Source organism: Streptomyces sp. NRRL B-1140 (assembly GCF_001280065.1).
Lineage (GTDB): Bacteria > Actinomycetota > Actinomycetes > Streptomycetales > Streptomycetaceae > Streptomyces.
Window position 1 is genome coordinate 56,058 of the sequence record NZ_LGEA01000047.1, and the last position, 115,343, is coordinate 171,400.

Here is a 115,343-nt window from a genome sequence, read left to right on the forward strand (position 1 = left end):
GTCCTGGGCGTGGCGGAGGTGTGGCGGCGGGCGGACTGCCCCTTCCGCGACAGCGAGCTGTTCGACCTGCAGGAACTGGTGGCCAGAACTGCCCACCACGTGGACCTGGCCCGCCAGCACCAGCGCGAACACACACAGGTGCTGGCCCTGCAGCGCCGGCTCCTGCCCCGGTCCGGCGGCGACACCATCGAGATCGCCAGCGTCTACCAGCCCGCCACCCCCGACAGCGCCGGTGTCGGCGGCGACTGGGTGAACAGTTTCCCGTTGCCCGACGGCCGTACCGCGCTGGTGGTCGGTGACGTCGTCGGGCACGGCCTGGGAGCCGCCGCGACCATGGGGCAGCTGAGCATGGAGGCCCGCGCGCTGCTGTCCGCGGGCCTCGCACCCGACCAGGTACTGGAACACCTGGACGAGACCGTGACCCTGCTGGACGACGCGGAGTCCGGGCTGGCGGCCGGCTACAGCGCCCTGGGGTCGACCTGCTGCATCGCCCTGTACGACCCGGTGGGCCACCATGTGACGCTGTCCAGCGCCGGCCATCTGCCCCCGATCCTGGTCTCCCCGGACGGACACGCGGGTGCCCTCTCGATCCGTCCTCACCCGGGCCTGGGCGCCGAGTTCGCGCTACGAGAGCCGTTCGACGTGTACACCATCGGCGTACCTCCGGGTTCCGTGCTCGCCCTGTACACCGACGGGCTGGTGGAGGACCCGGCCCTCTCGATCGACGAAGGCATCGACCGGCTGGCGGACATCGTCTCCACGGTTCACCCCTGGGACGCCCTGCAGCAGACGGCACGGGACGTCGTCTCCGCGCTGGCGCCCGCGCCCCAGCGCGACGACGTGACCCTGCTGCTCGCCCGGATGATCGGCTACCGCAAGGGGGACACGGCGACCTGGCGGCTGCCCGCCCGCAGCGACGCCCCCGCCCACGCCCGGGAGCGGGTCGCCGCGCTGCTGAGGCAGTGGGGCACCAGGGACGACACCAGGGACAAGACACTGCTGCTGGTCAGCGAGCTGGTCACGAACGCCGTGCGCTTCGCCACCGGACCCGTGACGGTACGGCTGATCAGATCGGGTCACGGCCTGCTGTGCGAGGTGGGCGACACCGGCAACGGCAGGCCGCGCCTGAGGCGCGGCGACCTGCTCGACAACGGCGGACGTGGCCTGAGCATCGTGCACCGGCTCACCACCCGGTGGGGCGTGCGGTGGACGGACACCGGCAAGATCGTCTGGGCGGAGGTCGCCAGGTGACGTGGCCGGCCCGGGGGAGGGGGCGCGGCGCAGGTAGGAGAGGCGCACTTCCCGGGCGCAGGCACCCTCCGGCGTACTACAGCCACTGCCCTTCCAGGGCGGTCGCGGTGAGTCCCGGTGCCGCCGCGTACAGCACGGCGCGATGCCCCGCCTCGAGCCGGCCCGCGTCATGGGCCCGCCGCAGGATGTCGAACACCGCCGCGCCGCCGCGGTTGCCGCTGGTGTAGCTCTCCCGGCTGTAGTCCAGCAGCCCCGCCGGCCACCCGTCGGGCATCGTCTGCTCCATGTACTCCAGCACGCGGGTCCCCCCTGGGTGCGCGAGCAGTACGTCGGGGTGCCAGGAGTCCGGGTCGTCCTGGTACCGGGTGCGCAGCCACTCCCACATCGCGGTGACCGTCTCCTGTACGGCGCGCGGCCCACGACGGTCCATCACGAAGTGGGTGCCGTCCGCGCGAGTCTCCAGACGGTGCAGGTCCTGTGTGCCGGGCAGGGTGTGGTGCCAGGACGCGTCCAGCCGCAGCACCGACTCGGACCTCGGGCGGCCCGTGACCACCGCGGCGACCGCCGTGTCCGCGAACAGCAGCCGGACGATCAAGGACTCGAGCGTGTCGTCCCCCGGCTGGTAGGTCGTGCTCAGCGCCTCCGAGATGACGACCAGGACCACCCGGTCGGGGTCCGCCGCGACCAGTTCCGCCGCCAGCGCGAGGGAGCGCGTACCCGCGATACACGCCCACTGGGTGGCCGGCAGCAGCATCGCGTCGCTGCGCAGCGACAGCCTGTTGGCCAGGGCGATGTCCAGGCCCGGCAGCGCCGGGGTGGTGGAGTGACTGGTGATCAGACAGTCGACGTCCCCGGCGTCCAGCCCGGCGGTCTGCAGCGCCCCGCGCGCGGCACGCTCCCCGTAGGACTGCACGGCCTGCCAGGCGGGCGCGGTGCGCTCCTGGACGGTCTGCGGGGCGGGTATGGACTCCAGGGCGGCGATCACACGGTCCACGTCCTGCTGTGCGAACCCTTCGCGTGCCAGCGCCTCTCGGGCCGGCTCGACGCCGACACCGTGCAGAGCGCTGCCCTTGCCGGGCGCGACGGCACTCTCCAGCGGCAGCATCCAGCCGCGGGTCTCGATGCCCGTACTGGCGGCGATGCCGTCGATCCGCGGCGCCCACGCGGCATGCCGGTGCCGGTCGCTCACCTCCGCCACGATCTCGCTGGTCTTCACGGCGTGTTCACCGTGAATCACGGCTGGCGGGCAGAGGTATGCAGCCATGCTGGGGCACCTTCCAAGGGGGGAATGTCGCGCGTGCTATGTCATGGGTCACTTCGAGCTTCGTGCCCAAGAAGGTGGAGGTGAGCCCCACTTCGGGAGCTGACGTCCGGTTCGAGCATGAATGCAATATGGACAATTCCGCTGTGATGCAGACAACTTAGGCGGGTCCTGAAAGGTGTGACACGGCACACACCGTCGATGCGGAAGGTGAGCTGCCGTTCTCACCGTCGGACGGGTTCGCGAACGGCAGGGGCGACGTCCTGGGTGACGGAAGCCGCCTGGTGCCCTGCGACCGCGCCACGCTCGTCGTCAGCGGCCGTCCGGCGGGCGGTGCCCGGTACAGTCCCGCCCCCACCGTGCTTGCGCGCCCGAGCGGACTCGGGCGTGGTGCGAGAGGTCCCCCTGCTCTACGCGAAGGACGCGAGTCACTCCGTCACCGCGGTCAGGCCGGCCGCGGCGCTGCCTGCTCCACTCAGTCGACGGGAATGCCCAGCCGCAGTGAGACGGAGCTCAGGGCCGCGCCCAAGGGGAGGGACACCCGGGTGAGGGCGTACTGGTCGCCGCGGGTCTGGTCCCGGTTGACGATCAGCACCGGCTTCCCCGCCTGCGCCGCCTGGCGGACGAAGCGGAGTCCGGACATCACGGTCAGGGAGGAGCCCAGGACCAGCAGTGAGGTCGCCGCACGGACCAACTCGCGGCAGTGCTCCACTCGCTGGGGCGGAACGGCTTCGCCGAAGAACACGACGTCCGGTTTGAGGATGCCGCCGCATGCCGTGCAGGGAACCACGCGGAAACCCTCGACCTGATCGTCCGTGAGGTCGGCGTCCCCGTCGGGGTTGATTCCCGCGGCCACGGGCTGGAACCCCGGGTTGGCCTCCTCGAGCCGCACGGCGAGTTCGCGGCGCGGGCTGTGGGCGCCGCAGGAGAGACAGACGACCCGGTCCAGCGCTCCGTGCAGTTCCACGACGTCGTCACTGCCGGCGGCCTGGTGCAGCCCGTCCACGTTCTGGGTGACGACCCCCGTGAGGAGGCCGTGCCGCCCGAAGGCCGCAACGGCCCGGTGTCCGGCATTGGGGCGTGCTCGGCCGAAGGTCCGCCAGCCGAGGTGGCTGCGTGCCCAGTATCGGCGCCGGGCGTGGGTGGCGGCGGTGAACTCCTGGTAGGTCATCGGGGTGTGCCGGCTCAGGCTCCCTCCCTCTCCCCGGTAGTCGGGGATGCCCGATTCCGTGGAGATGCCCGCACCGCTGAGCACCAGCACTCCGCCGCTGCGCAGCGCGTCGGCGACCGGCTCGGGATCCGTGCTGCCCGGCGGCAGGTCCTCGGCAGGGGTCCAGCTCAGGGTGGGACGCATGCGCATGCCGTCAGGGTACGAAACGCGGCTCGCGAACGCGTTCGCCGTCAATTGAAACGCAATGAACGCAACGTTGCGTTTCCATTCCTGGAAAACATACGCATGGCGACAGCGTCAGCGGAATCCGGTCCGCCGGTGGCCTGTCTCGATCGTTCCCCCTCTCGCCGAGCCGCCCGGCAACCGGGGTGCTTCAAGGCGGAGTTGGAGCCGATATCAGAAGGAGACGTTTGACCCGGCGGGATCGGCGTACCCGATGACTTAACAGAATCCTTATACGACGAAGCGGAGACGCACCATGGGCATCATTGCTTGGATCATCATCGGGCTCCTCGCCGGCGCCATCGCCAAGGCTCTGATGCCGGGCAAGGACCCCGGTGGCATCATCGTCACGATGCTCATCGGTATCGTCGGTGGTCTGCTCGGCGGATGGCTCGGCAAGGTCATCTTCGGAGTGGACTCCCTCGACGGGTTCTTCGAACTCTCCACGTGGATCGCCGCGATCGTCGGCTCCCTCATCCTGCTCGCCCTGTACCGGGTCGTCACCGGCAACCGGCGCTCGCACCGGCACGCCTGACCCCGTAGCAGGCGAACGCCTCTGAACACGTTCCGTCGGCTCCTCCCTGTCACGAGGGAGGAGCCGACGTACTTCGCTCAGTCGTTGGCCGCCCCGTACAGCAGGCCTCCCTCTCGCGGAAGCAGGTACCCGATCGAGCGCTCCTCCGGCAGCCTGCCCGCCAGCGTTGCCGCGTCGGTGCAGCCGGAGACCTCCCAGCCGATCACGCCGAGACTGAAGCGAACCCGTCCGAAGACGGCGGTCCCGATGGCCGCGAGCCAGGCGTCCATGACGGCGGACCTGAAGAACGGCCGGCCGTCCCAGTGGGCGATCCCCGCGTTGTCCAGTGCTCCGTCGGGGATGTAGAAGTCCAGCCAGTCGCTGCTGTCGTCACCTCCGCGGATCGCCACGCAACCGCACACCGCCGGTTGGCCGGTGGGCAGGCGGACCCGACCGTGGAGATGGCCGTACTCGGTGAGGGAGGCGACCGTGCACGGCACCGGCTCCTGCTCCTCGGGCTCACGATCGTGGAAAGCCCAGCAGCCCTGCACATCCGCCGCGGACCACACAGCGCTCAAAAGCGCCTGTATGTCGGCGTCGGCAGTCGATCCGACCTCGATGGCCAGCTCGTAATAACCGCCGGACCAGTTCGACCGGTCGCGGAACGCAGCAGGATTCGACATGCTCCGATCATGCAACACGCTCAGCAGGAGCTCCGCCACACCCCGAGTTCCGGCTTCTTCCGCATCGACGACAACCCCAGTCTGCGGGACTCGGCACAAAAAGCGCTCCGCGGCTCCGCGTACTCCACATGGAACACCGCCTTGCCCGCCGCGATGAACGGGGCGAGTTCCCCGCATTCGTCGTACTGCGCGCACTCCTCGTTGACCGCGAAGTCGAAATCCCCGAGCAGCTGCGGAATCTGCGGCAGGTCGTTCTTCAGCCCCACCGACAGCCCCCGCTCATGGGCGAGGGCCGCGATCATCCTGTTGTACCGGAGCTGGTCGCGTGCGGTCAGCGGAAATCCGGTGTCATTGCCGTAGCCCTCCACCAGATCGGGTTCCACCGCGTCGAAGCCCTTGTCGCGGCACATGTCGAAGCGCCGTTCCATGATCGGCCGCAGCACGGTCAGCCGTCGGATGTCCAGCCACCGCTCGCCGGACCACCCGTTGGGCTTGCCCAGCACCGAGCGCGGGAAGGCGTCCCGATCCGGCCGGAAGTCCTCCCACGCGCCGACGTTGACGTAACAGATGACCTTCCTTCCCGCGCGGTGCAGCCGTGCCACGTCCGCCGCGGAATTCTCGAAACCGTCGATGTCGTAGACCGGCACGTCGGCCGACGCGTCCACCTTGCCGTCGAGCTGCCACTGCCAGGCGAGTCCCGGGCGGGGCTTCCACACGGCCCGAGTGGGTGACTTGGTGCCGTGCCCGTCGACGGGCCGCCCGGCGCTGCCCGAACAGCCGGTCAGCGCCACGGCCGTCACGGCGGTCAGCAGAGCCGCACACCACACCGCCGCCCTGCTCATCGCCCCGCCTCGGTGAGCGCGGGTGTCAACCGGTCCCAGGGGTTGGGCGGTTCGCCGGTCACCGGACCGCAGATGCCCGCTCCGCGCTCGTGCGCGGTGCGCACGGCCAGGGGAACGAGGGCCTCGGGCACGCCGTACACGAGGTGGCACAGCCGCTCGGGCGGTTGCCGTGCGGTCCACGCCGGCCTGCTGAAGGCCGAGACATACGTCGACCAGTGGCCCTCGAAGGTGACGGTCAGGTCGGCGAGGCGGGCGTACCCCGGCGCCGGATGGACCCCGGGGTTGAGGACGACCGTCCCCGCGCCCAGCCTGCGCACCGTCCGCACCAGCCTGCGACAGGCCGGCAGTCCGTCCGCGGTCGCCGTCACCCGGTCCAGGAAACAGCCGTCCGCCGCGTACCACTCCCGGTGCCGGCGCACGTCCTCCGCGACGTCCGCGGACTCGCGCACCCCGTAGTCGGTGTCGACGTAGCCGAGCAGCCGCGCCCCCGCGGCCCGCAGCGCGTCCGCCGCCGCGATGAACGCCGGGTCGGGCTCCTCGCCCGGCCCGCTCGCCGGATTGAGCACTACACCGTAGGTGCGGGTCGCGCCGGTGATCAGCCGGTGCCAGGCACCGGGGTCCTCGGCCGGATGGACGTACAGCGGGATCAGCAGGCTCACGGTGTGCGGCCGCCTTCCCACAGCGCGGTCAGCGCGTCGTCGAGGGAGTGCGCCGGGCGCCAGCCGAGGGCCTGCTCGGCGGCGGAGACGTCGCTGCACTGCCACGACACCTGCGCCGAGCGCGCCGAGCCCGCTGCGCTCGCCGCGCTTTCCTCGATCCGCCCGCGGAAGCCGGCCAGGCCGGCCAGGCGCCGGACCAGGTCGCGCACCGGGACGGCCTCGCCCCCGCCGATGTTGAGCACGGGCGGCAACGGGCCCGGCGCCGTGGCCGCGAGCACCGCCGCCCGCGCCACGTCACGTACATCGACGAAGTCGCGGTGGGCGGACAGGTCACCGAGCCGCAGTACCGCCTCCGGGCCGGATCCCGCCTCGCGCAGCAGTGCGGCGATCCGGCCGGGCAGCCCGGTGGGCGGAGCTCCGGGCCCCACCGGATTGCCCACCCGCAGCACCACCGCGTCCAGGCCCGAGGCGGTCACCGTGACCGTGCCCGCGAGCTTGGTCGCACCGTAGGGACCGACCGGACGGGTGGGCGCCGACTCCGTCACCGGGACGTCCGGAGTGCCCGGACCGTACTCGGCGGCCGAACCCAGGTGCACCAGGCGGGCCGCGGGCGCCGCCTCGCGCAGGGCGGCGCACAGCACCGCGGGACCGCGGGCGTTGACCTCGGCGAGGGTGACTGCGTCACCGCCGGTCGCGCCCGCGCAGTTGACGACGGTGTCGGGCGCGGCCGACGCGAAGGTCTTCGCCAGCCGTTCCGGACGGACACGGGCCAGATCGACGTCGACGTCGGCGGCCGGCGACCGGCCACCGCCGATCACCAGCGCGCCCGGCAAGGCGCGCAGCCGCTCCACGACATGAGCGCCGAGATAGCCGGTGAAGCCCAGGACGAGAATGCGCATGACGTGCTCAGGCTCCCTTGAGCAGCAGCGACTTGCGGGTGGTGAACTCGGCGTTGGCCCGGTCGTAGTCGTCCGGGCGTCCGATGTCCAGCCAGTATCCGTCGAAGTCGTAGGCGTGCGGCTGGTTGTCGGTCTTGAGCAGGTCGAGCACCAGCTCGTCGAAACCGAGGGGGAGCCCGGGCGTGTAACCCTCCAACGTGCTGCGGGACAGGCCGTAGACGCCCATGGAGACGCGGTAGTCCATGCTCGGCTTCTCGGTGAACGCGACGACCCGGCTGGAGTCGGTGGTGAGTACCCCGAAGTCGATGTGCACCTTGCGAGCGTACGTCGCGATGGTCAGCGGCGCCCCGGACGCCCGGTGCCGGTGCAGGACGTCGGCGTAGTCGAGGTCGGTGAGGACGTCGCCGTTCATCACCAGGAAGGTCTCGGGCAGCCGGTGGCGCAGGTTGAGCAGCGGTCCCATGGTGCCGAGCGGGCTGTCCTCGGTGGCGTAGTCGACGGTCAGGCCCCACTGGGAACCGTCGCCGACGTAGGCGCGGATGATCTCGCCGAGGTGGCCGATGGCGATGGTGCAGCTGGTGAAGCCGGCCGAGGACAGCTGGCGCAGCACGATCTCCAGGATCGCGTGCTGGTCACCGATGGGCACGAGCGGCTTGGGCAGCGCGGTGGTGTACGGCCGCAGCCGGACGCCCTTGCCTCCCGCCAGGATCACTGCGTGCATGGGGCTCCTCCTTCGTGAACGCTTCGTGGACGTGCGCAGACGTGACGGACGAGATCCGCGGTGTGGTGTCAGATGTTGTAGATGCCGGTCTTGTACCGGGCGAGGTTGGCCGGGTCGCGGAAGAACTCCACGGTGGACGCGAGGCCTTCCTCCAGGGTGTGCCCGGGCTGCCAGCCGGTGGCCGCGCCGAGCCGGCTCGCGTCCGCGACCAGCCGCATCACCTCGGAGTTGGCCGGGCGGATGCGGGCGGTGTCCTCGCGGACGTCGAGGGCGGTGTCCATCACCTTGCCGATCAGCGCGACCAGGTCGCCGACCGAGATCTCCCCGCCGGTCCCGGCGTTGAAGGTACGGCCCACCACCCGCTCGGCCGGTGCGGTCCCGACGGCCAGGAAGGCCTGCGCGGTGTCCTTGACGAAGGTGAAGTCCCGGGTGGGGCGCAGATCGCCCAGGGTGATCGTGCGTTCTCCGGCCGCGACCTGCCCGATGACGGTGGGGATGACCGCGCGCATCGACTGGCGCGGCCCGAAGGTGTTGAAGGGCCGCAGCGTGACGACCGGGGTGTCGAAACTGGCGTGGTAGCTGTCGGCCAGCCGGTCCCCGCCCGCCTTCGAAGCGGCGTACGGGGACTGGGTGTTGATGGGATGGTCCTCCGTGATGGGCACGGTCTGGGCGGTGCCGTACGTCTCGCTGGTGGAGGTGTGCACCAGCCGGGGCGTGCCGAGGGCGCGCACGGCTTCCAGCACGTTGAGGGTGCCGGTGACGTTGGTGTCCACGTAGCTGTGGGGGGCCCGGTAGGAGTACGGGATCGCGATCAGGGCGGCCAGATGGTAGGCGGTCTCGGCGCCCTCGAGGAGGCCGCGGACGGAGCCGGGGTCCCGGACGTCCCCGAGGACGATCTCCACCTGGTCCAGGACGTCCGGGTGCAGGGTCTCCAGCCAGCCGTAGGAGGAGAAGGAGTTGTACTGGGCCATGGCCCGGACCCGGTGTCCGGAGGCGACCAGCGCCTCGGTGAGGTGCGAGCCGATGAAGCCCTCGGCTCCGGTGACGGCGGCGAGCGGTGCGGAGGTCAACTGCGGTGTCCCTTCGGATGGGTGGGATGTGAGCGGGAAGTGGGGAACGGGGGCTCAGGCGTGCGGTGCGGGCCGTCCGAGCAGCCACAGTGCGCACGCCGACAGACAGAGAGCGGCGGCGCCGCAGCCGAGCGGCAGCGCCAGGGCGGCGCCCGGTGGCAGATGGAACACGACCACCGCTCCGGCCCCGCCGGCTGCCGTCAGGCAGATCCCGGCCGACGGCCAGGCCGCCCCGAACGCCTGGAGCAGCAGCGCCGTCCACAGGACGGCGGCGAGCAGCAGCAGGGCGACCGGGTCGGCGCCGGTGAGCAGGGCCGCGGGCAGCAGCGGTGCGAGGTAGGCGAGCAGGCAGAGGCCGAGGATGCCGGCCGAGCGCAGCAGGAAGGCGGTGGGCGTGGCGGTGGCGCGCAGCGCGGCGACCGACAGTCCCCGGTAGCGGTACAGCAGCCACTCCGCGGGCCCCATGCTCAGCGTCAGCACGATCACCGCGTACGGCTCCTCCCGCCCCTCCAGCAGCACCAGCACCCCGGCGGCCAGCCCGAACAGGCCGTACGGCAGTGACCACAGCAGTCGCGGCCGGGTCGCGCCGGCGGCCGCCGGGACGGCGAGGGCGCCCCGGAGCACCCAGCCGGTGACGGTGAGGGTGGCGAGCAGCGCCAGCAGGGGAAGCCCGGCCCGGAGCACGGGGCCCGGCTGCCACCACGGCAGGACGGCCGCACCCGCGAGCAGCGGGCTGAGCGCGGCCAGCAGCAGCCGTTCCCGGCCCAGGACCAGCAGGACACCGGCGGCCGCCAGATACGCGGACTGCGCGGCGGCCACCAGGGTCACCGGTCCGCCGTCGGCGGGCAGCGCGGCGACCGCCGTGGCCACCGCCGCTCCCGCGGGCGAGCCCGCGAGGAGGGTACGGCCGGCCTCCCGGCGTCCGGCTGTCATCCGCAGGTGCGCGCGGTGGCCGAGCGCCTGCCCCCACGCCCAGGAGACGAGTCCGGCCACGATGAGAGCGGGGGCGTATCCGCCGGTGTCCCACAAGGGCGCGGCCAGCAGGTAGGCGAGCCCGGGCAGCGCGAACAGCACGCCCCGCAGCAGACAGCGCAGGGTGTCGGGGCGGCGCCAGGGGTCGGCCGCCGGGGCGGGTTCGGGGAAGGAACGCGGCACCCGCTCGTACAGGGCGGAGGCGAGGGAGAACAGGTTCGGATGACCGTAGCGTTCGCTGATCACTGAGGCGGACAGTCCCTCCGCCTCCAGCAGCGCGGCCACCTCATAGGGGTGGACGGCGGGCCCTATGCGGTCGGCGAGTTCGGCGGCGAGCTCACTGACCGCCTGCTCGTCGGGCCCGCTGCGGGGGAGCCGGATGGCGAGCGTGGCGTCGTCCAGGGCCCAGCGTGGCCGACGGCGGGGCGGGCGGGCGCCGGCCAGCCGGATGGCCAGGGTGTCCTGTTCGGAGCCTCCGGGTTCGAGGGATATCGGCCCGCTCACAGGGCGAGGCTTCCGGTGCCGTGGACGACGGGGGCGGAGATCCTGACCGTGGTGGTCATGGCCGTCGACTCCTGTCCGGGGTGGGCCAGCTCCAGATAGACGGACCGAAACGTGTCAATGGTCTGCCGGAGGGTGAACTGCTCGATGACCCGGAGCCGGGCCGCCTCACCCATGGCCCTGCGCCGCCCGGCGTCCCGCAGCAGCTCCAGCGCCGCCGTCGCCATGGCCTGCGGGTCGCGCGGAGGCACCACCAGGCCGGTGTCCCCCACGGCTTCGCGCACCCCGCCCACATCGGTGGAGACGGTCGCCCGGCCGCAGGACATGGCCTCGATCAGGGTGAAGGGAAAGCCTTCGCTGATGCTGGAGAGCATCACGACGTTCCCGGCGGCGTAGGCGTCCTTGATGTCGTCGACGCGCCCTTCGAAGGTGACGGCGTCGGCGTGTCCGAGTTCGGCCGCCAGCGCTTCGCAGCGTTCGCGGTAGGCCTCTCCACCCCGTGGCGTCCCTCCGAACAACCGCAGCCGTGCCTGCGGGAGTTCGGCGCGGACCAGGGCGAAGGCCCGGATGAGGGTCTCGAGGTCCTTGATGGGGTCGACACGGCCAGCCCAGCTCAGGGTGGGGGTGTCCGGCTCGGGCCCGGCCGCCGGGAACGCGGCGGGGTCGACGCCGTTGTAGACCGTGCGAATCGACTCGGGATCGGCGCCGCCCTCCTCCTCCCACAGCCGGTTGTAGCGGTTGCCGGGCGTGATCAGCGCGGCCCGGCGGTAGCTCTCCTGGGCGAGCAGCCGGAAGAATCCGAGGATCACGGCCTTCACCGGCCAGCGGTAGGGCGCGGTGCGGTACCCCAGGTAGCGCTCCCGGAGGTAGACCCCGTGCTCGGTCAGCAGCAGCGGGACGCCGTGGCGTTCGAGGGCGGCGAGTCCGGGCAGGACGGCGACCCCGCCGCTGACCGCGTGCGCGACCCCGGTCTCGGGAGCCGGGGCGGCCAGCGGGCGCAGGGCGTGTTCCAGCAGGGCGGTCGCGGTGAGCGCGTCGTGCAGGCTGGGCTGTGCCTCGCGCACGGCGAGACCGGGGCGGGTCCACAGCGCGGTGAGGATCGAGATCGCCCGGTCGCCGCGCAGGAAGGGGCTCAGCGTCCCGTCCGACGCGGCCCGTGCCAGCGTGTACAGGGCGGGCGCGAAGCCGTCCTCGGCGCGCGGATCGAGCAGCGCGGCCAGGAACCGCTCGTAAGCGGCGGCGAGTCGGTTGCGGAACCTGCCCCGGGGCGGGCGGCCCTCGGGCGGGGCGCCCCACATCGGGACGGACAGCACGCCGGCGACGTGCGGGGGCAGGTCCCACACGACCGGCTCACGTCCGGTGCCCGTGACGGCGATGACGTCGAAGGTGAGGTCGGGCATGCCCTGGACGAGCTGGTCGCACCAGACGCTGACGCCTCCGTGGCTGTGCGGGTAGGTGCCTTCGGTGAGCAGGGTGACGCGCGTTGCTTCGGTACGTCGCGCGCCCTGGGGAACGGGCATCGATGTGCTCCACGGCCGAGGAGTGGGGTGGTTCGGGCCGGCCCCGGCCGCCATGCGGCGGCCAGGACCTACGGTCGGTCTGGGGTGGATGCGCCGTTCAGCCGTCTGCGGTGTGACCCACGGGGTCGGTGACGCCCGCGGGGACACGGGTTCGTGGTGCGGGGCCGGTGGCCGGGGCACGCCCGGCCGCGCTGCCGGTGGCCGCAGCCGTGGCGGACGCCGGCAGGGTGAGGGCGAGCGGCGCACCCCCGGAGGGCGTCCATCCGGACAGGGCCCCGGCGTACGCCTCGCCGAAGGAGGCCCCGGCGAGCGTGGTGCCGGTGGGCAGGGTCGCGGGGACGGCCAGTCCGTTCGGCGCGTCGACGGTCACCGTGGTGCCGATGCGGTAGGCGGTGATCTCCCCGGCCCGGAGCGCGGCCTGCCAGTCGGCCCGGCGCCGGAGCTCGACGCCGATGTCCTTCATCCGCGGGTTCACCACGGGCGTGTTCTCGGCGAACAGTGCCGTGTAGCCGTCCAGGACGCCGTTGAGCACGGGGTAGGCGATGCGGTCCTCGGCCAGGTTCGACTGGTGGATGAAGTGGGGCTTGGGGTCGTTGGCCAGGACGTGCCCGAGGGCGATCCGGGTCTCCAGCGGGACGATGTGGTCGGCGTAACCGGTGGCCGGGTCGAGCGGCGCCGGCAGACAGGTGGTGGTGGCCGGGTTGTCCTCGCAGATGCCGCTGCCGCCCTGGGCGCGGCCGGTGTAGATCCAGTTGTACTCGTCGACCTGCTCGGCCGCCCGGCCGGCGTTGTAGAAGACGTTCATGGGGTAGCGGGGCACGGTCGTGGCCGGACCGACCCGACGCTGGTCGGGCTCACGGGAGTTGTCGGAGCCGAGCCAGGCGATGTCGTTGTCGTCGAGGGCGAGGGCCAGGTTGGGGTTGTCCTGGGGCTGCTGCGGCAGCACCTTCATGCCCGAGTGCTCACCGGTGACCAACTCGTCGTTCACCAGCGGCAGTCCGGCTCTCTCGCCCCAGACCCGGTTGATGGCGATCTCGTCGGAGATGTCGTTGCGGCTCATCCACCGGGTGCTGCCGTCGGCGTTGGTCGCGCACTTCCACGGGACCACGGTGGTGTCCTGCACACAGCCGAGGAAGGGGTGCGAGTAGGTGTGGTTGATCCAGCGGAACTCGCCCCGCCGTGCGATCAGCCGGTCGGCGAGTGGGTCGGCACCGTTGTTGTCCTCGCGGTGGTCGGCGCTGCCGGCGCCGTTGTAGGCGAAGTCGAGGGTGAACTTCTTGTCGTTCTGCCAGCCGATGGCGTGGTCGACGTCGGCGGGCGTCATCCGGATCGGGTCCGGTGTCGCGCCGGGGTCCTCGCAGTCGACGTCGCCGGGGGTGCAGTTGAGCTGGCTGTTCCAGCGGTCGTCGGCGGCGAACACGTCGTCCACGTGGACGGAGAAGTAGTTCCGTGAGGCGCCCAGGTGCACCCCGCCGGTCATCCACTCCACGATGCCGCGGGCCAGCAGCCGGAACTGCTGCTGGTACTGGTTGTAGACGAAGGTGACGACCAGCTCGCGCCGCCCGTCGTGCCGGTACTCGCCCACCAGCGTGCCCTTGGTCGTCCGTCCGGGGATCGTCGCTTCCACGTACGGGGTGAAGTCGGCCCCCGCCACGGGCTTGGACAGGTAGGCGTAACTCTCGCCAATGGCCGGGTCGTTGTCCTCGAAGGGCACGGCCCCGTCGAGGTAGCCGAAGGGGCCGGACCTGCCGGCGGCGGTCACCTCCGCCCGCTTGCCGTCCATGCTGCCGGAGTAGCCCCCCTGGACCGGGTACTGCAGACCGGCTTCGGGGCGCGCGTAGGTGTAGGCGTCGACCTGGGGGACGTTGTACGTCCGCTCGTACGCCGCGAGCGCCGCCATCTCGGCGGATCCGGCCGGGAACGGGTTGTCGTTCGGCAGCACCACGGCCTGGAACCTGGCGCGCGGCCTGCCGTCGACGGTGTCCGCGAGGAAGTCGGCGTCGATCACGGCCCGGCCGGTCTGCGTGAGATCGATCCGGGTGTACGGCGTTCCCGCCGCAGCCAGTTCGGCGGCTATCGCTTCGGTGGACGGGCCGCCGTCGCTCACCACCAGCACCCGCAGGTCGATGCGGGGCGTGGTGTCGGCGTGCGCCGCGCCGGCCGGCAGGCCCAGTACGGCGATGAGTGCACTCACCGTGAGCACGGTGGTGCGAAAGGTCCGCTTCATGCGGTGAGGTCCCCTCCCCGGGCAGGGGTGAGCACGGCTCCTGTGGAGCGGACACCCCCTTGCGTGCCGCCGGCGTCCCCCTCAGAAGCCAGTTCGTCACGCATCCGTTCGCGTCACATAGTGAGGTCTGTGTGGAGATTTCGCGGTCGTGTTGCGGAACATGACGGAAAAGCGCAGGTGTCGAACGGGGTGGTTCCGAAATCGAAACGAGCCGTTCCGTGCTGACGGGTGAGGCCGGACCGGGCGAGCGCTCGGGCCCGGCGTGGCTGGTCCGGGCCCTGTGCGGCGCACCGGCGGGCCCGTGGGGCCCGCCGGTCGGAGTGCCAGTGGTCTAGACCGGTGCCGATGTCTGACAGCGAAACGTTCAGGTCACGGCCGCCGGTTCCCCGAGTGGAGCGTCAGGAGCAGAGCACTCGGGTCACGGGCGTGTAGACCGGTCCGCCGCTGACGTTCGTGGAGTCGCTGAACTCGGCGTAGAAGTACGAATAGAAGCCGATGTTGCCGTTGCAGCCGGAGTCGGCGGCGACATCCAGGGTCAGCGTGACCGTGCGGCTCTGGCCGGGCGGAATGGTGGCGCCGTAGTTGCCGCCGAGGTTGGCAGGGCCGGTGCCGGAGCAGGCGGCGGGGCCGTTCGCGGTGTTCAGGCTGCACCCGGAGAAGCTGTACTTGAGGTCGGGGCGCTGCGTGGTCAACCATGTCGGCTCGATCGTCTGGTACACGAACCAGACGTCCTGGGTGTTGTTGTTGGTGAGGGTCATCGACAGCTTGACCGAGCCGCCGGGCGTGGTGGTGGCGCTGTCGGTGGTGAAGGTCAGCTCCGCCTGCGCTGCCGCCGCGCTCGCACTGGGGGCCAGGCCGAACACGGCGAGGGCGAGGGCGAGGACGGCACCGAGGCCGAGACGTCTCATCAGGGGTGATCGCATGGCCTGGGAGGCTAGGCAGGGCCGGGCGCACCGTCTGCCCCCTCGGGAGGGCGCGGATCACCAGGTGGCCGGAAGTGTTCGTAGCGTGGTTGAGCTGTGAGGGAAAGATGGAGACGTGGGGGAGGTCGCGTCGTCCCAGGCGGTCCGTGCTTGCCGGTTTTGCGATGTGGGCCGGACATCGGGGGCCACTCTCCCGGCGCGAGAAGATGACATTGGCGCATACCGGATCGACGGAACCGCGGTTCCTCCTGGGCCTGCCCTGAGATTTTCGGCCACCTGCCGGTTTCCGGCCTGCTCGCCGCCGGTGAGGCACGACGCTCCGCGGGTCGTGGGCGCGAGATCGTCGTCGACTCCGTCACGAGCCGGCCGTGACAGCTTCGCTCGTCACCTGCCAAAATGGTGACTACATGCGAGTATGGACGAATACGGGCAAGAAAGGTGATGCGCCATGAGTGATGTCGAGGAGAGGGCGCTGCTGGCGGGGGGCTGCTTCTGGGGCATGCAGGAGCTGATCCGGTCGCTTCCCGGAGTGATCCGTACTCGGGTCGGTTACAGCGGCGACGACGACAAGCCCCATGCCACCTACCGTGACCACGGGCGGCACGCGGAGTCGATCGAGATCGTGTTCGATCCGACCGCCACGGACTACCGAGCGATCCTGGAGTACTTCTTCCAGATCCACGACCCCACCACCCGGAACCGGCAGGGCAACGACATCGGTGAGAGTTACCGGTCGGCCATCTTCTACCTCGACGACGAGCAGCAGCGCGTCGCGCTGGACACCATCGCCGATGTCGAGGCGTCCGGCCTGTGGCCGGGCCCGGTGGTGACCGAGGTCGTACCGGCCGGTGCCTTCTGGGAGGCCGAGCCGGAGCACCAGGATTACCTCCAGCGCTACCCGGAGGGGTACACCTGTCACTTCCCGCGCCCGAACTGGCGGCTGCCCAGGCGCGGTTGATTCTCCTCTTCGGCGTGGCCGGGAAGGGCGACGCCCTTCCCGGCCACGCGTCGTCCACGGCGGGCGTATGCGGCTGGAGGGGCATGCGTGAGCTCGCCGCTCGTCACCTGCTCGACTGGTGATGCGCGGGGGAGGGATGCTGTTGCCGACGAGGGACAGCACCGCAGCGGCACGGCACGCTCCCCGAACGCGTCCGCTTCGCCGGCAGGACAGGAAGCATCACCGCTTCAGGCGGTACCGAGCGGCTCGCAGCGTGACAGCCGCTTCGCCGGACACAGGCTCGAACTCCAGCGGCCCCGAAAGCACGAAGGCAAGGAGATCTCTCCTTGCCTCTCCTAAGTTATAGCGCGCCGGGGGGCTTGCGGCAAGGCCCCGGTGCTGTCGCAGAATCGTCGACCGAAGCCACTACCTGCGGAAACGGGGACAAGAGGGGTGTGTGTCGGAGATGGGGACGTGCTCGACCAGGGGTTCGGCGGAGCAGGAGGTGTCGCGATGACCGAGCGGTACGTGCTGGATCTCCGCGACGTCGACGAGACGCACCTCCCGGCCGTCGGCGGCAAAGCCGCCCATCTGGGCGCGCTCGCGCGGATCGAGGGCGTCAGTGTGCCGGGCGGCTTCTGCGTGGCGACCGACGCCTTCCGGCGGATCATGGCGGAATCGCCGTCGGTCGAGGGCCTGCTGGATCAGTTGTCGCGCACCGACCCGGACGACCGGGAGACGATTCGCACGCTCAGCGCGCGGATCCGCCGGACCATCGAGGAGATCGCCGTCCCGGACGATCTCGCGGAAGCGATCACCCGGGCGGTCGCGGGACTCGGTGAGCGAACAGCCTGCGCCGTCCGGTCCAGCGCGACGGCGGAGGACCTGCCGACGGCCTCCTTCGCCGGTCAGCAGGACACGTACCTCAATGTTGTGGGGCCGACGGCGGTCCTCCGGCACGTCAGCCGGTGCTGGGGCTCGCTCTTCACCGAGCGGGCCGTGACCTACCGTCAGCGCAACGGCATCGATCACCGCACGGTCGACATGGCAGTGGTCGTGCAGCGGATGGTCTTCCCGTCTGCGTCCGGCATCCTGTTCACGGCCGACCCCGTCACGGGCAACCGCAAGGTCGCCACCGTGGACGCGGGCTTCGGCCTCGGCGAGGCCCTGGTCTCCGGCCTGGTGAACCCGGACGTCTACAAGGTCCGCCACGGCGAGGTCGTCGAGAGGACGATCGCCGCCAAGCAGCGTGCCGTTCACGCCCTGCCGGACGGCGGCACGCGGCAGGTGACGGTGGATGCGCAGCGGCAGCAGGAGCCGACGCTGACGGATGAACAGGCCGTGCGGCTCGTGCGGCTCGGGCGGCGCATCGAGCAGCACTTCGGCCGCCCCCAGGACATCGAGTGGTGCCTCGTCGACGACGTCTTCCATGTGGTGCAGAGCCGGCCGATCACGACGCTCTTCCCCGTCCCCGAGACCGACGACCAGGACAACCACGTCTACGTCTCCGTCGGCCATCAGCAGATGATGACCGACCCCATGAAGCCCCTCGGCCTGTCCGTGTGGAAGCTGACGGCCATGGCCCCGATGACCGACGCCGGCGGCAGGTTGTTCGTCGACGCCACCCGCACCCTGTCCTCGCCCGCGAGTCGCGCCGGCCTGCTGGACCTCGTGGGCAGGGGCGATCCCCTGACCAGGGACGCGCTGGAAACCGTCCTCAAGCGAGAGGACTTCGTCCCCTTGCTCCCGGACCCGGGCCCGGAAACGGCCCCCGGCGGACCGCGGCCCGGTGGCGGCGCACCCACCCCGATCGAGACCGATCCGGCCATCGTCACCGCACTCATCGAGCGCAGCCAGGCGTCCATCGCCGCCCTGCGGCGCGACATCAGCACGAAGACGGGGCCGGCTCTCTTCGACTTCCTGCGGGAAGCCTTCGAGGAGCACAAGCGAGTGCTCGCCGACCCGCTGAGCATCCAGGCCATCATGGCGGGCATGGAAGCCACCTGGTGGCTCAACGACAAGCTGCAGGAGTGGCTGGGGGAGAAGAACGCGGCGGACACCCTGACGTTGTCCGCCCCCGGCAACATCACGTCCGAGATGGGACTGGCGCTGCTCGACGTAGCGGACACGATCCGCCCCCACGCGCAGGTGGTGGAGTTCTTGCAGAACGCCGCCGACGACGGCTTCCTGGACGCGTTGCCGAAACTCGCGGGCGGCGTCGAAGCGCGCGACGCCATCGAGGCCTACCTCGACCGGTACGGCATGCGCTGCGCCGGAGAGATCGACATCACGAGGCCCCGCTGGCGAGAGCGCCCCGCAACGCTCGTGCCGGCGATCCTCGACAACGTCAGGAACTTCGAACCGGGCGCCGCGCAAAGGCGCTTCGAGCAGGGCCGGCAGGCGGCATGGGAGAAGGAACAGGACGTACTGTCACGCCTGCGGGCCCTGCCCGACGGGGAGGCCAAAGCCGACGAGACCAAGCGGATGATCGACCGGGTCCGCACCTTCATCGGGTACCGCGAGTACCCGAAGTACAACATCGTCAGCAGGTACTTCGTCTACAAGCAGGCCCTGCTGGAAGAAGCCGACCGTCTGGTGCGGGCCCAGGTGCTCACCGACCAGGAGGACGTCTTCCACCTCACGTTCCAGGAGCTCCAGGACGTCGTCCGCTCGAAGGACGTGGACGACGAGCTCATCCGGCAGCGCAAGGAGGCGTTCCGGGCGTACCACGCGCTCACCCCGCCGCGGGTCCTCACCTCGGAAGGCGAGACCGTCAACGGTGCGTACCGGCGCGACGACGCGCCGGCCGGCGCCCTGATCGGTCTGCCGGTCTCCGGAGGGACCGTCGAAGGGCGGGCCCGTGTCGTTCTCGACATGGCGCACGCCGATCTCGAGGCGGGCGACATCCTGGTCACGGCCTTCACGGACCCCAGTTGGTCCCCCCTCTTCGTCGGGATCGCGGGCCTGGTGACGGAGGTGGGCGGCCTGATGACCCATGGTGCGGTGATCGCGCGCGAGTACGGCTTGCCGGCCGTCGTGGGCGTGGACCAGGCCACCCGGCTGATCCGGGACGGGCAGCGGATCCGGGTCCACGGAAGCGACGGCTACATCGAGATCCTGTCCTGACGGGCCTGCTGCCGTCGTACACGACGCGCCCTCCCCCGGCCCGAGGGAGGGCGCGTCCCGCCGGATTCGTGGTGCCCTGAGGAGCGCCCTGGTTAATCTGCTCCGATGAAGCTGCCCGCGTACTGGATGACGCGACCTGCTCCACCCCCGGACCGCACAACGTCCGCTTCCTTCGACCGACTTCTGCGGCAAGCGCTCGCGGACGGCCCCGACGAGCCCATCGACTACCGGCTCGACGCCCCGAAATGGCAGTTCCTCTGCCATGCCGCAGACCGGGGGGAACTGCTGCTGCACGGTTCGGGTGATCCGGCGATCGGCCGCTTCGAACCCCGGCAGCCGAACGACAGCAGCGAGTTCGGCAACCGGCGCGCGGTCTTCGCCGCCGGCGACGGGCTCTGGCCGATGTACTACGCGATCCTCGACCGGGATCACCACCCGATGTCGTTGATCAACGGCTGTGCCCGCCTCGCCGACGGAGAAGAACGGCTCGGCGAGCCGCACTACTACTTCTCCATCAGCGCACATGCGCTGAAGCAGCGGCCCTGGCGTGCCGGGGCGGTCTACCTGCTGCCGGCCGACACCTTCGAGTTGCAGCCGCGGATCCAGGTCGGGAAGGTCTCGGTGCAGCCGGCCCAATGGGCAAGCTCCCTACCGGTGCGACCTGTTGCCAAGCTGGCCGTGCAGCCGGAGGACTTCCCGTTCCTGGACCGGATCCGCGGACATGACGATGACCGGGTCCGGGCCCGTGCCGCAGCGGACCCGGATGGCTTCCCCTGGCATGAGGAGGGCTGAACATACGTTGCGACGGGGGTGCCGCCCGATGACGGGGCACCGCGCGTGCCCCTCACCTTCCCCCGCGGAAGGTGTTGCGGTACGCACGCGGTGACACGCCGAGCGCTTCGCGGAAGTGCTGGCGCATCGCGGTGCCCGTTCCGAAGCCGGCCTCGGCCGCGATGCGGTCCACGGGCTCGTCCGTACGTTCCAGCAGCCTACGGGCGTACTGCAAGCGCTGCTGACCCAGCCACTGCATCGGAGGCACTCCCGTCTCCGCACGGAACCTGCGCGACAGCGTGCGTACGCTCGTCGCCGCCCGCCCCGCCAGGTCCTCCAGGGTGATGGGTTCACCCAGGTGTTCCAGAGCCCAGGCACGGACCACGGCGAGGGAGCTGTCGTCGGTCTCCGGTACGGGACGGTCGATGTACTGGGCCTGGCCGCCTTCGCGGTGCGGAGGTACCACCGTGCCCCGGGCGACGGTGTTGGCGATGTCGGCGCCGTGGTCGCTGCGGATCATGTGCAGGCACAGATCGATTCCGGCAGCGACTCCCGCGGAGGTCAGAACGCGGCGGTCGTCGGTGTACAGCACATCGGGGTCCACCTCGATCTCCGGGTACAGGGCCGCGAGTTCCGGGCAGGACTTCCAGTGCGTAGTCGCCCGGCGACCCGCGAGGAAACCGGCGGCGGCCAGCACGAACGACCCGGTGCAGATGGAAGCCACACGCGCTGTTTCCGGCACCTCCGCAAGGGCGGCTCGTACCGGCGGACTCACCTGACCCCGCCGCTGGGGACGGTAGTCCTCGACGGCGGCGGGCACGATGACCGTGTCCGCCTGGCGCAACGCCTCAGGTCCCAGGGCCACGTTGACGGTGAAGTCCGCCTCCGTGGAGATCTCACCGGGCTCCGCCGCGCAGGTCACCACCGAGTACAGGGGCCGGCCGCCGGCATCCACCGCCGTGCCGAACAGCCGGTGCACGATCCCGAGTTCCATGGGGAGCAGCCCGGGACGAACCAGGACGACGACTGTGTGCATCTCTTCGCCACTGACCATCATGACCAGATTCTTTCACTACGTGTCCAAACGGCCAGTGGTTTCGGGTGTCCGTCGCACTCGACGATGAGGACATGCATGAGACAACCGGCCATCACACCAAGGATTCCGGGCGCCGCGCCTGGTGGGTAGCCGCCGTCGCCGGGGTGGCGATCATCGTCGCCGGCGCCTTCTCCACCATGCCGGGCCTTCTGCAGGACCCGCTGCGGCAGGAGTTCCACTGGTCCCGGGGGTCCATCGGCCTGGCCGCCTCGGTCAACATGGTCCTCTACGGCCTCACGGCTCCCTACGCCGCCGCCCTCATGGACCGGTTCGGCATCCGCAGAGTCGTCATCGCAGCGCTCGGGACCGTGGCCGCGGGAGCGATGCTCACCACCGTGATGGACGCCGCCTGGCAGTTCACCCTCTTCTGGGGCCTTCTCGTCGGCCTGGGCACCGGATCACTGTCGATGACCCTCGGCACCACCGTCACCAACCGCTGGTTCCACACCCGACGCGGCCTGGTGACGGGCATCCTCGCCTCCGGCAGCGTCCTCGGCCAGATGGTCTTCCTGCCCGCTCTGTCCTGGACCATCGCCCGCCACGACTGGCGGCCCGCCCTCGTCACCCTCGCCCTCGCCGCCCTGGCGATCACCCCGCTGGTCCGCCTCGTACTGCGCGACCATCCCGCCGACCTCGGACGGCGCCCCTACGGCAGTGACACCTTCCGTCCGCGGCCCGAGCCTTCCCCCGGTGCCGCCCGCCGCACCCTGACCGTGCTGGGCCGCGCCGCCCGGACCGCTCCTTTCTGGCTGCTCGCCGGCGCCTTCGCCGTCTGCGGCGCATCCACCAACGGCATCATGTGGACCCACTTCACCCCCGCTGCCCACGACCACGGCATGCCCGTCACCACGGCCTCGACCCTGCTGGCATGCGTCGGCGTCTTCAACGTGGCCGGCACGATCGCCTCCGGGTGGCTCACGGACCGCATGGACGCCCGTCGGCTCCTCGCCGTCGCCTTCCTCCTGCGGGGCCTGCTCATGGTCAGCCTGCCACTGACGCTGACCGCCACGGTCAGCGCGCCCCTGCTGGTCTTCGTGGTCGCCTTCGGCCTGCTCGACCTCGCGACGGTGCCACCGGTCATCGCCCTGTGCCGGACCTTCTACGGGGAGGACAGCGCCGTCGTCTTCGGCTGGACCAACGCAGCCCACCAGGCCGGCGCCGCCTCGGCCTCCTTCCTCGGAGGCGTCGCCCGCGACACCTTCGGCAGCTACGACCCCGTCTGGCTCGCCCTGGGCGCGGCCTGCGCAGCCGCGGCCCTGCTGTCGCTGGTCATCCGTCACCACCCCACCTCCTGTGCCGACGCCGACCAGCAGGCGTACGCCCTGTCGGCCGCGGGGGAGTGACGCTCACAACGACGGCGGTACCAGGCATGGTGACGCAGGATCATACGTGTGGCGACCCGGGACGGTGTCAGTCGCATCGCAGTGTTCCGCAGGGTGACGGCCACCGGATGGGACAGTCGCTGGCCCATTCGCCCGGCCTGCCGGGCGGCTTGTGCGACGGCCTGGCTGCGCGGCCGACGCTCGGCGTCGTAGCGGGCGAGTGCCTCCTCGACGGTGGGCTCGGTGCCGAGAACGGCGGCCAGGGTGACGGCGTCCTCCAGCGCCTGGCAGGCCCCCTGTCCGAGGTGGGGAGTCATCGCATGGGCCGCGTCACCGAGCAGGACGATCCGGCCGACCGTGTAAGAGGGCAGTGGCGTGCGCAGTTCGCGCACGTCGTGATGCAGTACCGCCTCCGGCCGGGTCGTGTCGAGCAGCGCCGGGATCGGGTCGTGCCAGGTGTGAAACCGCCGGCGCAGTTCGGCCAGCGGGTCGGCGAAGCGCGTTCCCGCCGGGAGGCTGAGGACGGCGTGCCACTCCGCACGCCCGTCAAGGAACGCGATGTGCCCGAACTCCGCGCCGCGGCCCCAGGTCAGTTCGAAGTCGGTACGCAGGTCGACCGCGTGCTCGGTGATCCCGCGGAGCACCGTCGAACTGCTGTGGACCGGCCCGGGGTGGGCCGGGAAGAGTCGGCTGCGGACTCCGCTGCCGATGCCGTCGGCCGCAACCACCAGATCGGCCTCCAAAGCCGTGGTGCTGTGAACGACCTGAACGGTCCCCGGGTCGGCTTGCCCGACCGTGGCCACCTCGGAACCGGTCACCTGTGACCCGGCGGGCAACGCCTCGCGCAGCAGCCGGTGCAGGGTGGCACGGGGGATGCCCATGATCGGCGTGCCCACCGCCTTCTCCAGTGCCGAGCCGTCCAGCCGGGTCAGCCAGCGGCCCCGGGGCGTGCGGGTGCCGCCGCTGTACTGGCCTCGCGCCGCATCTCGAACCGCTCCGCCGACGCCGAGTTCGTCCAGTGCCCGCAGGCCGTTGGCGGCCAAGGAGATGCCGGCCCCCGTGTCCTCGAGCGTCGACGTGCGCTCGAGGACCGTCACCTCCCATCCGATGCGGTGCAGGCCGATCGCGGCAGCCAGCCCGCCTATCCCTCCTCCGACCACCACCGCTGTGTTCCCCACGCCGGACCCCCTTCTTCTACACCTGTAGAAACCGACTCTAGTCAACCCGAGGCTCTACGGGTGTAGAAAAGGACCATGACCTCGGATCGGCGCACCCTTCTCGCAGACGCGGCGCTCGGTGTCCTCGCCGACGAGGGAATGCGCGGCCTGACCCACCGTGCGGTCGACCGCAGAGCCGCCATGCCGTCCGGCACCACCTCGGCCTACTTCCGGACGCGCGCCGCGCTGCTGACCGGACTGGTGACCCGCCTCGTCGACCTCGACCAGTCGGAACTCCGCGCCACGGCCGCAGCGCTCCCACCCCTGACCACCCCGGAGCAACTGGTGGACGGCATGGTGCTGCTCACCCGCCGGCGGCTCACCGGCGAAGGCCGCCGCCGCTCACTCGCCCGCCACGCCTGCGCCGTGGAGAGCGTGCGTGACGAAGAGCTGCGGGCGATCCTCGTTCCGCACGAGAACGCCGGCCGCGAAGCCGTCCGGCTGTTCCTCGCCGCGCACGGCGTCACAGACGTCGAGAACCGCACGCACACTCTGCTGACCTGCATCGACGGCCTGGTCTTCGACCGACTGGTGAACGGCGGCGAAGTGCGGCGCGACGCCCTCGAAGGACTTGTCGCCGCCGCCCTGCGGTAGGGCTGTCCGGCGGATCCGATCAGGCCCTCCCCGGGGACGGTGATCCTCCACCCCGTCGAGGAGGCGTTCCGCCCCGACGGACCTCATCACTCGACGCCGCGTACTCACTCTCACTCGGCCCCGCCCGAGAGCGCCCCGTGCAGGAACACCTCCACCAGTTCCCGCGGGGTCAGGTCGGGCTCGTCCTCGGTGCGCGGCTGTACGAAGAGCAGCCCGAAGAAGAGGGCCGCGATCTGCTCCGGCGGCCGTCGCAGGGCGGCCTTGTCGGGCTCCAGGAGCTCCGCGAGGGCCGCGCGGATGCGGTTGGTCGACTCGGCGCGGCCCGCGCCGCGCACCGGGCCGGGGTGCTTGCCGCCGCGGTGCCCCAGTGAGCCCATGACCGCACCCATCCTGGCCGTGTGTGCCTGCAGCGCGTCGGCAGCCTCCGTGAGCCGCTCGGGCAGCGGCTGGGACACCTCGATCGCGTCGAGTTCGCGGACCGCGTGCTCGGGGGAGAGGGCCTCGGCCACGCAGGCCTGCAGCAGTTCGTCCTTGTCGGCGAAGACGCGGAAGATCGTTCCCTCGCCGATGCCGGCGGCGCGCGCGATCTTCGCGGTCGTCACCGCGGCGCCGTATTCGGCGATCAGCGGGATGGCGGTCTGGATGATCATTTCGCGGCGTTGCTCCGGCGACATGGCGGGGGCGCGGCGGCGGGTGGTCCCGTTCTCCTTGGCTGCTGTCATGCCCGCAAGGCTACGGAGTGAGGACTCACTCCGTCAATGAGTGAGTCCTCACTCCAAACGGCCGCGCTGCTCTCGGGGGCGGTGGATGATGCGGGCCGCCCCGTCCGTGGCCCGTCACCTGAACGCGCGAACACCGGGTGCACGCCGGAACGTGCAAGCGCCTGCTCTACCCTCATGTGCGTGGCCGGTGAGCACCGTTCGGCCTCCGAGGGGATCGGCAGAGTCACCTGCGCCGAGGGACCGGCGGCGCAGGGCTCGGACACAGGCGTGGGTTCGCCTGTCAGGAGGACCGTTGCACCAGGATCCGCGGGCGGACCGGCCCGGAAGCCACGGAGAGCACCAGATCCAGGGCGAGTTGGGTACCACCAGCCGTGCTGATCGCTTCTACGACGAACAGGTACTGGACCGGCTCAACTCCAGGATGAGGGAGTTCGTCGCCCGCCAGGAGATGTTCTTCCTCGCCACGTCGGACGGCCGGGGCGAGTGTGACAGCACGTTCCGCGCCGGGCCGCCCGGCTTTCTGCAGGTTCTCGATGACACGACCCTCGCCTACCCGGAGTACCGGGGGAACGGCGTCATGGCCTCACTCGGCAACATCCGGGAGAACCCGCACGTCGGCCTCCTGATGATCGACTTCTCCGAGGACCGCATCGGCTTGCATGTCAACGGACGGGCTCGCCTGGTCCCCGATGAGGCCATGCGCCGGAGCCGTCCCGGCCTGCCCGTCGATCCACTGCCGGGCCGCCGCCCCCAGATGTGGGTCGAGGTCGAGGTCGAAGAGGCCTACATCCACTGCTCGAAGCACATACCCAGGATGGTCAGGGCACCGCTGCGGCCGCATGCCGCGCAGGACGGCACCACTGCCGCCGACGGGGAACGGGCCTGGGGCACGGACGACGTCAAGCGCAAAGGCGGCGACTACTTCGAGGCGGCGGAAGCCCGACGCAATCAGACGGTGCGCTGATACCCGCACCGGGCCGGACGCCGACACGCCCACCGCCCGCCGTCCGACAGGGGTTAAGGAACGGGATAAATTTTAGGCTAAGGTTCCCAGGGTCGGGTGCGCGCGAGAGGAGTTCGGCATGGCCTCCGAGGAAGAGCTGTTCGCGTCCGTCGACGCGCTGCTCGAGGAAGAACCCCAGCTTCCCCCTCCGGCGGAGCGGGCCAGGCTGAGGGAGGCGGCGGGCATCACCCAGGCGCGCCTCGCGCTCGCGCTGAAGACCTCCACGCAGACGGTGAAGAATTACGAGAACGGCAGGTCGGAGCCGAAATCGCCGCGCCTGGAGGCGTACCAGAGGCTGCTGAAGGGCTGGGCGGCGAAGTACCCCGCCCACGGCGCCCCCGTCCCGCCCTCCGCCTCGGCTCCTCCTACGCCCTCACCGGCTCGGCCTGTCCCCGCGTCAGCCCCGCCTGCTCCCGCACCAGCGCCACCTGCCCCCGCCGACACGCCCCGGCCGGAGGCCCCTTCGCAGCCGCCCACTCCCGCTGCCGAGTCCTCACCCCCCGGTACGGCACCCGCGCCGACGCCGCCGCACGCGCCGCACCCCCCTTACCGACGGACGCCGGCGTCCTCGCGGAGACCTGCCACCAAGACGGTCGCGACGCCCGCCGCCGACCCCCGGTACCCGCACGGGCCGCTGCTCGTGCTCGACGGTGACGGTTCGGCGTACGGCGTCGACGGCATCGTCCTCGATTGCCCCGCCGCCTCCGTGCCGCAGTTGGTGGAGTGGACACTGCGCGAGTCCGGCATCGGCGCACCACGCCTGCACCGCAACGGCAAGGATTCCGACCCGCTGGTGGTGCTCACCCCGGCGGCGGCTGTGAGGCTCGGACTGCCCGAGCGTCTGGAGGGTCGTGAACAGCGCCGTTCGCTGCGCCTGCCCCATGACCATCCGGTCGTCGCGCAGGTGAAGAAGGCGGGGTGGCAGCTGACGCAGCGTGGGTTCGGCCCGTGGGCACGGATCTACCGCAAGGCCCGGGAAGACCAGCGGCAGTGTGTGCAGTTGGCCGTTCTGCCGTGGGACGCCTTGGACGAGCGGTCCTGGCCGGGCGTGACGGAGATGGAACCCCCCGAGATCGCCCGGGTGCTCGGCGTCTACGCACGGCGCGTCCTCACCCCCCGTGGCAGTACCGCCGTCTCGGGCCTGGAGCTGATGACGGCGCTGCGGCCGCCCACCCGTGCGGTCCGCGACGAGACCACGGGCAACTGGGTGCCCGGCCACAACCCCGGCTCGCTCGGGACGCAGCCGGTGGACCCGGCGCCGCCCGAGGCCACCCCGGAGCATCCCGTGGTCGTCGATTCCGGCTGGAACGGAGGGTTCCTCGACGAAGAGGCCTACCAATGGGTCCGCGACGTGGACTTGCTGAGCGACGAGGAGTGCCATCTGCCCTATGCGGTCGGTCTGGACCTCAACACCGCCTTCCTCGCCGCCGCCGCCCGGCTCACGGTCGGGCTGTCGGGCCCGGAGCACTTCGTCGGCCCGCAGTTCAATCCGAAGATCCCCGGCTCCTGGCTGGTCGACCTGAGCCACGTGGAGCTGGACCCACGCCTGCCCAGCCCCTTCACGCCGAGCGGTGAACCGCCGGCCGGCCCCGCCTGGTACCAGACCCACACGGTCGCCTACGCCCAGGAACTGGGCTACAACGTGCGGCCGCTGGAGGCCTACCTGCGCCGTGCGACGGGTGCGTACCTCGACCCGTGGCACGACCGGCTGAAGACTGCCTACGTCGACACCCTGGCCGACCTCGGTGTCACCCGGGACCTGGACGACCGGGAGTTCCTCGTGGCGATGGAGCGGCACAAGGACACCGATCCGGCCCTGGCCGCCGTCCTCACCGCGATCAAGGCCACCGTCAAGGGCGGTATCGGCAAGCTCCGTGAGCGCCCCCAGGGACGCCACTACAAGCAGGGCGAGCGGTGGCCGGCTCTGGAACGGCCGACCTGGCGGCCCGACATCCGTGCCGCCGTCATCTCCAAGGCCCGGGTCAACATGCACCGCAAGCTGCTGAACATGGCCAAGCTGACGGGCCGCTACCCGCTCGCCGTGCTCTCGGACTGCGTCGTCTACCCCAGCCCCGGCCCCTCGCCGCTGGACTTCCTCCCCTACGCGGCCTCCGGCAAGCCCCAGCCCGGCGGCTTCCGCCTCGGCCCCACTCCGGGCCTGGCGAAGCCGGAGGGCGTCCAGGAGATGCTCTGGGCGGTCGACCTGATGGAGAAGGGCCTGAACCCCGCCCGCCATGTCAAGGGCGGCGACGCCGTCCTTGACGACGGCGAGTAGGGCTGACCTGCGAGAGGATGGGACGCCGTGGGAGAGATCGACGAAGCGATCGAGCGCGCCGACGAGGAGGCCTTCACCCGCAATCCACCCAAGACCCTCAAGGGCCGGATCAACTTCCTGCTGAGGCAGCTGAAGACGACCCGGGCCGTGGCGGAGGAGCTGGGGGTGAGCCGGCGGTCCGTGGAGCGCTACCGCACGGGTGAGCGCAAGCACCCGCCGCAGGAGATCCAGCGGAGGATCGACGCCGCCGTCCGGTCCCGGTGGCAGCCCCAGGTCCGCAGGCGCCGCCGCAAGGAGGCTGCTTCGACAGGCGGGATCACGGTCGAGACGAGGGCCCGCTTCGGCTACACGGCACCGATCGGCACGACCGACGACGGCCGTTTCCGACGGCTCACGGTGCACCTTCCCCCGGCGTACGCGCAGCAGCTGTTCGACGCCCGTGAAGCAGGCGCCGGCGACCGGCAGTTGCGGCAGATCATCGCCGACGGATTCAGGGAGATCTACTTCCAGGACGGTGGAGCCCGGGCACTGGGGCTCTCGGACGTCTCCCTCAACGACATCGACTACATCGACCTCGATTACTGAGGCCGCTCGGCCGCCGGCCCCGGGCTGAGCCGAAGTGCGATAGGTGTCACCAAGGCAGCGTGTTGTCACAAGAGTTCGGCCCCTGTCAGGGGTCAGGCGGTGAGTGCCGTGCGCAGGGTGGTGGCCATGAGATCGATGGCTTCCTTCCCGGCCGGTACCGGGCCGGTGTGGGTGAAGTAGTGGTCGACACCTTCGAAGCAACGGTGGGTGACCGGAACGCCGGCAGCTTCCAGGGCTTTGGCGTAGGCATCGCCCTCGTCGCGCAGGCGGTCGTTCTCCGCGGTGATGACCAGGGCGGGCGGCAGCCCGGCGAGGTCGTCTGCCAGGCCGGGCGACACCAGCGGATGGGTCAGGTCGGCGGGATCAGGGACGTAGGCGGCGGTGAAGACCCGCATGAGCTGAGGGGTGAGCAGGGGCTTGTTGATGGGTGACTGCTTGCCGGCCGGGTCGGCGAGTTGGTCGAGCGGTGCGACGTCAATGATCTGGAGGCGGGGCGTGAAGGTGCCGCGGTCCCGAGCGGTGCGGCAGACCGCGGCGGTCAGGTTGCCACCGGCGCTGTGTCCGCCTACGGCCAGTCGCGAACCGTCCCAGTTGTTGGCGGTGCCGTTCTCCGCCACCCAGGCCGTGACGTCGTACGCCTGAATGACGGGGACGGGGTACGGCCGCTGCGGGGCGACGGCGTAGTCCACGTTGATCACCACGCAGCCGGCCGTGGCGGCTATGTAGCGGCAGATGTGGTCGTCCTGCTGGGGGCGGGCGATCACGAACCCGCCGCCGTGGAAGTTGACGTACACAGGGGCAGGGGCAGGGGCTGCGGCGGTCGGTGGGCGGTAGACGGTGCACGTCACCGGACCGGCGCCGGTCTCCACTCGGATGGCTTCCGTGCGCTTCGGGATGTCGCTGAAGCGCAGGTCCTTGTGCACGCGGCTCGCGATTCGGCCGAGCAACAGCTGAACCCCTCGGGCCTGGAATTCAAGCCTGAATGACATGACTGGACCCCATCGCTACAAAGTTAAAATACCAGGATTCCTGATAATGGGCGTTCGTCGCTGATCATGCAAGGGGCAACGCCCCTGGGACGCCGCCGGCGGGCCGCACAACGAGATCGCTGTAGAGGGAGTAGCACGGCTCGAGGATGACGACCTTGTCGCCGATATCGACGATCGCGAGGAACGGCGGCCGCGAGCGCCGCGGTGGCTCCGTGGGTGACCAGGAGCTGGTCGGGCTGATAGGGGTGGCCGACACGGTCTCCGCCCTTGCCGGCCGAGCTCGGCACCCAACGCTGGGTTGTGGAGCGCGCGTTCGCCCACCTCCACTGGTTCCGCCGCCTGCGGATCCGCTGGGAAATCCGCGACGACATCCACGAAGCCCTCCTCACTCTCGGATGCGCACTCATCTGCTGGCCACGCCTGGCAGCAGTTCAGCGCCGCCACTCATAGACACCCGGTGAGGACTGCAGGACCTCGCTCGGCCACTCCCTCAGCACCCGTCCAAGCAGCCTCCGCTGCTCGTCGATCCAACCCTCTTCAAGGTTCATGGGAAGGAACACAGAGACGCACGAACTGCTCGGATCCTCTACGTGGACAGCGGGGGTCTCGTGCTCTTCGTTGTGCGGCTGGATCCTGATCTCAGGGCTGTGGGCGTCGTCCCTCCAGCAGATGTCCTGACCTGCGGCGAGGAGATCCAGCGCCCGGGACCAGTCCTCCAGGTCGGAAGGGAACAGGGACATGCCCAGTCGACCGTTGATGAAGCTGCTCGTGATCAGGACCTCTGCGTCGAGTTGGTCGTGAAGATGCAGCACACCCGGCGACCGACGCCCCAGCACACGCACCCGGAAGCCGTTGTCACCATCCGAGAGGCTGATCAGATCCACCGTGCTCCCTCCACTCTGCTTACCTTCGCCCACGTGGACTCATGGCGCCGAAGCAAGATTGTCCCAATCTCATTCCGTTAGGAGTTCTTAGCCCGAAGGAGTTACCACATGGTCATCGCTGTTACCGGTGCCACTGGCCGCCTCGGCGGCCACGCCGTCGAGGCGCTGCTGCGTCGGGCGTACCGGCGTCGCAGATCGTGGCAACCGGCCGCGACATCGAAAAGATCAAAGACCTGGCCGCCGGTGGCGTCACCTCGCCGTGCCGACTTTGCCAGTGCCACCAGCCTGGCCGCGGCCTTCGACGGCGTGCAGAAGCTGCTGCTCGTCTGGTGACCATGAGCGCGAGGTGCTGGGCGACGGCTTCGGCGAGTTGGCGGGTGGTGCCGACCGGCTGGACGCGTGGCCAGCAGATCATGACCAGTCGCGCGAGCAGGATGAGTCGGTGCTACAGCACCTGGTGGCCGGCCGCGGACCCGCCGGGGTCGTCGGCGAGTACGACGTCGGCGGTGATGCGCTTGCCGACGGGCTCGCGGTGGATGGCGAAGCCGACGCAGACAGCGGCGACGATCTCGAGGCCGTGCTGTCCGATCCGGCTCGGGTCGGGCGCCAGGATCGCCGGCAGCGTGGTGCTGCTGTCCCACACGCTGGTCCGTACGGACCCGTCCACGATGTCAAGGGTCAGCAGACAGGGGCCGGGGGCGTACTTCCGGGCATTGGTGACCAGCTCGCTGACCACGAGCTGCACCATCCCCATGGCCCGGCTGGAGACCGGCAGGCCGTGCACGGCCTGTACTTGGGTCAGGAAGGTCCGGGCCAGGTCGCGGGCTTCCGCGATCCCGGTGTCGCCGTCGAACGCCGCGGATACGGAGATGACCCCGGCGGACAGCGGATCCGGGCGGTTTCCTCCCCTTTCCTGATCCATGGGGGCCGCCGCGTTCTTCGAGTATTCGTCCAGCACGAGCCGCGTCTACCCAGAATGCGTCAGGCAATGCCGGTGAGCGGCCGCCCGCACGGGAAGGGCCGTCGGTGAGCGGTGTCAGATCACCTCGTCCAGTTCGGCCTGCATCTGTGAAGCCGCGGCATCGCGAGCGACGGCCTGGGCGAGCAGCATCCGCAGCACGAGCACGATGAGGGCGACCCCCAGGATGGCCAGCCCGATGCCGCCCATGATGACGGTGACGCCCGGGTCGTCCCGCTGACCCGGCGCGTTCAGGATCGTGACCGCGAACCATATGAGGGCGGCCGCCACGATGGAGCCGATCACGACATCCACGTACCGGAAGGCGGCGGGGGAGAACACGGTTCTGCGGCGCACCATCGTCACCAGACGCCACACGCACACCAGTGCCGCCTGGGCCGCCGCCAGGCCCAGGACCGTGATCACGCGCAGGGGTGTCAGGGGGAGCGACCCGTCCTCGGGGTCGCTCCCGCTGACCAGGGCCCACAGCATCGATGCCTGGACCAACACGGTGCCGACGAGCAGCACTACGAGCACGGCGCGCAGCGCGCACACTGCCAGTTTCCCCATGACCCATCCCTCAATCGACTTGCGATGGGAAACTATCGAATTTCGATAGGTCAAGCAAGGGGGGTGACAGTGCAGGCGCTTGCGCGCCCTGAGAGAACCTTCGTCTCTAGAAGGTCAGATTCCAGGTGTCGATCCGGCCGGTGTCCTGGGTCGCGATGTCGCGGACGCGCAGCTTCCACGTGCCGGACGCGGTCTCGGACGAGGCGTCGACGGTGTATGTCTTCACCACGTCGTCCGCGCTGTCGCTGTCGGCGAAGTCCTCCAGCGGATAGACCGATCCGTCGGGGGCGACCAGCGACAGCACCAGGTCGCCGCGGTAGGTGTGCTTGACGTCCACGCCGACCTTGAGTGCGGCCGGCGCGTTGCCCGGCACACCGGTCACGGAGATCGCGGACTCCACCGTGGCGTTGTCGGCGACGGCGACATCGGTGGCGTTCTCGAAGTACCGGCCAGGCTGCGGCGTGGTGCCGCCGACGGCCTTCAGCGCGTCCACCTGGCCCTCCCCGAAGAAGGCGTTCCTGGCCGTCGTGCCGGTGCAGCGGCCGTCGGACGGGCAGGCGGTGTCCGTGGCCTGGCTGCCCAGCCGCGCGCGGAGGTCGGCGGGGGTGGCGGCCGGGTCGGCGCTCTTCAGCAGCGCGGCGACGCCGGCCACGTGCGGAGAGGCCATTGACGTGCCGTTCATGTTCCCGTACTTCCCACCGGGAAGCGTGGAGTAGACGCCGTACGCTCCGTCGCCGCCCGGGGCGGCGACGTCGATGACGTCCCGGCCGAAGTTGGAGTAGGACGCCTTGATGTTTCCGTTGCCCATCGCCGCGACGGTCACGACGCCGGGCAGCTCCGTCGGGATGTCGACGCAGGCGTTGGTGATGGTGCGGTTGACGGGCGTGGAGTCGTTCGGGCTCGAGGTGTCGGTGCGCTTGTTCGCCAGGTCGTAGTTGGAGTTGCCCGCTGCCGCGACCTGGAGCGAACCCTTGCCCTCCGCGTACTCCTGCGCCCGGCGCACACCCTCGATGATGGCCGCCTGGTCCGGGTCGTCGGGGCAGTTGAACATCCAGGGGTCCGTGTAATAGCTGTTGTTGGTGACGTCGAAGCCGTGGTCGCCGGCCCACATGAAGCCGCAGATCGTGTTTTCGGCGAAGAACATGCTCGTGTTCGGCTCGGCGATGCGCACGGAGGCGATCTTCACGCCCGGTGCCACGCCGACCACTCCCTTGCCGTTCTTCGCGGCGGCGATGGTGCCCGCCACGTGGGTGCCGTGGGTGCCGACGTCACGCCAGGCGCCGGTTCGGGTATCGGCCTTGCCGTACGCACAGGAGGCGGAGTCCGCCGCGTCGAAGTTGGGTGCGATGTCCTGGTGCCGGTCGTCCACGCCGGTGTCGAGGACACCCACCGTGACGGACGGTGATCCGGTGCTGACGGCCCAGGCCTTGTCGGCGTTGATCCTCGTCATGTCCCACCGTGCGGTCTCGGTGAGCGTGGTGGACGACTGCGCGGGAGCACCCGGCACGGTGGGGGAGTAGGCGTCCGCGGGAACGTCCGAGGTGCGGGTCGCCCCCACCTTCTGCACGCCCGTCGCGGAGCGCATCGCGGTGGCGAAACCCGCAGAGGAGGAGTGTGCGACCACCACGCCGATCGCGTCGTAGTGGGCGAAGACCGAACCGCCGTTCGCCGTCACGGCGCCGCGTGCGGCCGAGGTGTCACCGGGGGCGGTGATGACGAGATAGGAACGGGTCCCGGCGGCCCAACCGGCGGCGGACTCGGTGGACGTGGCCGCGCGGGCTGCTGCTGGAGCCTGGCCCGGAGGAAGGCCGGTGTCCACGTCGGCCGCGCCGGCGGGGGTGGCGAGCGTGAGAGCCGCTCCGGCAGCGGCCATGGACAGCAGCGACCGTCTGAGACGGTGCCGGGATATGCGGGGGGTTGTCACAGCATCCTCCGAGAGCCCGGGGCATGGGGTGGCGCCGCCCGGGCGGTGGGTCGAATGGGTCGACGCAAGATTTCAGATGAGGGCATGACAAGGGAAGAGGCTGCGGTGCATCGATGGCCGTGAGCAGGCAAGTGGTTGGCTCCGCTCCGGATCAGTCCCGGACATGACCGGTCCGGCGGCCGGTGGCGTGGCCTGCCGCCGCTCCCCCCAGGAGAGGAGCGCTGACGAATCCCAGGGCCAGCGCGCCCGCGAAAGCGACTGCCACCGCTGTCGAAGAACGAACACCGGGTTCGCCGAGGACCGTGAAGTCGAGAATCCAGAGCGACGGCCCCGCGGCGCCGCAGGGCGCCACCAGCCACCAGGCGTGAGCGCGTCCCAGAACGGTCCCCAGCAAGAAGGACGGAACGGGGCCGAAGATCAGCATGCTCAGGACGGCGGTCACGCCTGTCAGGTCCGCGGTGCCCATGCTGCTCGGCAGCCAGGGGCTCACGGTGATCAGTGTGGCCCACCCCAGGGACGCTGTGACGAGCCCGGCAACCCTCCCCGGGGCCACCGCCCCCTGACGCGCTGCCTTGTCCGGCATCCTCACCCACCCCCTGAGCCGTTGAGGGCGATGCTCTCACTGGATTTGAACGTGTTCAAGCTTTGATCGAGACGGCTCCGTCCGGCGGTCGCCGCCTCCCAAGGGCCGGGGGAGTGGCACGGATCACCACGCAGGCGAAATCAGTACGGAACAACCACCGCTGGTTGTCCGTTGAACAAAGCGTGGGTGCGGATGGGACTGTGTCCCCGGGCCTCACCATCCGCCCACAGGGACGATCGTTCGGCTGAAGCCCTGTGGAGCCTTTCGCCGAGAGGCGACCGCCCTCCGCACCCACCACCGGACCGCCCCGGCCGTGATGTCCCCCGTCCGGCCGGGGCTTTGCTCTGACTGAGGCCGTGGAGGTCGACCCGCCCTGCCGCGCGCAGCTCCCCACCAGAGGGCAGTACGACGTCGGCCATCTCGTGGGCAGTCCCGCGGGCGCCGCCCAAGTCGCGCGAACGCGAAGCCGAACAGCCCCGAGCCGGAGCCCGCCGGCATACTCAACGTCGCGGCCCACAGCGGGAGATGAGCGGCCGAGTCCCTTGCTATCGTGCGCCGATGGCATCGATCAGGCAGTTCCAGGTCACGTTCGACTGCGCGGAGCCCGCGCGCCTCGCCGGTTTCTGGTGCGAGGTGCTGGGGTACGTCGTACCGCCGGTCCCGCAGGGGTTCGCCACGTGGGAGGACCACCACCGCTCGCTGCCGCCCGAGAAGCAGGTCGTCTACTTCGCGTGCAGCGACCCCTCGGGCGTGGGCCCGCGCCTGCTCTTCCAGCGGGTGCCCGAGGGGAAGGTCGTCAAGAACCGCGTACATCTCGACGTGCGAGTCGGCACGGGGCTCGTCGGGGAAGAGCGCCTCGCCACGCTGGAGGCCGAGTGCGCACGACTGGTCGCGCTCGGAGCGGTGCACGTGCGGACGATGGTCGCCGATGAGGAAAACGAGTCGTGCATCCTGATGCAGGACATCGAGGGCAACGAGTTCTGCCTCGACTGAGCACCCCGCGCGACGCCCGAGATCGTGGCGTCCGCATGGCTTCGCACCCGCGGCCCGGTCGGCTCCCGCACCGCGTCCCACCGTCGGCACGGCACCGGCAGCCCCGGGTGCCCCGGCCGGCAACGGCTATGTGTCCGCTTCCGGGACCGGTCAGGTCAACAGGCCACGGTCGCGCAGAAGGTGGAGCCTGTGCCCGGACATGTGGCCTTCCGGAATCGCACACCGATCGGCCACCGGCGTCAGGGCTCACCGCCGAAGTCAGCGGCGTCCCGGACTCCGGACTGAGCATCGGCAGCCCCCTTGACGTGGCGGGAAAGCCCCCTGACACTCCAGGGGAGGGGTTCCCTAGTGCATGGGTAGGAAATGATGGAGCGTCCGGAGCTGATCGCCGACTGCGCCCCGCGCGTCGGCCGGTCTTCTCTCCTCCTCACCTCCCGCCGGCACATCGATCTGCTGCGTGTCTGCAGCGCCGCGAGCCCTCTGCGCTGAATCCGGGGTGTCCTCGGGCACCGCACTCCACCGCATGCGGGTGTGTGCCACGTCCTCGCGTGCCTCTTGCGTGCGTGCACCGCCGCCGCACCTCCCAAAGCCAGAGCCAGCAGCCGGAATCCGGAACCCAGGGAGACACATGCCGTCCACGCCCCTGACCACCGTGCCGTCCCTCGCTTCCTCGCGGTCCTTCCACGGCAGGATCGGCTGCGATGCGAACAGCGGCTATTACGCCGTGCCGCGCCGCTACCGCCTTCACCTTTCCTTGTCCTGCCCGAACGGTCTGCAGATCGCCATCACCCACAGCCTGCTCGGTCTGGAGGACACACTCCCGGTCATCCTGCTGCAGGCGATCCCCGACCGGCCCGACGGCGGACACTCCGCGCTGCACGCCCTGTACGAGGCCAGCTCGCACCGGCACCCCGGACCGGCTGTGGCACCGGTGCTGAGCGACAGCTGGACGGGCCGGATCGTCACCACGCACTCCTCACACATCCTCCGGGACCTGGCCCGCCGCTTCGGCGGCGACACCCAGGACCGGCCCCTCCTCTACCCGCGGGGCGCGGAGGAGGAGATCGAGGCCGTGGAACGCCTCTGCGAGGACCGCATCGAGGACGCCGCTCAGGTCGCCGGGCAGGCCGACACCGACGACGCGGCGCGCCACACCGCCCTCGGCTCCCTGCTCCGCGTCCTGGGCTCACTGGAGTGGCGGCTCGCCCACCGGAATTTCGTCCTCGGGGACGAGATGACCGCTGCCGACGTACGGCTGTGGGTCGCCCTGGTCCGGCTGGACACCGTGCACCGCCTGCACCTCGATGCCGCCGCGGTCCACCGCATCGCCGACCATCCGCACCTGTGGCGCTACGCACGCCGCCTCACCGCCCACCCCGCCTTCGGCCGCCATCTCGACCTGGACGGCATCGCGGACCGGCACCACGCCCGATGCCGGGGCCTGGAGGCGGCGGGGGCGGCGGTACAGATCCTGGACTGGGCGACCCACGTCGCGGACAGCGCACCACGAGGGCCTCTCCGAGCCGGTGCGGACGGCCGCACGGCCTGACCGTGCCTGTTCGGCCTGGCATCTCTCCGGATACGCGGGCCGATGATCACTCTCCGGTCTCGTGAGCCTCATCACGCATACGTGTCGACGGGATGCGTCGGAGCAGAGGAAAGGTTGGCATATACATCTGATCGAGTTTCCGCGCCGGGCGACCACCCGGCGCTCACCGGAGAGGCGCCATGAGCCACCACACACCCGAGAAGCCCGCCGACGTCGTGGCCCGGCTGCGCGCGACCTTCCGTACCGGACGCACCAAGCCCGTGCAGTGGCGCACCGGCCAGTTGCGCCGCATGCGGGCGATGCTGACCGAGCGGGGCGCCGACCTGGCCACCGCCCTCCACACCGACCTCGGCAAGAGCAGCAACGAGGCCTACCGCACCGAGATCGACTTCACCATCCGGGAGATCGACCACACCCTGGAGCACCTCGAAGGGTGGCTGCGCCCCGAGCCCGCCCCCGTCCCCGCGCACCTGGGCGCCGACGCGACCGCCTGGACGCGGTACGACCCCCTCGGTGTCGTACTCGTCATCGCCCCGTGGAACTACCCGGCCCAGTTGCTGCTCGCCCCGGTGGTCGGCGCGCTCGCCTCCGGGAACGCGGTCGTGGCCAAGCCGAGCGAGCTGGCCCCGGCCACCTCCGCCGCGCTGGCCGACCTCCTCCCCGCCTACCTCGACCCCGACGCGGTCGCCGTCGTCGAGGGCGGTGTCCCGGAGACCACGGCCCTGCTGGCGGAGCGGTTCGACCACGTCTTCTACACCGGCAACGGCACCGTCGGCCGCATCGTGATGCGTGCCGCCGCCGAACACCTCACCCCGGTCACCCTGGAACTCGGAGGCAAGTCCCCGGTGTTCGTCGACGACGACACCGACCTCGACGTGGTCGCCGACCGGCTGGCCCGCGGCAAGTTCATCAATGCAGGGCAGACCTGTGTGGCCCCCGACTACGTCCTCGCCACCCCGGAGACCGCAGCCGCCCTGGAGGCCGCCCTCGTCCGCGCCGTCAACGCCCTGTACGGGGCGGACCCGGCCGCCTCGCCGGAGTACGGCCGGATCATCAACGAACGGCATTTCGACCGGCTGTCCGCCCTGATCGACTCAGGGCGTGTGGTGACAGGCGGCGCCGGCGACCGCACCGGCAAGTACATCGCGCCCACGGTGCTCGCGGACGTCGACCCGAAGTCCCCCGTGATGCAGGAGGAGATCTTCGGGCCGATCCTGCCCATCGTCACCGTGTCCGGCCTCGACGAGGCGATCGACTTCATCAACGACCGAGACAAGCCCCTCGCGCTGTACGTCTTCAGCGAGTCCGGCGAGACGCGCGACCGGATCGCCACGGAGACCTCCTCCGGAGGCCTCGGGTACGGCCTTCCACTTGCTCATCTCACCGTATCCGACCTGCCGTTCGGAGGGGTGGGGGAGAGCGGCATGGGCAACTACCACGGGCGGTACTCCATCGAGACGTTCAGCCACCGCAAGGCGGTCCTGGACAAGCCGCTGGGCTGAGGCCGCCGTTGGGGCGCGCACCGCACCGCCATCGCCGTTCGTGAGGCCTCCGGCGTGTCGTGACCGTGGCTCGGCCCCGCCTGGGCGCTCGTCCCGCCCGTGGGTGGGGGAGAGGCGAAACGCTCTCGCCGTTGTGCAAGCGGCGGATGAATGGGTACCTGCGTTCGGCGGCGCGTCGACGGCGGGCCTGTGAGCGATGCGAGTGCGCGGAGTGGGGAGATCGAGGTGGGATTGCGCGAGGTGCGGGGCGCCCGGGCCTTTCGGGGCTGTGCCCGGATCCTGGGGGGCCGCTACCGTCTGGATGCGCTGATCGGTTCGGGTGGGGCGGCTGACGTGTACCGCGGGTTCGACCTCCGGTTGCGACGGCCGGTCGCCGTGAAGGTTTTCCGCCCCGGTACGGGCTTCGACACGGAGGAGATGTTCCGGAGCGAGGCCGTGATCCTCGCCCGACTGCAGCACCCCGGGCTGGTGACCGCCTTTGACGCCGGGCGCGATGACGGCGATGCCTTTCTGGTCATGCAGCTGATCGACGGACGCACGCTGAAGTCCCGCATCGCCGAGGGGCCCCTGTCGTGCGAGGAGGCAGCCGCGCTCGGGGCGTCCTTGGCCGAGGCTCTGGCCCACGCCCACGAGGAGGGGGTCGTCCACCGGGACGTCAAGCCGTCCAACATCCTCCTCGACTCCTCCGGTCACGCCCATCTGACGGACTTCGGCATCTCCCGGATGGTGGACGCGACCACCCGCACCGCCACCGACACCCTGACCGGCACGGCGGCCTATCTTGCCCCCGAACAAGTGCTGGGCCGGCCGGTCGGGCGGCCCGCCGACATCTACGCACTCGGCCTGGTCCTCCTCGAAAGCCTCACCGGCCGACTCGAGTACGACGGCGGCCCCCTGGAGTCCGCCGTGGCGCGCCTGCACCGCCGGCCCGTCCTGCCCGAGTTCCTGCCGGACGGCTTCGCCACCCTCCTTCGGGACATGACCGGTCTGGAAGAACATGCCCGTCCCGCGGCGTACGACTGCGCACGGGCCCTGACCCGTCTCTCCACAACGAGCGCGGAAGTGCCTGCCGTATCCGTTTTCCGGCCCGCACGCAGCGTTGTACCCCTCACGGCCACGGATCGCGCCGACCGTACCCACCGGAGCGTGTCACCTGCCGCGCAGGCGCCAAGGAGGCCGAGTTTCGGGGCAGGGCGTTCCTCCGAGGTGTCCCGGTCCGGCTCCGTACGCGGCCGCCTGCGAACGCGTGGGGTGGCGGCTGCGCTGGCCGCTCTTCTCGCCACCGGTCTGGTGGTCACGGACGGCTTGTCACAGCACGACGCCGCGGACGAGGCGGCGCCGTCCGCCCCGGACCCGGTCGCTCCCACCCGCTCGCGGGACACCGCCGATCACAAGGACGACACGCCCACCGCACCGGCGACCGGGCCCTCGCGCGGCCCTTCCGATTCCGCCCAGCCGCCGGAGAACGCTTCCGCCCCTGTACGCGACGCTCGTCCACGCTCTGCCAAGCCGAAGCCGGGTGCCCACCGCGCCGCCACTGCCGGCGCACCCGGCCCCGCGGCGGCCCGCGCAGTCGCCAAGGACAGGGCGAAGACCCCCGACGTGCCGCCGGGGCAAGCACGAGGCAGGCAAGGGGGAAAGAAGGCAGCACCCGCCAAGTAAGGTGCGCAGCCGAACGGCAGGTGCTGACCGCGGCGAGGGAGAAGACGTACATGCCCCATCTGGACTTCTACGCCCATGTGGCCACGCGTGGCGACGTGCTGGGTGTGGGCATCGGCGCGCAGCCCGCCGACTGGGAGGCCGCGCTCGGCACCGATTTTCTGGACGTCGAGGACAGGGGGCTGTTGCGGCGGGACTACGGGCTCGTGGAGCTGTCGTTCCAGGAGGACGACGGCGCCTGGCCCTGCTTCGGGGTGAGCGTGCAGGTGCACCGTCTGCGGCAGGGCACGGAGTCGTCGGTGCCGGCGGCCTTGCGTGGCGTCTACGGCGCCTTCAAGGCCAGGCCGGGTTTCGAGGGCCTGGCCACCGCGATCGCCGAGCGAGGCTGTTCGGTCGAAGCCGAGACGGACGGGAACGGCACGGCCGGCGACATGCACCGCTACCGTGTGCCCGAATCCGGAGTGACGATCTTCGTCTGCGCGGACGAAGAGGACGCCCAGGGGCAGTCGGGTGAGATCTGGCGCCTCAGCGTGCCTCCCACGTGGTGGCGCGAGGCCGGCTGATCAGACGCTCGGGCCGGGCCGTGTCACCACCAGACAGGGCCCGTCCCCGCTACCCGTATGCCGCCTCATGTGCCCTCACGCGTCCGTTCGCCGGCCGCTCGTGGTCGGTCGCCGTACGAGCAGGTGGCTCACCTCGTATGACATCTCCGTCGTTTCCGGCTGCGGTGCGGGGTGGTATCTCCCCGCGCACACGGAGAGGTTGACGATGAGGTGGGCGTGCCAGCTCCGGCCCACGCCTCGCCCGTCGGTGAAGACCGGTCTGCCGTTGAGCCACCAGTCCACCGAGCGGCTGCCGAATACGGTGCGCAGGTCCACCCATGCGCCCGGGTGGATCGCCTGGTCACGGTGGTAGCGGTTGGTGCCGCGGACATGGTTGGTGAATTCGAGCAGGTCGGGGTTGTCCGGGTGGTACTCGAAGACGTCGATCTCCTGGTCGCCGTCGCGCCAGGTCCAGATCGCGGGCCAGGCTCCGATCTCCACGGGCAGTCGCACCCGGGCTTCCAGTACATCCCCGGCACGGACGGTGAAACCCTCCTCGCTGCCCTCGGTGGTGAGCAGTCCGGTGTCCCACCGGCCGTCCTGTCGTCGTGTGGCACGGAAGACGCCGGAGCGGCTGTATGCGGCGTCGGCCACCAGATGGTCGAGCTTGTCGTCGAGCGGGTTGACCGGGCCTCCACCGGGATAGGCCCATGAACGCCCCGCGACCCACTGGGTGGTGGAGGTGAAGTCGGCGGTGAAGGCGACCGGAGCGGAGAGAGGGCGGCCGGGGACGGGAAGTGAGCCGGCCGGTAAGGGTTCTGTCATGGCGAATGTCTGACCCCTCGAAGGCCCCCTATGCGTCTGGCCCCCGGTTACAGGGCAGATCTGACCCGTTCAGCCGAACGGGCGGGGGTCGGAGGGGCGTTCGGGACCTCGGGCGAACTCGTAAGCGGCCAGTTCGTCCGCATTGCCGATGAAGGCCGGACCACAGCGTGGTGGCAGGTTGCGTAGGACCATCGCCACCGCACCTTGCGGACTGTCCGTCTCGGCGATCCGGGGGCTGTTCCGACTGGGCCCTTCGACGTAGTACCGGCCGTTGTGCAAGGTGCCGATGTAGGGGATGTCCCAGGTGTAGCGGACCTGCGTGCACCTGCTGAAATGCAGCTCCCACATACCCGTCCAGGGGTGAAGCCGACGCAGCAGCGGCTCGGCGTGCGCCACGCGTACGAGTTCGGCGAACGGAGCGTGGAGCGGTGATCGTTCCGGTTGGCAGTGCTCGGCCACAAGCATGATCTTGTGCCAGGCTGCTTCGACAGTGCTGCTCATGACGTGATTGTGCAGGTTTCGCGGTCCGAAGAGCGCGCCTTCCGGAGGAGGCAATCAGCTGAACTGATGCCAACTCGGCGCAGGCCGGGGCCGTTGGACGACAGGAGAACGGCATCTGTTCGCCTCCACCCGCCCGGGCTCCGAAGTTCGGAACCGCTCGATGGTGGAACTGATCATGGGTGGGAGACACTTCATCCTGGAAGGCTTTCCGGGAGTGGAGCCCGGGGGAGAGGCGGTGACGACGAGTGAGTGAGCAAGGCGGCCGCGACTGGGTGGGCATGACTCCGGACGACTTCGACCGTGACGCGCCGCCGCGCCCGGAGGTCGACGGACGGATACCTGCCGAGTTGGACGAATGCGGCACGGCTCCTCTCTTCGGCGACGAACCGGCGCCGGCATCCACAAGCCGGCCTGACCCGCGCTCCCTTCTGCGAGGCTGCCAGGGTCGGCTGTTCTGACCGCCGGGCAGTCCGCGCGCACGGCGTGGGCCGCTCGTGTCCGCCTCCGCGATGCGCCTCGGAAACTGCGCCGATGAGTTGATTCTCGTCGGGGTTTGCGAAGTGAGGGGCGAAGGTCACAGTGGCATATCAGGCATTTCTCTCTTCGATCTTCACGGAAGGCGCACAAGTTAGCTAAGTTGGTCACCGTGTGCACAACTCTCACCGATAGGCCGGTGGTTTCGTGTGCTCTCGGAACGGAAGGAGTGCCCTTCTCATGGCACTTGAACAACCCTCGCGCCCCGGAGTGACCGAGTTCCCGGACAGGGGCAAGTCCTCTGCCCCTCAGGCTCGCACTGCCGAGACCCGGCTCTCGCCGTTGGCCGGTGCCCGCGTTGGCGACTGAGAGCGAGGGGCCGAGCCCCGACGAGGTGCGGCGGTGGGTCGACAGACTCTACGACCGGGCCGAGAGCGACACCGGTAGGTTCAACGCGACCCGCGCCGCCGCCATCCCGCGCCAGCGAGACGCGGCCACCCGTGGCCGGTCCCAGAATGACGTGGAGCCGGCGGTCGCAACCATGGCCCGGAAGTGGTTCGACGCCGCCCGCACCAAGTTGGGCCCGACCATGCCGGCATGGCACGCGGGCCAAAGGGTGCCGGCCCTGCCCGACCACGCGCCCCAGGCAGCACGTCCCGTGCCCCAGGTGGAACGTCGTGCAGAACCTCGCGCCCTCGAAGCGCCCCCGACACCTACGGGTGCTCCGTTCGAGCTGACCAGCGGATCAGCCAAGGCGCCGGCCACCGAGTTCCTCCCGGAGCTCCCCGCCCAGCGTGCCGCACCGGCTGCGGCAGACAAGACCCGGCAGGACGAGAGCGCCTGGCGTACCGGTGCACAGCCGGCACTCGACGGCGGCATGGCGGCCTGGCCGCAGTACGAGCCCTCGTCGGTGCGCGCACCGGAGTTCAGCCCCCAGTCCACCGCGGTGCTGCCCGCCGCTCCGGACTCCACCGCGGCGCTGCCCGCCGTCCCCGCCCCCGCCACGGGTGCTCACCAGGGGAACCTTCCCGCAAGCGGCGCGGAGACGTACGGTGCCGGTCCGGCAGCCGTCGCGACCGCACCGTACGCCACAGCTGCGGCAGCCGATCTCACCGCCTACCACCCCTCCGGTCCCCTGGCCGAAGTGCCCCCCGCCGAGTACGGCGATGGCTTGCCGGCCACCCCCGTATCAACCGTGGCGGCTCCCGCTCCACCCATGCCCACCGGGCCGGTCACCGCACTCGCCCCCTCGGCGCCGACGCGGGCTGCCGCCCCACCGGCCCCGGACATCCCCACGGCTCGGGCGACCCCCTCCACGGCCTACACACCCGGCGCCTACGGTGGATCCTGGTCGTCGCCGGACCACGGCCACAGCACTCGGACCGAGCGGGTGATCGCCTTCGCCCGCGCGCAGATCGGTCGGCCCTGCGTATGGGGCGCGGTCGGGCCGGGATCGTACGACGCCCCGGGTCTCACCCAGGCCGCGTGGAAGACGGCCGGTGTCACGCTTCCCCGGACCGCCCAGGCCCAGTGGGGAGCGGGAGTGCAGGTCTCGCTCGCTGACGCACAGGTCGGAGACCTGGTCTTCTTCCACGACGACCTCGGCCACGTCGGTATCTGGAGTGGCGACGGCATGATGATCCACGCCCCGGGGCCGGGCGCACTCATCCGTGAGGAGTCGGTGTTCTTCGCCGGCCAGTCGGCGATCAAGGGTGCGATCCGCCCGGCCTGACGTCACTCAGCCGCCCGGTCCGGCCGGGGGACGGCATGGACGGGGGTCCGGCACTTCTGATTGGTCTGCTGGCCACACTTCTGGCCCTCCAACTGCCATGGGGCCGGGACCGGTCATCGGCAAGGCACGGAGAGCAGGAGACGGGCGCGGGCTCGCCGTCGAGGGCGCCCAATCGGACAGGCACGTCCCGACCTCACCTGGCACCATGCGGCAATGGCCCTTCAGCACCCCGACGGCGAGTACACGATCACCGCGATGTACTCCGTACCGGATGACGCCTGGTACCTGGAACTGGACGTCGTTGCCGGACAGCGGAATCTCGTGACGGCGATCGTCCCGGACGAGGATCCGGCACGGGAGCCGACGGTGTGCTTCCACCCACGGGGAGGGCACGTGGACGTCCCGTACGGGGTCATGCGCTGGTTCATGCACCGGGTCGAGGAGGAGATCCGGACCTCCCGGGCCTGGATGCGGTTGAGGCCCGATCTTGTCGAGATCATCCACCAACTTGGTCAGGAACACTTGGGCGTCATCGACGACGACACCTTCCGTCATGTTCTGGCGGGGCTGCGCGCCGCGGTCCCCGAGGCAGACCTCCCCGCCGTTCTGGAGGCCGCTTTCGGGCGCAATCCCGACGGCACGACCATGGACCATCTGCACAGAGCCTCCGAGTGAAAGCGGCCTGAATTGCCGGCGTACCGCAGGCAACCAAGTCCTGGGGCAGTCAGTCGTACTGGGCGTACGGATGAGGATCTTGGTCCCGGGACGGGACCGGCACCCGCCCGTGCTCAACTGCTCACACGACTTCCGGAGTCGACATGTCTCAGCCCTTACGGGGCACAGCCCGGCGCACCGTCGTGGTCGCGCTCGCCCTGCTCAGCTCCACCGCCCTCATGCCCGTGGCGCACGCCCGGCCCGCCGCGGCGGAGGTTCGCCAGGACTTCAACGGCGACGGGTACGAGGACCTGGCCGTTGCGGCCCCGGACGCCACAGTGGGCGGGAAGGCGAACGCCGGATACGTGGCGGTGCTGTTCGGATCCGAGCGAGGGCTGCGCCCCGCCGCCCGCACGGTGTACACGCAGGCGTCCACGGGCGTGCCCGGCACCGTCGAGGCCGGTGACCGGTTCGGGAGCCGCCTCACCGCCGTGAACCTCGACGGCGACGGCTTCACCGACCTTCTGGTCGCGGCCCCCGGAGAGCAGTGGGAGCAGAACGGCCTCGCCCGAGAGGGCAACCGGACCGTGCTGTGGGGCGGGCCCGACGGCTTCACCACGGGCAAGGTACTGCCCGCCGAGGGCACTGGCAGCTTCCAGGCCGGCCTGACGGTCGCCGGTGACTTCGACGGCGACGGGCACCGGGACCTCGCCCGCGAAGGCCTGGTGGCGTACGGGCCCTTCGGCCGCGACGGGCAGCCCTCGCGCGTCCAGAGCGGCGTGAAGTTCGCCGACGACGACGTGCTGACGGTCGGGGTGGCGGCCGGGGACACCAACGACGACGGCGCCACCGACCTGGTCACGGTGACCCGGGCATACGACCGGGACCCCGAGGGCGGCTACACCTCCGAGGTGAACCAGCTGCTCGGCAGCCGCGGCGGAGTGCGCCCGCTGACAATCCTCAGGGGCCTGGAGAGCCGCACGCACGCGGATCTCACCCTCGGCGACCTGAACAAAGACGGGAGGGCGGACCTGGTACTGGGCTCCAACTCACTGCGCATCCGTTACGCCGGAGCGGACGGCCTGACCGCCGGTGCGCCCCAAGTCATCGACCAGGACACCCCGGGCGTCCCGGGCGTCCAGGAACGGGACGACACCTTCGGCTGGTCGTTGTCGGTCCGGGACGTCGACGGTGACGGATACGGTGACGTGCTGGCCGGAAACCCGTACGAGAGCTTCGACGGGGTGAAGCGCGCGGGCACCTTCGCCGTCGTACCCGGCGGACCGCATGGACCGACCGGCGCCGGCACCACAGTGCTCAGCCAGAACAGCGCGAACATGCCCGGCACCGCCGAGCGGCAGGACTTCTTCGGCTCCACCACCCACCTCGTCGACGGCGACGGTGACGGCCGGGCGGAGCCGGTGGTCGCGGCTGCATCCGAGGACGAGGAGGCGGGCGCGGTCTGGGTGCTGCGCTCCGGCCCGGCCGGCGTCACGGCCCGGGGAGCCTTCTCCTTCGGCGCCCGGACTCTCGGCACGGTCGCCACCAAGGCTGCGCTGGGTTCCGCCTTCCCCGACTGAACCGACCGACGGGCCTCGGTGGTCCGCTCTGCGTGTTTCCGACCTCGCCCCCCGTCTCACAACCGGAGGCCGCAGTTCTCTGACCGCTTGCCGCAGGGGACCTCGTACGCCGCGACCCAGCTCCCGCGGCGTCCGACGTCCAGGAACCGGCCGACCGATGACACGGACGGCCGGTTCCGGCCTGTTGGGGCAGGCAGTGTCCTCGGTGAGCAGGCAGACCACTCGGCACAGGCCCCATCCGACCGGGTCGCGCGCACGCTGGTATCCACCTTCGACGTGCCCCGCCTGCCCAAGCGCTCCATGCGCTCCGGGAAGAGGTTCAGTGGACCACGGTTGCTGCGGTGGCACATCAGATGTCGACACGATGGTTCCTGAAGGGTCGACCAGGAAGAACGCAAGGATCTTGCGGTAGCCGGGGCGCGTGGGGTGCACGAGGCGGAATGAGCCGACCCGGTGTGGCAGGACGTTCGGGAACGCAAGACAGCGGCCCGCCGGCGTCGCAGCCGACCCCAGCATCTGGTTCAGCGCGTCCTCATCCTCCAGGCCGTAGACCTCGCGCAGGCCGTTGTCGTCGTTCTGCTGGGTATCCGGGTCGTCAAGCGCCGCCCGGAAGCTCAGTTGGCTTTCGGTGATGTTCTCACTGTCCCAGTAGTAGATGCCGGTGGAGACGATCCGCTCGTTCAGCATGCCTTCGACATGCCAGGATCCGCCGGAGTGCTCGGGCCTACCGGGCGTGAGGTGAATCGTGGAGCGGGTCGAGCCGTCGAGGTCATGGAAGACGGGCGCGGCGAAGCTCTGGACTTGCTCAAGAAGCGCTTCAGGCCACTACAACGCCGGGCATACTACGGGCAATCCGGGCACAGCTCGGCGAAAGGGGGCGTCGTGTTGATCGCATTGGTTTTGGTGGGCGTACTGGCTGTCGTCACCGTGGTCACTTGGATGGTGCGCCGGGCATGGCGTCGTGCCTGGGAGGATCTGGCCGTCCGGGCAACCGTGCACGGGACGAGCGCCGGGCCGGACTTCGGAACCTGGCCGACCAGCACCGGAACGCACAGCGCGACGACGACGCACGAGGCCTGCAGCCCGGTCGACTCGTCCTGGTGGGTGGCAGGCGCGAGCGAGGGCACCTCGAGCGGCTGCTCCAGCGGTAGCTCCTCGACGTGCGGGAGCAGCTCGTCGTCCTGTGGGAGCAGTTCGTCCTCGTGCGGGAGTTCGTCCTCGTGCGGCAGCAGCTCGTCTTCCTGCGGGAGCAGTTCGTCGTCCTGCAGCAGTTCCTGCTGACCGGAACCAGGCCCTTCGTCGACCGGGGCGTCCCACTCCCCGGTCGACGGTCGGTTCGAGTCGAGCGGCACCGCGTGGTGGGAGTTCCCCCGAGTGGGTCGTTCGGGCGGGGCCGGGCCGGGCACCTGGAGTCCATGACCAACGACGCAGGCCGCATCCGGCTGGTGCAGACCGTGCTCGACAGCACCGACGCCCGCAAACTCGCCGAGTTCTACCGGTCCCTGCTGGGGCTCGACTACGCGGAGGGGGACGAGCCGCCTCCGGCCGGTCAGCCGGACGAGCGCGGTGGGGACTGGCTCGTCCTGCGCCATCCCGGCGGTGGACCGCAGCTCGCCTTCCAGCGGGTGGACCGCCTGCGCGAACCGGAGTGGCCCGACGGACAGGTGCCCCAGCAGATGCACCTCGATCTGAGCGTCGCCTCGCTGGAGGAACTGCGCAACCAGCACGAACGCGTGCTCAGCCTCGGCGGCAGTCTGCTCGACAACCGGGACCGGCCGGACCCCGACGACGAGGAGCGCTTCCGTGTCTACCGGGATCCCGAGGGCCACCCGTTCTGCATCTTCGTCGCGGAGAGGGACGAGTAGCCCTGCATGGGCGCGGGGGCAAGGGCGGGTCGCACCACGGACGGTGGTGACCGACCTGACCGACATCAAACGCCTCGTGCTGATCGCCCGGGCGGTGGACGCCGAGCACACGCTGGACGGCCTCACCTGCTGGGACGAGACCCAATCAAGCCACGTACACGACCTGCGACTCGTTCGGTTGCCGACTCGGCAACGGCGCTCATGTGGGTGGCCCGCACCCGACCCGCCGGCTGCTGACGAAGACGGACAACGGAGTCGGGGGTGCTGCGCGCAGCGCGCGAGGCACAGGTCTGGCTGCGCGGACTTGCGATCCTGGCCGTCGCTGCAGTGCTCGGCGCCCTCACCGCCGGGCAGCGAGACAGGAGCCGTAACGCCGGTGAGGTGCGTGGCGGTTCCCTTCCCCGGGCCGGGCATCTCACCTTCGTTCATCGCCCCTGCCGGAGCAGCCGCTGTTCGGTCACTCTCGCCCTTGCTGTCCGGCGCGCCCCTCGAAGTCCCGGCGCACTGCCGCACCTTCGTCGTCGACCAGCCCGTTCTCGTGCGGGAAGTCCAGCACCGTTCCGCAGTGGCTGCACAGCTTCCCGTCCTCGGCGGGGGTGCCGCATGCCTTGCAGAACCGATTGCCCTTCTGGTTCTCGTTTTCCTGCGTCATGACTCTCCGGGAGCAGCTCGGAAGTAGCGGTTTCGGATGCGGGGTACCCATGGTGCCGGAGTCGATACAGTGGCCGGCCGGGCCGCGACGGCCGAGCCGTCCCGTGCGGTGGATCGGTGTACCGCGGGCTCTCGAAGCAGGGCGATGACCGTGTCGAGTTCCTCTCGACAGTGGCTCTCCCCACCTGCCGGCCGCCGGTGCGACGGTTCAGCCCGCAGCGCCGACGACTCCCCGGTCCTGCGTGGTGGAGCGTCTCAGCGCGAGGGCCGCGATGTCGTCGTCGAGTCGTCCGCCGCCGTGCCGGAGCAGATCCCGGTGCAGCCGGTCCAGCAGTTCCCGGGGGTGCTCCGGACTCTGTCGCCGCATCCAGTCCGGCAAGGGGAAGAACCGGCCGGCGTGGTCCCGGGTCTCCGATACGCCGTCCGTGTACAGCAGCAGCTGATCACCGGGCGCGAAGGAGACGATGTCGACCCGGTAGCGGTCACCGATGAGCGCCGCGAGGTTGAGGGGCGGGGAGGGAGCCGTGGGCTCCAGGACCCGGACTTTCCCGTAATGCGCGATCAGTGGCGGGGGATGTCCGCAGTTGAGGAGTCGTAGCCGGCTGCCGTCGTGCGGAATCTCGGCGAGGAGAGCGGTGGCGAAGTGCTCGGGCCGGTCCTGGGCGGGGAAGGCGGCGCTGTGGCGGGTGACGGTGGTTTCCAGGCGGTGGACGATGCCCTGGAGATCGGGTTCGTCGTAAGCGGCCTCCCTGAAGCAGCTGATCACCGCCGAGGCCGCCCCCACCGCGGACAGTCCCTTGCCCCGCACGTCGCCGATGAGCAGACGGACCCCGTGCGGTGTACCGATCGCCTCGTAGAAGTCGCCGCCGATGCGGGCTTGTTCCTGGGCTGCCAGATACAGCGATTCGATCTCGACGCCCTCGATGCGGTGCGGCAGCGGGCGCAGCAGCACCTTCTGGGCCGCGTCGGCGACGAGCCGGACCTGGAAGAGCGTCTCCTCCCGCTGAAGTCGGACATGACTGCCGTACGCGGCCGCCAAGGTGACCGCGATGATCGCGGCCGACGTGAACGGCGTGCCCAGATCGGTGTGGAAGAAGCTGAGGACGATCATGAGTACGAGACAGAACGCCCCCAGCGCCACTGTGGGGAGCACGGGCCACATCGCCGCCGCGAGGGCGGGAGCGGCGGGCAGAAGGCGGCTGAAGGCGATCTCCCTGGGGGTGGAGAAGGCCAGGACGGCGATGAGAACGGTCACGATCAGGGGCGACAGCCGGGCAGCATCCCATCGGCCGCTGTAGGCGGGGCGACGGCGCCACGGCCGTGCAGACGTGATCACAAAAGTATCTTATCGGTCTAATCGGTCACGGGGCGTGCAGGGATCGGGCGCGCCCTGGCTACCTGGGATCACCAATGTTAGAAAGGTCGCATGGCGAGTCTTTTCGCCCGTTTTCGACAGCTGTCGGTCAAGCGTCTGATCAGCAAGAGCACGCGGACTGTAGCCGGGCAGGTTCTGGTTTTCCAGGTGGCTCTGGTGGTGCTGCTCGTAGCCTGCGGCGTCTTCGCTCTCATCCTGCAGTCGGAGCGGGACAGCAGCGCCGAGGCCAGGCGCCGCTCCACGGCCGTGGCGCAGACCTTCGCGCACTCGCCGGGCGTTCTGGCGGCGCTGCGGACCCCGGACCCCAGCAAGATTCTCCAGCCGCTCACCGAGGCGGCACGCCGTGCCGCCGACGTCGACTTCATCGTGGTCATGGACACCCAGGGCATCCGGTACACCCATCCCTTGCCGGACCGGATCGGGAAACGGTTCGTGGGCGAGATCGGGCCCTCGCTGGCGGGGAAGGTCTTCGTGGAGAGCGTCGACGGCCCGCTCGGTCGTGAGGTGCAGGCCACGGTTCCGGTCAAGGACGCCGGCAGCGATGTGGTGGGCCTCGTCTCGGCGGGGATGAAGGTCAAGAACGTCGAAAGTCAGTTGAACCAACAACTACCGATCATCCTGGGCGCGGGGGCCGGAGCGCTCGCACTGTCGGCCGGCGTGACGGCGCTGGTGGGCAGGCGGCTGCGACGTCAGACCCACAGCCTCGCCCCGGACGAGATGGCCCTCATGTACGAGCACCACGACACCGTGCTCCACTCCGTACGGGAAGGGGTGCTCATCGTGGCCGCCGACGGGCGGCTGATGCTGGCGAACGACGAGGCCAGACGCCTGCTGGAGCTGCCCCCGGACATCGAGGGGCGGCCCGTCTCGGACCTGCCGGGCCTCGATCCCGAGACGAAGGCGCTGCTCACCTCGGGGCGCGAGGCGACCGACGAGGTGTTCCTGGCGGGAGAGCGGCTGATCGCGGTCAACCAGCGGCCCACGGGGCAGCGGCCCACGGGTCGCGAGGGAGGACCCAGGGAGACGGTCGTGACACTGCGCGACTCCACCGAGTTGCAGGCGGTGACGGGCAGGGCGGAGGTGGCACGGGAACGGCTCCGGCTGCTGTACGACGCCGGACTCCACATCGGCACCACCCTCGACGTGCTGCGCACCGCGGACGAACTGGCGCGGGTACCCATCCCGCGCTTCGCGGACTTCGTCACCGTGGACCTGGCCGACGCCGTCCTGCACGGCGAGGAGCCGGCCCCGACCGGGACGGCCATGCGGCGCGCGGCCGTGTCCGGCATCGTGGACAACCATCCGCTCATCGAGCAGGGCCGGCTCTTCGACTACGTTCCCGCGACGCCGCAGGCCCGCGGATACGGCAGCGGCCGCTCCCAGCTGGTGAGCGATCTGCCGTCCGCCACGAGCTGGCGCGTGCAGGACCCGGAACGGGCCCAGGCGGTCATCGACTACGGCATCCACTCCCTCATCACCGCGCCCATCCAGGCCCGCGGCGTCGTCCTGGGCATGGCCAGCTTCTGGCGTGCGCAGCAGCATGAGCGCTTCAACGAGGAGGACGTCTCGCTCGCGGAGGAGTTGGTGGCCCGTGCCGCGATAAGCATCGACAACGCCCGTCGCTACACCCGCGAGCACACCCTGGCGGTGACCCTTCAGCGCAGCCTGCTGCCGCAGGCCATGCCCGAGCAGAACGCCCTCGACATCGCCTATCGCTACCTCCCCGCGCAGTCGGGCGTGGGCGGGGACTGGTTCGACGTGATTCCCATGCCGGGCAGCCGGGTGGCCCTCGCCGTCGGCGACGTGGTCGGCCACGGCCTCCACGCCGCCGCCACCATGGGACGGCTGCGCACCGCCGTGCACAATTTCTCCGCCCTCGACCTGCCCCCCGACGAGCTGCTGAGCCATCTGGACGACCTGGTCGGAAGCATCGACCAGAGCGAGGCGGCGGAGAGCGCCGCGGGCGTCGTGGGCGCCACCTGCCTCTACGGGATCTACGACCCGGTGACACGCCACTACGTCATGGCGCGGGCGGGGCATCTGGCGCCCGCTCTGGTCCGTCCTGACGGGACCGTCACCTTCCCGGACGTGCCCGCCGGCCCGCCGCTGGGCCTGGGCGGCATGCCGTTCCGGACCGCGGAGCTCTGCCTCGCCGAGGGGACCCAGCTCGTCCTGTACACCGACGGCCTCATCGAGGACCGCAGGCGCGACCTGGACGTGGGAATGGAGCTGCTGCGCGAGGCGCTCACCGGCAACCCCGGCCGGCCACCCGAGGAGACCTGCCAGGAGGTGCTGGAAAGGGTGCTTCCCGGGCGCCCCAAGGACGACGTCGCCCTGCTCGTCGCCCGTACACGGCAACTTCCGCCCGACCACATCGCCGACTGGGACGTCCCCCAGGACCCCGCCGCCGTCGCGGGGATGCGCGACGCCGTCGCCCGAAAGCTCGAAGCGTGGGACCTGGCGGAACTCGGCTTCACCATGGAGCTCATTCTCAGCGAGCTCATCACCAACGCCATCCGCTACGGCTCCGGACCGATCCACGTCCGGCTGATCCGCGACCGCACCCTGATCTGCGAAGTCGCCGACGGCAGCAGCACCTCACCTCATCTGCGCTACGCCGCGACGACGGACGAGGGTGGCCGGGGCCTGTTCCTGGTCTCGCAGATGGCCGAGCGCTGGGGCACCCGGTACAGCCCGCAAGGCAAGGTGATCTGGGCGGAACAGGCCCTGCCCTGACTCCGAGCCGGAGGTGCCGCTTGGGGCGTGAGACCCCAGCATGCAGCCGGTTCTCGACGCATCGGGCGTAGGGCCCGTCGGGCCGGCATCGTCTCGGCGCTCCCCCCGGCTCACGGCAGATGCGCGCCGTGAGCCGTCCAAGTGATGTGCCATCAAGCCAAGTTGCGTCGGCTGCCTTCCGGGGTTCCTGCCCCGCCCATATCCTCGTGCGGCTGACGTTACCAACGGTAAGGGGTGGCGATGAGTGGCACCACGCGCAGAGAGTTCCTGGGTACCGCCGCGGCCGCCGGCGGCTTGGCTCTCGGAACCGCGGAGGGGGCTTCGGCCGAGGACGCCTCCTCACCGGGGACGGTGGCGGTCCTGGGCGGCGGCGTCGCCGGGCTCACGGCCGCACACGAACTCGCCGAGCGCGGCTTCCGGGTCACGGTCTACGAGCGCAGGGCACTTGGTGGCAAGGCCCGCAGCATGGACGTACCGGACAGCGGCACGGGCGGCCGACGCCCCCTGCCCGGCGAGCACGGCTTCCGCTTCATCCCCGGCATCTACCACAACCTGCCCGACACGATGCGGCGCATCCCCTTCCCCGGCAACCCGGGCGGCGTTCACGACAACCTCGTCGCCCCGAAGGAGATGCTCTTCGCCAGGTCGGGCGGCCGTGAGGACATCCGGATTCCGTTGCCCTGGCCCGACAACCCCCCGGCCGAACTCACCCCCGACGAAATCCGCCGCGCCTTCACCGCCGTTCTGGACACGGCCTTCAACCTCCCCCTCCACGAGGCGCTCTACTTCGCCAACCGCATGCTGGTCTTCCTCACCAGCTGCGACCAGCGGCGCGACACGGTATGGGAGCGAACGCCCTGGTGGGACTTCGTGCGCGCCGGACGGATGTCCTACGACTACCAACGGGTCCTCGCGGTCGGCATCACCCGCAACATCGTGGCCACCAAGGCGGAGGAGGCCAGCACCCGCACGGTCGGCACCCTGCTGGAGGCCTTCGCCTTCAACCTCCTCGGGCGGGGCGCGGACGGACCACTGGACCGGATCCTCAACGCACCCACCAACGAGGCCTGGATCGACCCCTGGGTGACCTATCTGAAGTCACTCGGCGTGGAGTTCCGCGTCGGCTGGACCGTACGGGACCTGACCCTGGACGCGGGGGCGATCGCCGGAGCCGTCGTGGAGGACCCCTCAGGCGCGCGCCGGACCGTCACCGCCGACCACTACATCTCGGCGATGCCCGTCGAGCACGCCCGCCGCACATGGAACTCCGCCGTCCGCGCGGCCGACCCCCAGCTGGCCGAGTGCGACCGGCTGGAGACGGACTGGATGACGGGCATTCAGTTCTACCTGACCGAGCGCATACCGACCGTGCACGGCCACCTCGACCTCATCGACTCCCCCTGGTCGCTGACCGCGATCGCCCAGGCCCAGCACTGGCCCGGCCGCGACTTCCCGGCCGATTACGGTGACGGTACGGTCGTGGACTGCCTGTCCGTGGACGTCTCCGAGTGGGACCGCCCGGGCATCCTGTACGGCAAGACCGCCAAGCACTGCACCCGCACCGAAGTGGCACGCGAGGTGTGGGCACAGCTGAAGGCGTCGCTCAACGACGGCGGTCGTACAGTCCTGCGGGACTCCGTGCTGCACTCCTGGTTCCTCGACCCCGCTGTCGACGGCCTCGGCACGCCGCATCCCGTCAACGAGGAACAACTGCTCATCCACCCGGTGGGCACCTTCCACCACCGCCCGCAGTCGGCCACGAAGATCCCCAACCTCTTCCTGGCCGGCGACTACGTGGCAGTACCCATCGACCTCGCCACCATGGAGGGCGCCAACTCCTCGGCCCGGCAAGCTGTCAACGCCCTGCTGGACCGATGCGGATCCACCGCACCACGCTGCGCCGTGACCCCCCTCTACCGAGCCCCCGAACTGGAGCCCCTCAGACGCCACGACCGCACCCGCTACCTCCTCGGCCTGCCGAACGCCTTCGACATCGGCTGAAGGCCCCCACGGAGGTCGAGGATTCGACCGGTGCGAGCACCCCCTCACAGTCCGGCGATGTGATTCCACCGCCTGCCGAACTCCACACGTTCGTCGGAAGCGACGTCCCGTGCGATGGCCAGCCGGCTGCGCATCTCCTTGTCGGGGAAGATCAACGGGTTCTCGGCGAGGGCGGCGCTCTCCGCGTCCCCCGCGGAGGCCAGGACCTCCCGTGCGGCAGGGACCGGGCAGACGTAGTTGACCCATGCGGCCAGCTCGGCGGCGACTTCGGGATCGTAGTAGTAGTCGACGAGCCGCTCCGCATTCGCTTTGTGGCGGGCGAGGTTGGGGATCGTCAGCGACTCCGCCCACAGCTCGGCGCCTTCCTCGGGGACGACGAACTCGATGTCCGGGTCGTCCGCCCGGAGCTGGATCACGTCTCCCGAATACGCCTGGCATGCCAGGACGTCACCACTGGACAGGTCCTTGATGTAGTCATTGCCCGTGAAGCGCCGGATCTGTCCCGTCTTCACCTGCTTCTCCACCTGGTCACAGACGGTGTGGAAGTCGTCGGCCGTCCACCGGGTGATGTCGACGCCGTTGCCCTGCATCAACAGTGCGAACGCTTCGTCCATGCCGGACAGCAGTGTGACCCGGCCCTTCAGGTCGCTCGCCCACAGATCCGACACCTGCCGTATCTCCCGGCCGGTCCTGCGCCGGTTGTACGCGATGCCGGTGATGCCGGACTGCCACGGCACCGTGAACGCGCGGCCGGGATCGAACACCGGCGAGCGCAACTGCGGGTCGAGATACCGGGTCACGTTCGGCTGCCGGGCCCGGTCCATCTCCTGCACCCAGCCGAGTCGCACGAACCGCGCGCTCATCCAGTCACTGATGACGATCAGATCGCGGCCGGTGGGCCGGCGGTTCATCAGTGCCGGGCTGATCTTGCCGAAGAACTCGTCGTTGTCGTTGATCTCCTCGACGTACTCGACCGAGATCCCCGTGCGCTTCTCGAAGGCCTCCAGGGTGGGCCGCCGCGAGGGACGCTCGTCGTCGGTGTCGATGTACAGCGGCCAGTTCGCCCAGTTCAGCCGCTGATCGGTGGAGGACAGGTCGACGGCGGCGCGGTCGCCGGGGCGTACGTACGCGGCCGGGACACCACACCCGGTGAGTCCGCCGAGCGCCGCGCCGGAGCCCAGCGTGCGCAGCAGCGTCCGGCGGGAGAGCGGAGGGATCGTCTTCAGGGGCATCGGGGCAGCATGCCGCGCCCGGTGACGACCGGACAATCGGCACGGCGTCGAGAGGCCGGCCACGCCTACCGGACACCTTGTCGATCAACGGGCACGGGCTGACGGCCCCGCCTCGGCGATCGCGCGTGCCGGCGAGCCGGTCCGGTTGCGGCCGACCTCTTGACCCCGGTGTCCTCCTCCCCGATGCTCGGTTGCGTATAGCGGTGCGCGTATCTGATAAAGCAACTCCTGAAGCAGTGCACCCGCGTGACTTCCCCGTCTGAGGAGCAGCCCATGGCTCACGAGGTACGTGCCGTCGTCGCCCGGAAGAAGGGCGCCCCGGTTTCCGTCGAGACGATCGTCGTTCCCGATCCCGGCCCGGGGGAGGCGCTGGTCAAGGTCGAGGCGTGCGGCGTCTGCCACACCGACCTCCACTACCGCGAGGGCGGGATCAACGACGAGTTTCCCTTCCTGCTCGGACACGAGGCGGCCGGCCGCGTCGAAGCGGTGGGGGAGGGGGTCACCGGCGTCGAACCCGGTGACTTCGTCATCCTCAACTGGCGTGCCGTCTGCGGCCAGTGCCGGGCCTGCAGCAAGGGCAAGCCCTGGTACTGCTTCGCCACCCACAACGCGACGCAGCCGATGACGCTGCTCGACGGCACCCCGCTCTCGCCCGCCCTCGGCATCGGTGCCTTCGCGGAGAAGACGCTGGTCGCCGCCGGGCAGTGCACCAAGGTGGACCCGGCCGCCCCGGCGGCGGCAGCCGGGCTGCTCGGATGCGGTGTCATGGCGGGCTTCGGCGCCGCCGTCAACACCGGCGCCGTCGGGCGGGGAGACTCCGTCGCCGTCATCGGCTGCGGTGGTGTCGGCATGGCCGCCGTCGCGGGAGCCCGGCTCGCCGGCGCGGCCAGGGTCATCGCCGTCGACATCGACCGGCGCAAGCTGGACCGTGCCCTGACCATGGGGGCCACCCACACCGTCGACGGAGCCAAGGACGACGTGGTCGAGGCGGTGCGCGAACTGACCGGCGGCTTCGGCGCGGACGTCGTCGTCGAGGCCGTCGGCCGCCCGGAGACGTACCGGCAGGCCTTCTACGCGCGGGACCTGGCCGGCACGGTCGTGCTGGTGGGTGTGCCCACCCCTGAGATGAAGGTGGAACTGCCGCTGCTCGACGTCTTCGGCCGCGGCGGCTCGCTGAAGTCCAGCTGGTACGGCGACTGCCTGCCATCGCGCGACTTCCCGGCCCTCATCGACCTCTACCTGGGCGGCCGGTTCGACCTGGACGCGTTCGTCACCGAGACCATCGGCCTCGGTGACGTGGAGGAGGCCTTCGAGAAGATGTACGGCGGCGACGTGCTGCGCTCCGTGGTGGTGCTGTGATGGCCGGCGCACCCCGCGTCGAACGCCTCGTCACGAGCGGGACGTTCAGTCTCGACGGCGGCACCTGGGACGTCGACAACAACGTCTGGATCGTCGGTGACGACGACGAGGTGATCGTCATCGACGCGGCGCACGACTCCGACGCCGTCCTGGAAGCCGTGGGTGACCGCCGCCTGTCGGCCGTCGTGTGCACCCACGCCCACGACGATCACGTGCGTGCCGCGCCCGACGTCGCCCTCGCCACCGGCGCGCGCGTCCTGCTGCACCCCGACGATCAGGTGCTGTGGAAGATGGTGCACCCGAACAGGCAGCCCGGCGCTCCCCTCGCCGACGGCGACGACCTCGTCGTGGCGGGCATCGGGCTGCGCGTGCTCCACACGCCCGGGCACGCACCCGGTGCCGTGTGCCTGTACGCCCCCGACCTCGGGGCGCTGTTCAGCGGCGACACACTGTTCGCGGGAGGGCCCGGCGCGACCGGGCGCTCGTACAGCGACTTCGGCACGATCCTGACGTCGATCGGAGACCGCCTGCTGACCCTCCCCGGTGAGACGGTCGTGTACACCGGACACGGTGACTCGACCACCATCGAGGCGGAAGCACCGCACCTGCAGGAGTGGGCCGCCCGCGGCTGGTGACACGAGCACCGCCGCACGGGCCGGGATGGCCGAACGCCCTCGGTCCTCCGTCTTCCGCGCGCGACTCACTCGCGACGTCACCGGCGGACCCCGCGGCCCCCGGCCCCTCCGGCTTCGGTGCCGGTCCCAGCCGCCGAGCAGCGTGCCGGTGCGTCCTGGTCCACGGCGTCGCCTCGACGGCCGACGCCGTGCGCGTGCCCGCCGGCCGGGGTCTCGGGTGCGCGCCGGCGCCGTCGCACACGCCCTCCTCCACAGCGCGCCCAGCCTCACCTGCGTTTCCTATGGCGCAGGTTGTTCCACATGGTGCAACCAGAAATATGGGCGCCGAGCGGCCCGTGAACTCCTTGACAAGGGTTTGCGGACGCCCTCACACTGGCGTTGCGTTGACCGCAATCCGTTTCGCTATACGCACCGAGGTGTCATGATGATTCCCGCGTGCCGTCTCGTGGATCTGCCCCGAGGCGAGGCCCACAGGCTCGACATCGACCCGCCGGTCTCGGTGTTCCACACCGACGACGGCGAACTCTTCGCCATCGACGACACATGCACCCACCAGGACGCCTCGCTCGCCGACGGCTGGCTGGAGGGCCGCGAGGTCGAATGCCCGTTGCACGCCTCGAAGTTCAACCTCACGACCGGAGCCGTCGACGCCCCGCCGGCCAAGCTCCCGGTGCGCACGCACGAGGTCTTCGTCGAGGACGGCATGATCTACGTCCGGCTGTCCACGGCCGCCCCGAACCTGCCTCCCTGCATAGCCGCCCGGCTCGCCGGGGGCGTCGCGTGAGGACGGTGGCCGTGGTGGGCGCGTCGCTGGCCGGTCTGTCAGCGGCGCGTTCCTTGCGCAAGCAGGGATACGACGGACGGCTGGTCGTCATGGGCGACGAGCTCCACCGTCCCTACGACAGGCCGCCGCTGTCCAAGGAGTTCCTGGCCGGCGGCATCGGCGAGGCCGATCTCGCCCTGGAGCCGGACGACGAGGACCTGCAAGTGGAGTGGCTGCTCGGAGCCCGTGCCGCCGGACTCGACACGACACCCCGCGCCGTACGGCTCACCGACGGCCGGAAGGTGAGGGCCGACGGCATCGTCATCGCCACCGGCGCCGCCGCCCGCACCCTGCCCGGCATGGACGGCCTGGCCGGTGTGCACACCCTGCGCACCCTGGACGACGCCCGCGCTCTGCGGGACGAACTGGCCCGGGGCGGACGCCTGGTCGTGATAGGCGGCGGCTTCATCGGCGCCGAGGTCGCCTCCACCGCCTGTGCGCTCGGCCTCGACGTGACCATCGTCGAGGCCGCGCCCACACCACTGGCCGGACCGCTCGGCGCCGCCATGGGCAGGATCGTCTCCGCCCTCCACGCCGACCACGGCGTACGCCTGTTGTGCGGAGTAGGCGTCAAAGGGCTGAGCGGAGAGACCCGCGTCGACGCCGTCCTGATGGAGGACGGCCGTAGCGTCCCCGCCGACATCGTCGTCGTGGGCGTCGGGGCCCGCCCCTGCGTCGACTGGCTGGCGGGCTCCGGTGTCGAACTCGCCGACGGCGTCAAGTGCGGCGCGGACGGCCGTACCAGCGTGGCCGGGGTGGTCGCGGTCGGCGACTGCGCCTCCTGGTACGACCCCCGCGCGGGCACCCACCGCCGTGTCGAGCACTGGACCGGCGCCCGGGAACGCCCCGACGCGGCGGTCGCCGCCCTGCTCTCCTGGGGCGAGACCGAACCGGGCGTCCCGAGACCGCCCTACTTCTGGTCCGACCAGTACGGCGTGAAGATCCAGTTCGCCGGCAACGCGTCCCGCGCCGACAGCGTCACGATCGAGGAAGGCGCCGCGGACGACCGTAATGTCCTGGCCGTCTACCGACGTGCCGGGCACCCGGTCGGCGTCCTCGGGATGAACCAGCCCCGGCTGTTCATGCGCTGGCGCAAGCAACTCGCGGCCAACGCGTTCTGACAGGGAGCTGCTCCCAGATCCGACGTCGTCCGGTGCAGCTCGTCCCGGCGCGTGTGCGTTCCCGTTCCACGACGTTTCTCCGAGGAGTGCACTGTGACCTCGACCGGTCTGCCGGAAAGTCTCATCGCCACCCTGCCCGGCTCCGCCTACACCGACCCCGGCATCTTCGCCCAGGAGCAGGAACGCATCTTCGAGGCGATGTGGTTCTGTGCCGTGCGCTCCACCGACCTCGCCGCTCCGGGGGCGTTCAGGACCGTCCAGGTCGGCCGCGAGAGCATCCTCGTCACCCGTGCACGCGACCAGTCCGTACGCGCCTTCCTCAACGTCTGCCGGCACCGCGGAGCCAAGCTGTGCACGGCGGAGAGCGGCGAGGTCAAGCGCGCCTTCCAATGCCCCTACCACGCCTGGACGTACGACCTGACGGGCAAACTCGTCGCGGCGCCCAACCTCACCAAGATGCCCGACGTCGGTCGCACCGAGTACGGCCTGGCAGCCGTGGCGACGCGCGAGTGGCTCGGCTATGTGTGGGTGTGCCTCGCCGAGAACCCGCCCCCTTTCGACGAGGTCGTGCAGGACGTGGTCGCGCGCCTCGGCGACACGGAGTCGATCGAGCACTACGGCATCGATGACCTCGAGGTCGGCAGACGGATCGTCTACGACGTCCGGGCGAACTGGAAACTGATCGTCGAGAACTTCATGGAGTGCTACCACTGCGCGACGATCCACCCCGAACTCACCGAGGTGCTGCCCGAGTTCGCCGACGGGTACGCGGCTCAGTACTACGTGGGACACGGCGCGGAGTTCGGCTCCGAGGTCAAGGGCTTCACCGTCGACGGCTCGGAAGGCCTCGACCGCATTCCGGGCGTCACCGAGGCCCAGGACCGTCGGTACTACGCGGTCACCGTCCGGCCGCAGGTGTTCATCAACCTCGTGCCCGACCACGTGATCTTCCACCGGATGTACCCGGTCGCCGCGGACCGCACCGTCGTCGAGTGCGACTGGCTGTACCTCAAGCACGTCGTCGAGAGCGGCAAGGACGTCAGCCGGTCGGTGGAGCTCTTCGACCGGGTCAACCGGCAGGACTTCGACGCCTGCGAGCGCTGCCAGCCCGCGATGAGCTCACGGCTGTACGCCAAGGGCGGGGTCCTCGTGCCCAGCGAGCACCACATCGGTGAGTTCCACGCCTTCGTCCAGGAGCGTCTGGGCGCGAGGCTGGGGCGGCCGCGGTGACGGCGGCTCCCGGCGGCCCGGCTCCCGGTGCCCGGGGCGGCCGGCGCAAGCGGCGCGGCGGGATCAGCCCAGATATCCCATCCGGTGGCTGATCTCGTCCGCGCCCTCGACCAGCACCGGAGCGAGATCGTGAATACGGTCCTCGGTGAGCCGGTACGCCGGCCCTGAGGCGCTGAGTGCAGCGATGACCTCCCCGTCCCGATTGCGGACCGGGGCGGCCATGGCGTGCAGCCCCGCCTCGAACTCCTCCAGCGTCCAGGAGTAGCCGCGCTCCAGCGCCTCGGCGAGGTTCTTCTCCAGCTTGGTCTTCGCGGTCAGAGTGCGCGGCGTCATCTTCTTCAGACCCGCGTCCGACAGCAGTGCGGCACGCTCCTTCGCCGGCATGTGGGCCAGCAGGATCTTGCCACTGGAGGTGGCATGCAGCGGCGTCAGCTGGCCGACCCAGTTGAACGCCGTCACAGCACCCGGACCGCGCACCTGGTACAGGTTGATCGCGTACTTCTCCTGCATCACGGCGAGATTCACCGTCTCGCCGATCTCCTCGGCGAGACGCTCACAGACCGGGCGGCTCTGCTGAGTGATGTCGATGCGTCCGGTGACCGCACCGGCGAGACGGACGATGCCGAAACCGAGGCGGTACTTGCCGCGCTCGCCCGCCTGCTCCACCAGTCCGCGCACTTCCAGGGCGCCCAGCAGCCGGAACGCGGTGGACTTGTGTACATCGATCTCGGCGGCCACCTCGCTGACGCCCGCCTCGCCGCGCCGGGCCAGGATCTCCAGCACGGTGATGGCCCGGTCGACCGACTGCACCCCGCCGGACGGCGCACTTGTCGTTTCGGTATCTGGATGGTAGTTGCTCACAACGCAACTATACGGGCGATTAACATAGCCGGCAGCGGTGCAGGTCACGGCCTTCACGAGAAAATCAGAAGTTGCGTTGTCCGCAACCTGGTGCGCATAGAGATACCGGTACTAGCATGCCGCGCATTCTCTACGGCGCGAGCGAGACGAGGCCTCATGGCTGACTTGCGGTACGACTTCGTCATCGTCGGTGGTGGATCGGCCGGCTGTGCACTGGCCAACCGGCTGTCCGCGGATCCCGGTAACCGGGTGCTGGTCCTGGAAGCGGGCAGACCCGACTATCCGTGGGACGTCTTCATCCACATGCCGGCGGCACTGACCTACCCGATCGGCAGCCGCTTCTACGACTGGAAGTACGAGTCCGAACCCGAGCCCCACATGGGCGGCCGGCGCGTCTACCACGCGCGCGGCAAGGTCCTGGGCGGCTCCAGCAGCATCAACGGCATGATCTTCCAGCGCGGCAACCCCATGGACTACGAGCGCTGGGCGGCCGACCCCGGAATGGACAGCTGGGACTACGCCCACTGCCTGCCGTACTTCCGGCGGATGGAGAACTGCCTGGCCGCCGACCCGGACGACGAGTTCCGCGGCCACGACGGCCCCCTCGTCCTCGAACGCGGTCCGGGGACCAACCCGCTCTTCGAGGCCTTCCTCAAGGCCACCGAGGAGGCGGGACACGCTCCCACCAACGACGTGAACGGCTATCGGCAGGAAGGTTTCGCAAGGTTCGACCGCAATGTCCACCGCGGGCGCCGGCTGTCGGCCGCGAAGGCCTACCTCAAGCCCGTGCGGAACCGGCCCAACCTCACCGTCACCACGCGTGCCCTCGTCACCCGCGTCCTGTTCCAGGGCAAGCGGGCCGTCGGCGTCGAGTACCGGCGCGGCCGCGGCAGACCGCAGCAGGTACGGGCCGGCGAGGTCATCCTCTGCGGAGGCGCGATCAACTCACCGCAACTCCTGCAGCTCTCCGGCGTCGGCAACGCCAAGGAACTCGCGGCGCTCGGCGTGGACGTCGTACACGATCTGCCGGGCGTCGGCGAGAACCTCCAGGACCATCTGGAGGTGTACATCCAGTACGCCTGCAAGCAGCCCGTCTCCATGCAGCCGTACCTCGCCAAGTGGCGTGCCCCCTTCATCGGCCTGCAGTGGCTCCTGCGCACGGGACCGGCCGCGACCAACCACTTCGAGGCGGGCGGCTTCGTCCGCGGCAACGACGACGTGGCCTACCCCAACCTGATGTTCCACTTCCTGCCCGTGGCGGTCCGCTACGACGGCTCCGTCCCGGCCGGCGGACACGGCTACCAGGTGCACGTCGGACCCATGTACTCCGACGCCGTCGGCTCGGTGAAGATCAAGAGCAAGGATCCCGCCGAGCACCCCGCGCTGCGCTTCAACTACCTCTCCACCGAGCAGGACCGCCGCGAGTGGGTCGAGGCCGTCAGGGTCGCGCGCAGGCTGCTCAACCAGCCCGCCATGGCCCCCTACAACGCCGGGGAGATCTCGCCCGGCCCGTCCGTGGAGACCGACGAGGAGATCCTCGCCTGGGTCGCCAAGGACGGTGAGACCGCATTGCATCCGTCCTGCACCTGCAAGATGGGCACCGACGAGATGGCTGTCGTGGATCCGGCCGACCTGCGCGTGCACGGCATGGAGGGGCTGCGGGTCGTCGACGCGTCCGTGATGCCCTACATCACCAACGGCAACATCTACGCGCCGGTGATGATGGTCGCGGAGAAGGCCGCCGACCTCATCCTCGGCAAGGAGCCGCTGCCGCCCTCCGGCGCCGCGTACTACCGGCACCGTGAAGCACCCGCGTAACCCGCTGTTCTCAGGCAGCCGACCGGCCCGGAAACACAGCGTTCCGGGCCCTTCGGCGGTCGGGTTCCCGGGATTGTCTCCTTGGCGAAACCGTCATCGGCCGACCCCTTGACGTGCGTTCCCGCCTTCTCCAGAGTGTTCCACCACAAGCAATGCGGTGCGTGATGCGCAACGCGATTCGCTCGAAGGGCCCCGACGTGGCAGACCTGTACGTGGACGGTGAATGGCGGGACCCCGTGGCCGGAGGCCACCGGGACATCCGCTGCCCCGCCGACGGCACACTCTCCGTGACCGTGTCCGAGGGCACCCGCCCCGACACCGAGGCGGCCGTCGCCGCGGCCCGCCGGGCCTTCGACGAGGGGCCCTGGCCGCGCACCCCCGAGCGCGAGCGCGGCGCGCTCCTGCTGCGCACCGCCGGCATCATCGAACGCGACGCCGAAGCGTTCGCCCGCGCTGAATCGCTGGACACCGGCAAACGGCTCGTGGAGAGCGAGTACGACATCGCCGATGTCGTCTCCTGCTTCCGCTACTACGGAGGGCTCGGCGGCACCGACGCCGGCCGGGTGATCGACACCGGCCGCGACGACGCCGTCAGCCGTGTCGTGTACGAGCCGATCGGCGTGTGCGCCCTGATCACCCCCTGGAACTACCCGCTGCTGCAAGCGAGTTGGAAGGTCGCCCCGGCGCTCCTCGCAGGCAACGCCATCGTCCTCAAGCCCAGCGAACTGACCCCCTCCACCTCGATCCTGCTGATGAAGGCCCTGGCGGAGGCCGGACTTCCGGACGGCGCCGCCAACCTCGTCCTGGGAACCGGGCCCGAGGCGGGTGCACCGCTCGCCGAGGACGCCGCCGTCGACATGGTCTCCTTCACCGGCGGTCTGGACACCGGCAGACGCATCATGGCCACCGCCGCCGCGACCGTGAAGAAGGTCGCGCTGGAGCTCGGCGGCAAGAACCCCAACGTCGTCTTCGCCGACGCCGACTTCGAGACGGCCGTGGACTTCGCGCTCACGGCCGTCTTTTTGCACTCGGGCCAGGTCTGCTCGGCAGGCGCCCGGCTGATCGTCGAGGACGCGCTGCACGACCGGTTCGTCGACGAGGTGGTCCGCCGCGCCCGGCGGATCCGCCTCGGCGGCCCCTTCGACCCGAACGCCGACACCGGACCGCTGATCTCCGCCCAGCACCTGGCGAAGGTCGAGGCCTACGTCGCGGCCGGCCTCGCGGAGGGGGCCGTCCTGCGCTGCGGCGGCGAACGCCCGGACGACCCGGCCCTGGCCGACGGCCACTACTACCCGCCGACCGTGCTCGACGCGTGCGCTCAGGACATGCGCGTGGTCCACGAGGAGTCCTTCGGGCCCGTCCTCACCGTCGAGCGCTTCACCGACGAGGACGACGCGGTCCGCATCGCCAACGACACCGCGTACGGACTGGCCGGCGCCGTCTGGACGCAGGACGCCGGCAAGGCCCAGCGGGTCGCCCGCCGGCTGCGCCACGGCACGGTGTGGATCAACGACTACCACCCCTATGTGCCGCAGGCGGAATGGGGTGGGTTCGGGCACTCCGGCGTAGGCCGGGAGCTGGGACCGACGGGCCTGGACGAGTACCGGGAGCCCAAACACATCTGGCAGAACATCCAACCCCGGCCGCAGCACTGGTTCCGCGGCTGAACGCCGAAAAGAGGTCGGACATGACCCCAGCAACGACCGAGGCGCCGCGGCGGCGCGACACCCCCCAGGACTCCGCGCCCACTCCCGTCATCTCCGTGCGCGAGCTGTGGAAGGTGTTCGGACCGAAGTCGGCCCAGGTGCCCGGCTCCGAGGAACTGCGCGGACTCACCCGCCGCGAACTGATGGACCGCACCGGATGCACGGCCGCCGTGCGCGACGTTCACTTCGACGTCGCGCCCGGAGAGGTGTTCGTCGTGATGGGCCTGTCCGGCTCCGGCAAGTCCACCCTGGTGCGCTGTCTGACCCGGCTCATCGAACCCACCGCAGGAGAGATCCTCTTCGAGGGCGAGGACATCCGCGACGCGGACGCGAGCCGCCTGCGCGAGCTGCGCCGCAGCAAGTTCTCCATGGTCTTCCAGCACTTCGGGCTGCTGCCCCACCGCCGGGTCGTCGACAACGTGGCCTTCGGCCTGGAGATCCGCGGCATGAGCAGATCCGAACGCACCAAGCGCGCGCTGGAGGTCGTCGAACTCGTCGGTCTCGCGGGCTACGAGAGCTCCTACCCCGACCAGCTCTCCGGCGGCATGCAACAGCGCGTGGGGCTCGCCCGCGCCCTGGCCGGCGACCCCGATGTCCTCCTCTTCGACGAACCGTTCTCGGCACTCGACCCGCTGATCCGCCGGGACATGCAGAACGAGGTCGTCCGCCTGCACCACGAGGTCGGCAAGACGATGGTGTTCATCACCCACGACCTGTCCGAGGCACTGCGCCTGGGCGACCGCATCCTCATCATGCGCGACGGCAGGATGGTCCAGTGCGGCACCGGCGACGAACTGGTCGGCGCCCCCGCGGACGACTACGTGCGCGACTTCGTCAGGGACGTGCCCCGCGGCGATGTGCTGACCCTGCGGTGGATCATGCGCCCCGCGGAGCCGGACGACCCCCTGGACGGCCCCGAACTCGGCCCGGACGTCGTGGTGAAGGAGGCCACGCGAGCGGTGCTCGCGGCCGACAAACCGGTCAAGGTCGTCGAGAACGGCAAGCTGCTCGGCATCGTCGGCGACGACGAGATCCTCGCGGTGGTCGCCGGGCGGGAAGGCGACGCGTGATGACCGTCGCCGTGGAGAAGACCGAGAGGCCGCGGAGGACCGGGACCGAGGAGCCGCCCGCTCCCGCCCGGCGCGCGCGCACGGTCAGCCGCTCGACGATCGTGGCCGCGATCCTGGTCGTCTGGCTGGTCCTCTTCGCCGTGCTGCGCGGCAGGCAGACCCTGTCCCTCGCCGCCGCCGATCTGACCGACCTGCACCGGTGGTTCAACGACGTCAACGACTCCATCGGCGCGAACCGCAACTCCAACCCGCTCTTCCTCTACTTCTTCAACGAGATCCGTCTGGTCATCGACACCCTGGTGACCTTCGTCCAGGAGCTGATCTCGCAGCCGACCGCGGGCCGCCCGGTTCCGCAGATCGGCTGGCTCGGCGTCGTGGGAATCGTCGGCTACGTCTCCTGGGCCGTGGGCAACTGGCGAGTCGCGCTGCTGGCCGTCGCCGGCTTCACCTTCCTCGGCCTCCAGGGCCTCTGGCAGGAAAGCATGGACACACTGGCGCTGACCCTCTCCGCGGTGTTCGTGGCGCTGCTGTTCGCCCTTCCCCTGGGGGTGTGGGCCGGGCTGTCCGACCGGTTCAACCGGATCGTGACGCCGTTCCTGGACTTCATGCAGACCATGCCCACCTTCGTCTACCTGGCGCCCCTGACCCTGTTCTTCCTGATCGGCCCGGCCTCCGCCACCATCGCGACCGCCATCTACGCGGCACCACCCGCGATCCGCATCACCGCCCACGCCATCCGCTCGGTGCCCGAGACCACCGTCGAGGCGGCGGACTCGATGGGCGCGACGCGGCGCCAGGCGCTGCTGAAGGTCCTGCTGCCGATGTCCAAACGGACCGTGGTGATGGGCGTCAACCAGACCATCATGGCCGCCCTGGCCATGGTGACCATCGCGGCCCTGATCAACGCGCCCGGCCTCGGAGCGACCGTCGTCCAGGCCCTGCAGTCACTGGACGTCGGCACGGCGTTCAACGCCGGACTCGCCATCGTGGTCATGGCCATCGTGCTGGACCGGGTCACCACCGCCGCGAGCGGACGGGCCGACTCGGCCCGGGGCTCGGACAGTGTCTTCCTCACGTGGCGACGGCACCTGCTGGTGGCCGGGGGAGTGGGCGCCCTGGTCCTGGTGTACCTCTCGCACACATACCTGTGGGCGGCCGAGTTCCCCGGCGAGGGCAGCACCGGCAGCACCATCGCCAGGGCGGCGACCGATGTGACCACCTGGGCACAGGACAACCTGTCGGGCCTGACGAACGCCTTCCGCGACCTCCTCACCAACGGCCTCCTCAACCCCTTCCAGACCCTGCTGACCGACTCCCCGTGGTGGCTCGTGGGCGCCGCCCTCGTCGCGCTGGGCACGGTACTGGGCGGATGGCGTGCCGGGGCCACCACCGCCGTGTGCGTGGGCCTGCTCGTCGGCACCGGTGTGTGGTCGGACGCCATGACGACCCTGGCCTCCACCGCGGTGGCCACCGTGCTCGTGATGCTGCTCGGCGTCGTCCTCGGGGTGTGGATGGGCCGCAGCGCGCTCGTCGACCGGCTGCTCAGGCCGTCCCTGGACGCGGCCCAGGTCATGCCGCCGTTCGTCTATCTCGTGCCGTTCCTCGCGCTGTTCGGCGCGACACGGTTCACGGCCATCGTCGCCGCGATCGTCTACGCGGCACCCGTCGCCATCAAGATCATCGCCGACGGGGTGCGGGCCGTGCCCGGGACCACCGTCGAGGCGGCGATGTCCACCGGATGCAACACCTGGCAGATCATCACCAAGGTCCAGCTGCCGATGTCACGCGGAGCCCTGACCCTCGCGACCAACCAGGGCCTGATCTACGTGCTGTCGATGGTCGTGGTGGGCGGACTGGTGGGAGCGGGCGCCCTCGGGTACGACGTCGTGGCCGGGTTCTCGCAGGGCCAGCTGTACGGCAAGGGACTGGCGGCCGGACTCGCCATCGTCCTGCTCGGAGTCATGTTCGACCGGATCACTCAGGCAGCGGCTCGCCGCGCCGGGGCTTAAGGAGCACCTCACCATGGCACGACACTGGAGAGCCGGCGCCGCCGGCCTGGCCGTCCTCGGCCTCACCCTCACGGCCTGCGGGGGCGCGAAGGTCGGCGACGACAGCGCCGCCGGCTCGGGCAGCTCGGGCAAGTGCGGCACCTTCAACCTCGCGATCAACCCGTGGGTGGGCTACGAGGCGAACGCGGCGGTCCTCGCCTACGTCGCCGAACACGACCTCGGCTGCAAGGTCGAGCAGAAGGACCTCAAGGAGGAGATCGCCTGGCAGGGCTTCGGCACGGGTGAGGTCGACGCCGTCGTGGAGAACTGGGGCCACGACGACCTGAAGAAGAAGTACATCACCGAACAGAAGACGGCCGTCGAGGCCGGCCCGACCGGCAACAAGGGCCTCATCGGCTGGTACGTGCCGCCGTGGCTGGCGAAGGCGCACCCCGACATCACCCACTGGAAGAACCTCAACAAGTACGCCTCGAAGTTCAAGACCTCGGAGTCCGGCGGCAAGGGCCAGCTCCTCGACGGCGACCCCTCGTACGTCACCAACGACGAGGCGCTGGTGAAGAACCTCAAGCTGGACTTCAAGGTGGTGTACGCGGGCAGCGAGACCGCGCTCATCCAGGCGTACCGCAACGCCGAGAAGAACAAGCAATGGGTGATCGGCTACTTCTACGAGCCCCAGTGGTTCCTGTCCGAGGTGCCGCTGAAGAAGGTCGGCCTGCCCGAGTACAAGGAGGGCTGCGACGCCGACGCGGAGAAGGTCGCCTGCGACTACCCCGTATATGAACTCGACAAGATCGTCAGCGCGAAGTTCGCCAAGTCGGGCAGCCCCGCCTACGACCTGGTGAAGAAATTCAGCTGGACGAACGACGACCAGAACACCGTGGCCAAGTACATCGCGGTGGACAAGATGGCGCCCGAGGCCGCGGCGAAGAAGTGGGTCGAGGCCAACCGCGACAAGGTCGACGCCTGGATCGAGTAGGCGCGCGAACGCCCGTGTGAGTCCGGTCGGAAAGGCCCGGCAGGCTGTGTCGTCAGCCTGCCGGGCCTCGTCGTTTTGCGCCGGTGTCTCCCCGTCCCGCCCGGGTGTTTTTCCGGCGTCGCGGACCCCTTGACACGCCGATGCACGGCGGGCACATTGAGTTGCGCAACCTGAACCTTGTTGCGTAGACAGCAACTGGATCACTTCAACGTCGGAGGTGCGGCGATGGCGGGACCCCGGGTGGTCATCATCGGAGCGGGCGTCGTGGGTGCAGCGCTCGCCGACGAGATCTCCGCGCGCGGCTGGACCGAAGTGACCGTGGTCGACCAGGGCCCCCTGCCCGCCACCGGAGGCTCGTCGTCGCACGCCCCGGGCCTGGTCTTCCAGACCAACCCCTCCAAGACCATGACCGAGATGGCCCGTTACACCGTCGAGAAGTTCTGCTCCCTCGACGTCGACGGGCAGCCCTGCTTCCTCCAGGTAGGCGGCCTGGAGGTGGCCACCAGCCCGGAGCGCGTCACCGAACTCCAGCGGCGCCACGGCTGGCTCGCCTCCTGGGGCATCGCATCCCGGCTGCTGACCACCGAGGAGTGCGTCGCACAGCACCCGCTCGTCAACCCGGACAAGGTCCTCGCCGGCCTCCACGTACCGACGGACGGCCTCGCCAAGGCGGTCCTCGCCGTCGAGGCGCAGATCCGCCGGGCCACCGAGCGCGGCGTCCGCTTCCTCGCCCGCCACGAAGTCCTCGACATCTCGCAGACCGAGAGCGAGGTGACCGGCGTCCTGACCGACCAGGGCGAGATCCCCGCCGACATCGTCGTGTGCTGCGCCGGCATCTGGGGCCCGAAGATCGCCCGCATGGCCGGCATGAACCTCCCGCTCACCCCGCTCGCCCACCAGCTCGCCTGGACGGGCCCGGTCCCGGCCCTGGCCGGACAGACGCAGGAGGCGGTCCGCCCGATCCTGCGCCACCAGGACGCCGACCTGTACTACCGCGACCGCTTCGACGGCCTGGGCATCGGCTACTACGGCCACCGCCCGATGCCGGTCTCCGCCGACGACATCCTCTCCGTGGACGAGTCCGACCAGATGCCCTCCGTCCTGAAGTTCACCGAGGAGGACTTCGAGGAGGCCTGGACCGAGACGCAGTCACTGCTTCCGGCGACGAAGGACGCCAAGGTCGAGGAGGGCATCAACGGCCTGTTCTCCTTCACCACCGACGGCCTGCCCCTGCTCGGCGAATCCCCGGACCTCAAGGGCTTCTGGGTCGCCGAGGCCGTCTGGGTCACGCACTCCGCAGGCGTCGGACGGGCCATGGCCGAATGGCTGGTCGACGGCTACTGCTCCTCCTTCGACCTGCACGAGTGCGACGTCAACCGCTTCGAACCGCACCAGCTCTCACCGGAGTACGTGCTCGCCCGCGACTGCCGGAACTTCGCCGAGGTCTACGACATCCTCCACCCCCTCCAGCCGTCGGGGGACCCGCGCCCGATCCGCACCAGCCCGTTCCACACCCGGCAGCAGGAGCTGGGCGCCTTCTTCCTGGAGGCGAACGGCTGGGAGCGCCCGCAGTGGTACGAGGCCAACGCGAGCTTGGTCGAGGGCCGTTCCATCGTCACCCCCAACGACTGGGCCGCACGGTACTGGTCACCCATCGTCGCCGCCGAGGCCCAGACCACCCGCGAGACCGTCGCCCTGTACGACATGACGGCCCTCAAGCGGCTCGAGGTCGGCGGGCGCGGCGCCGGCGAGTTCCTGGAGCGGCTGTGCACCGGCAAGGTCGCCAAGTCCGTCGGCTCGGTGACGTACACGCTGCTCCTCGACCACGACGGCGGCATCCGCAGCGACGTCACCGTCGCCCGGCTCGCCCCCGACCTCTTCCAGGTCGGCGCCAACGGCAACCTGGACCTCGACTGGTTCACCCGCCACCTCCCCGTCGGCGGCACGGTCCAGGTCCGCGACATCACCCCCGGCACCTGCTGCATCGGCCTGTGGGGGCCGCGCGCCCGCGACGTCCTCCAGCCCCTGACCGACGCCGACTTCTCCGCGACCGGCCTGAAGTACTTCCGCGCCAAGCGCGCCCACATCGGGTCCGTGCCGGTCACCGCGATGCGCCTGTCGTACGTCGGCGAGCTCGGCTGGGAGCTCTACACCACCGCCGACCTGGGCCAGAAGCTGTGGGACACGCTGTGGCGGGCGGCCGAGCCGCTGGGCGGCATCGCGGCCGGGCGGGGCGCCTTCAACAGTCTCCGCCTCGAGAAGGGCTACCGCTCCTTCGGCACGGACATGACGTACGAACACGACCCCTACGAGGCCGGTGTCGGCTTCGCCGTGAAGCTCGACAAGGACGACTTCGTCGGGAAGGCAGCGCTGGAGCGGCGCAAGGCCGATGTCCGGCGGAAGCTGACCTGTCTCACGATCGACGATCCGAAGGCCGTCGTCATGGGCAAGGAGCCGGTCTACGAGGGCGACTGCGCGGTGGGGTACGTCACCAGTGCCGCGTACGGCTACACGATCGGCAAGGGCATCGCCTATGCCTGGCTGCCGGTGGAGTCGGCGGCTCCGGGGACCGTTCTGCACATCGGGTACTTCGACCAGTCCGTCGAGGCCGTCGTGGCCGAGGAGCCGCTGTTCGATCCGACGATGTCCCGTCTTCGTGGGTGAGTCTTCGTCTGCGGGTGCGTTGTGGCTTGTCCCGCCCCGCGGCAGAGCCGCTGATTGACACAGCCCCGCGCCCCTTGAGGGCGTTCAGGCTCAGCCTCCTTGGAAGGAGCTCCCCAGGTGACCGCACAACTCCTCGACGGCAAGTCCACTGCTGCCACCATCCGTCGTGAACTCGCAGAGCACGTGGCCAAGTTGACCGCCGTCACCGGCCGGGCGCCCGGCCTCGGCACCGTTCTGGTCGGTGACGACCCAGGCAGCCACGCCTACGTCGGTGGCAAGCACCGGGACTGCGCTCAGATCGGCATCGCCTCCATCCGTCGGGAGCTGCCCGCCGACGCCTCTCAGCAGCAGGTCGAGGAGACGATCGACGAGCTCAACGCCGACCACGCCTGCACCGGCTACATCGTCCAGCTCCCGCTGCCCCGCCACCTGGACGCGGGCGCCGTACTGGAGCGCATGGACCCGGCCAAGGACGCCGACGGACTGCATTCCGTGAACCTCGGCCGGCTCGTCCTCGGTGTCGAAGCACCACTGCCGTGCACCCCGCGCGGCATCGTCGAACTGCTCCGCCGGCACGACGTACCGCTCGCCGGAGCTCGGGTATGTGTGATCGGGCGGGGCATCACGGTCGGACGGCCGATTGGGCTCCTGCTCACCCGCCGCTCCGAGAACGCCACCGTCACCCTCTGCCACACCGGAACCAAAGGCCTGGCCTGGCACGTACGCGAGGCGGACATCGTCGTCGCGGCCGCCGGCTCGCCCGGACTGATCACCAAGGACATGCTGCGCCCCGGCGCGGCCGTCCTGGACGTCGGCATCACCCGCACCGACCAGGGCCTGGTCGGAGACATCCACCCGGACGCCGCCGAGGTCGCCGGATGGCTGGCGCCGATGCCCGGGGGCGTGGGCCCCATGACCCGCGCCATGTTGCTCGCCAATGTCGTCGAGGCCGCCGAGAGGAACGCGAACGCCGTATGAACGCGCTGAACATCCCCCTGGCGGAGCTGGACCCCGAGGTCCATGCCGCGCTCCGCGCCGAGTTGCACCGCCAGCAGTCCACCCTGGAGATGATCGCCTCCGAGAACTTCGCGCCCTCCGCCGTGATGGAGGCCCAGGGTTCGGTCGCGACCAACAAGTACGCCGAGGGATACCCTGGCCGCCGCTACTACGGCGGCTGCGAACACGTCGACGTGACCGAGCGGCTGGCCATCGAGCGCGTCAAGTCCCTCTTCGGCGCGGGCTTCGCCAACGTCCAGCCGCACTCGGGCGCCCAGGCGAACACCGCCGTCTTCTTCGCTCTGCTCCGGCCCGGCGACACCGTCCTCGGCCTCGACCTCGCGCACGGCGGGCACCTCACGCACGGCATGCGCATCAACTACAGCGGCAAGATGCTCAACGTCGTGCCGTACCACGTCTCAGAGGCGGACAACCTCGTCGACATGGACGAGGTCGAGCGGCTCGCCAAGGAACACCGCCCCAAAATGATCATCGCGGGCTGGTCGGCGTACCCCAGGCAGCTGGACTTCGCGGCCTTCCGCAGAATCGCCGACGAGGTGGGCGCCCTGCTGATGGTCGACATGGCGCACTTCGCCGGACTGGTGGCGGCGGGACTGCACCCGAGCCCCGTACCGCACGCCCACGTCACGACCACGACGACGCACAAAACGCTCGGCGGCCCGCGCGGCGGCGTCATCCTCACCAACGAGGCCGACCTCGCCAAGAAAATCAACTCGGCTGTCTTCCCCGGCATGCAGGGCGGCCCCCTGGAGCATGTCATCGCCGCGAAGGCGGTGTCGTTCAAGGTCGCCGCGACACCGGAGTTCGCCGAACGCCAGGCCCGGACGCTCGCCGGCTCGCGCATCCTCGCCGAGCGTCTCACCCAGGCGGACACGGCGGCGGCCGGGGTGAAGGTGCTCACCGGCGGCACGGACGTCCACCTCGTCCTGGTCGACCTGCGGGACTCCGAGCTGGACGGCCGCCAGGCCGAGGACCTGCTCCACGAGATCGGCATCACCGTCAACCGCAACGCCGTGCCCTTCGACCCGCGCCCGCCCATGGTCACCTCGGGCCTGCGCATCGGCACCCCGGCCCTGGCCACCCGCGGCTTCACCGGGGAGGACTTCGCCGAGGTCGCGGACCTCATCGCCCTCGCCCTCCAGCCGGACCCGGACGTACCGGCCCTGCGTGCCCGCACCGAAGCCCTGGCCGCCAAGCACCCGCTCTACCCGCACCTGTCCGACAACGGAGACGCCCGATGAGCCCCCGCACCCCCGGCGCCGAGCTCCCGGAACACCCCGACTGGCTGTGGCGCAACCCCGAGCCGAAGCGCTCGTACGACGTCGTCATCGTGGGGGGCGGCGGACACGGCCTGGCCACCGCCCACTACCTGGCGAAGAACCACGGCATCACCAACGTCGCGGTGCTGGAGAAGGGCTGGCTGGCGGGCGGCAACATGGCCCGCAACACCACGATCATCCGCTCCAACTACCTCTGGGACGAGAGCGCCGGCATCTACGAGCACGCCCTCAAGTTGTGGGAAGGCCTGGCGGACGAGCTCGACTACCCGATCCTCTTCTCCCAGCGCGGCGTACTGAACCTCGCCCACAGCCTCCAGGACGTCCGCGACAGCGTGCGCCGCGTCGAGGCCAACCGGCTCAACGGCGTGGACGCCGAGTGGCTCGACGCGGACGGCGTCAAGGACGTCTGCCCGATCGTCAACATCTCCCCGGACGTGCGCTATCCGGTCCTCGGCGCCACCTACCAGCCCCGTGCGGGCATCGCCAAGCACGACCACGTCGCCTGGGGCCTGGCCCGCTCCGCCGACGCCGCCGGCATCGACATCATCCAGAACTGCGAGGTCACCGGCCTCGACGTGGCCGGCAACCGGGTGGTCGGAGTGCAGACCACCCGGGGCGCGATCGCCGCGGGCAAGGTGGCGCTCTGCTCGGCGGGCCACACCTCGGTCCTGGCGGCCATGGCGGGCATCGAACTCCCCGTCCAGAGCCACCCCCTGCAGGCGCTCGTGTCGGAGCTGCTCGAACCGGTCCACCCGACCGTCGTCATGTCCAACGCAGTCCACGTCTACGTCAGCCAGGCGCACAAGGGCGAGCTGGTGATGGGGGCGGGCATCGACGCCTACAACTCCTACACCCAGCGCGGCGCCTTCCACATCATCGAGGAGCAGATGGCGGCGGCCCTGGAGCTCTTCCCGGTCTTCGCCCGCGCCCACGTCCTGCGCACCTGGGGCGGCATCGTCGACGTCAGCCCCGACGCCTCACCGATCATCGGCCTCAGCCCGGTGGACAACCTCTACCTCAACTGCGGCTGGGGAACAGGCGGTTTCAAAGCCACCCCCGGTGTCGGCTGGGTCTACGCCCACACCATCGCCCACGACACACCGCATCCGCTGAACGCCCCCTTCTCGCTCGACCGTTTCACCACCGGCGCGCTCGTCGACGAGCACGGCGCGGCCGCGGTGGCCCACTAGGACCACTGGAAGTGTTGGGAGCCGATCCATGCTGCTGATCCCCTGCCCGTGGTGCGGACCTCGCGACGAGGCCGAGTTCCACTACGGCGGCCAGGCCCATGTGCCGTACCCGGAGGTCCCGGCATCCCTCACCGACGAGGAGTGGGCCCGCTACCTCTTCTTCCGCGACAACCCCAGGGGCCCCTTCGCCGAGCGCTGGAGCCACGCCGCGGGCTGCCGCCGCTGGTTCAACGCCGTGCGGGACACGTCGACGAACGAGATCCTCACCGTGTACCGGGCGGGGGAGGAGCGCCCGGACACGGTTGAGGCGCGTTCGGTCACCTCCCAGCCGACGCCGGCACCACCAGCCCGTCCGGCGTTTGAGGACGAGGCCGTTCAGGCCGATACGGGGGTCTGGGGGCAAAGCCCCCAGCGGGGTCCGGGGGCCGAGCCCCTGGTTTCGGGAAGGGGCGGGGTGGGGGAGAACAACCAGCCCTTCCGCCACCCCAGCCGAGGCCGCATCCACCGCGACAAGCCCCTCACCTTCACCTTCGACGGCACCGAATACCAGGGCTGCGAAGGCGACACCCTCGCCTCCGCACTCCTCGCCAACGGCGTCATCCAGACCGGCACCGGCATCAAGCTGGGCCGCCCCCGCGGCATCTTCTCGGCCGGCGTCGAAGAACCCAACGCGGTCGTCCAGATCGAGGAACCCTTCCCCGAGCCCATGCTCCCGGCCACCACCGTCGAGCTCTACGACGGCCTCATGGCGACCAGCCTCCCCGGCCAGGGCCGCCTCGCCACCGACCCGGACCCGGCCCGCTACGACGCCGTGCACACCCACTGCGACCTCCTGGTCGTCGGCGCGGGCCCGGCCGGCCTCGCCGCGGCGGCGGCCGCAGCACGCTCGGGTGCCCGTGTCATCCTCGCCGACGACCAGCCGGAGCCCGGTGGCAGCCTCCTCGGCACCGGCGAGCATCTCGACTGGGTGGCCGAGACGACCGCCCTGCTCGACGGCGCCCCCGACGTGCGGGTCCTGCGCCGCACCACGGTCTTCGGCTACTACGACGACAACCACCTGCTCGCCGTCGAGCGCCGTACCAACCACCTCGGCGCCGCGGCTCCCGAGAAGGTCTCCCGGGAGCGGGTCCACCGCATCCGGGCCCACCGCGTCGTCCTGGCCACCGGCGCCCACGAACGCTCGTTGGCCTTCGCGGACAACGACCGGCCCGGCGTGATGCTGTCAGCCTCGGCCCGCGCCTACGTCAACCGTCACGGCGTCCTGCCCGGCCGTCACGCGGTCGTCTTCACCACCAACGACAGCGCCTACGCGGTGGCGATGGACCTCGCCGCGGCAGGTGTCGCCGTCTTGGCCGTGGTCGACACCCGCCCCGAGCCGGGGGAATGGGCCGAGCGCACCCGCCGGGCCGGCATCGAGGTGCTGACGGGCCACGCCGTCACGGCCACCGAAGGCGCTCGCCGTCTCACCGCCGTCACGGTCTCCCCGTACGGGGAGACGACAGGGCGACGGGAGTTCGCCGCCGACCTGCTCCTCGTCTCCGGCGGCTGGAACCCGGTCGCGCACCTGTTCAGCCAGGCGGGCGGCAGGCTCCGCCACGACGAGGAGCTCGGCAGCTTCGTCCCCGACACCTGCCGTCAGGCCGTCGAGGTGGCGGGCGCCGCGAACGGGGTCATGGACCTGGCCCGCGTCCTCCCCCAAGGGGCGGCCGCAGGAGCCCGCGCGATCGAGGCCGAGGGCTACACGGCCGAGACGCCCCGCCTGCCGGAGGTGGCGGCACAGCCGCAGACACCGCCCATGCAGGTCTTCACCGTGCCCGGCAGGGAAGGCGCCCCACGGTTCGTCGACCTCCAGCGGGACGTCACCGTCGACGATCTGGCCCGGGCCACCGGCGCCGGAATGCGCTCGGTCGAACACACCAAGCGCTACACCACGGCCGGCACCGCCAACGACCAGGGCAAGACCTCCGGCGTCCTGGCCAGTGGCGTCGTCGCCGAACTGCTCGGCGTGGACATCTCCGCCCTCGGCACGACCACGTTCCGGCCCCCGTACACCCCGGTCTCCTTCGCCGCCCTCGCCGGCCGCGACCGCGGCGTGCTCAGCGACCCGGTCCGCACGACCGTCCTGCACGAGTGGCACGTCGCGCACGGCGCTCTCTTCGAGAACGTCGGCCAGTGGAAGCGGCCCTGGTACTACCCGCAGGACGGCGAGGACATGGAGACGGCCGTGCTGCGCGAATGCGCCGCGGCCCGCGAAGGCGTCGCCTTCATGGACGCCTCCACCCTCGGCAAGATCGACGTCCAGGGGCCGGACGCCGCCGTCTTCCTCGACCTGCTCTACACCAACATGATGAGCACCCTGAAGACAGGCATGATCCGTTACGGGGTGATGTGCCGCCCGGACGGGATGGTCTTCGACGACGGCACCGTCATCCGCCTCGGCCGGGACCGCTACCTGGTCACCACCACCACGGGCAACGCCGCCGCCGTGCTGGACTGGATGGAGGAGTGGCTCCAGACCGAGTGGCCCGAGCTGCAGGTCCACTGCACTTCGGTGACCGAGCAGTGGGCCACCGTCGCGCTGGTCGGACCGAGGTCCCGCGAGGTGCTCGGCTCCCTAGCGCCGCAACTCGCCGTGGCCAACGATGACTTCCCGTTCATGGCGTGGCGGGACACGACCGTCGCGGGCATCGAGGCACGGGTGTGCCGGATCAGCTTCTCCGGCGAACTCGCCTACGAGATCAACGTGTCGCCGTGGGAGGCCCTCGCCCTGTGGGAGACGCTGTACCAGGCGGGCGCCCCGTACGGCATCACCCCGTACGGCACGGAGACCATGCACGTCCTGCGCGCGGAGAAGGGATACCCGATCGTCGGCCAGGACACCGACGGCACGGTGACACCGCACGATCTCGGCATGAGCTGGGCGGTGTCGAAGAAGAAGCCCGACTTCATCGGCAAGCGCTCCTTCGCCCGTGCCGACACCGCCCGCCCCGACCGCAAGCACCTGGTGGGCCTGCTCCCGGAAGACCCGGGCACATTCCTCCCCGAGGGCACCCACCTGGTCGCCGACAGCGTGCTGCCCGCGCCGCCCGTCCCGATGCTCGGCCACGTCACCTCCAGCTACCGCAGCGCGGCCCTCGGCCGGACCTTCGCCCTCGCGCTGGTCAAGGGCGGACGCGAGCGCATCGGTGAGCGTCTCTACGCCCCCGTCGGTGACCGGCTGGTCCCGGTGACCGTCGCGAGCCCCGTCCTCTACGACCCCGAGGGAGCCCGCCGTGATGGCTGACACCGCCCTTACCGCCCCGCTCCGCAGCCCCCTGGCGCACGCCGCGGACCGGCTGGCCGACGCGACCCGCACCTCCGGGGGCGCCGTTCGTCTCGCGGAGCTCCCCTTCCTGACCCAGATCGACGTCCGCCTCGATCCGAAGGGAGCGGCGGCGGACGCCGTGGCACTGGCGCTGGGCCTGCACCTTCCCGTCGAGCCCGGCACCGTCGTCCGCGCAGGGGAGCTGACGACGCTGTGGCTGGGCCCCGACGAGTATCTCGTGGTCGGACCGCCGGGCGGCCGACGCGGACTGGAGGACCGGATCCGTCAGGCCGCCGGGGACGGGCCCGTGTCCGTCGTCGACGTCTCGGCACAGCGCACCACGCTCCTCGTCGCCGGTCCCCGCGCCCGCGACCTGCTGGCCCACGGCTGCTCGCTCGACCTGCACCCGCGTGTCTTCGGCCCGGGCCGCTGCGCCCAGACGACCCTGGGCCGCACCCAGGTCGTCCTGGTGGCCCGCGACGACCCGAGGGCCGGGTTCTGGGTACTGGTCCGCTCCTCCTTCGCCGGCTACCTGACGGACTGGCTGCTGGACGCCGCCGTGGAGTGGACGGGCTGACACCGGCACCACGAGAGCGGCGGCCCGGGAACCGGTATCCGGAACCGGTTCCCGGGCCGCCGCCCTGGGTGCGAGACCCGTCTGGCCGACGACCTGCCGGGCCTTCGTCTGCAGGGCCGGGCCTCAGCCCGTGTGGCCGAGACGGCGGCTGAGCTCGTCCGCTCCCGCGACGAGCAACCGCGCCAGCTCGTGCATCCGTTGCTCGGTCATCCGGAACGCCGGCCCCGACGCGCTGAGGGCGGCCACGACCTGGCCTTCATCCGAACGTACGGGCGCGGACACGGCGTTGAGACCCTCCTCGTATTCCTCCACCGTGATGGCGTAGCCCTGCTCGCGGGCCTCGGCCAGGTCCGCCTCGAGCTTCTTCCTCGAGGTCACCGTGCGTGGTGTCAGACGAGGCAGGCCGGTCTCGGCGAGGAGCTCGTCGCGGTCCTCGCGGTCGAGGTGGGCGAGGAGGATCTTGCCGCTCGACGTGCAGTGCAGCGGTGTTTGCCGTCCCACCCAGTTCTGTGCGGCGATGGCCGAGGTGCTGCGCACCTGGTAGAGATTGATCGCGTGGCAGGACTCGAGCACGGCGATGTTCAGCGTCTCGCCCACGTCGTCGACGAGCCGCTCGCAGATGCTCCGCCCGTACCGCGTGACGGCGATACGGCCCGTCACCGCGCCGGCCAGGCGCACGACTCCGAAGCCGAGGCGGTACTTACCCCGCTCGCTCTCCTGCTCGACCATCCCGTGCGCTTCCAGCGCGCCGAGCAGGCGGAAGGCGGTCGACTTGTGGACATCGATCGCCGCTGCCACTTCACTCACGCCCGCCTCGCCGTGCTGGGCGAGGATCTCCAGCACGGCGACAGCACGGTCAACGGACTGCACTCCGCCACTCGGAGCGCCTGCGGACTCGGCACCGTAGTTGCTCATGGCGAAACCCTAGGTGAATCGGTCAACAGGAGTGAGGGCCGGCGGCTGTGCTCCTCAACGGAAGACGACCGTGCGGTTGTCGTTGACCATGACGCGGCTCTGGCTGTGCCACTCCACCGCCCGCGCCAGGACCTGCGCTTCCACGTCGCGTCCCAGGGCGACCAGGCTGTCCGGTCCCTGTGAGTGGCTCACGCGGACGACGTCCTGCTCGATGATGGGTCCCTCATCGAGGTCCGGGGTGACGTAGTGGGCCGTCGCCCCGACGAGCTTGACGCCGCGCTCGTGCGCCTGGACGTAGGGGCGGGCGCCCTTGAAGCTCGGCAGGAAGGAGTGGTGGATGTTGATGGCCCGGCCTTCCAGCTGCTTGCACAGGTCGTTCGACAGGATCTGCATGTAACGGGCGAGGACCACCAGGTCGATGTCCAGCTCCTCGACGAGCTCCAGCAGCCGCGCCTCCGCCTCGGGCTTCGTCTCCTTGGTCACCGGCACGTGGTGGAACGGGATCCCGTAGCTCTCGGCGAGCGGCTCGAAGTCCCGGTGGTTGGAGACGATCGCCGGCACCTCGATGTTCAGCGCGCCCGTACGGCAGCGGAAGAGCAGGTCGTTCAGGCAGTGCCCGAACTTCGACACCATGATCAGTGTGCGCGTGGGGGTCGACGCCTCGTACAGCTGCCAGGAGATCCGGTACGCCTCCGCCACCGGGGCGAAGCCGGACCTCAGGTCCTCCAGCGACATGCCCGGGTCCGTGACGTCGAAGTGCACCCGCATGAAGAAGCGGTCCTTGAGCCGGTCGTCGAACTGCTGGCTCTCCTGGATGTTCCCGGAGTGCCGGACGAGGAAGCCGGTGACGGCGTGGACGAGGCCCGAGCGGTCCGGGCACGACAGGGTGAGGACGAACTCGCGACCGGCAGTGGGTCCAACAGACACTGAGCCCTCCCTGAGGGAAGTGCGTATCGCGCAACAGCGGGATTGATACGCAACATGGTCCCGGCTGCGCAGCCCCGTGGTCAAGGTCTTGACAGTGTTCCGGGCGAACTGCACTGTGAGTTGCGTAGCAAGAAGCTCGTTGCGCATGAGGCAACCACTCGCCCGACCGGGGCGCTTCACTCCGAGGTGAACCATGACCACGACCGGCCTGCCGGACAGCCTGATCGCCACCCTTCCCGGCGACCACTACACGGACCCGGAGATCTTCCGCCTCGAGCAGGAGCACATCTTCGAGTCCATGTGGTTCTGCGCGGCGCGCGCGTCGGAGCTGGCGAAGCCGGGTGCGTTCCGGACCGTGGACGTGGGGCGGGAGAGCGTCCTGCTGACCCGCTCACGGGACGGCTCCGTCAAGGCCTTCTTCAACGTGTGCCGGCACCGGGGCGCCAAGCTGTGCACGCAGGAGTCCGGCGAGGTGAAGCGGGCCTTCCAATGCCCGTACCACGCCTGGACGTACGACCTGAACGGCAAACTCGTCGCCGCCCCGAACCTGACCAAGATGCCCGACATCGGCCGCACCGAGTACGGCCTGGCGAGCGTGGCGGTGCACGAGTGGCTCGGCTACGTGTGGGTGTGCCTGGCCGAGAACCCGCCGCCGTTCGAGCAGTCCGTGATCGCCGACGTGGTCGCGCGCCTGGGCGACGTCGAGTCCATCGAGCGGTACGACGTCGAGAGCCTGGAGGTCGGCCGGCGGATCACCTACGACGTCAACGCCAACTGGAAGCTCATCATCGAGAACTTCATGGAGTGCTACCACTGCGCGACCATCCACCCGGAGCTGACCGAGGTGCTGCCGGAGTTCGCCGACGGGTACGCAGCGCAGTTCTACGTGGGACACGGCGCGGAGTTCGGCGCGGACATCCAGGGCTTCACCGTGGACGGCTCGGAGGGCCTGGACCGCATCCCGGGCGTCACCGAGGACCAGGACCGCCGGTACTACGCGATCACGGTGCGCCCACAGGTGTTCATCAACCTCGTCCCCGACCACGTGATCTTCCACCGGATGTTCCCCGTCGCGGTCGACCGCACGATCGTGGAGTGCGACTGGCTGTACCTCAAGGGCGTGGTGGACAGCGGCCGGGACGTCAGCCGGTCCGTGGAGCTGTTCGACCGCGTCAACCGGCAGGACTTCGACGCCTGCGAACGCTGCCAGCCGGCCATGAGCTCCCGCCTCTACGCCAAGGGCGGCGTCCTGGTGCCCAGCGAACACCACATCGGAGAGTTCCACGACTGGGTCCAGGACCGCCTCGGCACCCGCGTGAACCTGGCGGACCACTAGCCGATGACGGCAGGGCACCCGCCGAGAGGGCCGGCGGGAGCGGATGCCGGTCGTCGCGACGGCTTCGCTGATGTCGCTCGTGCCGCGCGTCTTCGGAGATGCGCGCGATGGCCGCTGCGCTCAGGGACGGAGCACGGTCACCGGGTCCCCGACGCCGATGGTGCCCGGATCGGTCACGGTGCCCAGTGCATCCAGACGCATGGCGTGCGCCTGGGCGATGGTCTTCAGCACGAGTGGCGAGTACGGCAGATCCTGTTGCGACTCATTGACCATGACGCAGCGCTCGCTCGAGCGTACGAACGCGACGCCCACCGACGTGCCGATGCGGACCTCGGAGCCGAGCCACTGGTCCTCCACGAACGCGGGCGTGCCCGGCGGTGTACGGATGAGGAGGTTGGGCCGGAACCGGCGTTCGTCGACCGCAAGGCCCGCAAGCGCGGTGCGCATCCAGTCGAGGGTGGCGGTGCTCAGCACGCTCAGCGCAAGCTGGTCGAAGTGCGATACGGACCCCTCCCGGGCCACCTCGACGTCGTGGCGCTGCAGGTAGCGGCGCAAGTAGGCGGTGGCGTCGGCCACCGGCACGCCGTCCGGGTCGAGCAGCTCGGGCTCGGCCAGGGGCTCCGCCTCCGGGTAGCGGGATCGCAGCCGCAGCAGGCCCGGCATCCTGCGGAACCGGCGGGTGTTCTTGCCCGAGCCGAACCTGCCCTCAGCGTCCCGCACCGCATACAGCCGGTCACCCAGCAGACCCCGCTCGTCCACGGCGGCCGACTCCAGCCGTTCTCCTCCCATGGACTTGATCGGGTATCGCCAGATCCGCTCGATGACGCCCAGTCGCATCCCCGCCCCCTTCCCGGCCGATGGCCGGCTCGACATGTCCTGAACACTCAATTGGCTCCCGCGGCCAGGCGCAAGCCGATCGAGTACGCCTGTCATTCCGCGGGGCGTCACAGGAGGGCGACCGAGCCGAGCAGCTCTACGCAGGACAGACGCTGTCGCAGTTGGTCGAAGGAGCGCACGACGGTGCCGAGGACGGGGTGGATGCGGCGCCGTAGACGGCCTGCCGGTCGATGGATGGAGCGCTATTCCGTGGGGTCTTCGTAGCAAGGCCAGGAGGGCGGCGCACCAGGACATGCCTGTGGGCCCCGGTGTTCCCGGGGCCCACAGGCATGTCCTCATGCTGAATGCGTTACCACCGATACCAGCGGCCCTTGCGGCCGCCTGTGTCCGCACTGCGCAGTACGAAGCCGAGCAGCCAGACGACCAGCACGATGACAGCAATCCACCACAGTGCCTTCAGCGCGAATCCCGCACCGAAGAGGATCAGAGCAAGAAGCAGGACGAGAAGCAGGGGAACCATAGTTATCAACCTCCGTCGCACCTCTTGCCCGGCAATTCGAAGCACACACAGCTGATCTGCCTGGTTTCTTCACCGGTTTTGCGGGAACTGAACCCAGTTTCGTCACCGACGTTCACCTCACGGTCTCCGCGGTCGTCGGCTTCGAGCACGGCGGCTGGCAGAAGCCGGTGACCGACGAGGAGGTCGGCGCGGCCATCGCCGGTTGGTACGAGCACGCGGCGCGATCCCCACCGCGCTGGAGCCGGTCAGCGTCTCGACGACGAAGGGCGGCACCATCGTCGGCGTCTACCGGCCGAGCGGTACGCCCGGCCACGACACTTATCAGGGCGCCGCGCGGCCAGGCCCTCGTCGATCGTCGGCGTGGAAACGAGGGATCCGGACACCTTCCCGCCCACCAGCCGAGCACTGCGCGCCCGGTTTTGATTCCCACCGTTGTACGTGACTCCGTAAGATCTCGGTGCGAAGCGGTGCCGCAGTGGCCGAGTGCTCGCCCAAAAACCTCGGAGAATTCCATGCGCCGCCGTCCCACCGTCCTCGCCGCTGCCGCCGCACTGCTGTGCGCTGGCTGCTCCGCGGCTGACACCGGAAACCGTGACGAGCCCGCGGCCGCGTCACCCTCCGTATCGCGCTCCGATCCCCGCTCTGCCGTGCGAGCGGCCGTGGCGGCTCTGCGCGAGGACAGCGCACGGTTGCGCCAGGAGGTCGCATTGGAGGGTGGGGGGCAGGTGTACGGCCTCACCATCACCGGCGGCTTCGACTTCGCCGCGGACAAGGGCCACCTGGCGGTCGACCTGCCCGGTGGCGCCATCGACCACAGCGATCAGGTCTTCGCGGACGACAAGATCTACATCAGCGGCGCCCGGGGAATCGGCGAGGGCGCCTGGGGGGTCGTGCCCCGGGACCGGGCGGAGGCCCACTATCTGCTGCGGTCCCCGCTCAACGACCCTGAGCACGTCCTGCAGCAAATCGCCGCGATGCGCGAAGTCTCCCGGGAGGGTGAGGAGAACTTCCACGGGGTGCGCGTCGTGCACTACCGGGGCATCCTCGACCACCGGACCGTCACCCTGCGCATGGCCCCCGGCGTGCGCACGAAGATGAAGCAGGCCCGCGACACCCTGGGCAGCGACCTCCCGGTCTTCGCCGACGCGTGGGTCGACGGCCAAGGGCGGCTGGTGCGAACCCGCATGAGTGTGAACATGTCCGGTGCGCGGTCGACGCTGACCATGATCCTCTCGGACTTCGGTGAGCCGGTCCGCGTGAGGGTTCCGCGTGGCGCCGACACCGTACCCGTCACCGAGGTCGGCGGCATCCTGAACGGCTGAGCCGGACAGTGCGGACACCTGAGCCGGCCCCGCCTGGTCAGCGTCGGTGTTCCGCCGGTATCGGCTCGGTATACGGCCGGGAGGTGGGGTGTGCATCCTTGAACTGGTCGTAGGCGACCTGTGCCGCGACGAGGACCTCGTCGTAGATCCGGTCCATGTGCGGGCCGGCGCAGATGGTCGAGGACCAGTGGTGGTGGTAGAAGAGGTTGCTCCTGCTGGGGCGTTCGCCGATCACCTCGGCGAAAAGCCAGCCGGCGAGACGTGCGGCGCTCTTCCAGGTGGTCTCCCCAACCGTCCAGTGGGGCTTGAGCGTTGCGTTCGCCATTTCGATACTGATCGAGCCCTGGTTGCCGGCCGTGTTGCCGACGGCCCAGGCGTACTCGTGCACCTTGACGAACTGAGCGACGGCACCGGAGGCGTCCACGTCGAAGTGGGCCGAAGCCGGACGTACCGTCCAGAGGTCGAGCACACCCTGGTGCGAAAGCCGGCCGGCGTTGTGATGCAACGTGACCGACGTCTTCCTGTACGACGTGTGGGTGACGTGGCCTGTCGCGCTGAGCTCGTCGATGAAGTCCGCTACAGGACGGTCGTAGGGGATGGTGGCGGTAGCTTGTGGGCCGGCCTCCGCGCCGTTGTCGGCGAAGCCGACGAAGTCGCTCTCCGGAAGCTCATCGAGGTTGTCGGTGCCGGGTCCATCGCCGGTGTCGGTCCGCTCGATGGCCGCCCTCACGTCGTCGTCGACGTTGTTCTCGGGCATGACGCCGTCCTTTCTGTTGCGTGACTTCGCCTGACGGGTGGCCCGGAGGCCGGGCGGGGGAGCGCGGCACGACGACATGAGCCGAGCCGGTTACGGCCCGTCAGACGCCGGCTTGCTCCGTGAAATGCTCCAGGAGGGCTGCCTGGATGTGCTGGAGAAGCAGAGTGTTCTGCTTGATCCGGGTCAGCCGGGTCGTGGCGTGGGCGGCGTACTCCGGCCCTTCCACGGCCGAGGCCAGGAGGTTGGCGGCGAGTACGTCGATGCCGCGCGCAGTGTTCGCGAACTGGCCCGCGGGGACCAGACGGCGGTCGAGCGGGACGGCGTCGTCGGCCACCACCTCGGTGACCAGTGACGGCTGCCAGGTGTCCGCGTTGTCGATCGAGTGGTGGGTGTCGAACCGGACGGTGACCGTCTCACCGGCGGGCACGTCGACGCTGTACGAACCGTCTTCGTCGGTGTAGGCGTGGTCGATGAGCGTGAGGTCGGGGCGGTAGACGCTGACCTTGATCATGGAGATCGGCTCGTCCCCGGTGATGGTTCGCACATGCCCGTGCATGCGAGGCTCCTCTCGGGCGCGGCCGGAGTCGACGAACGCAAGTCTGGTTGAATCGCAGACTTCTGAGAGGCCGTTCAGGGCGTCTGATTCCAGGTTCGCTCCGCGTGCAAACCCTGTCAATCTCGGACGCACCCCACTTCACCGGGTCCGACGGCGGCCGCCCGAGCGACGTCACTGGCGGGGTGGAGGACGATCTTCAGGAGCGTCATGATCCGCACGGCGCAGACATGAGCGCCCGGCCCCCGTGAGGTGGGCCCGGGCGCTCGATCAGGGTCCGGACTCATGGCCTGCGCATGCCGTGCCCGGGCCCTGCTTGTGCTTTTCGCACCTGAGCGCCGTCGGTCAGAACCAGCTGGTGCATTCGATGCTGCCACCGCGGCCGTTCGTGCCGCAGGCGCGCATCACGAGGCCGGCGTCGTTCCACTGGGTGGTGTACGCGTCGTTGCCCGAGGTGACGGTGGTGTATCCCAGCATCGGGTCCCAGGTTTTCCCTCCGTCGGTACTGCGGTCCACCCAGATCTCGTCGCCGACCGTGCCCCCGGTGATGCGGCCCCAGGCGCACTGGGTGGTGTCGTTGTAGCGGAGCTCCACGGTTCGGCCGAAGACGGTGGTCGACTTGGCCGTCCACGCGCCCGCGGAGTCGGGCTGGGTGCCGTCGCCGCAGGACGTGTTGTTCTCCGCGCCGGCCAGAGTTCCGCCGATCGCCGGAAAGTCACCGCAGGACGGTACGTCTTTCAGCAACGCCGGCCCTTGGACGAAGAGATTGCTGATCCAGCTGTGGTAGTCCGGCAGGTACGACCAGACGTTGTTCACCATGCCGTCGACCGTGGCCCGCTCGCCCACCCGCTGGCACAGCACCCGCACCTGCACGGAGATGCCGTTGCCGTTGGTGAAGTTGATGCGGCTGCCGGTGTTGGAGTCCTGCCGCAGATTGGGCCGGCCCCATGTCTTCTGGTAAGAACCGCGGCCGTCCCAGGTCCAGACCATCGGCACGGCGTCGGCGTGCGGGCGGAACGCGCCCTGGTAGCGGTCCCAGCGGGCGTTGATGGAATTGACCTGGATCTTCGCACCGGATTCCGGTGCTTCGACCATCAGTCCGTTGCCGAGGTAGAGCGCGACGTGTGTCGGCCCGAGGCCCTCAGGTCCGAAGTACATGATGTCGCCGGGCAGCAGCACGGCCGACCCTTGCGACTTCAGCAGCTTCGTGTGCGCGTACCCCGGTGCCGCGAAGGTCGCCTGGGTCGTGCGTTCCGTGATGATGTCCCGGCCGGTCGCCTTGTACCAGGCCCAGCGCACCAGGCCGATGCAGTCGAAGCTCCAGTACGTCGGATCCGCAGCGGTTTCAGGGTAGAAGCGATCGTATATCCCTTGGCTGGGACCGGGCATTCCCTGCGCGTGGCCACCACCCCAGGCGTACTGCTGCCCGACGTAACGGCACGCGACCTGGACGGCCGCCTGCGCCGCCTGGCTCGCACCGGACTGCAACGGCGCGCATCCGGTGGCGGCGGTCGCCGGAGCGGCCGAGGCGACCGGCAGACCGATACTCACCACTGTCACGAGCGCGGCCAGCAACAGTCGTACCCGGCTGACCCATCGCCGCTCACCCCGCCCCGCTTTCCCCGTTCCCCGTGATCTGCGCGCTCTGTCCACGGCATTCCCCCCGGTCTCGGTGGTCTACCGTGAACGTACGGGTTCCTGGCTGCCGAACGGCCCTGACATCTGTCAGGACCTGACCGGCACATCCGCTCCGTAAGGTCTGCGGTCATCACCCGATCTCACAGCGGAGGGACCACCTTCTATGCGCACCAAGCTGAGGCGCGCCGCCGCGCTGGCCTTTGCCGGCGTGACCGCGGTCGTCGTCACGACCGGCACCGCACAGGCCAAGCCGGCCGACACCTGGGCAGGTTGCCCGTACGGCGCAGTCTGCGTCTATCCGCAGAACCAGAACCCGGCCGTCTCGCCGAGCCACATCTACTGGACCTACGGCGCCCACAACCTCAGCAACCAGGTGGGCAACCACTGGGTGCTGAACAACCAGTACGACGGCGCGGTGGTCGAGCTGTGCCTCAGCTACAACGCGAACGACTGTACGTCGTCGATCGCTCCCCAACACGGCGAGTACCGCGACCTGGGGCCCATCAACTCGCTGCATCTGAGGCCGCACTACAACTAATGGAAGGGCATGGCCTGCGCGACGTCGGAAGCCGGTACGAAGCCCCCGCTCGCCGGGTGAAGGCCTCATCACCTCTCCGGACCGGCGCACCGCCCGTGCGCAGGCCACGCCGACAGACCCAGGCCGACTGGGCTCCCCGGTCGCCCTGTCCGCCACCGTCCTTCACCACACCAGGTGTTGGCCCAAACCTCAACTCATTACACCTGAAACACAGTTGTGGCTCGTCCTCCTGGTTGGCAGACTCGCCTCCGTCGACGGAAGTAAGCGGACAAGTGTGCGAACGAATGCCTGACGGCACGCACGCGGAACCATCACGTCGGCGGACGGGGCCTACGTCACCTCACCAGGGGGAACTCCATGAACCTCAGCTTGCCCAGACGCGTCCTGGGCCGCACCACCGCCACCCTCGCGCTGGCGCTGGCCATGGCCACCGGTACCACCGGTCTGCTCTCCGGCACCGAAGCGCACGCCCTGCCGGTCACCGAGGGCTCCTTCAGCTTCAGTGGTGACGAGGGCGACTACATCAGCGGCGGCCAGTCCTACGCCTACACGACGGCGTCCCAGGACCGCATGAACGTCTCCGGCAACACCGACAACAGGGTGGTCACCGTCTCCGTCGACGGAGCGAACGGCGACTGGTGGACCCTCAACCTCGCAGCACCATCCGGCAAGACCCTGACGCCCGGAACCTACACGGGAGCCACCCGCTTCCCGTTCAACGACGGGAGCGAACCGGGCCTGTCGCTCAGCGGCAACGGCCGCGGCTGCAACCAGCTCACGGGCACCTTCACCGTCTCAGCGGTGGAGTTCGGCCCCCAGGGCTACGTGAAGAAGCTCGACGCCGCCTTCGTGCAGCACTGCGAGGGAGGTACCCCGGCCGCTCGCGGTGAGGTCCACATCGAGAACCCGGCCCCGCCGGCCGAGCTCGGCCTCGACCTCGACATCGCCCTGGCCGGCACCGCGAGCTCACTCAACGGCAAGGCCACCTTCCACGGCGCGGTGAGCTGTAACAAGCCCGTGCGGGTGAGCGTCGGAGGTGACGTCACGCAGGTGAAGAAGCGGGACCTCATCCGCGGTTCCTTCTCCGCGTCGGTGTCCTGCACCCCGGGTGCCCCGGTCGCCTGGACCGGTACGGCCGTACCCACCGGATCGGTCCCCTTCCAGAAGGGGGACGTCGAGGTCGAGGGCCGCGCGACGGCGACAGACCCGGACTACGAGCAGCCCGTGACGGTCAGCGAGACAGTCGCGGTCCGCCTCAGCCGGGTCTGACCCCGACGTCCTGGCACCTGACCACAGCCGCGCCGCCCGGCCCGGGCGCCGAACCTCTCGAGGTCCGGCGCCCGGGCCGGGCGCGTCGGTCTGCGGATGGACCACGGGCGGGGTGATGCCCGTCAGTCCTGCCCGGCCTGTCCCTGCACCTGCTCCAGCACGTGCTGCGCGGAGCTCGCCCCGCTGAAGAGGTCGGGGCCGTACTGGTTGAGCTGTCGGTTGACCTGCTCCCAGTTCTTCGTCGTGCGCAGCGGAATCGCCGTGGCGTTGGCGGCTTCGAGGACCTCTCGGGCACCGGCGAGGTGGGCGTTGTCGTACCACGCGTGCTGTGCCGACTCGCGCGACGGATAAGCACGTCCCACCCCGCCGAGCCACTCCAGTTGCTTCCTGGCGGTCATCAGCGTGATCGCTTTGAACGCCCCCTCCGGATCCGGGCAGGACGTGGAGATGCCGAACCCGGAACCGGAGGTGTACGTCCTGCTGCCCTCGGGGCCGGCGGGAAGCGTGGTGAGACCCACCTGGAAGCCGGCCTGATTCCTCAGATTCAGCAACGCCCAGGGCCCGTTGGTCCCCATGCCCACGTTGCCGCTGAGGAACTCCCGGTCGGAGAAGGCCGGATCGGGCGCGGGCAGGCGGGGGGCGACCTTCTCCTTGGCCGCGAGGTCGGCGTACCACTGCACGCCCTCGGTCATGGCGGGGGTGGTGAGCCGCAGTCTGCCCGCCCCGTCGGTGGGCTGCGCCCCGCTCCTGGTCAGCACCATGGGGAACATCGACACATCCTGAGGCGCCGCCACGAATCCGTACTGGCGGTCCCCTGTCAGCTTGCGGGCGGCCGACTCGAATTCGGCCAGGGTCCATCCCACTCTGGGCTCCGGCACCCCCGCGCTGCGGAACATGTCCTTGTTGTACGTGAGGATCACCGGGCCGACGTCGTACGGCAGCGCGTACTGCTTGCCGTCCGCGCTCAGTCCGTCCAGGACGGACTTGTCGAAGTCGCTCACGTCGAACTTGTTCCTGGCGATCAGATCGTCGAGCGGCAGCATGCCCTGGGTGTAGCCCGTGGTGCGCAGCGCCTGCATCGAGACGATGCAGGGCGCGTCGCCGCTGTCGAAACGGGTGGCGAGCTTGGTGAAGTAGTCGTCGAAGGACGAGGTCTCGAGTTTGATCGTGATCCGGGGATCCTCGTTGGACACACGGTCCGCGAGTTCCTGCCAGACCTGTTGCTCCTCACCACCGTTGGCCCACATCGACCAGGTCAACGTCCTCGAACCATCACTGCCTGCGCCGCACGCCGTGGCCAGTGTCCCGGCCAGCGTCAGCGCGAGCGCGACGGCTGCCCTCACTGCGATGCGCGGCCTTGCCATGACACGTCCATATGTCCACTTGAAGGCAATATGCGTGCATTATGACATGGTGTGTATGCGGATGTGTGCACCATGCGCCGTTTCCCGTGAGAAGCATCATCGGCCACGGCGACGACCGGTCGATATGCGCCGACGCCGACGGCGGGTCACGATGGTCGTGAACGGCCCGCTCCGCTCGATCACGGCGCCGACAGGAGGTGCGGCGCCGGTAGGAGGTGACGATGCTCCGGACGCACCTGTGCGACGTACTCGGCATCGAACTGCCCGTGATCGGCGCGCCCTACGGCCCGTTCGAACAGGTGGATCTAGCCGCCGCCGTGAGTGGTGCGGGAGCCCTGGGCAGTCTGGGCACGGCGGTGCGTCCGCTCACCGACCTGCGCCGCCAGTGGGCCCGGATGCGGGAGCTGACCGACCGGCCCTTCGCCGTCAACCACACCTTGCGCCCTCTGAACGAGGAGGCGTTTCAGGCGACGCTCGAGGAACATCCGGCCTGCATTTCGTTCCACCTCGGCGTTCCCGACGACCTGATCGAGCGTGCCCATGACGCCGGCATCCTGTGGATCCAGCAGGTCATGGACGTCCGGCAGGCCGAGCAGGCCGTTCGGGCGGGCGCGGACGTCGTCGTCGCCCAGGGCGGCGAGGCGGGGGGCCAGGGCGGTGAGGTGGCCACCATGGTGCTCGTGCCGCAGGTCGTGGACATCGCGGGCGGGACCCCGGTTGTCGCAGCGGGTGGCATTGCCGACGGCCGGGGGCTGGCGGCGGCGCTGGCGCTCGGTGCGCAGGGCGTGGCTATCGGTACCCGTCTGCTCGCGTCGGCTGAGATGGACATCGCCGAGGAGTGGAAGGACCGGATCGTCCGCGCCGAGGCGCGCGACACGGTCAAGCTGGCTCACAGCGACAGGTTCATGCCGCCCTTCTCGCGCCCCGGCGCCTACGGCTTCCCCCGTTCCCTGCGTACACCTTTCGTCGAGGAGGCCGAGGAGCATCCCGAACGGGTGCGACCGGACGAGGCGGGCCCCCGACTCGTGGAGGCCATGCTCACCGGCCGGGGACACGAGTTCCTCCCCTTCACGGGACAGTCCGCCGCCCTCGTGCACGACGTCCTTCCCGCAGCCGAGATCGTGCGGCGCATCGTCGACGACGCGGAGATCATCCTCCGCCGAACAGCCGACGCCTGCACCGCTACGGGCGGGCGGCCCGGCCCCGGCGGTTCCGCCTCTTCCTGACGTCCGGCCCGTTTGGCTGGTTCTGGGGTGTGGTATCGGCTGCTGCCACAGCCGCGAGCGTGAGGCCGGTGGGCGGTGCGCGAGTGCCCGACGTGCGGCAGGCGGGGCTTTCGGTCAATGCGGGGGAGGGAAGCGGCCCGCTCTCGGAGCCCGTACCGAGCGGGCGGGGTGATCTTGCTGAGGGGGCGTGGCACACCCTGCACAACAGTGGGCAGCGGAGCGAATCGGTCGCTGCGGAGGTGCCGGTCCACTCGGATCCCTGGTCAGACGGCGCACGGTCACCGGCCTCGGCCAGATGGCCAGGCCTGCCGGAAGTGCTGGCGCTCCCGCAGGGGACCTCGGACACGCCCCCCGTCAGGGCGGCCGGCCCAGGCCACGGACGTGGCTCAGGCACGAGCGAGCTCGGCATCGGCCCCAGTGCTGCAGCTCCACGTCCGCCTCGGGCCAGACCGACGCCGAAGCGGCGGTCGCGCAGAATGCGCGAAGCGCTGCTGGGCCACCGACCCTGATCGCTGCCGGGAGCCGCCCCAGCCCGCGAGGGCTCAGGCCAGACGCCATAGGCGGCCATGAACATGTCGAGCAGACCATCGATCGCCGCTGGCGGACGAACCTGACTCCGAGGCAGTCGACGCCGCTGTCCGGGGTGACGAAATCGGCAGCCGGCCGCTGCCTCGGCCACCTTGCACCGTCGCTCGCACTCCAACCGCGTCGGCCGACCGTTGCCCGGCAACCGCAACGACTGCCAGGCATGAGAGCTGTCCGGCGCGCCTGAGGCACCAGGTCCAGGAGCGCGTGCGTTCAGCTGTCTCGGCGCACAGGGGGAAGCCTTCCTCCGACTGATCCACCACGATCATCGTGCGCGCAGGCGTCAGAACACGCGAAGCAGCCGAAGAAACGCTCGTGGTCACCGACCTCGAAGCGGGCCGGACCCCGATAGGGCGGCTCTGCGCCGGGGCCGCCGTCGCGGGTGTGCTCGGAGGCTTCATCCTTGGCTGGCGAAGGGGCCCGGAGGTTCGGGTGAAGCAACCTCCGGGCGCCTTCCGTGACTGTCGTTACTTGCTGGCTGCCGGATCGCCGTCGCCGAGGCCGATCCACCAGTGTCCGTCATCCTTGACCAACAGCAAGTTCTGCCGCTGGCCGGTCTCCTCGTACGCCACCGTCACCGGGTTGAAGTAGTCGACGGATCCCTCCGGCACAGAGACCTCGACCCGCCCGCTCGCTGCTTCGCCGTACTCGCGCACATACTTGGCTGCGGCCGGTCCGGGCTGTTTGTACGCCGGCCCGGCTAGCTCGGCGAGTCCCTCGGCGTCGCCGTCTTTGAGCCGTTGCACATAGATCCGGATGAGGGTGTCGACCTCCTCGGCCGTCTCCTGTACGTCGGGGTACACGGACTTCTCCGCACGCACCGTCACGTCCACCTTCGGTGAACTGGCCAGGGCATACGGTGCCCGCAACCAGTTCCACGACACCGCCGCAGCGATCCCGGCCACGGCGAGTACGCCACCGCACAGCAGGATGCCCCGCTTCTTCATACGCATCTTCCCCTCAGTACCAGTTTGGCTTGACGCGGATGATCGAGTAGTCGGTTCCCTTGTCGGAACCTGTCGGGTACTCGGTGAGCGGTGAGCGGTGACGAATGCGGGCTTGCCGACCTCACCGGCGCCGTAGCCCGATGTGTCGTCCGAGCCCTTCGTCTCATCGACCACGTCGAAAAAGCGGTGGCCGAGAATCACGGCGCCCGAGCGGACGGTCGCTCGCGCAGGATCAGACGGTCGTCCGGGTCGTCGGAAACGCCCAGGTGTGCAGGGCCTCGCCGCCCGTGCCCAACCGTTGTCCGGACCTGGTCGGGCCCGGTGACGAAGCCGTCGAGAGAGACCGAGATCTCAGCGATGGTGCGAGTCGTACCACTGCAGCCCCGGCACGCTGCCCGAACTCAGCGCTCGCGCAGCCGCCTCCTACCGATACGGCAGGGGGTACGCCGTTATCACTCAAGGTCCCCACCAGTGGATCCGAACTGCGCCATTGCTCATCGAGGCCGCCCAACGGCGCCAGGATTGAGACGGTTCCCCATACGCGGGTGCTGCCACGGCACCCTGGAACCCGGCGGGCCCGGGAACGACCAACAGGGCCGCCCCGCACCGGCCTTCGAAGACGCCAGCGTTTGCTCTCGTCGCGCGCTGAGCCGGAAGGCCATGTTCGCACGGCGATCGCGCTGCGTTGGCAACTCGACTCGCCGACGACGAGATTGGGCTACGGCGCATGCAACGGAAGCTGTTGATAGATTCACCCGTCGTGAGATCAAGTGAGTACGACCTTGACTCCCGTGACCGGGCCGACCGGACCCGAGCCTGGGGCATCGGTCTGCTGGTCGTGGCCGGGCTGCTGTGGAGCTGGTTCACCCTGCTGCTCCTTACCCCGTACGAGGTGGACCGCAAGCCAGACGACCGGTATCCCGTTGAATGCGAGCCGCGGCTGATGACGGAGCGCGGCACGGCCAACGAGGGGCTGATCCACGGCGACTACTGCCAGAACGAGCGCGACTGGCCGGAGGCCGTGGTCGTACTGGGACTGTCCGTGCCGGTGTCCGTGGCCGGAGCGGTCCTGTTCACCAGCGGCAGCGTCAGTCGGCGGATGAGCGCCCACGCCGAGGCCATGCGCGAACTGGACCGGATCGCCGATGAGCGCGAGGCGCGGACCGCCCGCGCGCGGTGACGCCCGGGAGGATTGAGACCGCACCCGCGCACGAGGGCGCTCGGCCCCTGGAGCCGCGCCTTGCGCGGCATACCGCCTGCGCTGTCGCTCGTGGTGTGGTGACAGGGCAGGCGGTCCGGGCGGCGTAGCAGTCGCTCTCGGGCATGGCGGAGGTGAGTGGCCGGCCGAGCAGGAAGTGGCCGGGCAGCCCAGGGACATCCGGGCGAGCCGCCCCCGGATGTCGGCTTGTCGGCCTCCGGCAGCGCCGCCCTGAGGTGGTTGCCCGCCCGGCTTGCCCGGACATCCCGGCTGACCGAAACCCAGGCGGTCAAACAGTGCCGAATCCAGACCATATATTGCAACAGGCCTCCAGGGCTGGGGAGTCTGGGCATTCTTGCCGCATGGCCCCAAACGAAGGTGCAGCGAGTTCGACGGAGTCCCAGCGAGGACCGAGGTCCTCTGACGGTCCGCCCACTCCTGTGGCACAGGCTTCCGGGTCCGGTGACGGCAGCAGCCCACCGCGGAATGCGTCTCCACCCGGGACAGGGCCCGTCACAGCACAGGTTGCGGCCCCACAGGGGGAGTCCGCACCATCCATGGATGCGGACGCCTCCGAGGAGCCCAGTACTGGCCCGTACCGCGTCACTGTGCTGGATCTCGGGCGGTTCGCGGTCGGTGCCGTCACGGTGGTGGCGGCAATGGCCGGGCTGATTCTCGGCATCCGGGCCGAACTGTACGCCGGAAGGGAGGACCAGCGAGCCGAGAAAGCAGAGCAACGGGCGGTCGCGGAGGAGAGCCGGTCCAAGGCGGACCGTGAGAAGGCGTACGCAAACCTCGTCGACTTCTACCGGATGGGCTCGGAAGTGATCGTGGTGAACGGAAGCTCCCGCGTCATGGCGATGCGGCTCACGCTCCCGGCGAACAAGGTGACATGGGACCTGGACCTCCTCCAGCCCTGCAAGCAAATCGCCGTACCGAATCAGGCGCTGCTCAACTCCATGGCCGTGGAACAGCCGTCGGTGCATCTGACGAAAGGGGACCTGGCCCAACTCCGACTGGAGTTCATGGATCCGATGAGCAAGGCCTGGATCCGTAACAGCGGCGGGGCCCTGGCGCGCATGGACGCATGGGCACCGTCCGGGCGGCCCACCCTGGTGAGCTCGGAAGCTTGGAACATGTCGGCGCAGGACGCACCCCAATGCGACGGATCCTGACCTGTTGCACGAAGCACGGGCACACCGACCGCAAGGCACATCTACAGTCCGGACACTCCGGGGCCCGGCTGTGCACCTCTCCAAGAGCACGTACGAATCAGGGGCTGGATGTCTCAGGTGGCGGGTGTGTAGGTGAAGGTCTGGTCGGGGCAGGCAGTGGCGAGGTCGTTCAGGGTGGCGTGTTCGGTGTCGCAGGCGATGAGGTCTTAGCGGAGTTTGGTGGCGGTCCATTCTGCGGCGTACTGGCAGTGGGCGTCGTTGGCCGGAGGCGGAGGGGACCGTGGTCTGGTCGTAGTACGACCACCAGCCGCCGCCGGTGATCCGGCACCTGGGGCCGACAGCTGGTGCTTCGACGGCTTCGTCGATGAGGACTTCGTCGCGGAGGTTGGTGCAGCCGTCGGCCGGGTCGTCGCCGGAGTTCCACTGCTTGAACGCCTCGCGGTTCTGCAGTGGAAGGAGTGGGGAGCGTGAGCTCGCGGAGTCCCTGCGTCAGCAGGCGCTGGCGCACGCCGACTGGTCTGCTGAGGACCTGTGCTGATTGCCCGACAGCGCGAATGCCGGGGAGAGGTCGGCGTCCCAGGGCACATGTGAGGCATGGATACGCGGATCTGCAGCACGCCCGTCTCTGCCGGCGCGATCGGGGAGGGTGCACGATGAGCGGCCGGCCGTCGATCACCACGTTGGCTCTTCGTGAGGGCAGCACGGTCATGCTGGGCGTTGTCGGAGAGTTGGATCTGCTGACGGGCCCGCAGCTGGTCTGCGTCGTCGGCCAGCGCCTGGATCAGCGGCCGGCCCCTCTGGTGACCGCCAGAGAGGCCAGCCTGCAATCGGGGACGCATTTCGTGCTGTCGGGGGCCCGGCCGGCCTTACGTCGGTTGCTGGCCGTCACGGACCTTGAGGGCGCGTTCGACACCGAGCGACAGCATGGAGCCATCAGCCCGGGCTCTGCAGCCCGGCGGTGACCCGCAGACCCGCCCCGGGCCCTGCTGGCTCCGGCCGGATCTTCTGTCAGAGCTCCTGGATGAAGGCGGGTCGATGCCCATCTCGGTCACGCCCCCGCGCACGGAGCGGTCGATGCCCTTGCTCCATGCCACGAGGACGTCTCAGCTAAGGGGCTTCGTACACGGCAGAGCGGAAGCCGGGTCAGGGACCCGGACGGCGTGCTGTCGGCACTGGTATGAGCCCCGGGCCGACAGTTGACGCCAGCGACCAGGATCACCTGGCACAGACCGGCCGTCGGCGGGTGTCACTGCTGCTCCTGCTCCTGCTCAAGGCGGTGAGGCCGTACCCGGACGGCCTCGAACTGCCACCCAGGGAAGGCCGTTCCGGTCAGCCTGGAACTCAACACGCTGAACTGGACAGGGAAGCCCAAGGCGCGCCGCGCCCGGCAGGTCTCGGGCATGCCGGCGACCGCGGTCCGCTCCCGCCCGAACCGCTCGAGATCGCGTCGTACACCTCCAGCCGACGCTCGGACTCCACATCGAGGTCGACGTCCGACAACGAGGTACCCCGCTCACTGGGGAAGCGCTCTCTACCGACCGGCGAGCTCACCGGTCTCCGCTCAGCGTCGTGCGCTTCTCGAAGTCTTCACCGGGCTGCGGTCACGGTGTCGCGCCTCGCCTGCTGTGCGCCCAAATGACCCCGCCCCTCGTGTGTGATCTTCGCCTGGCATGCGGGATGTCTTGCGGCTCCGGGAACGGGCAGGCGTACTGGGAAGTAGACCAGACCTCTTGATGGAGAGCCGGTGAGGACGACTTCCCGTGCGCAGCGCCTCTTGCCCGTGGACGGTCATGATGACGCAGTGAGCCGGCTGGAACGGGAGAACGCGCAGCTGCGCCGGGCGGTCGATTCGCATGCGACGGTCGATCAGGCCATCGGCGTGCTCGTGGCGGTGCACCGGCTTGAGCCAGCGGCCGGGTTCGAGGTGCTGCGGGAGGTCTCCCAGCACACCAACACCAGGCTGCACACAGTCGCGGAGACGGTGCTCGGCTGGGCGCTGGGGAAGGATCGTCTGCCACCGCCGGTCGACCAGGAGCCGGAAGCGGCCCTAAAGCGGCATCTGGATGCCGGGGACGGCGTGGGCCAGCCTGGCTAGTGGCGGGTGTCCCTCGTCCTGCGACTCGGCCTGGCTCGCAGCCTCAACGGCCAAGCCCGCTACGAGAAGGCCCTCACCGAGTGCACCGGGCCGACAAGCTGTACCGCGCTCTGCCCGTGGGCCAGCGCCATCCGGAAACGGGCGCCGTCGAACTGGTTTCTGCTATGGCCCTGTTGGGGTTGCGACGTGCTTCGATGCCCGTCGCCAGGCTGCAGCCGCTCATGATGCCTGCCTGGCCTCCTTCGGCCCGGACCACCGCCGCACCGTCGAAGCCCGAACGCTGCTCGAGCACATCGACGGCACTCGACCCTAAGCGCAGCGCCCCCGCTCGGGGGGAGTCGCAGGCGCTCCCCGGGGCAGCCTGTCCAGTGGGCAGCGCGGGCATTGGGTGGATGCAGCGCACATGCCGGCGTTCGGTGCGGCCGAGCACTTCGCGGGTGCCCGCGCTCGGGCGGTTGAGGCGGTTGAGGATGCGGAGTTGGAGCGTGTCGATCTGGAGCCGGTGCCGTTCACCTCCGCGCACCCGCACTTGAAGGGCCCCAATGATCTGCAGGCCTCACTGATGGCTCAGATTCCTGGCCTGGTGGGGGAGTACGGCGTCGGCATCACGGTGATCGCCGACGGTACGGGATCGGGTAAGAGCGTCGCCGCCCTGGAGGTCGGCCGGATCTGGAATGGCGGGTGTGGCACGGCCGGTGTGGCCTGGCTGATGCCGACCACGGCGATCACCGACGCGGCGTGGGAGATGCTGGAAGCGTATGTGCGCGCCCACCGGCCCGAGCGGGCTCCGGTCACGCTGGTCCACAGCCGCAGCGGGCTGAATGCTGCATACACCGATGCGCGGCTCACGACCGAGGCGGCCGGTGGGCAGGCTCATCCTGCCGGTGCTCTGACGGCACTGATGCCTGACGGCACCCACCGGGCCGACATTTCGGCACTGGCCGAACCAGGTGCGGTCGGACCGGACGACGGTGCGCGGGAGCCTACCGAGGCGGGGGAGCGCGTGACCGCGCCGGAGGGCTTCATGCGCAGCCAGGACGCTGCGCTGCTGGCCCAGTTCAGTGCGGCGACCGTCGATCAGGCGCGGATGGCGGTGCTGCCCGTGCAGTTCAGCGTGCAGCGGTTGCTGGCCCTGTCGGGCAAGACGGTGGTCGTCGACGAAGCCCATGCCCTGACCCCTCACAGCCACCTGCAGTTGCTGCGGCTGCTGGGCTGGCTGGGGAGTCTGCGCACGCCGGTCGTGCACCCCGCCTCCTGGCCGCGTATCGCCGGTCGATCGCGAAGCGACACCGAACTCTAGGAGATCGCGGCCGAAGCCCTCAAGGAGGCCTACTTCCAGGACGGCGGCCGCCGCGTCGGCAGCCTGGAAGAGGTCCGGTTCACCGACGTCGAACACCTCGAGTTCGACCTGTAGCAGCCCGCCCCGAACAGGCCGCGAGCCCGGCCCAGTTGGTCCGGGCTCGCTTGCGTATCCGTGGGGGCTCGGATGTTCATGCACACGTGCCGTGTCCAACGACCGCGGCCTCCACCAGCCAACACTCGAGGTGAGTACCAAATCCTGATCCATGCATGACAAAACGCCTTCCAGGGGCGCAGCCGGGGGCGGCCGCCCGGACCGCCGGAGTACCGGACGGCGTCACCGCCGGAGCAGCCGTCTTCGACCGCCGGACGGGCACGTTCACCGAGCAGATCGACGCGAGCGCCCGGTTCCGGTCCGCCTCTGTCGTCAAATTGCTGCTGGCCCTGGACTTCCTGTGGGACCGGGGCCCCGGCTACACCATCCCCGAGGCCGACCTGGCCCGGCTGGATCCAATGCTGCGCAGCAGTGACGACGCGGCAGCCAGCCACTACTGGGCGACGTGCGGCGGCTCGGCGATCATCGACCGGATGTCGGCTCGGCTGGACCTGCGCGACACCGCGCCACCGCCCGCCGGTCACGAACGGTAGTGGGGCTACACCGCGCCTGTGGCCCGGGACACCGTGACGATCTACCGCCACGTCCTGGAGAAGGCGCCCGAACCCGTGCGGGACTTCGTCATGGACAGCCTGCGCCGCTCGACACGCCGCGCCTCGGACCACTTCGACCAGCACTTCGACATCGCCGGGGCGTTCGAGCGGCCCTGGGCGGTGAACAGGTCTGGTCGGGGGCGTTCGAGGCGGGCGCACAGGCCGCGGCGGGGACCGGCCGCCGCCCCCGTGCCGGTGCCGTCGCGGACGTGGATCTCACGCGCCCGCGCTGCACACCGCCGGCACGGTGGGCGCGGACGACCGCGCGATCATGGCCGTGCTGACGCTGCATCCGGTGGGGACGTCGTACGGCAAGGCGTACACCGACCTCGGCCGGCTCACGCGGTCGCTGAGCGTGCCGGGCGCGGTGCTGCCCGCGGGGACGTGGCACGGCACCCGGGGCGAGTTCGTGCACGTCCGCGAGGGCCCGTCCACGGGAGACGCCCTGATCACGCAACTCCCGGCCGGTGTCGAGGTGTTGGTCGGGGCCGGACCCGTGGCCAGGTGGTCGCCGTGCCGACTTGCAGCGGCGAGTGGTGGGCCTTCCTGCCTCAGTACGGCGGGTACATCTCCACCCTCTGCATCGACTCGCCGGACAACCGGCTGCCGGACTTCCCGGAGTGCGGCTCGCCGCGGCCGTGATGTGTCAGCGCCGGGCGTCGAGGGCCTCGGCGATCCGTAGAGCGCATCCCTTCTTGACGAGGTAGTGGGTTCCGGTGTGCGGGGAGCTTCCGTTGTCCACGGTGACCGGCTTGGCAGTCATCTCGGTCCGGCGGTCCGGGTCGTGGTGGTGCGGATCGGGGAAAAGCTTCGTGTGGTCATGGTGCGCGGCGACGATGTCGTCCGGATCCGCGAAGTTAGCCCAGCGGCGCAGTCCCGTCGGGGGCCCGTAGGGCCGGCGCGCCAGCTGACGGCGGACGGGGTGGATGCCGAGCGGAGAGCCGAGGGTGAGGAGGAGTTCGGGCCCCTTCCTGTGGCCGGCGTCCGCTCGCTCCCAGAGCGCCTCGTAGGCGACGACGCAGCCGAGGGAGTGCCCGATCACCACCTTGGTGCCCGCGTCCAGGTACTTGTGCACCCGGTCCAGCACGTCGCGTCTGATCCGCGCCTCACCGAAGTACCGGGAGATCTGGCGGACCGGCGGCTTGGCGGCGCCGAGCGCCGCTAGGGCCGCGTCGCCGAAGTACGGCAGGCGCAGCAGTGCGTGGGTCACGGCGCGGGTCGCGGACCTGACTCCCATGGGCTCCGGCGGGGTCCCGCGTAGCCTGTCCAGTTCCCGCGCGGCGATGGCACGCTGTCCGGGATCCGTCGACCTGGTGGCGGCGTTCTCGAGGACGTACCGCGAGGTCGCTTCGTCCCGGAGGATGAGGCGCCGCTCGATCTCCTGTTGTTCCTCCGCGGTCAGCCCCTCCCCCTCCGGGGAGAGGAAGACGTCCCCGTAGAAGGCCATCCGGACATCGACGGCACCCGGCAGGCCACGGTGCCACACGCTCGTCGCGAGGTCCTCCCGGCTGATCTTGGTGAGTCCGTGCGCCAGGGCGGACAGCCACTCGGACTCCAGTGTCCCGGCGACACTCTGTTCATGGTCGATCCCATGTACGAGGACGATCTCGGCCATGTGCCCTTCCCCCCTTGGTGATCGCGCCTGCGTCGCCAACCCGCTGACACACCCCATCCTCACATGGCAGGCTTCCTCCCATGGGGGAACGGCGGTGTCTGCTGGTGGGGTCGCAGTGCGACACACAGGAGCACCTCTCGCGTCTGGGCCGGGCGGTCACCGATCTCGACGCGGTGTTCCGGGACCCGGCCCTGGGCGGTTGCCGGCCGGCTCTTCCCGACGGCACCTCGCTCCTGCTCGATCCCGACGCCTCCGCCTTGGAGGAGGGCCTGCGCACCGCCGTCGCCCGGGCCTCGGCGGACGGCGCGACGCTGTTCGTCGCCTTCACCGGGCACGGATTCGCGACCGCTTCGGACTTCCACCTGATGACCCGGAAGTCGTCGGTCGGCAAGCCGGAGTCGGCGTACGCGCTCGGGAAGTCGTTCACCGACCTGCTCCTGGAACATCCGCACCTCGACGGGCTCGTCCTGGTACTCGACGCCTGTGAGTCCGGGCACGTCCTGACCGTGCTTGGGGACGTCTTCAAGGACATCGCCCGAAGCACGGGGAAGCGATTCGAGGTGCTCGTCTCCACCGGTTCCGGCGCCGCCTTCGCCTGCGCCTTCACCGCGGCCCTCGCCCGGCTCATGCGCAGCGGGACCGGAACGCCCCGGGCCTTCCTCACCGCGCACTCGGCGCTGCCCCTGCTGTGCGGGCAGCTACGCGCCCAGCACCCGTCCCATCGGGTCTACGACCGCGGAACCGAAGTCTCCTACAACGACCCCTCGTTGTGGCTGACCCTGAACGCCTCACGGGCCCGCCGCGGTATCGAGCGGCTGGCCGACCTGCTCACCTGGTACCGGCCGACCGCCGGGGCCGACACGCTGGCCGGGCAACTCGACGGCCATCGCGCCGTGGCGGTCACCGCGCCCGCCGGCCAGGGCAAGTCGGCGTTCGTCGCCTCGCAGGCCGCGCAGCACGACGCGGTGGCCGTCGTGACCGCTGCGACGACGCCCGAGACCCTCGCCGAGGAACTGGCCCGTGACCTGCGCCGACTGCCAGGCTTCCCGGCGGCTGTCAGCACGTTCCGGCAGACCACGCCCGACGCGGTGCTGGCCGGCCTCGACGCGCTGCACGCCCAGGTCCTCGGCCCCCTCGCCCTCCTCGGGCAACCGGCACGCGTGGTCGTCGACGGGCTCGACCAGTTGAGCGCCACCGCGCACGATCCGGTGCTGGCGGGTTTGGACGACCTGGCGTCGAATCCGCGGCTGGAGCATGTGTCCCTCCTGGTCACCGCACGGACCGGGACGCGACTGCCGCACGGTGCCCGGGAGTTCGCCCTCGGCACCGCCACCCGCGCCGAGCTGGCCTCCTACCTCACCGAGCGCGGGGTGCCCCCGCACCTGCACGCGACCATCCTGGACCGCGCCGACGGCAACTGGCTGGCCGCACGCACCTACGCGGACGTCGCCGGCGCTCTGGAAACGGCGGACGACCTGCCGAGCTCCCTCGGCGCGGCGTTCGACCGATCCCTCGATGCGGCGAGGACCCGTCCGGACCGGGGCGACCCGCTCCTCGACGCGGTGCTGACCGTACTGGCGGCCGCGGGTCCGGGGCCCGTGCTGCCGATGTCCCTCCTCATGGAGGCCGTCCACTTGCTGGCGGGACCGGAGCCCGCCCACTTGGTGCGAGACGTCCTGGTGCGGCTCCAGGGACTGCTCGTGCGCTCCGCAGCGGGCACGGACGAGGAACTCGTGGGCTTCTTCCACGCCCTGCTCGTCGAACACCTCACCTCGGGTGACGACCTGGACCTGTTCGAGGACCTCATGGGCCCACCGGAGCCGGACGGCACCGAGGAACCGCTGCCCCCGTCCCGCCGGGTCCGCGTGACCGACGGGCACGGCGCGCTGGCCGATGTGCTGCACGCCCGTGTGCCGCACCAGACACAGGGTCACGGGACCCAGCCGTTCGACTACGCCCTGGCGGCGGAGCCCGAGCATCTGTGGCGGGCCGGCCGGCAAAAGGCCGTACTGCACGGGCTGCAGTGCCGCACCGCGGCCCGCCCCGCCGACAACCTGGCCCGTTGGAGTGCGTGGCTGCCGCGCCTCACCGACGCTTTCGGTGAGCGGAGCGCGGAGTCCCTGACAGCCCGTCACCAGCTGAGCGGCTGCACCGAGGCGACGGGACGGCGGGCCGAGGCGCTTGCCCTCGCACGCCGACTGGCCGACGACTGCCGAACAGCGCTCGGACCACGTCACACCGCGACGCTCGCTGTGCGCCACGACCTCATCCGGTGGGACGACGGGGGCGACCTCGACGAGCGCCTCGAGCAGGCTCACGCGCTCGTGTCCGACGTGCAGCAGGTCCACGGGCCCGCGCACGCCGACACGCTCGGAGCCCAGCAGACCGTCGCCTGGCTGATCGGCACGCGGGATCCGGCCCTCGGCCGGACCTACCTGGAGGAGATGCTGCCCACCGCCACCAGGGTGCTGGGGGCCGGTGACGCGCGCGTGCTCCTGCTGCGGCTGAACATCACCTACCGCCTGAAGCAGGAAGGCAGGCAGGAGGAGGCACGCAGCGCCCTCGCCGAACTCGTGCCCGAGATGGCGGCGCGCCTTCCGGCACACGACCGGCACGTCCTCACGGCCCGGGCCAACCTGGTCGAGCTCACGGCGGAGTGCGGGCGCCACGAGGAGGCTCTCGCCCAGTCGGCGGAGCTCGTGTCCGCGATGGAGCGGGTCTACGGCGACGAGCACCCCGACGTCCTCACGGTCCGCAGCAACTACGCCGTGCACCTGCTGCGCGCACACCGGCGGTCCGAGGCCCTCGCCCTGCTGCGGCAGGTCGCGAACGACCAGACGCGGGTGCTGGGCGCCACGCACACCGTCACCCTGGCCACGCGTGCGTTCCTCAACCGGCTGGATGGAGGCTGACCCCTTTGCCCGACGCATCTGCGCCCGACGCATCCGAGCCCGCCGCGCAGGACCTCTCCGAGCAGAGGGCCCGTCTGACGGCCAGTATTAAGCTGGCGATGCGACCACACGGCGGTAAACGCGACTCGCTGCTGCACAACGGCAGCACGATGGCGGCCATGGCCGCCACGACGGTGGCGACCGTGCTGCCGGTGGACTACTCCACCTGGGCCCGTGTGGCGGCGGGCGTGGCCACGTTCCTCATCGCGGTGGCCCGCGCCCTAGACTTCGGCGCACGCTGGCGGTGGCACCTGAACATGCGCTCGCGCTACGCCGTCCTGCTCGACCGGGTGGACCAGGCGGCCCTGCTTCCGGCCGGCGAACAGGCCGGGGCTCTGCACCGGATCTACGAGGACCTGTTCAAGGTGCGGTCCCTGGAACGGGGCATCCCCGGGGTGAGCGCGTTCAGCAACTCACTGCCCGGCGGTTCATGAGGAGGACCCGGTGCGGGGCTGAGCGAGCCCATACCAGTACCGGGCCTCGTCCTCGTCTCCCTCCGCGGACGCCACGTCGCCCAGCAGCGACAGCACGGCCGCAGGCAGCGGATGCTGAGCGGGCCCGGGCGGCTTCGCCGCCTCGGTCGTGGCGACGGACTCCTCCAGGGGGCGGAGGCCGGGCCGGGCCTGCGCCGGTTCGTCCTCCTCGGACACCTCCGGAGCCCACACCTCCCGGGCGCGCTCCCGCTGCCCCATGCTGAGCAGCAACTCGGCGAAGTCGTAACGGGAGGCGGACTCCGTCTCCGGATCGCCGCACGCGATGGCCTCCTCGAACCACGGACAGGCCTCCTCCGGCCTGCCGTCCGCGACCAGCACCTGCCCCAGCAATCGGAGTGCCTGCAGGCGGTGCTCGCCGTCATCGGAACGGGCCAGCGGCAGCAGGACCTCCTCCGCCTCTCGCAGCAGGCGCATACGGAACAGAGTGCTGCCCAGATACCGTCTCGCCAGCGGTTCGACGTCCGGGTCCCCGGTGTCCAGCGCGTCGGACAACAGACGCCGGGCCTCTTCCAGTTCGTTGTCGGAACGCCGTACGACGCCGAGCAGGGCGCCAGCCCGGGGCGCGGTCTCCGGATCCGCCACGCTGAGCGCGCCCTCGAGGAGTTCTCCGGCGGCCTGTACCTCGCCGACGTCCAGCAGGTACTCGCCCATGCCGAGGTAGGCCACGGCGATCGCCTCCGCGTCGCCCGAGCGTTCCACGCCGAGCAGGAGTTCCTCGGCGGCCGCGGTGGATCCTTCACGCAGCAGGAGCACGCAGAGGTAGGCGCGGGCGACCTCGGTGACGTCCGAAGGCTGGTCCTCGACCACGGACCGCAGCAGTTCCCGGGCGTCATCGTTCTCTCCGTCGTCGAGCAGGAACTTCGCCAGCTGGAACCGGGCCATCTGAGCCACGGGCACCTCGCCCGTCTCGCCCGCCTGCCGCAGGTGACGCAGGCCCTCGGCGCGTCGGCCGCCGTGCACGTGAACCATGCCGAGCAGGGTGGTCGCCCAAGCCACGGCGGTGGCGTTGTCCGACTCGGCGACCACACGCAGCAGGCTCTCCGCCCGGGAGAAGTCCTCGTTGTCGGCGAGCATGACGGCGAGGTCGAGCCGGGCGATCAGCGACCACTCGCCGTGACCGGAGTCGATCGCGGCGCGGTAGGCCTCCTCGGCCTCCCTGACCCGGCCCTCAGCCGCCAGGATGTCACCGAGGATGTCCCCGGCGCGCGGCGCCTGCTCCGGGTGCCCGGAGTGCATCACCTCCGTCAGCAGTTCCCGTGCCCGGGTCGTGTCCGGCGCCTGGGCCGCGAGCAGGGCGGCCAGGTTGATGCGGGCCAGCTGCGTCCAGTCCCGGTGCCCGAAGCCGATCGCGACGCGGTAGGCCTCCTCGGCCTCCTGCGCGTGGCCTTCGGCCGCCAGGAGTTCGCCCAGGATGTCCGCCGCGCGCGGCGCCTGCTCCGGGTGCCGGGACCCGGTCACCTCCGCCAGCAACTCCCGCGCCCCGTCCAGGTCGTCCTGCTGGGTGGCCAGTACGAACGCCAGGTCGACACGGGCGGTGTGGGCCCAGTCCGGGTGGCCGGAACCGACCGCGCGGCCCAGCCATTCCCGGGCGGCTCCGGCGTCCTCCTGGGCGGTGTACCACTCGCCGAGGACACAGGCCGCCCGCGGTCCTTGGTCGGGGTGTCCCAGCTCGGCCACCTCGCGCAGCAGGGGCAACGCCCGTGCGTCGTCGCCTTGCTGGAGCAGTGCGATGCCGAGGGCGACCTGGGCGACCGGGACGAGCAGCGGATGCCCGGAGCGCAGTACGGCCTCCAGCATCTCCTCGGCCTCCGCGTACCTGCCCTGCAGGATGTACAGCTCGCCGAGTCCCGACTGGGCCTGCGGGGCGGCATGGTATCCGCCGCTGTCGGCCGCCGATTTCAGCAGTTCCTCGGCTCGGTCGAGCTTGCCCTGGTGGGCGTAGATTCCGCCGAGGTTCACCGAGGCCAGAGCGGTGATCTGGCCGGCGATCGACTCTCCAAGGGCCCGGGACAGGGCCCACGGCTGCTCCCCGAGCTCCGCGGAGTCGGCGCGGGCCGCACCCGCTCCGGCGCCGGGCTTGACCCGCTCACGGCCCGTCCGTCCGGCCGCTCGTACGTTGCGCGCCTCACCGGTCACCACGCGAAGCCACTGGGTCTGGGCCAGCGTCGTCACCTCGGTGTCCCCCGCCGCCAGTACCGCTTCCAGCAGTTCCTCGGCCCGTTCCGCCTCGCCCTGTTCCGCCAGCAGCCGGGCGAACCCGACCTGGGCCATCTGCGAGACCTGCGGGTCCCGGGAGGCCACGGCGGTCTCCAGCAGGGCTCGCGCCCCCGTGCGGTCACCGGTGACCATGAGCACCCCGGCCAGGTCGACCTGGGCCAGCGGGACCACGTCCTCCACTCCCGAGGAGGCCGCTGTGTCGAACAGGGCCGCCGAGCGCGCGAAGTCGCCCTGGTAGAGGTGTATCTCACCGAGTATCAGCGAAGCCCAGGCCGCGCTGTCCCGGTCTCCACTGGTCTGCACGACCTGCTGGAACATCCGCTCGGCAACCTCCGGCTCCTCGCGCATCAGGGCCACGTACGCGCTGTGCAGCAGGTCCGCGGCGGGCCGGCGTTCGGCGAGGTGCTCCCAGGCGAGGAGGGGCACGGCGGCGGACGGGTCGTCGGAGCGGGTGTCCAGGTACTCGGACAGGTAGGGCGACCCGACGTACGCGGGCCCGCCGTCCGGGCCGGGGACGCGGTGCAGCAGGGCGATGCCGCCGGCGACCGGTTCGCGGGCCCAGGTCAGCCCGGTCAGGTACAGCTCGTCGTCGGCGTCGAACTGCGGTTGGTGTGCACCGAGGTAGGCGCCGAAGAGCTCGCGCAGCACGGTCTCGGGGACGGGCTCGGTCATGCCCATCCGCTGCCAGTCCGTGGCCGCCTTCACCAGGGCCCAGCCGGCGGGGCAGCTCTCGGCTCCGTCGGCGAAGCGCTGTTCCAGGGCGGGGGCGGCCACCATGAGTTCCCCGATGCCGCGGGCCGCGAAGTCCTCGCCCGGATACAGGTCCCGGGCGACCGCGGTGTCCGCCGCCCCCAGCCGCGACGGCAGTTCGACGGTGCGCGCCTTGCCGAGAACGGTCCGGGACACACGGCCGACGTCGTTCTCCATGGCCGTCAGCGCGGCCCGTTGCTTGGCCGGGATGGTGGCGACGACGGTGACGGCGGGGTGCCGGCGCGTCAGCCGGTCTAGGATCTGCAGGTCCAGACCGCCGGGCCGCAGGTAGCGGTGCAGGTCGTCCAGCCAGAGCACGCTCGAGTCCTGCCCGGTCGGCAGCGTCAGCCGGCTGAGGTCGTCCAGTGCCCGCTGCTCCGGGCCGTCGGGACGCGGCACGATCAGCCGGGCCCCCGGAGACGTCCGCAGCAACGCCTCGTACAGGGTGCGGGACTTGCCGGCCTTGGAGCGGCCGGCCAGGACGACGAACCGGGACTCGGCGAGGGCGGCGTCCAGCTGCCCGTCCTGCGGATGCCGCGGCACGTAGGGTGCCTCGCCCGGACGGTTGCTGTACTTGGATCGCGAGACACCGATGTCGTACGGGTCCACCTCGTCGATCCGGGGGATCCGCCCGTCCCCGGCCAGCGGGATCCACAGCAGGCTCTCCAGCCGGTTGCGCAGTTCCCCCGTCGTCGCGTCGCGTACCTGCGCGGCGAGCGGGGGCCAGTACCGGACCAGCGTCTCGACCTTGATGGCGTAGGCCGTGCGCCGGTCGACCTTGGACACGGAGTCACGGGCGACGAGCATCCCCACCACGCCCTGGCTGTTCATGTCCCACACCGGGGATCCGGAGAAGCCTTGTTCCAGTGCCCATCCGGTGTGCGGGCTCGCCTCCACCTGCAGCCACTCGCCGCCGGCATGGCCGATGATCTCGCCCCGGACGGGGACACCTTGGCGGGGATGCTCCTTGGGGTAGCCGTACGCGCGGAAACGGTGGTCCCAGGTGCCGGGGTCGGTGGTGCGCAGCGGTGCGGGCTCGGCTTCGGCCGGTGCCGGGGCACCGAGTTCCAGCACCGCTATGTCCCCGGAGTCGGACCCAGTGGCCGGGTGCCAGCCGTCGGGCACGACGGTGGCCGGGATCGCGCCGTGCTCCTGGGCGTACTGGAACTCGACGTACACCGGATCGTCGGGCACACCGAGCACGCTGCCCGGCCGTACGACGTGCGCACAGGTCAGCACGTGGTGGGGGGTGACCAGCAGACCGGCGCCGACCGGGTTGTCGTCCCGGGAACGCCGGACGCTCACCAGCCAGGGGGGCCGCTCCCGCACGGCGGACACCGCTTCACTCACCGGGGGTTCGAGCGGGTCCGCTCCACTGGAGCCTGACGCTGAAGTGGCCCTCGAGGGCCGTCCGGGCGACGACGACGCCGGACTCGGCGTTGAGCTTCATCCCGAACTCGACCTCGTACGCGTCCGGAGCGAGGGCTGCAACGGAGTCGACGACCGACCGGAGGGCGGGCCGGACCGAGGCCAGAGCCTCCTCCAACCGGCGGCCGGCCCGCACGACGCCGTTCGGATCGCGGGAGATGAGCTCGAGTCCCGCGTCGTCGTCCTCCACCTCCACCATCAGCGACGCCCCGTCAGGACCATCGAATCGCACCAACTCGGCCATGAATCCCCCGAATCAACTCCACCGGACGCTGTCCGTGCAGGATAGTGGGGGAACTCCGGCTGCGTGCGGGTTTGCGGTGATACGTCAGGGTCAGTCGGCCGCTGGGTCCGGAGCAGGCCGTGTCGCGCAGCGGCGGAGGCCTTACCAGGAACGACAAGGGTCCGCAGGGGATCCGTTGGGGGGCATCGTGGACGACAGCAGGCAGGGCATCGCGGACGCTCTGGCCGCCACCGGCACGACCGACCAGGAGGTCGCCCTGCGCGTACTCGGGCACGCCCTGCGGTGGGCCACGGCCGTGATACGCGGGCTTGACGGCGGGGCCGGGGGAAGCCACGCCCTCGCCGCTCTGTACGCGCTGGACGAGGCCTTGGAAAGCGGCCGGGACCTTGCCGAGGCGCTGCCGGGGCTGCTGGCCGCCGCCCGGCCGGGGGACCGGGTGGCGCGCGGCACGGACGAGTTGACGCGTGAGCTCGTGCAGACGGCCGACCGGGTCCGCGGCGAGCGCGAGACTCTGGAGAAGCTCGCGGCCTCGGAGGACACGCTGCGCCGCCGGCTCGCCGAGCACGAGGCGCTGCGTCGGCAGGTGGACGAGCTGCGCCGGCTGGAACGGCTCGTCGTGGCGCTGGACGCGCTGCGCGAGCAGCAGCAGATCATCGGCGCACGGCTGGCGGAGCTGCGGGGGCGGGACGCCGGTGTCGACGAGGCGCTGCGCACGAGCAGTGGCGCGCTGGTACGGCTCACCGAGGACCAGCTCTCGGTGCTGGCCCCGCAGACCCGGCAGGTGCTGGAACGGGCGGCGACGGCACAGAGCGCGCTGGCCGCGGCGGAACGCGAGTGCCAGGCGAGCAGTGAAGAACTGGCCTCGTACCAGGACCGTTTGGAGAACGTCCACGCCGCCCAGGGCGCCCGGCTGGCCTCCCTGAACCGGCACGCCCGGGCCGACCGGGTGCTCGCCCGGGCACTGCGGGAGGCCACCGGTCCGGGCGGCACGACCGCCTCCGCACCGCAGGAGCGTATGACGCCGGAGCAGGTGGAGGCCGTCGCGGACACCATCGAGCGGCGTCTCCGCGAGGCCGACGAGGCCCTCGCCGACGTACTGCGAGAGCGTGAGGAGCAGGACACACAAGGCCGCGACGTCATTCTGCGCACCACCGGCTGACCGGTCCCCCACCGCGCCCCGGCCGTGCAGGCCGCCCCGGCTGCTCGACACCGCTGGAACGCCCAACCGTCCGACAGCCGGCCCGGCACGGTTCACAACCCTTCGTGCCGGTGGACGGGTGGCGGGGGAGGGACGTCGTCGGCCCGGAGCTCGGGGCCGGTGGCTTCTCCCCGGGCGTAGCGGGCGGCCATCCGGCCCTCCATGCTGCCGAGCAGTCCGCGCACCGTGCGGGCGTTGCCGAAGGCGGCGGGATCGGCGAGGCGGGCGGCTCGCAGCCAGCGCGCGGCCCGCTCCGGGACCCCCTCGGCCAGGGTGTAGCCCTCGGCGGCGGCCATCCTGCTCAGGATCTCGACCAGGTCCGCCATGGAGTACTCCGGGAAGGGCACCCGCTCGGTGAAGCGTGAGGGCATGCCCGGGTTGAAGGCCAGCAGTTCGTCCATGTCCCGCGGGTAGCCGGCGGCGATCACCACCAGGCGCCCCCGCCAGTGCTCCATCTCCCGAATCAAGGTGTCGATGGCCTCGGCGCCGAACCCGCCGTGCCCTTTGGTGTCCCGGACCAGGCTGTAGGCCTCGTCGATGAACAGCACACCGTCCAGCGCGTCCTGCACGGCCTTGCACACCAGCGGAGCGGTCTGGCCCACGTAGCTCGCGACCAGGTCGGCCTTGGTCGCCTCGATGACGTGGCCCTTGCGCAGCAGACCCAGGTCGCGGAAGAGCGCCCCGATCAGCCGGGCCACGGTGGTCTTGCCCGTTCCGGGCGGCCCGGTGAACAGCATGTGGGGTGGGAGGAGAGGGCCCCGCTTGCGGAACTCCTGGCGCATCCTCAGTCTGTTGGCCAGGTTCTCCAGCACCTCCCGTACCGGGCCGAGGCCGACGTAGTCGTCGAGTTCGGCCAGCAGGGCCGCCGGGTCGGGTGCCGGGCGGGGCAGGTAGGCGCGGTAGGCATCGGGAATGTCCTCGGCGGTGACCGGCTCCCCGACGTCGCGCCGGACGCGACGGGCCCATTGCTTGGCGACGGCGTCGGCGAGGGTGCGCATCTCCCGGGCGTTGGCGAAGTCCGGGTTCCTGGTCCGGTACATCTCGGCGACGATCTCCCGCAGCCGGTCCGCCGTCCCCTCGGCGAGCAGCAGACCGCGCTCCGCCAGCCGGCGTTCCAGGATGGCCTGGAGCGTGCCGGGGGCGTAGTCGGGGAACTCGAGGATGTTGTCCAGCGGAAACCGGCCGGCGAGGCCGGGGTTGGCCGCGAGGAACTCCTTCATCTTCCCCGGGTATCCGGCGACGATCACGACCAGCCGGCCACGGTCGTCCTCCATGCGCTTGAGCAACGTCTGGATCGCCTCGTCGCCGAATCCGTCCCGCTGGTCGCTCAGTCCGTACGCCTCGTCGATGAACAGCACCCCGTCCAGGGCACGGTCGACCGTCGCGTTGGTCAACTGGGCGGTCTGGCCGACGTATCCGGCGACGAGGTCACTCATCTGCGCTTCGACGAAGTGACCGCGGCTCAGCAGGCCGAGATCTTGGTACATTTCACCGACCAGTCGCGCCACCGTGGTCTTTCCCGTACCCGGGTTTCCGGTGAACACCAGGTGCAGGGCGGGCGGCTCCGCGCCGGTGGCCCGCCCAAGGGCGCGCAGTTCCGCCGCGGCCTCGGTCTCGGCCCGCAGCTGCTCGAAGTGTTCCAAGAGCATGCCCATTCCGGGCATGGACTCCAGCCGTTCCCACGGGGTGCGGCCGTCGGCGGGCACGGTGCCGAGCCACTGCCGTACCGTGTCCCGGCTCAGCGTCCCGCCCTGTCGGGCCAGTCGGGCGAGCCGCGACTGCCAGGTGAGGGCCTTGCCGGGGTGGGCCGCCATCGCCTTGACGATCGGGTCGAGTTCCACCCAGTCGGCGATGCGCAGATCCTGCCGAAGCCGCACCGTGTGGATCAGCCGTTCCAGCTCGGCGGCCTCGGGGTGGCCGACCCGGAAGGTGCCGCCACGTCCCGGCGCGGCCCGCTGGTCATTCACGAAGGTCTCGAGGAACGGGAAGCTCCCGCGCACCCGCAGGAACTCGGCCACGTCGTCCAGGGTCGCCTTGCGGAAGACCAGAATCCACAGGTTGCGGTCGTCGCCGTGGTGCGCCCACCGCTCCATGGCGCCCGCCAGCTGCCGTGCGGCCCTGGTGTGGTGCAGGATCTCCTCGGCCTGGGAGAACACCACGGCGGTGCGGTGCCGCGACTGGCGGAGATAGCCGGTGAGGGTCATGACTCCGAACGGGTCGGATATCCCCGTCGACGGCGCAGGGGGCGCCGCCCCGCCACCGCTGCCGCCGAGCGGCGGTGGAGCGGGATGCGGCTCCGGGCCGGCGCGGGGCGTGAAGTCCCGTACCAGCAGCCCGTCCAGTGGGCCCCTGAGCTGTGGATGACGCATGGTGCGCCGGTCCGGCGCCCGGGAGGCCGCGGCTGCCCGGGCAGGGGCGCGCCGGGACAGGTCGCGGGAGGCGCGGTCACGGAAGTACACCGGATGGTCCAGGGAGCTGAAGACGATCCGCTCGAAGCCCTCGGCCCGCAGCAGCCGCCACAGGGCCTGTTCCAGGACGCACACCTGGTAGGCGCTGTCGACGAAGACGTCCCCCACGCCGGGTCCGTAGAGGACGGTGAACGGCTCACCGCTGTGCAGAGCGGCCGGGTCCAGCCGCTCCGTCGTGGGACCCGGCACGGACGGTGTCTCCGCAGCCGTCGCGGTCATTCTGCCGCCTTCCTCGACTGCCTCTGCTCGGCGGGACGGGGAGCGGG

93 protein-coding genes and 6 pseudogenes (2 of these 99 cut by a window edge) are annotated in these 115,343 nt (G+C 70.3%); 56 read left to right on the top strand and 43 right to left on the bottom strand.

From position 1 onward, the window contains the following. A protein-coding gene (locus ADK65_RS07100; protein WP_053668945.1) for a SpoIIE family protein phosphatase crosses the window boundary here: on the top strand, positions 1-1,251 show its 3' portion. The gene continues 900 nt to the left of window position 1, outside the view; the window shows 1,251 of its 2,151 coding nt (coding positions 901-2,151); its start codon lies beyond the left edge, outside the window; its stop codon occupies positions 1,249-1,251. Between the two features lie 76 nt (positions 1,252-1,327). Here ADK65_RS07100 and ADK65_RS07105 read toward each other — a convergent pair whose 3' ends face one another. Both ADK65_RS07105 and ADK65_RS07110 read right to left on the bottom strand, forming a co-directional pair. Next, entirely contained in the window at positions 1,328-2,515 is a 1,188-nt protein-coding gene (locus ADK65_RS07105) for a polyketide synthase (protein ID WP_053668946.1), read from the bottom strand. Positions 2,516-2,987: 472 nt separating this feature from the next. Then, positions 2,988-3,872, bottom strand: coding sequence for an NAD-dependent protein deacetylase (locus ADK65_RS07110; RefSeq protein ID WP_053669032.1), 885 nt, complete (start codon positions 3,870-3,872; stop codon positions 2,988-2,990). 289 nt (positions 3,873-4,161) lie between these two features. On the opposite strand from ADK65_RS07110, the gene ADK65_RS07115 reads away from it, so the two are divergent. After that, positions 4,162-4,440: a GlsB/YeaQ/YmgE family stress response membrane protein gene (locus ADK65_RS07115; protein ID WP_053668947.1), complete on the top strand. Its 279-nt coding sequence runs from the start codon at positions 4,162-4,164 to the stop codon at positions 4,438-4,440. A 77-nt stretch (positions 4,441-4,517) separates the two neighbouring features. Here the strand turns inward: ADK65_RS07115 and ADK65_RS07120 are convergent, their stop codons facing one another. The 10 genes from ADK65_RS07120 to ADK65_RS07165 form a co-directional block, all read right to left on the bottom strand. Then, positions 4,518-5,102, bottom strand: coding sequence for a hypothetical protein (locus ADK65_RS07120; protein WP_234352812.1), 585 nt, complete (start codon positions 5,100-5,102; stop codon positions 4,518-4,520). Positions 5,103-5,122: 20 nt separating this feature from the next. Then, positions 5,123-5,944: an endo alpha-1,4 polygalactosaminidase gene (locus ADK65_RS07125; RefSeq protein ID WP_053668948.1), complete on the bottom strand. Its 822-nt coding sequence runs from the start codon at positions 5,942-5,944 to the stop codon at positions 5,123-5,125. After that, positions 5,941-6,603 (bottom strand): spherulation-specific family 4 protein, encoded by a 663-nt coding sequence (locus ADK65_RS07130; protein ID WP_053668949.1) that lies wholly within the window; start codon positions 6,601-6,603, stop codon positions 5,941-5,943. The genes ADK65_RS07125 and ADK65_RS07130 overlap by 4 nt, the downstream gene beginning before the upstream one ends. After that, entirely contained in the window at positions 6,600-7,502 is a 903-nt protein-coding gene (locus ADK65_RS07135) for an NAD-dependent epimerase/dehydratase family protein (protein ID WP_053668950.1), read from the bottom strand. Before ADK65_RS07135 ends, ADK65_RS07130 begins: the two co-directional genes overlap by 4 nt. 7 nt (positions 7,503-7,509) lie before the next feature. Further along, on the bottom strand, positions 7,510-8,223 hold the full coding sequence (locus ADK65_RS07140) for a nucleotidyltransferase family protein (protein WP_053668951.1): 714 nt from the start codon (positions 8,221-8,223) through the stop codon (positions 7,510-7,512). Between the two features lie 68 nt (positions 8,224-8,291). Then, positions 8,292-9,293 (bottom strand): GDP-mannose 4,6-dehydratase, encoded by a 1,002-nt coding sequence (locus ADK65_RS07145; RefSeq protein WP_053668952.1) that lies wholly within the window; start codon positions 9,291-9,293, stop codon positions 8,292-8,294. A 54-nt stretch (positions 9,294-9,347) separates the two neighbouring features. Continuing rightward, on the bottom strand, positions 9,348-10,769 hold the full coding sequence (locus ADK65_RS07150; RefSeq protein WP_053668953.1) for a hypothetical protein: 1,422 nt from the start codon (positions 10,767-10,769) through the stop codon (positions 9,348-9,350). After that, positions 10,766-12,286 (bottom strand): GT4 family glycosyltransferase PelF, encoded by a 1,521-nt coding sequence (gene pelF / locus ADK65_RS07155; protein ID WP_053668954.1) that lies wholly within the window; start codon positions 12,284-12,286, stop codon positions 10,766-10,768. Before pelF ends, ADK65_RS07150 begins: the two co-directional genes overlap by 4 nt. A 97-nt stretch (positions 12,287-12,383) precedes the next feature. After that, positions 12,384-14,513, bottom strand: a complete 2,130-nt coding sequence (locus ADK65_RS07160; protein ID WP_053668955.1) for a hypothetical protein — start codon at positions 14,511-14,513, stop codon at positions 12,384-12,386. Positions 14,514-14,911: 398 nt separating this feature from the next. Beyond that, positions 14,912-15,436, bottom strand: a complete 525-nt coding sequence (locus tag ADK65_RS07165; protein WP_053668956.1) for a hypothetical protein — start codon at positions 15,434-15,436, stop codon at positions 14,912-14,914. Positions 15,437-15,884: 448 nt separating this feature from the next. Between ADK65_RS07165 and msrA the strand changes: the two genes are divergently transcribed. From msrA to ADK65_RS07180, 3 genes are all read left to right on the top strand, one after another. Next, complete coding sequence (msrA, locus tag ADK65_RS07170; protein WP_053668957.1) at positions 15,885-16,394, top strand: peptide-methionine (S)-S-oxide reductase MsrA; 510 nt, start codon at positions 15,885-15,887, stop codon at positions 16,392-16,394. A 492-nt stretch (positions 16,395-16,886) separates the two neighbouring features. Beyond that, positions 16,887-19,499 carry a rifamycin-inactivating phosphotransferase gene (rph, locus tag ADK65_RS07175; RefSeq protein ID WP_053668958.1) on the top strand — a complete coding sequence of 871 codons (2,613 nt, stop codon included), beginning with the start codon at positions 16,887-16,889 and terminating at the stop codon, positions 19,497-19,499. A gap of 105 nt (positions 19,500-19,604) precedes the next feature. Continuing rightward, on the top strand, positions 19,605-20,291 hold the full coding sequence (locus ADK65_RS07180; RefSeq protein WP_053668959.1) for a hypothetical protein: 687 nt from the start codon (positions 19,605-19,607) through the stop codon (positions 20,289-20,291). A gap of 52 nt (positions 20,292-20,343) precedes the next feature. On the opposite strand, the gene ADK65_RS07185 is transcribed toward ADK65_RS07180, so the two are convergent. Further along, positions 20,344-21,327 (bottom strand): GlxA family transcriptional regulator, encoded by a 984-nt coding sequence (locus tag ADK65_RS07185; protein WP_234352813.1) that lies wholly within the window; start codon positions 21,325-21,327, stop codon positions 20,344-20,346. Between the two features lie 71 nt (positions 21,328-21,398). Here ADK65_RS07185 and ADK65_RS07190 point away from each other — a divergent pair, with 71 nt between their 5' ends. After that, a complete protein-coding gene (locus tag ADK65_RS07190) occupies positions 21,399-22,709 on the top strand; it encodes an MFS transporter (RefSeq protein WP_078955852.1) in 1,311 nt (436 codons plus the stop codon). Here ADK65_RS07190 and ADK65_RS07195 read toward each other — a convergent pair. Then, entirely contained in the window at positions 22,643-23,866 is a 1,224-nt protein-coding gene (locus ADK65_RS07195) for an FAD-dependent monooxygenase (RefSeq protein ID WP_078955844.1), read from the bottom strand. The genes ADK65_RS07190 and ADK65_RS07195 overlap by 67 nt on opposite strands. A gap of 75 nt (positions 23,867-23,941) precedes the next feature. On the opposite strand from ADK65_RS07195, the gene ADK65_RS07200 reads away from it, so the two are divergent. Beyond that, on the top strand, positions 23,942-24,499 hold the full coding sequence (locus ADK65_RS07200) for a TetR/AcrR family transcriptional regulator (protein ID WP_053668961.1): 558 nt from the start codon (positions 23,942-23,944) through the stop codon (positions 24,497-24,499). 110 nt (positions 24,500-24,609) lie between these two features. Here ADK65_RS07200 and ADK65_RS07205 read toward each other — a convergent pair whose 3' ends face one another. Next, on the bottom strand, positions 24,610-25,221 hold the full coding sequence (locus ADK65_RS07205) for a TetR/AcrR family transcriptional regulator (protein ID WP_053668962.1): 612 nt from the start codon (positions 25,219-25,221) through the stop codon (positions 24,610-24,612). A gap of 292 nt (positions 25,222-25,513) precedes the next feature. Between ADK65_RS07205 and ADK65_RS07210 the strand changes: the two genes are divergently transcribed. From ADK65_RS07210 to tpg, 3 genes are all read left to right on the top strand, one after another. Then, entirely contained in the window at positions 25,514-26,185 is a 672-nt protein-coding gene (locus ADK65_RS07210; protein WP_063787995.1) for a pyridoxamine 5'-phosphate oxidase family protein, read from the top strand. A gap of 118 nt (positions 26,186-26,303) precedes the next feature. Continuing rightward, on the top strand, positions 26,304-28,499 hold the full coding sequence (gene tap / locus ADK65_RS07215; protein ID WP_053668963.1) for a telomere-associated protein Tap: 2,196 nt from the start codon (positions 26,304-26,306) through the stop codon (positions 28,497-28,499). Positions 28,500-28,526: 27 nt separating this feature from the next. After that, on the top strand, positions 28,527-29,084 hold the full coding sequence (tpg, locus tag ADK65_RS07220; protein ID WP_053668964.1) for a telomere-protecting terminal protein Tpg: 558 nt from the start codon (positions 28,527-28,529) through the stop codon (positions 29,082-29,084). A 92-nt stretch (positions 29,085-29,176) separates the two neighbouring features. On the opposite strand, the gene ADK65_RS07225 is transcribed toward tpg, so the two are convergent. Beyond that, positions 29,177-30,073 (bottom strand): alpha/beta hydrolase, encoded by an 897-nt coding sequence (locus ADK65_RS07225; RefSeq protein WP_053668965.1) that lies wholly within the window; start codon positions 30,071-30,073, stop codon positions 29,177-29,179. A 273-nt stretch (positions 30,074-30,346) separates the two neighbouring features. Between ADK65_RS07225 and ADK65_RS36825 the strand changes: the two are divergent. Next, positions 30,347-30,523: pseudogene (locus tag ADK65_RS36825) on the top strand (transposase); the annotation flags it as partial. Here ADK65_RS36825 and ADK65_RS07230 read toward each other — a convergent pair. Then, positions 30,505-30,957 (bottom strand): DUF5959 family protein, encoded by a 453-nt coding sequence (locus ADK65_RS07230; RefSeq protein WP_234352814.1) that lies wholly within the window; start codon positions 30,955-30,957, stop codon positions 30,505-30,507. The pseudogene ADK65_RS36825 and the gene ADK65_RS07230 sit on opposite strands and share 19 nt — an antisense overlap. A 108-nt stretch (positions 30,958-31,065) precedes the next feature. Between ADK65_RS07230 and ADK65_RS37925 the strand changes: the two genes are divergently transcribed. Then, complete coding sequence (locus ADK65_RS37925; protein ID WP_199825580.1) at positions 31,066-31,290, top strand: hypothetical protein; 225 nt, start codon at positions 31,066-31,068, stop codon at positions 31,288-31,290. Positions 31,291-31,402: 112 nt separating this feature from the next. Here the strand turns inward: ADK65_RS37925 and ADK65_RS07235 are convergent, their stop codons facing one another. The 4 genes from ADK65_RS07235 to ADK65_RS07250 all read right to left on the bottom strand — a co-directional run bounded on the left by ADK65_RS07235 (position 31,403) and on the right by ADK65_RS07250 (position 34,899). Then, a complete protein-coding gene (locus ADK65_RS07235) occupies positions 31,403-31,879 on the bottom strand; it encodes an ATP-binding protein (protein WP_053669036.1) in 477 nt (158 codons plus the stop codon). Between the two features lie 114 nt (positions 31,880-31,993). Continuing rightward, complete coding sequence (locus ADK65_RS07240) at positions 31,994-32,485, bottom strand: DUF2975 domain-containing protein (protein ID WP_053668967.1); 492 nt, start codon at positions 32,483-32,485, stop codon at positions 31,994-31,996. Positions 32,486-32,591: 106 nt separating this feature from the next. Next, positions 32,592-34,358, bottom strand: a complete 1,767-nt coding sequence (locus ADK65_RS07245; protein WP_053668968.1) for a S8 family serine peptidase — start codon at positions 34,356-34,358, stop codon at positions 32,592-32,594. Positions 34,359-34,560: 202 nt separating this feature from the next. Then, positions 34,561-34,899 carry a hypothetical protein gene (locus ADK65_RS07250; protein ID WP_159038737.1) on the bottom strand — a complete coding sequence of 113 codons (339 nt, stop codon included), beginning with the start codon at positions 34,897-34,899 and terminating at the stop codon, positions 34,561-34,563. 651 nt (positions 34,900-35,550) lie between these two features. Between ADK65_RS07250 and ADK65_RS07255 the strand changes: the two genes are divergently transcribed. From ADK65_RS07255 to ADK65_RS07275, 5 genes are all read left to right on the top strand, one after another. Then, on the top strand, positions 35,551-35,985 hold the full coding sequence (locus ADK65_RS07255) for a VOC family protein (protein ID WP_053668970.1): 435 nt from the start codon (positions 35,551-35,553) through the stop codon (positions 35,983-35,985). 628 nt (positions 35,986-36,613) lie between these two features. Beyond that, complete coding sequence (locus ADK65_RS07260) at positions 36,614-37,534, top strand: glutathione S-transferase C-terminal domain-containing protein (RefSeq protein ID WP_053668971.1); 921 nt, start codon at positions 36,614-36,616, stop codon at positions 37,532-37,534. Positions 37,535-37,713: 179 nt separating this feature from the next. Beyond that, entirely contained in the window at positions 37,714-39,036 is a 1,323-nt protein-coding gene (locus ADK65_RS07265) for an aldehyde dehydrogenase family protein (RefSeq protein ID WP_053668972.1), read from the top strand. Between the two features lie 225 nt (positions 39,037-39,261). After that, positions 39,262-40,698 (top strand): serine/threonine-protein kinase, encoded by a 1,437-nt coding sequence (locus tag ADK65_RS36830; RefSeq protein WP_234352815.1) that lies wholly within the window; start codon positions 39,262-39,264, stop codon positions 40,696-40,698. A 50-nt stretch (positions 40,699-40,748) separates the two neighbouring features. Beyond that, positions 40,749-41,258, top strand: a complete 510-nt coding sequence (locus ADK65_RS07275) for a hypothetical protein (protein WP_053669037.1) — start codon at positions 40,749-40,751, stop codon at positions 41,256-41,258. A 75-nt stretch (positions 41,259-41,333) separates the two neighbouring features. On the opposite strand, the gene ADK65_RS07280 is transcribed toward ADK65_RS07275, so the two are convergent. Together ADK65_RS07280 and ADK65_RS07285 are read right to left on the bottom strand one after the other, a co-directional pair. Continuing rightward, on the bottom strand, positions 41,334-42,062 hold the full coding sequence (locus tag ADK65_RS07280; RefSeq protein WP_053668973.1) for a family 16 glycosylhydrolase: 729 nt from the start codon (positions 42,060-42,062) through the stop codon (positions 41,334-41,336). A gap of 69 nt (positions 42,063-42,131) precedes the next feature. Continuing rightward, entirely contained in the window at positions 42,132-42,563 is a 432-nt protein-coding gene (locus ADK65_RS07285; RefSeq protein WP_234352816.1) for a DUF6193 family natural product biosynthesis protein, read from the bottom strand. A 1,141-nt stretch (positions 42,564-43,704) separates the two neighbouring features. On the opposite strand from ADK65_RS07285, the gene ADK65_RS07290 reads away from it, so the two are divergent. The 3 genes from ADK65_RS07290 to ADK65_RS07300 all read left to right on the top strand — a co-directional run bounded on the left by ADK65_RS07290 (position 43,705) and on the right by ADK65_RS07300 (position 47,003). Beyond that, positions 43,705-44,769: a C40 family peptidase gene (locus ADK65_RS07290; RefSeq protein ID WP_234352817.1), complete on the top strand. Its 1,065-nt coding sequence runs from the start codon at positions 43,705-43,707 to the stop codon at positions 44,767-44,769. A gap of 213 nt (positions 44,770-44,982) precedes the next feature. Further along, positions 44,983-45,444 (top strand): hypothetical protein, encoded by a 462-nt coding sequence (locus ADK65_RS07295; protein WP_053668975.1) that lies wholly within the window; start codon positions 44,983-44,985, stop codon positions 45,442-45,444. A 143-nt stretch (positions 45,445-45,587) separates the two neighbouring features. Beyond that, the gene (locus tag ADK65_RS07300; RefSeq protein WP_053668976.1) at positions 45,588-47,003 is read left to right on the top strand and encodes an FG-GAP-like repeat-containing protein; all 1,416 of its coding nucleotides are present in this window, start codon (positions 45,588-45,590) and stop codon (positions 47,001-47,003) included. A gap of 324 nt (positions 47,004-47,327) precedes the next feature. On the opposite strand, the pseudogene ADK65_RS36840 reads toward ADK65_RS07300, so the two are convergent. Next, a pseudogene (locus ADK65_RS36840) lies at positions 47,328-47,753 on the bottom strand (DUF4246 family protein); the annotation flags it as partial. Between the two features lie 92 nt (positions 47,754-47,845). After that, on the bottom strand, positions 47,846-48,355 hold the full coding sequence (locus tag ADK65_RS07305; protein ID WP_053668977.1) for a hypothetical protein: 510 nt from the start codon (positions 48,353-48,355) through the stop codon (positions 47,846-47,848). A 63-nt stretch (positions 48,356-48,418) separates the two neighbouring features. Here ADK65_RS07305 and ADK65_RS07310 point away from each other — a divergent pair, with 63 nt between their 5' ends. Continuing rightward, positions 48,419-48,868, top strand: coding sequence for a VOC family protein (locus ADK65_RS07310; protein ID WP_053668978.1), 450 nt, complete (start codon positions 48,419-48,421; stop codon positions 48,866-48,868). 457 nt (positions 48,869-49,325) lie between these two features. Here ADK65_RS07310 and ADK65_RS07315 read toward each other — a convergent pair whose 3' ends face one another. Both ADK65_RS07315 and ADK65_RS07320 read right to left on the bottom strand, forming a co-directional pair. Next, positions 49,326-49,520 carry a double zinc ribbon domain-containing protein gene (locus ADK65_RS07315; protein WP_053668979.1) on the bottom strand — a complete coding sequence of 65 codons (195 nt, stop codon included), beginning with the start codon at positions 49,518-49,520 and terminating at the stop codon, positions 49,326-49,328. 207 nt (positions 49,521-49,727) lie between these two features. Next, complete coding sequence (locus ADK65_RS07320; RefSeq protein ID WP_078955847.1) at positions 49,728-50,855, bottom strand: PP2C family protein-serine/threonine phosphatase; 1,128 nt, start codon at positions 50,853-50,855, stop codon at positions 49,728-49,730. Between the two features lie 90 nt (positions 50,856-50,945). On the opposite strand from ADK65_RS07320, the gene ADK65_RS07325 reads away from it, so the two are divergent. After that, on the top strand, positions 50,946-53,630 hold the full coding sequence (locus ADK65_RS07325; RefSeq protein ID WP_199825581.1) for a SpoIIE family protein phosphatase/ATP-binding protein: 2,685 nt from the start codon (positions 50,946-50,948) through the stop codon (positions 53,628-53,630). Between the two features lie 240 nt (positions 53,631-53,870). After that, positions 53,871-55,631: a hydroxysqualene dehydroxylase gene (locus ADK65_RS07330; protein WP_053668980.1), complete on the top strand. Its 1,761-nt coding sequence runs from the start codon at positions 53,871-53,873 to the stop codon at positions 55,629-55,631. Between the two features lie 44 nt (positions 55,632-55,675). Here ADK65_RS07330 and ADK65_RS07335 read toward each other — a convergent pair whose 3' ends face one another. Next, positions 55,676-56,863 (bottom strand): ABC transporter substrate-binding protein, encoded by a 1,188-nt coding sequence (locus ADK65_RS07335; protein ID WP_053668981.1) that lies wholly within the window; start codon positions 56,861-56,863, stop codon positions 55,676-55,678. Positions 56,864-57,136: 273 nt separating this feature from the next. Between ADK65_RS07335 and ADK65_RS07340 the strand changes: the two genes are divergently transcribed. The 5 genes from ADK65_RS07340 to ADK65_RS07360 all read left to right on the top strand — a co-directional run bounded on the left by ADK65_RS07340 (position 57,137) and on the right by ADK65_RS07360 (position 62,031). Beyond that, positions 57,137-58,222 (top strand): S-(hydroxymethyl)mycothiol dehydrogenase, encoded by a 1,086-nt coding sequence (locus tag ADK65_RS07340; RefSeq protein WP_053668982.1) that lies wholly within the window; start codon positions 57,137-57,139, stop codon positions 58,220-58,222. Then, the gene (locus tag ADK65_RS07345) at positions 58,222-58,857 is read left to right on the top strand and encodes an MBL fold metallo-hydrolase (protein ID WP_053668983.1); all 636 of its coding nucleotides are present in this window, start codon (positions 58,222-58,224) and stop codon (positions 58,855-58,857) included. The genes ADK65_RS07340 and ADK65_RS07345 overlap by 1 nt, the downstream gene beginning before the upstream one ends. 421 nt (positions 58,858-59,278) lie before the next feature. Continuing rightward, complete coding sequence (locus ADK65_RS07350) at positions 59,279-59,641, top strand: bifunctional 3-phenylpropionate/cinnamic acid dioxygenase ferredoxin subunit (RefSeq protein ID WP_053668984.1); 363 nt, start codon at positions 59,279-59,281, stop codon at positions 59,639-59,641. After that, a complete protein-coding gene (locus ADK65_RS07355; RefSeq protein WP_078955848.1) occupies positions 59,638-60,801 on the top strand; it encodes an NAD(P)/FAD-dependent oxidoreductase in 1,164 nt (387 codons plus the stop codon). Before ADK65_RS07350 ends, ADK65_RS07355 begins: the two co-directional genes overlap by 4 nt. Before the next feature lie 93 nt (positions 60,802-60,894). Beyond that, positions 60,895-62,031 carry an aromatic ring-hydroxylating oxygenase subunit alpha gene (locus tag ADK65_RS07360; RefSeq protein ID WP_053668986.1) on the top strand — a complete coding sequence of 379 codons (1,137 nt, stop codon included), beginning with the start codon at positions 60,895-60,897 and terminating at the stop codon, positions 62,029-62,031. A 63-nt stretch (positions 62,032-62,094) separates the two neighbouring features. Here ADK65_RS07360 and ADK65_RS07365 read toward each other — a convergent pair whose 3' ends face one another. Further along, complete coding sequence (locus ADK65_RS07365) at positions 62,095-62,841, bottom strand: IclR family transcriptional regulator (RefSeq protein WP_053668987.1); 747 nt, start codon at positions 62,839-62,841, stop codon at positions 62,095-62,097. Positions 62,842-63,048: 207 nt separating this feature from the next. Here ADK65_RS07365 and betA point away from each other — a divergent pair, with 207 nt between their 5' ends. The 11 genes from betA (at position 63,049) to ADK65_RS07420 (ending at position 80,503) form a co-directional block, all read left to right on the top strand. Beyond that, a complete protein-coding gene (gene betA, locus ADK65_RS07370) occupies positions 63,049-64,710 on the top strand; it encodes a choline dehydrogenase (protein WP_053668988.1) in 1,662 nt (553 codons plus the stop codon). A gap of 197 nt (positions 64,711-64,907) precedes the next feature. Next, positions 64,908-66,377 (top strand): aldehyde dehydrogenase family protein, encoded by a 1,470-nt coding sequence (locus tag ADK65_RS07375; RefSeq protein WP_053669041.1) that lies wholly within the window; start codon positions 64,908-64,910, stop codon positions 66,375-66,377. Positions 66,378-66,397: 20 nt separating this feature from the next. Continuing rightward, positions 66,398-67,486 (top strand): quaternary amine ABC transporter ATP-binding protein, encoded by a 1,089-nt coding sequence (locus tag ADK65_RS07380; protein WP_053668989.1) that lies wholly within the window; start codon positions 66,398-66,400, stop codon positions 67,484-67,486. After that, positions 67,486-69,495 carry an ABC transporter permease gene (locus ADK65_RS07385; RefSeq protein WP_053668990.1) on the top strand — a complete coding sequence of 670 codons (2,010 nt, stop codon included), beginning with the start codon at positions 67,486-67,488 and terminating at the stop codon, positions 69,493-69,495. Before ADK65_RS07380 ends, ADK65_RS07385 begins: the two co-directional genes overlap by 1 nt. Positions 69,496-69,508: 13 nt before the next feature. Next, positions 69,509-70,471: an ABC transporter substrate-binding protein gene (locus tag ADK65_RS07390; RefSeq protein ID WP_053668991.1), complete on the top strand. Its 963-nt coding sequence runs from the start codon at positions 69,509-69,511 to the stop codon at positions 70,469-70,471. A gap of 225 nt (positions 70,472-70,696) precedes the next feature. Then, positions 70,697-73,135 (top strand): GcvT family protein, encoded by a 2,439-nt coding sequence (locus tag ADK65_RS07395; RefSeq protein ID WP_053668992.1) that lies wholly within the window; start codon positions 70,697-70,699, stop codon positions 73,133-73,135. 117 nt (positions 73,136-73,252) lie between these two features. Continuing rightward, a complete protein-coding gene (locus ADK65_RS07400; protein WP_053668993.1) occupies positions 73,253-74,113 on the top strand; it encodes a bifunctional methylenetetrahydrofolate dehydrogenase/methenyltetrahydrofolate cyclohydrolase in 861 nt (286 codons plus the stop codon). Further along, on the top strand, positions 74,110-75,393 hold the full coding sequence (glyA, locus tag ADK65_RS07405; RefSeq protein ID WP_053668994.1) for a serine hydroxymethyltransferase: 1,284 nt from the start codon (positions 74,110-74,112) through the stop codon (positions 75,391-75,393). The genes ADK65_RS07400 and glyA overlap by 4 nt, the downstream gene beginning before the upstream one ends. Continuing rightward, positions 75,390-76,622, top strand: a complete 1,233-nt coding sequence (locus tag ADK65_RS07410) for a sarcosine oxidase subunit beta family protein (RefSeq protein WP_053668995.1) — start codon at positions 75,390-75,392, stop codon at positions 76,620-76,622. Before glyA ends, ADK65_RS07410 begins: the two co-directional genes overlap by 4 nt. 28 nt (positions 76,623-76,650) lie before the next feature. Then, positions 76,651-79,905, top strand: coding sequence for a sarcosine oxidase subunit delta family protein (locus ADK65_RS07415; RefSeq protein ID WP_053668996.1), 3,255 nt, complete (start codon positions 76,651-76,653; stop codon positions 79,903-79,905). Continuing rightward, a complete protein-coding gene (locus ADK65_RS07420; RefSeq protein ID WP_053668997.1) occupies positions 79,898-80,503 on the top strand; it encodes a sarcosine oxidase subunit gamma in 606 nt (201 codons plus the stop codon). Before ADK65_RS07415 ends, ADK65_RS07420 begins: the two co-directional genes overlap by 8 nt. A 123-nt stretch (positions 80,504-80,626) precedes the next feature. On the opposite strand, the gene ADK65_RS07425 is transcribed toward ADK65_RS07420, so the two are convergent. Both ADK65_RS07425 and purU read right to left on the bottom strand, forming a co-directional pair. After that, entirely contained in the window at positions 80,627-81,418 is a 792-nt protein-coding gene (locus ADK65_RS07425) for an IclR family transcriptional regulator (protein WP_199825582.1), read from the bottom strand. 54 nt (positions 81,419-81,472) lie between these two features. Further along, positions 81,473-82,345: a formyltetrahydrofolate deformylase gene (gene purU, locus ADK65_RS07430; RefSeq protein ID WP_053668999.1), complete on the bottom strand. Its 873-nt coding sequence runs from the start codon at positions 82,343-82,345 to the stop codon at positions 81,473-81,475. 193 nt (positions 82,346-82,538) lie between these two features. On the opposite strand from purU, the gene ADK65_RS07435 reads away from it, so the two are divergent. Then, positions 82,539-83,681: an aromatic ring-hydroxylating oxygenase subunit alpha gene (locus tag ADK65_RS07435; RefSeq protein ID WP_053669000.1), complete on the top strand. Its 1,143-nt coding sequence runs from the start codon at positions 82,539-82,541 to the stop codon at positions 83,679-83,681. Between the two features lie 120 nt (positions 83,682-83,801). On the opposite strand, the gene ADK65_RS07440 is transcribed toward ADK65_RS07435, so the two are convergent. Both ADK65_RS07440 and ADK65_RS07445 read right to left on the bottom strand, forming a co-directional pair. Next, a complete protein-coding gene (locus ADK65_RS07440; RefSeq protein ID WP_053669001.1) occupies positions 83,802-84,518 on the bottom strand; it encodes an MOSC domain-containing protein in 717 nt (238 codons plus the stop codon). A gap of 349 nt (positions 84,519-84,867) precedes the next feature. Then, positions 84,868-85,038, bottom strand: a complete 171-nt coding sequence (locus tag ADK65_RS07445; protein ID WP_031106884.1) for a hypothetical protein — start codon at positions 85,036-85,038, stop codon at positions 84,868-84,870. 211 nt (positions 85,039-85,249) lie between these two features. Here ADK65_RS07445 and ADK65_RS39870 point away from each other — a divergent pair. After that, a pseudogene (locus tag ADK65_RS39870) lies at positions 85,250-85,360 on the top strand (dihydrofolate reductase); the annotation flags it as partial. A gap of 190 nt (positions 85,361-85,550) precedes the next feature. Beyond that, positions 85,551-86,360, top strand: a complete 810-nt coding sequence (locus tag ADK65_RS07450; RefSeq protein ID WP_063787996.1) for a hypothetical protein — start codon at positions 85,551-85,553, stop codon at positions 86,358-86,360. Between the two features lie 37 nt (positions 86,361-86,397). On the opposite strand, the gene ADK65_RS07455 is transcribed toward ADK65_RS07450, so the two are convergent. From ADK65_RS07455 to ADK65_RS07465, 3 genes are all read right to left on the bottom strand, one after another. Further along, complete coding sequence (locus tag ADK65_RS07455) at positions 86,398-87,117, bottom strand: N-acetylmuramoyl-L-alanine amidase (protein ID WP_053669003.1); 720 nt, start codon at positions 87,115-87,117, stop codon at positions 86,398-86,400. A 100-nt stretch (positions 87,118-87,217) separates the two neighbouring features. Then, positions 87,218-87,673 carry a carboxypeptidase regulatory-like domain-containing protein gene (locus tag ADK65_RS07460; protein WP_053669004.1) on the bottom strand — a complete coding sequence of 152 codons (456 nt, stop codon included), beginning with the start codon at positions 87,671-87,673 and terminating at the stop codon, positions 87,218-87,220. Between the two features lie 342 nt (positions 87,674-88,015). Continuing rightward, complete coding sequence (locus tag ADK65_RS07465; protein ID WP_159038738.1) at positions 88,016-89,221, bottom strand: NlpC/P60 family protein; 1,206 nt, start codon at positions 89,219-89,221, stop codon at positions 88,016-88,018. A gap of 250 nt (positions 89,222-89,471) precedes the next feature. On the opposite strand from ADK65_RS07465, the gene ADK65_RS07470 reads away from it, so the two are divergent. Together ADK65_RS07470 and ADK65_RS07475 are read left to right on the top strand one after the other, a co-directional pair. Next, on the top strand, positions 89,472-89,846 hold the full coding sequence (locus ADK65_RS07470) for a hypothetical protein (RefSeq protein WP_053669006.1): 375 nt from the start codon (positions 89,472-89,474) through the stop codon (positions 89,844-89,846). Between the two features lie 357 nt (positions 89,847-90,203). Continuing rightward, positions 90,204-91,115: a hypothetical protein gene (locus ADK65_RS07475; protein WP_053669007.1), complete on the top strand. Its 912-nt coding sequence runs from the start codon at positions 90,204-90,206 to the stop codon at positions 91,113-91,115. A 122-nt stretch (positions 91,116-91,237) separates the two neighbouring features. Here the strand turns inward: ADK65_RS07475 and ADK65_RS07480 are convergent, their stop codons facing one another. Next, positions 91,238-92,479, bottom strand: coding sequence for an ABC transporter substrate-binding protein (locus ADK65_RS07480; protein WP_078955849.1), 1,242 nt, complete (start codon positions 92,477-92,479; stop codon positions 91,238-91,240). Positions 92,480-92,700: 221 nt separating this feature from the next. Here ADK65_RS07480 and ADK65_RS07485 point away from each other — a divergent pair, with 221 nt between their 5' ends. After that, on the top strand, positions 92,701-93,705 hold the full coding sequence (locus ADK65_RS07485) for an NAD(P)H-dependent flavin oxidoreductase (RefSeq protein ID WP_053669009.1): 1,005 nt from the start codon (positions 92,701-92,703) through the stop codon (positions 93,703-93,705). Positions 93,706-94,303: 598 nt separating this feature from the next. Beyond that, positions 94,304-94,417 (top strand): annotated as a pseudogene (locus ADK65_RS39130) (IS5/IS1182 family transposase); the annotation flags it as partial. A gap of 340 nt (positions 94,418-94,757) precedes the next feature. Here ADK65_RS39130 and ADK65_RS07490 read toward each other — a convergent pair. After that, the gene (locus ADK65_RS07490; protein ID WP_234352821.1) at positions 94,758-95,243 is read right to left on the bottom strand and encodes a hypothetical protein; all 486 of its coding nucleotides are present in this window, start codon (positions 95,241-95,243) and stop codon (positions 94,758-94,760) included. A 754-nt stretch (positions 95,244-95,997) separates the two neighbouring features. On the opposite strand from ADK65_RS07490, the gene ADK65_RS07495 reads away from it, so the two are divergent. The 7 genes and pseudogenes from ADK65_RS07495 (at position 95,998) to ADK65_RS39875 (ending at position 102,354) form a co-directional block, all read left to right on the top strand. Continuing rightward, a complete protein-coding gene (locus tag ADK65_RS07495) occupies positions 95,998-96,417 on the top strand; it encodes a hypothetical protein (RefSeq protein WP_053669011.1) in 420 nt (139 codons plus the stop codon). A gap of 575 nt (positions 96,418-96,992) precedes the next feature. Further along, positions 96,993-97,610, top strand: a complete 618-nt coding sequence (locus tag ADK65_RS07500) for a hypothetical protein (RefSeq protein ID WP_053669012.1) — start codon at positions 96,993-96,995, stop codon at positions 97,608-97,610. A 653-nt stretch (positions 97,611-98,263) separates the two neighbouring features. Next, on the top strand, positions 98,264-98,572 hold the full coding sequence (locus tag ADK65_RS07505) for an STAS domain-containing protein (protein ID WP_053669013.1): 309 nt from the start codon (positions 98,264-98,266) through the stop codon (positions 98,570-98,572). Between the two features lie 839 nt (positions 98,573-99,411). Next, complete coding sequence (locus ADK65_RS07510) at positions 99,412-99,705, top strand: ANTAR domain-containing protein (RefSeq protein ID WP_053669042.1); 294 nt, start codon at positions 99,412-99,414, stop codon at positions 99,703-99,705. Positions 99,706-100,108: 403 nt separating this feature from the next. Continuing rightward, positions 100,109-101,005 carry a hypothetical protein gene (locus ADK65_RS38755; protein WP_053669014.1) on the top strand — a complete coding sequence of 299 codons (897 nt, stop codon included), beginning with the start codon at positions 100,109-100,111 and terminating at the stop codon, positions 101,003-101,005. After that, a pseudogene (locus ADK65_RS36870) lies at positions 101,006-101,119 on the top strand (XRE family transcriptional regulator); the annotation flags it as partial. Positions 101,120-101,274: 155 nt separating this feature from the next. Continuing rightward, a pseudogene (locus ADK65_RS39875) lies at positions 101,275-102,354 on the top strand (hypothetical protein). Between the two features lie 4 nt (positions 102,355-102,358). Here ADK65_RS39875 and ADK65_RS07525 read toward each other — a convergent pair. After that, entirely contained in the window at positions 102,359-103,327 is a 969-nt protein-coding gene (locus tag ADK65_RS07525; protein ID WP_053669015.1) for a hypothetical protein, read from the bottom strand. 80 nt (positions 103,328-103,407) lie between these two features. Here ADK65_RS07525 and ADK65_RS07530 point away from each other — a divergent pair, with 80 nt between their 5' ends. Both ADK65_RS07530 and ADK65_RS07535 read left to right on the top strand, forming a co-directional pair. After that, entirely contained in the window at positions 103,408-106,239 is a 2,832-nt protein-coding gene (locus ADK65_RS07530; RefSeq protein WP_053669016.1) for a tetratricopeptide repeat protein, read from the top strand. A 5-nt stretch (positions 106,240-106,244) separates the two neighbouring features. Next, positions 106,245-106,712 (top strand): hypothetical protein, encoded by a 468-nt coding sequence (locus ADK65_RS07535; protein ID WP_159038739.1) that lies wholly within the window; start codon positions 106,245-106,247, stop codon positions 106,710-106,712. Here the strand turns inward: ADK65_RS07535 and ADK65_RS07540 are convergent. Together ADK65_RS07540 and ADK65_RS07545 are read right to left on the bottom strand one after the other, a co-directional pair. Then, a complete protein-coding gene (locus ADK65_RS07540; protein WP_234352818.1) occupies positions 106,707-111,089 on the bottom strand; it encodes a tetratricopeptide repeat protein in 4,383 nt (1,460 codons plus the stop codon). The two genes, ADK65_RS07535 and ADK65_RS07540, sit on opposite strands and share 6 nt — an antisense overlap. After that, on the bottom strand, positions 111,082-111,411 hold the full coding sequence (locus tag ADK65_RS07545; RefSeq protein ID WP_053669019.1) for a CU044_2847 family protein: 330 nt from the start codon (positions 111,409-111,411) through the stop codon (positions 111,082-111,084). The genes ADK65_RS07540 and ADK65_RS07545 overlap by 8 nt, the downstream gene beginning before the upstream one ends. 187 nt (positions 111,412-111,598) lie before the next feature. Here ADK65_RS07545 and ADK65_RS07550 point away from each other — a divergent pair, with 187 nt between their 5' ends. Then, positions 111,599-112,570: a hypothetical protein gene (locus ADK65_RS07550; RefSeq protein ID WP_053669043.1), complete on the top strand. Its 972-nt coding sequence runs from the start codon at positions 111,599-111,601 to the stop codon at positions 112,568-112,570. Between the two features lie 92 nt (positions 112,571-112,662). Here ADK65_RS07550 and ADK65_RS07555 read toward each other — a convergent pair whose 3' ends face one another. Both ADK65_RS07555 and ADK65_RS07560 read right to left on the bottom strand, forming a co-directional pair. Next, complete coding sequence (locus ADK65_RS07555; RefSeq protein WP_053669020.1) at positions 112,663-115,296, bottom strand: AAA family ATPase; 2,634 nt, start codon at positions 115,294-115,296, stop codon at positions 112,663-112,665. Then, positions 115,293-115,343, bottom strand: the 3' end of a protein-coding gene (locus tag ADK65_RS07560; RefSeq protein WP_053669021.1) for a hypothetical protein. 1,359 nt of this gene lie beyond the right edge of the window; 51 of the gene's 1,410 nt are visible here — the last part of the coding sequence; its start codon lies off the right edge, out of view; the stop codon is at positions 115,293-115,295. The genes ADK65_RS07555 and ADK65_RS07560 overlap by 4 nt, the downstream gene beginning before the upstream one ends.

Coding starts and splice junctions, on each gene's coding strand:
- ADK65_RS07350 (WP_053668984.1), top strand. CDS start 59,279: ATGATGATTCCCGCGTGCCGTCTCGTGGATCTGCCCCGAGGCGAGGCC.
- ADK65_RS07140 (WP_053668951.1), bottom strand. CDS start 8,223: ATGCACGCAGTGATCCTGGCGGGAGGCAAGGGCGTCCGGCTGCGGCCG.
- ADK65_RS07500 (WP_053669012.1), top strand. CDS start 96,993: ATGGATGCGGACGCCTCCGAGGAGCCCAGTACTGGCCCGTACCGCGTC.
- ADK65_RS07280 (WP_053668973.1), bottom strand. CDS start 42,062: ATGACAGAACCCTTACCGGCCGGCTCACTTCCCGTCCCCGGCCGCCCT.
- ADK65_RS07180 (WP_053668959.1), top strand. CDS start 19,605: ATGAAGCTGCCCGCGTACTGGATGACGCGACCTGCTCCACCCCCGGAC.
- ADK65_RS07110 (WP_053669032.1), bottom strand. CDS start 3,872: ATGCGCATGCGTCCCACCCTGAGCTGGACCCCTGCCGAGGACCTGCCG.
- ADK65_RS07380 (WP_053668989.1), top strand. CDS start 66,398: ATGACCCCAGCAACGACCGAGGCGCCGCGGCGGCGCGACACCCCCCAG.
- ADK65_RS07200 (WP_053668961.1), top strand. CDS start 23,942: ATGACCTCGGATCGGCGCACCCTTCTCGCAGACGCGGCGCTCGGTGTC.
- ADK65_RS07335 (WP_053668981.1), bottom strand. CDS start 56,863: ATGCCCCTGAAGACGATCCCTCCGCTCTCCCGCCGGACGCTGCTGCGC.
- ADK65_RS07410 (WP_053668995.1), top strand. CDS start 75,390: ATGAGCCCCCGCACCCCCGGCGCCGAGCTCCCGGAACACCCCGACTGG.
- ADK65_RS07115 (WP_053668947.1), top strand. CDS start 4,162: ATGGGCATCATTGCTTGGATCATCATCGGGCTCCTCGCCGGCGCCATC.
- betA (WP_053668988.1), top strand. CDS start 63,049: ATGGCTGACTTGCGGTACGACTTCGTCATCGTCGGTGGTGGATCGGCC.
- ADK65_RS07490 (WP_234352821.1), bottom strand. CDS start 95,243: ATGCGTATGAAGAAGCGGGGCATCCTGCTGTGCGGTGGCGTACTCGCC.
- ADK65_RS07190 (WP_078955852.1), top strand. CDS start 21,399: ATGCATGAGACAACCGGCCATCACACCAAGGATTCCGGGCGCCGCGCC.
- ADK65_RS07245 (WP_053668968.1), bottom strand. CDS start 34,358: ATGGCCGCTGCCGGAGCGGCTCTCACGCTCGCCACCCCCGCCGGCGCG.
- ADK65_RS38755 (WP_053669014.1), top strand. CDS start 100,109: ATGCCGGCGTTCGGTGCGGCCGAGCACTTCGCGGGTGCCCGCGCTCGG.
- ADK65_RS07165 (WP_053668956.1), bottom strand. CDS start 15,436: ATGCGATCACCCCTGATGAGACGTCTCGGCCTCGGTGCCGTCCTCGCC.
- glyA (WP_053668994.1), top strand. CDS start 74,110: ATGAACGCGCTGAACATCCCCCTGGCGGAGCTGGACCCCGAGGTCCAT.
- ADK65_RS07240 (WP_053668967.1), bottom strand. CDS start 32,485: ATGGGGAAACTGGCAGTGTGCGCGCTGCGCGCCGTGCTCGTAGTGCTG.
- ADK65_RS07310 (WP_053668978.1), top strand. CDS start 48,419: ATGACCAACGACGCAGGCCGCATCCGGCTGGTGCAGACCGTGCTCGAC.
- pelF (WP_053668954.1), bottom strand. CDS start 12,286: ATGCCCGTTCCCCAGGGCGCGCGACGTACCGAAGCAACGCGCGTCACC.
- ADK65_RS07460 (WP_053669004.1), bottom strand. CDS start 87,673: ATGCACGGGCATGTGCGAACCATCACCGGGGACGAGCCGATCTCCATG.
- ADK65_RS07545 (WP_053669019.1), bottom strand. CDS start 111,411: ATGGCCGAGTTGGTGCGATTCGATGGTCCTGACGGGGCGTCGCTGATG.
- ADK65_RS07340 (WP_053668982.1), top strand. CDS start 57,137: ATGGCTCACGAGGTACGTGCCGTCGTCGCCCGGAAGAAGGGCGCCCCG.
- ADK65_RS07260 (WP_053668971.1), top strand. CDS start 36,614: ATGCCGTCCACGCCCCTGACCACCGTGCCGTCCCTCGCTTCCTCGCGG.
- ADK65_RS07105 (WP_053668946.1), bottom strand. CDS start 2,515: ATGGCTGCATACCTCTGCCCGCCAGCCGTGATTCACGGTGAACACGCC.
- ADK65_RS07475 (WP_053669007.1), top strand. CDS start 90,204: ATGAACCTCAGCTTGCCCAGACGCGTCCTGGGCCGCACCACCGCCACC.
- ADK65_RS07160 (WP_053668955.1), bottom strand. CDS start 14,513: ATGAAGCGGACCTTTCGCACCACCGTGCTCACGGTGAGTGCACTCATC.
- rph (WP_053668958.1), top strand. CDS start 16,887: ATGACCGAGCGGTACGTGCTGGATCTCCGCGACGTCGACGAGACGCAC.
- ADK65_RS07185 (WP_234352813.1), bottom strand. CDS start 21,327: ATGATGGTCAGTGGCGAAGAGATGCACACAGTCGTCGTCCTGGTTCGT.
- ADK65_RS07255 (WP_053668970.1), top strand. CDS start 35,551: ATGGCATCGATCAGGCAGTTCCAGGTCACGTTCGACTGCGCGGAGCCC.
- ADK65_RS07390 (WP_053668991.1), top strand. CDS start 69,509: ATGGCACGACACTGGAGAGCCGGCGCCGCCGGCCTGGCCGTCCTCGGC.
- ADK65_RS07315 (WP_053668979.1), bottom strand. CDS start 49,520: ATGACGCAGGAAAACGAGAACCAGAAGGGCAATCGGTTCTGCAAGGCA.
- ADK65_RS07235 (WP_053669036.1), bottom strand. CDS start 31,879: ATGGATCAGGAAAGGGGAGGAAACCGCCCGGATCCGCTGTCCGCCGGG.
- ADK65_RS07480 (WP_078955849.1), bottom strand. CDS start 92,479: ATGGCAAGGCCGCGCATCGCAGTGAGGGCAGCCGTCGCGCTCGCGCTG.
- ADK65_RS07420 (WP_053668997.1), top strand. CDS start 79,898: ATGGCTGACACCGCCCTTACCGCCCCGCTCCGCAGCCCCCTGGCGCAC.
- ADK65_RS07345 (WP_053668983.1), top strand. CDS start 58,222: ATGGCCGGCGCACCCCGCGTCGAACGCCTCGTCACGAGCGGGACGTTC.
- ADK65_RS07505 (WP_053669013.1), top strand. CDS start 98,264: ATGAGCGGCCGGCCGTCGATCACCACGTTGGCTCTTCGTGAGGGCAGC.
- ADK65_RS07450 (WP_063787996.1), top strand. CDS start 85,551: ATGCGCCGCCGTCCCACCGTCCTCGCCGCTGCCGCCGCACTGCTGTGC.
- ADK65_RS07455 (WP_053669003.1), bottom strand. CDS start 87,117: ATGCCCGAGAACAACGTCGACGACGACGTGAGGGCGGCCATCGAGCGG.
- ADK65_RS07530 (WP_053669016.1), top strand. CDS start 103,408: ATGGGGGAACGGCGGTGTCTGCTGGTGGGGTCGCAGTGCGACACACAG.
- ADK65_RS07470 (WP_053669006.1), top strand. CDS start 89,472: ATGCGCACCAAGCTGAGGCGCGCCGCCGCGCTGGCCTTTGCCGGCGTG.
- ADK65_RS07125 (WP_053668948.1), bottom strand. CDS start 5,944: ATGAGCAGGGCGGCGGTGTGGTGTGCGGCTCTGCTGACCGCCGTGACG.
- ADK65_RS07485 (WP_053669009.1), top strand. CDS start 92,701: ATGCTCCGGACGCACCTGTGCGACGTACTCGGCATCGAACTGCCCGTG.
- ADK65_RS07415 (WP_053668996.1), top strand. CDS start 76,651: ATGCTGCTGATCCCCTGCCCGTGGTGCGGACCTCGCGACGAGGCCGAG.
- ADK65_RS07300 (WP_053668976.1), top strand. CDS start 45,588: ATGTCTCAGCCCTTACGGGGCACAGCCCGGCGCACCGTCGTGGTCGCG.
- ADK65_RS37925 (WP_199825580.1), top strand. CDS start 31,066: ATGGTCATCGCTGTTACCGGTGCCACTGGCCGCCTCGGCGGCCACGCC.
- ADK65_RS07275 (WP_053669037.1), top strand. CDS start 40,749: ATGCCCCATCTGGACTTCTACGCCCATGTGGCCACGCGTGGCGACGTG.
- msrA (WP_053668957.1), top strand. CDS start 15,885: ATGAGTGATGTCGAGGAGAGGGCGCTGCTGGCGGGGGGCTGCTTCTGG.
- ADK65_RS07435 (WP_053669000.1), top strand. CDS start 82,539: ATGACCACGACCGGCCTGCCGGACAGCCTGATCGCCACCCTTCCCGGC.
- ADK65_RS07330 (WP_053668980.1), top strand. CDS start 53,871: ATGAGTGGCACCACGCGCAGAGAGTTCCTGGGTACCGCCGCGGCCGCC.
- tap (WP_053668963.1), top strand. CDS start 26,304: ATGGCCTCCGAGGAAGAGCTGTTCGCGTCCGTCGACGCGCTGCTCGAG.
- ADK65_RS07265 (WP_053668972.1), top strand. CDS start 37,714: ATGAGCCACCACACACCCGAGAAGCCCGCCGACGTCGTGGCCCGGCTG.
- ADK65_RS07325 (WP_199825581.1), top strand. CDS start 50,946: ATGGCGAGTCTTTTCGCCCGTTTTCGACAGCTGTCGGTCAAGCGTCTG.
- ADK65_RS07285 (WP_234352816.1), bottom strand. CDS start 42,563: ATGAGCAGCACTGTCGAAGCAGCCTGGCACAAGATCATGCTTGTGGCC.
- ADK65_RS07120 (WP_234352812.1), bottom strand. CDS start 5,102: ATGTCGAATCCTGCTGCGTTCCGCGACCGGTCGAACTGGTCCGGCGGT.
- ADK65_RS07395 (WP_053668992.1), top strand. CDS start 70,697: ATGGCGGGACCCCGGGTGGTCATCATCGGAGCGGGCGTCGTGGGTGCA.
- ADK65_RS07555 (WP_053669020.1), bottom strand. CDS start 115,296: ATGACCGCGACGGCTGCGGAGACACCGTCCGTGCCGGGTCCCACGACG.
- ADK65_RS07205 (WP_053668962.1), bottom strand. CDS start 25,221: ATGACAGCAGCCAAGGAGAACGGGACCACCCGCCGCCGCGCCCCCGCC.
- ADK65_RS07525 (WP_053669015.1), bottom strand. CDS start 103,327: ATGGCCGAGATCGTCCTCGTACATGGGATCGACCATGAACAGAGTGTC.
- ADK65_RS07440 (WP_053669001.1), bottom strand. CDS start 84,518: ATGCGACTGGGCGTCATCGAGCGGATCTGGCGATACCCGATCAAGTCC.
- ADK65_RS07385 (WP_053668990.1), top strand. CDS start 67,486: ATGACCGTCGCCGTGGAGAAGACCGAGAGGCCGCGGAGGACCGGGACC.
- ADK65_RS07295 (WP_053668975.1), top strand. CDS start 44,983: ATGGCCCTTCAGCACCCCGACGGCGAGTACACGATCACCGCGATGTAC.
- ADK65_RS07225 (WP_053668965.1), bottom strand. CDS start 30,073: ATGTCATTCAGGCTTGAATTCCAGGCCCGAGGGGTTCAGCTGTTGCTC.
- ADK65_RS07445 (WP_031106884.1), bottom strand. CDS start 85,038: ATGGTTCCCCTGCTTCTCGTCCTGCTTCTTGCTCTGATCCTCTTCGGT.
- ADK65_RS07135 (WP_053668950.1), bottom strand. CDS start 7,502: ATGCGCATTCTCGTCCTGGGCTTCACCGGCTATCTCGGCGCTCATGTC.
- ADK65_RS07425 (WP_199825582.1), bottom strand. CDS start 81,418: ATGAGCAACTACGGTGCCGAGTCCGCAGGCGCTCCGAGTGGCGGAGTG.